The sequence below is a fragment of the Ruegeria sp. CJ3 genome, from assembly GCF_056536725.1.
In genome coordinates, this window is sequence record NZ_JBQFQE010000008.1 from 1 (window position 1) to 114,124 (window position 114,124).

The window sequence follows — 114,124 nt, forward strand, 5'->3', positions numbered from 1 at the left end:
ACCGTCTCTCCGATGCGTCTCAACCGTCTCTCCGGTCCGTCCCCGCCGTCTCCAGCGTCCCAACAACAACCTCAGCTGCGCCGGTGAAGGGGTATTTACGGATTGGGTCCGGGACCTGCAACCCCCATTTTGAAAAAACTTTGAATTTCCTGCCAGATTCTTCACCACCTTAATGAAAACAACAGGTTACCTTTAAAATTCAACACGCGCAGCTCTCGGAATACGTCTTTTCGGCAGCCCAAATCACAAGAATGAATGGAATCGCATCGCATGCCGGTCTTCCGCCCTCGGACTCACCAATAGAAAACGCCGCCAAGGTTTCCCAAGGCGGCGTGGTTCAGTGAGTGGTAGGGGTGTTTAATCCAGATCGAACCGATCTGCGTTCATGACCTTGTTCCAGGCCGAGACGAAATCGCAGACGAATTTGCCGCCCGCATCGTCCTGACCATAGACCTCGGCCAGCGCCCGCAATTGCGAGTTCGAGCCAAAGACCAGGTCAACACGGGTGCCGGTCCACTTCACGTCGCCGCTGGCGCGGTCGCGGCCCTCATAGATACCGTCACCCGACGGCTTCCACTCGGTCCCCATATCCAGCAGGTTCACGAAGAAGTCGGTGCTGAGTGTACCGACACGGTCGGTGAACACACCATGCGAGGTGCCGCCGAAGTTGGCGCCCAGAACGCGCATCCCGCCAACCAGCGCGGTCATCTCGGGCGCGGACAAGGTCAGCAGCTGCGCCTTGTCGACCAGCAGCGCCTCGGCCGGGACCGAGTATTCCTTGCGCAGGTAGTTGCGGAAGCCGTCGGCGATGGGCTCCATCACCGCGAAGCTGTCCACATCCGTCTGCTCTTGCGCGGCATCGGTGCGGCCCGGGGTGAAGGGCACGTCGACATCCTGACCGGCTGCCTTGGCCGCCTGTTCGATGGCCGCCGCACCGCCCAGCACGATGACATCAGCCAGCGAGACTTTCTTGCCGCCGGATTGCGCAGCATTGAACACTGCCTGCACACCTTCCAGCGCCTCAAGCGCCTTGGCCAGTTTCAGCGGCTCGTTGACGTCCCAGTCCTTCTGCGGGGCCAGACGCACATGGGCACCGTTGGCGCCGCCGCGCATATCCGAGCCCCGATAGGTCGAGGCTGAGGCCCATGCGGTCGACACCAGTTCCGACACCGACAGTCCGGTGGCCAGAATCTTGGCCTTGAGGTCCGCCGCATCCGCGTCGTCGATCAGCTCGTGATCAACGGCGGGCACGTTGTCCTGCCACAGCAGTTCCTCGGTCGGGGCCTCGGACCCCAGATAGCGCGAGCGCGGGCCCATGTCGCGGTGGGTCAGCTTGAACCACGCGCGGGCGAAGGCATCGGCGAACTCTTCGGGGTTTTCGTGGAACCGCTTCGAGATCGGGCCATAGATCGGGTCCATGCGCATCGCCATATCGGCGGTGGTCATCATGGTCTTGACCTTCTTGGACGGATCATGCGCCGCCGGGGCCATGTCTTCGTCCTTGACGCCCACCGGCTCCCAGATCCACGCGCCCGAGGGGCTTTTGGTCAGGTTCCAGTCATAGCCGAACAGCAGGTCGAAATAGCCATTGTCCCATTTGACCGGGTTCGCGGTCCAGGCGCCCTCGATACCGCTGGTTGTGGTGTCATCGCCCTTGCCGCTGCCGAAATCGTTGATCCAGCCAAAGCCCATGGCTTCCATCGGGGCGGCCTCGGGTTCGGGGCCGACCAGTCCGGGATCACCGGCACCATGCGCCTTGCCAAAGGTGTGGCCTCCGGCGACCAGCGCTACGGTTTCCTCGTCATTCATCGCCATCCGGGCAAAGGTGTCGCGGATATCGCGGCCCGAGGCCAACACGTTCGGCTCTCCATCCGGGCCTTCGGGGTTTACATAGATCAGGCCCATCTGCACAGCGGCCAGCGGGTTTTCCAGATCACGCTTGCCGGAATAGCGGCTGTGCGGGTTATCGGTCGGGGCCAACCATTCGGTCTCGGTCCCCCAATAGATGTCTTCTTCGGGGGCCCAGATGTCTTCACGACCGCCAGCAAAGCCGAAGGTCTTGCCACCCATGGATTCGATCGCGCAGTTGCCAGCCAGAATGAACAGGTCCGCCCACGAAATCTGGTTGCCGTATTTCTGCTTGATCGGCCACAGCAGGCGACGCGCCTTGTCCAGGTTGCCATTGTCCGGCCAGCTGTTCAGCGGCGCAAACCGCTGGTTCCCGGTCGAGCCGCCGCCGCGGCCATCCGCAGTGCGATAGGTGCCAGCCGCGTGCCACGCCATGCGGATGAACAACCCGCCATAGTGCCCGTAATCCGCGGGCCACCAATCCTGCGAGTCGGTCATCAGCGCATAGAGGTCATCCTTCAGCGCCTGCAGGTCGAGCTGCTTAAACGCCTCAGCATAGTTGAACGCCTCACCCATAGGGTTCGAGGCTGCGCCATGCTGGTGCAGAATCGACAGGTTCAGCTGGTTCGGCCACCAGTCCCGGTTGGTCCGGGCCTCGGCGCCATGCATTACCGGGCATTTGCCCATGTTGGGGGTGTCGCTTCCGTCCATATTAATCTCCAATTCCTGGCTGAGGCTTGTGTGCGTCGCGCGGTCAAATCCAATGTGAACAACAGGGTCGAACGATACCGCCCATCCCGCAAACCGCAAGCGGGCTGCGCAAAGGCGCAGCGGGGCGATTTGCAATACTGGCGGAAACTCGCATCGGCGACTCGTTCTTCTTGTCTGGGCCAAGCTGTATCAAATCAAAGCCATCTAAAAAAATGTTGTTTCTTGATGGTTTTCATAATCAAAAACTATTGAATGTGATCCCAGTGACGCAGCGTTCCGCTTTCCTGCGCGCGGGCGGCGGTGAACAGTCAGATCGGGCACCGCGTCACAGGGGATCGGGAATGACTTATGACTATGTAATCGTCGGCGGCGGCTCGGCGGGCTGCGTTCTGGCCAACCGGCTGAGCGCCAACCCCGATGTCAGCGTCTGCCTGCTCGAGGCCGGGGGACGCGGAGACAGCCTGCTGGTGCGGATGCCCGCTGCGGTGGTGGCGATGCTTCCGGGGAGGCCAAAGATCAACAACTGGGCGTTCGAGACCGTACCCCAGCCGGGGCTGAACGGGCGCAAAGGGTATCAGCCGCGCGGCAAGGCGCTGGGAGGGTCCAGCGCGATCAACGCCATGCTTTATGTGCGCGGGCAACGTCAGGATTACGACGGCTGGGCCGATCTGGGCTGCGACGGCTGGGACTGGGACAGCGTGCTGCCCTATTTTAAGCGCGCCGAGCATAACGAACGCGGCGGGGATGACCTGCACGGCGATGCCGGCCCCTTGCACGTCTCGGACCAGAAACAGGAACGCCCCATCACCCACGCCTTTGTCGAGGCCGCCACCCAGATGCAGCACCGGCGGACGGAAGACTTCAACCGTGGCGACAACGAGGGCGTGGGCCTCTATCAAGTGACGCAGTTCCACGACCCGGCCCACAATGGCGAGCGCTGCTCGGCCGCTGCGGCCTATCTGTTTCCGGTGATGCAGCGGCCCAATCTGACGGTCATCACCGGGGCCCACGCCCAGCGCCTGACCTTTGACGGCAAACGCGCCACAGGCGTGGTCTATCGAAAGGGCACCGACGTAACCGTGACCGCGCGGCGCGAGGTTTTGCTGTGCGGCGGGGCGCTCAAATCTCCGCATCTGTTGATGCTGTCCGGCATCGGCGACGGGGCGGCTCTGACCCAACACGGGGTCGCCGTGCGCCACGACCTGCCGGGAGTGGGGCAGAACCTGCAGGATCATCTGGACTTCACGCTGGCTTATAAGACCCGTGACACCGACACGTTCGGCATCGGCCCAGTCGGGTCTGCGCGGCTGCTGGGCCACCTGATGCGCTGGCGCAAATCCGGCGTATCGATGGCCGCCACCCCGTTTGCCGAGGGCGCGGCCTTTCTTAAAACCACATCCGATCTGGACCGGCCCGATATTCAGTTGCACTTTACCATCGCGCTGGTCGACGACCATGCCCGCAAGCTGCATATGGGCTATGGCTATAGCTGCCACATCTGCAAACTGCGCCCCGAAAGCCGCGGCACCGTCGGGCTGCACAGCGCCGATCCTCTGGCCGCCCCCGCCATCGACCCGGATTTCCTGTCTGATCCTCGCGATCTGGAAACCATGATCCGAGGCGCACGGATGACGCGCGAGATATTGCAAGCCCCGGCGCTGGCCCCCTATCGGCACAAAGAGATGTTCGGCACCGATACCGCGCAGACGGATGCGGATTGGGAAAGCCACATCCGCGCCCGGGCCGACACGATCTATCACCCGGCCGGCACCTGCAAGATGGGCATCGATGACATGGCCGTGGTCGGCCCCGACCTACGAGTGCACGGAGTTCAGGGATTGCGGGTGGTCGATGCCTCGGTCATGCCGACGCTGGTCTCTGGCAATACCAATGCCCCTACGATCATGATTGCGGAAAAAGCCGCTGACCTGATCACCGCCGCCTGAACCTGGCACAACGGCGCGGCAACCGCCGCGTCAGTGCCCGCTCACCTTCTTGTAAAGCGCGGATTTATATCCGAACGGTATCCCCAGCACGCCCACCAGCCAGCCCGCGCCCCGGGCAATCTGAATAAGCCGCCGGTCGGGCTGGAACGGAAACAAAAGCACGGCCCCCAGCAGGGCGATCAGCCGCAAGGGTGCGCTGAGAAACCCCAGCAGCGCGCGCGCCGGCTTTTGGTCCAGCTTGCGGCGCATGTGCGTGTTCGACTGGTCCCGCCCGCGCGCGGCCTGATACCAGAACGACAGCCTCTCGGGCGGGATGGTCTCATAGACAAACGCATCCGGAACCCATCCCACGGGCAACCCAGCGGCCACCGTCTCGGCATAGAATTTGGCATCCGTGCCACCGGTCATGCGCATGGTTTGATCGAACCAGAGGCCCGTGTCCCGAAACAGCCGCGTCTCGCCCAGCCAGTTATTGGTAACGATGGTCACGCCGCCCGTGTCGTTCAGCGTGGCCCGGCGCGCCGCCGCGCGTTCCTTATCCAGATAACGGTTGGAAATATTGCGCAACATCAGCCGCTGCAGCGCCGTCTCACCGCCGGACGGGAGCGCCGCCCGCAAGGGTGCGCCCAGCAAAACCGCCGAGCTGCTGCGGTATCCCGCCACCAGCCGCTCAAGCCAGTCGGGGGCCACAACCTCATCATCATCGACAAAACACAGCAGGTCGGACCCGGCCGCCAGCGCCTCGCGCGCGGCGCGGTTGCGGCCAAAGGGAATCCCCGGCTCGGTCTCAAGCACATAGTCCAGACCAGCCCCGTTGGGCAGGGCCGCACCGGCCCCTCGCACAGTCGCCTCGCTGAACGGAGAGGTATCGTTCTCCACCACCAGACACCGGACGCTGCAATCAGGCGGGATCGCCATCTCACCCCAGCTTTGGATCAACGCGGCCAGCATCCCGGGGCGCTGTCGCGTCAGGGTCGATACGGTGATCTTCAAAGGCGCAGAGCGGTCATCCATCCCTCACCCCTTACAACTCACAGCGTTTCGTTGACAAGCGGTCGGGATCACCCACGATCCCCGCCCTGTTCCTGCATCAGCGCCTCAAGACCCACCCTGTAATTCGGATACAGCAGCGAAACCCCCAGTTCAGCCTTGATCCGATCATTCCGAACACGCTTGTTTTCATTGTAAAAGCTCCGCGCCATCGGGGTCAGATCGGCCTCATCAAAGGCCACGGCAGGTGGCAAGGGCAGCCCCTGCAGCTCGGCAGCATAGCCGATCACATCCTGAGGTGGCACCGGCTCGTCATCGCAGACATTATAGATCGCCCCCGGATCAGGCCGCGCCATCGAGGCAGCCAGAACTTGCGCGATATCCTCGACATGAATGCGCGAAAACACCTGCCCGGGCTTGATGATGCGCCGCAACCCGCCCCGGCGAAGCTTTGAAAACGGCCCCCGGCCCGGCCCGTAGATACCGGCCAGACGAAAGATATGCAGCGGCAGGCCAGGTATCCCCGCCCATTGCTGCTCTGCATCAACCCGCCAGCGGCCTCGCGCCGCTGTTGGCGCGGGCGGCGTGGTCTCGTCCACCCACCCCCCTTGATGGTCACCATAAACGGCCGTGGTGGACAGATAACCGACCCAGCGGAACTGCCCCGCACGGGCGGCAATCTCATCCCCCAACTCAGCCAGAACCGGATCACCCTCTGCCGTGGGCGCGGTGGAGATAAGCAGATGCGTGACCCCGTCCAGATCGGGTCGCGCGCCGGGCCAGACAACTGGTTCAGCACCCGAGTCGCGAATGGCCCCAAGCTGCTTTGCATCGCGGCTTGTTCCGACGATCCGCCATTCCTCCGAAGGCAGCCGCCGTGACAGCGCCCGCGCTGAATAGCCATGGCCAAAAGAGAACAAAAACTGTGTCATGCCCCTTTGATGATCCCCCAGCTCCGGGGATGCAAGCGCCGGATGGACGCACTTGATTCGAATCCCCCGATGCGCCTTCATGGAAACATGAGCGACAAAACCCCCAACCTACAGGCCGCCTATGCGCTGAAATCGCCCGAGGACAACCGGCGCCTCTACGCCGAATGGGCCGGGGATTATGATGACGGCTTTGCCGCGCTCGAGGACTATCAGCTTCACATCCATACCGCCCGCGCCTTTGTGGCGGCGGGCGGTCAGGGCCCGGTTCTGGACGTGGGCGCGGGCACCGGCCTGTGCGGTGCAATTCTGGCAGGTCTCGGCGTCGGGCCCATCGATGCCACCGATATCAGCGGCGAGATGCTGGATCAGGCCATGCGCAAGGACATCTACCGCGACGCGATCGAGGCGGATCTCAATCAGGGCCTGCCGGTCCCGCGCGACAGCTATGCGGGCATCGTCTCCTCGGGCACCTTCACCCACGGTCACCTGGGCCCCGAAGTCCTGCCCGCCCTGCTGCGCGCCGCGCGCCCCGGCGCGCAATTTGCGCTGTCCATCAACGCCAGACACTTCGAAACTCAAGGCTTTGCTGACGCGCTCGGCCGCCTCGAAAACAACCAGATCACCAACCTGTCCCTGTCCGAAGTCCGAATCTATGGCGATCTCGCAGCAGGCCCGAACAAGACCGACACGGCACAAATCGCCACATTCGAAAAAACCTGACCCCCCCTTCTTCTGTTGAAAAATACTTCGGGGGAGGCCAGCCCCATCCGGGGCTGGGCGGGGGCAGCGCCCCCTACCGTCCTTTCCACAGAGGATCACGTTTCTCGGCAAAAGCCCGTGCGCCTTCCAGATTGTCCTCGGACCCGTAAAGCACATCCACCGTGGCCAATTGCCGTTTGGTGATCCGGTTCATGATGTCCTGAAACTTGGAATCCTCGGCCTCGCGCACCACTTCTTTGATCGCCGCGTAGACCAGTGGCGGCCCGCTGGCCAGCAACCGGGCCAGCTCCCATGCGCGATCCATCAACTGATCAGCCGGCAAGACTTCATTCACCAGCCCCCAGCGCTGCGCCTCGGCGGCGTCGAACCACCGCCCCGTCAAGAGCAGCTCCATGGCGATGTGATAGGGGATGCGCTTGGGCAGCTTGACGCTGGCCGCATCGGCCACCGTCCCCGAGCGGATCTCGGGCAGGGCGAACCGGGCCTGCTCGACCGCCAGGATCATGTCCGCGCTCAGCGCCAGTTCCAGCCCGCCACCGCAAGCGATACCGTTAACCGCCGCGATCACCGGCTTGTTGAGGTCGCGCAGTTCCTGCAAGCCGCCAAACCCGCCAACACCGTAATCGCCGTCAACCGCGTCCCCTTCGGCGGCAGCTTTCAGATCCCAGCCCGGGCAAAAGAACCTGTCGCCGCCGCCGGTCAGGATCGCCACCCTCAAATCGGGATCGTCGCGGAAATCGCGGAACACCTCGCCCATGATCCGGCTGGTGGCCAGATCAATGGCATTTGCCTTGGGGCGGTCCAGCGTGACCTCGAGTATGGCGCCATCTCGGCGGGTCCGGATCGGGTTCATGAGCTTGCCTTTCGGATCAGCGCGTCCACCGCAACCGCCCCCCCGGGCGTGCAGATCAGCGGGTTGATTTCAACTTCGCCAACGGTTTCGGCGTTGGCAATAACATAGCGCTGGACGCTCTCTATTGCATCCAGAACTGCCTCCATGTCAGCCGCGGGCTTGCCGCGATAGCCACTCAGCAGAGGCGCACAGGCCAAACACCCCAGCGCGGCCCGCAGCGCCCCCCGCGGCGCAGGGATCAGTAGGGATCGGGTGTCGCGCATGATCTCGGTCAGCACGCCGCCCGCGCCCAAGGTCAGAACATAGCCATGCGCCGGATCACGGGTAACGCCGACCAGCAGTTCGGCCACCCCATCCGGGACTATCTCTTCGATCAGAACCTCCTCGGTGCCGATGCCCGCGACCGCGTGGGCCACTTCCCCGGGCAAAACGCCCAGCCGAACGGCCCCTTGCTCGGACTTATGCGCAAGACCCAGACCTTTGACTGCGAAGGGCGGCGTTAAGCCCCGCGCAGCCTCGGCGGCGGTTTCGGGACTGGTCACAACGCGTCGCGGGACGGGCACCCCGAACTGCGAAAGCGCAGCCTTGGCCTGCGCCTCGGACAAGGTCTGATCTACATCGCCGCGCGCGGGCAGCAGGACCGGATCGGTCGGGCCCGGATCGGGGCGGGCTGCGGCCTCGATGGCAGCCAGCGCCTCGTGCAGACCGGAAAAAGGCACAACGCCACCAGCCATCAGGCGCTGCGCGGTGGGTTCGGGCATCAGTTCGGGCAAGGTGGCGGCCACGGCAAAGGGCTGACCCGCGGCCCGACAGTTCAGCGCCGCCTGGGTCGCGGCCTCCCAATCGGTTGCATCGGTGTGCGGATAATCAACAACTGCCAGCGTTAGAGCTACATCAGGCCCCGCCATCCCCGACCAGGCCCGGGTCATCGCATCGGTGTCGCGCCAGATATAGGTGTGGTAATCCAGCGGATTGGCCAGCGCCACTAATGGCCCCAGAACCCCGCGCAGATCGACTGTCTGAGCCTCTGTCAACGGCGGAAAGCGCAGATCGCGCCCGACAGCCATGTCGGCGGTCAAGCTCGCCTCACCCCCCGAACAGCTGATCGCCGCTAGACCATTGCCGGGAAGCCGGCCGGTGACATGCAGCAGTTTCAGCGTCTCGAGAAACCCCGGTACATCGTCCAGCCGCGCAATGCCCAGTCGGTCCAGAAAAGCCTGCGCACCTGCATCCTGCCCGGCCAGAGACGCGGTATGCGACACCGTCGCCGCCCGTGCCTGTGCCGACCGACCCATTTTCAGCGCGACAATGGGGATGGCGCGCGAACGGGCTTTGGCCGCCAGTGACTCCCATTTGCGCAAATCGCCGAAGCCTTCGATGTGGACGCCGATGGCTGTTATCCGGTTATCGTCCAACAGGGCCGCAGCAACATCGGCCTGATGGGTCTGCGCCTGATTTCCGCAGGTCATCATGAAAGCCAGCGGCAGGGCCCGGCGCTGCATCGTCATGTTGATCGCGATGTTCGAGCTTTGGGTCAGGATCGCCACGCCCCGATCCAACGGTTTCATCCCGTGCTGATCAGGCCAGATGGCGACCCGGTCCAGAGCATTCACGAAACCATAGCAATTGGGCCCAAGTATCGGCATATCCCCGGCTGCGGCGACCAGCTGCGCCTGCAGATCCCGGGCCTGATCATCCTCGGCCTGCGCCTCGGTAAAGCCCGAAGCAAAGCAGACTGCGCCACCGGCACCGATCCGCCGCAAAGCAGCGACCGCCTGAACCGTCGCCTGCCGGTTGATCCCGATAAAGGCCGCATCAGGCGGCTGCGGCAGGTCTTCGATGCGTGGATAGACCGGCAGACCACCCACCAAGGCGGCCTTGGGGTGGACCGGCCAGATATCCCCCGAAAAGCCCAGCCCGCGTGCCTGCCGGATCACCGCATCGCACCAAGCCCCGCCGCCGATCACCGCCAGCCACGCTGGCCTCAGCAGCCGCCTCAGCGGGTCGGTCCGCATCACGCACCCAGCGCCCGCAGAAGATCGCGGCTGATGATGTGGCGTTGAATTTCGCTGGTGCCGTCCCATATGCGCTCGACCCTTGCGTCGCGCCAGAAGCGTTCCAGCGGATAGTCGTCCATCAGGCCCATCCCACCGTGGATCTGAATGGCCGCATCCGTCACCCGGGCCAGCATCTCGGACGCATATAGCTTGGCCGAGGCGATCTCACGGTTTGCGGGCAGCCCCTTGTCCAACCGGTCCGCCGCCGCCAGTGTCAGCAAATCGGCAGCGTCGATCTCGGTGATCATATCGGCGATCTGAAAGCTGACACCCTGAAACCGCCCGATCGTCTGGCCGAACTGTTCGCGGGTGGCGGCATAGTCCAGCGCATAGTCAAACGCCCGGCGCGCGCGCCCGACCGACATCGCAGCGACAGTGATGCGCGTGGCATAAAGCCAGGTGTTCATCACATCGAACCCGCCATCGACCTCGCCCAGAACCTGTGCCTGCGGCAGGCGACAATCGTCGAAGTCCAGCACCATGTTCTTATAGCCCCGGTGGCTGACCGAGCGATAGCCGTCGCGGATGGTGAAACCCGGCGTGTCCCGATCCACCAGAAAGGTCGTGATCCGCTTTTTTGGCCCTTTTAGAGTCTGATCTTCGCCCGTCGCCACAAAGACGATGACAAAATCCGCATGTTCCGCACCCGAAATGAAATGCTTGGTCCCGTTCACCACCCAGTCGCCCCCGTCGCGCACGGCCGAGCACGACATGCCGCGCACATCCGACCCCGCGCCGGGTTCGGTCATGGCCAGCGCGTCCATCTTCTCACCCCGAACCGCGGGCATGAGGTAGCGTTCGACCTGATCGCCTTCGCAAGCCATAAGGATGTTCTGCGGGCGGCCAAAAAAATGCGTCAGCGCCATCGAGCCCCGACCCAGTTCCCGCTCGACCAGGGCGAAATCCTGATGGCTCAGCCCGGCGCAGCCAACGCTTTCGGGAAAGTTGCAGGCGTAAAACCCCAACTCAAGCGTCTTGCGCCTGATCTCGTCGGCAATCTCGCGCGGGACCTCGCCGGTCCGTTCCACCATGGCCTCATGCGGATAGATCTCGTTCTCGACAAAGCTGCGCACGGTCGCGGCGATCATCTCCTGCTCGTTGGTCAGGCCATATTGCATCGGGGATACTCCGCATCTGAAACTGGATTCAGTGTGACGTGGCTTGCAGGCTTGATCATGCAGGTTTAGACATTTGTGATGCATGTTTGGCAGAAATCCTCATCTGAGATGCAACATATCGGCGTCCTTCTGTTTGACGGCTTTTCCAACCATTGCCTGGCCAACACGGTCGAGCCGCTGCGCGCCGCGAACACGCTGGCAGGACGACGGGTCTATGACTGGCAGTTTCTGTCGCTGGGGCCGGGTGCGGTCACCTCGTCCTCGGGCTTGCAGGTCGCGCCACACGGGGTTCTGCACGAAGCCTCGGGCGAGATGCTGATGGTGATGCCGTCTTATGGCTTTCAGACCCATGGCGGCTGGCCCACCCAGGCCGGTCTGCGTGCGGCGGCGGGGCGGTTTGGCACCCTTGCCGGGCTGGACACCGGCAGCTGGCTGCTGGCGCTGGCGGGCTTGCTGGACGGGCATCGCGCCACGATCCATTGGGAGGAGCTGACCCGCTTTGCCGAACGCTTTCCGGAGGTCGACACCTGCCGCGAGCGTTTTGTCATCGACCGCGACCGGATCACCTGTTCCGGAGCGATGGCGGCCTTCGATCTGGTGACGCATCTGATTGGCCGTGATCATGGGCAGGCCCTGGCGTTAGAAGTGGCGCAGATGTTCATGACGCGCGATTCGGCCCGGTCGCATATCGGCGGGGCCGGATCGGCCAGCCGCGACGTGAACGCGGCGCTGGCCCTGATGCAGGAACATCTGGAAGCGCCCCTGCCGATACCCGAGATCGCCCGGCGCGTCGGACGGTCGCAAAAGATGCTCGAGGCACGGATGGGGTCAGACCTCGGGGCCGGACCGGCCCGCGTTTATCGCCGTTTGCGGTTGAACCTGGCGCGCAAGCTGGTGGCCGAGACCGACCTGACCGTCAGCGAAATCGCCTTACGCGCGGGCTATGAGAACCCAAGCGCCCTGACCCGCGCTTTTCGTGCCGAGTTCAACACCACACCGCGGGCGCTGCGGTCGCGGCGCTAGGTATACATCTGCTTCTTGTAGGCCCGCGTCCGCACGGTCGCCTCGGCCGAGCCGTCGTGATAGGTGCCGAACCACTTGTCGAACGGGATCTCAGACGTGCCGTAATTGCATTCGAAATACCGGTGATGCAGCTGATGGAAGAAATCTCCGGCCCGGGCGGCGTCGGTTTCCCCGGCCTTCAGCTTTTCGAACCCGGAATGGGACAGAACCGGGCTGATCTGCTGAAAATAGACGTGAAACAGCACATGCAGCGGATGCGAGGGCACGATCAGGTGGATGAAATAAGTGGTGAAATACAGCATGTTCTCGAACCAGTGGTTCGAAATACCGGACCACGGGCCGATGTTGACGTTGCGGTGATGCACGGCATGGACATGCTTATATAGCTTCGGGTGATGTTCCAGCCGGTGCACCCAATAGAAATGCAGCCCCGACCACATCGGGATGAATAGCATCCAGATCACGAACCAGACCGGCGCTGCGGCCCATGTGATAACCGGTACATAGGCATTGGCCATCGCCCAGAAGATCACCCATTGATACACCGTCGCCACGGTCATGGCGCTGCCCAGCGTCCACCAGATGTTGTCCCACACCTGATTGCGGAAGGTGAAGGTTCCGTTGTCGCGGGTCAGGTCCCGGCGGTCGAACTTCTTGTACATGCCCTGGCCCTTGCGCATGTACAGCCACCAGTGCAGTCCTCCGGCCACAAGGATTTGCGGCACCATATTCAGCAGCCAGATGCGAAACATCCAGCCGGGTGCAAAGCTCTGCATCGTCTCTAATGCAGGGAAAAACACTAGATATGCGATCAGGGCCAGCACCATGCACAGGGTCAGTGCGGTCAGCGGCAGCCAGGCCCCGCGGTACCAACGCAGCACCGCCATCGGGCGCGGGGGCCAGTTGAACAACGGGTTCAGCCCAACGGGCCCGTCGGGGCGATAATGCCAACGTGCAGCTTCCGGATCATGAATATCGGTCATGGCAGATGCTCCTTGCAGAGTCGTCAGGTTGCGTAGTCCGAGCCTTCGGCATCCAGTACGGCCTTGATCTCACGCAGATGCGCCTCAGCCTGACCGGGATAGTCGTCCAGCTCTTGCGCGGTTTTCTCGGCGATTTCATCCGACAGGACGCGCAGGGGCTGACCGGTCTGCAGGGCGCGGATATAGGTTTCCGCCGCGCGTTCGAAATAATAGAGCCTATTAAAGGCATCTGCCGGGTTCTCGCCAATCACCAGAACCCCGTGATTGCCCATGATCATGACCTTGTTCTGTGGGTCCGACAGCATCGCGGCACAGCGCGCGCCTTCGCTTTCGAAGGCCAACCCGCCGAATTCCTCATCGATGACATAGCGGTTGTAGAACGTGGCCGTGTTCTGGTCGATCGGCGGCAGCGAACTGTCGGCCAGCGAGGCCAGAACCGTCGCAAAGATCGAATGCACATGCATGACGCAGCGCGCGTGCGGGCAATGGCGGTGAATCGATCCGTGCAGCCCCCACGCGGTCGGGTCCGGTGCCCCGGGCTGGTCCATCACCGCAGGATCATTGGCGTCCAGCAGCAGCAGGTTCGAGGCCGTCACGCGTGAGAAATGCATCTGATTTGCATTCATCAGAAACTGCGTCCCGCCCGGATTCACCGCCAGACTGAAATGATTGGCCACGCCTTCGTGCATATTCAGCCGTTCAGTCCAGCGAAAGGCGGCGGCCATGTCGACGCGTTCAGGCCAGTGATCCATGTTGGGGCGCAGGTTGGCGACGGTCATGGCGGGCTCCTTCAAGGTTTGGAAAATCGTGCCCGCGCCGGGAAAGTTTGACCAACGAAAAAAACACGCCTATTTCATTAGCAAAACTAATGACAAGGTTATGCTGATGCAGAAACAGCTTCCTCCGCTGGGGTGGTTGCGCACGTTCGAGGCCGCGGCCCGGCATCTTTCTTTTACCGGCGCAGCGCGGGATCTGAACATGACCCAAAGCGCGGTCAGCCAGCAGATCAAGTCGCTGGAGGGGTATCTGGGACAGCCCCTGTTCCTGCGCCGCCCCCGCGCGCTGGAGCTGACCGAGGCAGGCATCACCTATCTGCCCGTCGTGCGCGATGCCTTTCGCACGCTCGTACGCGGCACTCAGGCTGTAACCGGAGCGCAGCAAAACGCGGTGCAGGTGCAAAGCAACATCACCTTCGCTGTCAACTGGCTGGCCCCACGACTGCCCAAGTTTCGGGCGCAGCATCCCGAGGTGCACCTGAACATCTTTACTGAGCTTTGGGAGCCCCGCGAAATGGCCGAGGGCGCTGCGGTTGAAATCCGCTATTCCCTGCGCCCCGCCGACACCGTGCGGACCGAGCTGCTGCGGACCGATCACTATTATCCGGTCTGCGCGCCGGGGTTCCCCGTGACGCTGGAAGACCTGCAGCAGCAACCGCTGTTCGACTGCTCGAACCTGCTGTCGAACTGGGCGGGGTGGGCCGAAGATAAGGGTCTAAATTGGGGAAATCCGCCAATCACCTACTCCACCACCTATCTGGTCAGCCTGTCGGTCGCCATGGCGGGCGGGGGGCTGTGTCTGGCCCATGACACTATCGCCCGGCACCTGATCGACCAGGGCCAACTGGTCGCGCCCTTCTCCCATCGCGCCGAGATGCCCGAGGCTTATTACCTGCTGCTGTCACCCCAAGCCGAAGAAAACCCCGGTGCGGTTGCTTTTGCCGATTGGATACGCACGGAAATCGCGGCGGATGTATCAGACTAGAACGGGGCGCTCCCGCCCATCGTCGCGGCCCCTGCGGGGCCTCTCGTCTGGTTGGGGGTGGCAGCGCTGACGCGCTGCGGTTGGTGCATTATTCAGCTATTGTGATGATTTCATGATAGGTGCGCGGCGGGGGGTTGCACCTTCCGCCGCATTCGGGAAAGTTGGGCCATGGAATACAAGACTTTCCCCAGTTGGCCCGACACCGCCCCCCGCCTTATCGCTGTTGCCGCAGGTCGCGAAGCGGCTGATATGGTCATCCGTGGCGGTGTTTGGGTAAACGTGCACACCCGCGAGCTGCTGCCCGATCACGATATAGCCATTGCCGCCGGGCGGGTGGCTTATGTCGGACCCGATGCCGCGCATTGTACGGGTCCTGAGACACAGATCATCGAAGCGCAAGGCCGCTATATGATCCCCGGGCTGTGTGATGCGCACATGCATATAGAATCCGGAATGTTGACCCCGGCGGAGTTCGCCCGCGCTGTGATCCCGCATGGCACCACCTCAATGTTCACCGACCCGCATGAGATCGCCAATGTGCTGGGCATAGAGGGCGTTCGGCTGATGCATGATGAGGCGTTGCTGCAGCCGGTGAATATCTTCACTCAGATGCCGTCCTGCGCGCCCTCGGCCCCGGGGCTTGAGACCACCGGCTATGAGATCACCGCCGAGGATGTGGCCGAGGCGATGGCCTGGCCCGGTATCATCGGACTGGGTGAGATGATGAACTTTCCCGGGGTGATCCATGGCGACCCGAAGATGCTGGCCGAGATCGCGGCAACGCAGCGGGCCGGTAAAACCGTGGGCGGTCACTATGCTTCGCCTGATTTAGGGTCTGATTTTGCAGCTTACGTGGCCGGAGGCCCCGCAGACGATCACGAAGGTACGTGCGAGGCAGACGCCATCGCACGGGTGCGGCAGGGGATGCGGTCGATGATGCGGCTGGGTTCTGCTTGGTACGACGTGGAAAGCCAGATTACGGCCGTGACCGAGAAAGGTCTGGACCCGCGCAACTTCATTCTGTGCACCGATGATTGCCATTCGGGCACTCTGATCAATGACGGGCACATGAACCGCGTGGTGCGGCATGCGATTGCCTGCGGGTGCGATCCTCTGGTTGCGCTGCAGATGGCAACGCTGAACACCGCGACCCATTTCGGGCTTGAGCGCGAGATCGGCTCGATCACCCCCGGACGGCGCGCGGATGTGATCCTGACCTCGGACCTGACAGAGTTGCCGATTGAGACGGTGATCGCCCGGGGGCAGATCGTTGCCGAAGAGGGTAAGATCACAGTGGATTGCCCGCATCTGAACTGGCCCACGACTGCGCGCAATACGGTGCATCTGGGTCATGCGCTGAAAGGCACCGATTTCGAGATCGCCGCCCCCGCAGGCGCCAACCGCGTCAGGGCCAACGTCATCGGTGTGGTCGAAAACCAAGCCCCCACGCAGGCACTGAAGGCCGAATTGCCGATCATCGGCGGGCTGGTCGAGGGCGAGGGCGATGTCTGCCAGATCGCGCTGGTGGAACGGCATCGCGCCACGGGTGGGGTGACCAATGCCTTTGTCTCGGGGTTCGGGTATCAGGGGCGCATGGCCATGGCCTCGACCGTGGCGCATGATAGCCACCATATGATTGTCGTCGGCACCGACCGCGAACAGATGGCACTGGCGGCCAACCGGCTGGCCGAAGTGGGCGGCGGTATCACGATTTTCCGCGATGGCGAAGAACTGGCGCTGGTGGAACTGCCCATTGCAGGCCTGATGTCCGACAGCCCCGCCACCGAGGTGGCCGCCAAGGCGCAAAAGATGGTCGAGGCGATGCAGGCCTGCGGCTGCCAATTGAACAACGCTTACATGCAGCACTCGTTGCTGGCCCTTGTGGTGATCCCGGAACTGCGGATCTCGGACCTTGGGCTGGTGGATGTGCGCACATTCGAAAAGATAGACCTTCTGGAACCGCTTGCATGACCATTATCAATACGCCCGAGGCCCCGTTGGCCGAAACATTTACCGACCCCGAAGCCGCCGTTGCGCGGCTGGAGGAACTGTACAATCAAGCCACCAACTTCCTGTGTGACAGCTTTGCCATGGCCATGCGCGATGGCGCTCCGACCGAACGATTCAGAGCCTATTACCCGGAAATACGCATCAAAACGTCATCCTACGCGCAGGTCGACAGTCGGCTGAGCTTTGGTCACGTCTCGGAACCCGGCACCCATGCGATCACCGTGACGCGGCCCGATCTGTTCCGGTCCTACCTGGTCCAGCAGATCGCGCTACTGATCAAGAACCATGACCAACCCGTCACCATCGGCGCATCCGACACGCCGATCCCGGTGCACTTCGCGGTCGCCAACAATGCCGAGATGAGCGCGCTGCAGCAGGGGCCCGCGGGGTTCACCCTGCGCGATGCTTTTGATGTGCCGGACCTGAACACCACGAATGATGACATCGTCAACGGCGTGCACGAACCCGACAATGGCACCGGGCCGCTGGCTTTGTTCACCGCCCAGCGCGTCGATTACTCTCTGGCGCGCCTGTCGCATTATACGGCAACCGACCCGAGCCATTTTCAGAACCACGTTCTGTTCACCAACTACCAGTTCTACGTCTCGGAATTCGAGAACTACGCCCGCACCCAGCTGGCTGACCCCGACAGCGGCTATACCAGCTTTGTCTCAACCGGGAATGTCGAGATCACCGATGCGAACACCCCGATCGAGCAGCCCCTGAAACTGCCGCAGATGCCGACTTATCACCTGAAACGCGCAGATGGGTCAGGGATCACGTTGGTCAATATCGGGGTCGGGCCGTCGAACGCCAAAACCGCCACCGACCATATCGCCGTGCTGCGCCCCCATGCCTGGCTGATGGTCGGCCACTGTGCCGGGCTGCGCAACACGCAGGCGCTGGGGGATTTTGTTCTGGCCCATGCCTATCTGCGCGAGGACAAGGTGTTGGACGATGACCTGCCCGTCTGGGTTCCGATCCCGCCGCTGGCCGAGGTTCAGGTGGCACTGGAACAGGCGGTGGCCGAAGTGACCCGGCTGGAAGGCTATGAGTTGAAGCGGATCATGCGCACCGGCACGGTCGCCTCGGTCGACAACCGCAATTGGGAGCTGCGGGATCAGTCCGGTCCGGTGCAACGGCTCGGTCAGTCGCGCGCGATTGCGCTGGATATGGAAAGCGCGACGATTGCCGCAAATGGCTATCGCTTCCGGGTGCCCTACGGCACCTTGCTATGCGTGTCCGACAAGCCGCTGCATGGCGAATTAAAGCTTCCCGGCATGGCTTCGGCGTTCTATACCACGCAGGTCAGCCGCCATCTGGCCATCGGAATCCGCGCCATGGAACATCTGCGCGGCATGCCGCTGGAGCGTCTGCACAGCCGGAAATTGCGTTCCTTCGACGAAACGGCCTTTCTCTGAAGCAAAAAAGCAACGATTTCCCCATATTTTTAGGGTTTTCAGTGCTACTATTCGTTGTGTTCGGCCACAATATCCCGTTACAGTTACGCGGTGAGGCCCAAATTATCGGGCACGTTAAGGAGACCAAGAAATGGCAAAGCCTATGACAAAGACTCAGCTGGTGGCTGCTCTCGCTGAGGAAATGGGAACTGACAAGAAATCCGCGAACGCCGCGCTGGAGGCCATGACCGGCCTGATCACCCGCGAAGTTTCGGCTGGTGGCGCCGTCACCCTGCCCGGCGTTGGTAAAATCTACTGCCGCGAGCGCCCCGAGCGCATGGTGCGCAACCCCGCCACCGGCGAACAGTTCAAGAAAGAGGCCGACAAGGTGGTCAAAATGACCATCGCGAAAGCCCTGAAGGACAGCGTCAACGGCTGATCACCGCCACAGGTGAGCAAGAATGAGGGGGTCGCCGCCGGGCGGCCCCTTTTTCTTGCGATCACAGGAAAAACCGGTGACAGTCGCCAAGGATATTGGGGAGGCAGAAATGGATCCGCGCGCCATCATCATGGGGCTTGCATTTGCGCTGATCTGGTCGTCGGCATTCACCTCGGCCCGGATCATCGTGGCCGACGCCTCGCCGCTGTTTTCGCTGGCACTGCGATTTCTGATCTCAGGCGTTCTGGGCGTGGCCATCGCGCGGCTTATGGGGCAAAGCTGGCATCTGACGCGGGGCCAATGGCGGGCCACCATCCTGTTCGGGATCTGCCAAAATGCCCTGTATTTGGGTCTGAATTTCTATGCCATGCAAACGGTCGAAGCCTCGGTGGCGGCGATCATCGCATCGACGATGCCGCTGCTGGTGGCGCTGGCCGGGTGGTTGCTGCTGGGCGAAAGGCTGCGCCCGCTGGGCATTCTTGGCCTGCTGGCCGGATTTGCCGGTGTCGCCCTGATCATGAGCAGCCGGATCAGCGCAGGGGTTGACCTGTTCGGCGTCCTGCTCTGCGGGATCGGGGCGCTGGCGCTGACCTTCGCCACGCTGGCGGTGCGGGGTGCGACCTCGGGCGGGAATTTCATGATGGTGGTGGGGCTGCAGATGCTGGTCGGCGCCGCGATCCTGTTCGTTGCCGCGCCGATGCTTGAGACGATCTATGTCCGCCCCACCCTGCCCTTTGCACTGGCCTTCAGCTATACCATCCTGTTCCCCGGCCTGGTGGCGACGCTGATCTGGTTCCTGCTGCTGGACCGCATCGGCGCGGTCCGGGCGGCAACGTTCCACTTTCTCAACCCGGTCTTCGGCGTCACCATCGCCGCGCTGTTGCTGGGCGAGCAGCTGGGGCCGCTGGATCTGGCCGGTGTTCTGGTCATCACACTGGGCATTCTCGCGGTCCAACTGTCGCGCCAGCCCGAGAACACACCAACCTGAACCGCCGCACGTCTGCGCGAGGCGTCTCAACAAGCCTTTGCTTTCAGCCACAGAACCCCATCTAGTGTAGCAAAGCACCAAGAATCGGAGGAGCCATGACCCGCTATTCCAAATCACCCGAAGCCGTCGCCGCCCTGTCGCCCGAGGAATTCCATGTCACCCAGCGCAGCGGAACCGAACGACCAGGCACCGGAAAGCACCTGAACAACAAGGAACCGGGCATCTATGTAGATATCGTTTCGGGTGAGCCGCTGTTCGCCTCGACCCACAAATACGAATCCGGCTGCGGCTGGCCCAGCTTCACCAAACCCATCGTGCATGAGCATGTGGAAGAGTTGGAGGACCGCACGCTGGGCATGATCCGCACCGAGGTCCGCTCGAAGCATGGCGACAGCCATCTGGGCCATGTGTTCCCTGATGGCCCACGCGAACATGGCGGGCTGCGCTATTGCATCAACTCTGCCGCCCTGCGGTTCATCCATCGCGACGAGATGGAGGCTGAAGGTTATGGCGAATTCCTGATTCATGTGGAGGATATCTGATGACCGAACACCGCGCCGTTCTCGCCGGGGGCTGCTTTTGGGGTATGCAGGACCTGATCCGTAAACTGCCGGGCGTGTCCCGCACCCGTGTGGGATATACCGGAGGGGACGTACCCAACGCCACCTATCGCAACCATGGCACCCATGCCGAAGGGATCGAGATCTGGTTCGATCCCGCACAGATTACCTATCGCGATCTGCTGGAGTTCTTTTTCCAGATCCACGACCCAACGACGATCAACCGTCAGGGCAATGATCGCGGGATGAGCTATCGTTCGGCCATTTACTACCTGGATGACGCGCAGAAACAGGTGGCCGAGGACACGATTGCTGATGTGAATGCCAGCGGTATCTGGCCCGGCAAAGTCGTAACTGAGCTTGAGCCCGTCGGTGACTTCTGGGAAGCCGAGCCCGAGCATCAGGATTATCTGGAGCGCATCCCCAACGGCTATACCTGCCACTTCCCGCGCCCGGATTGGGTACTGCCCAAACGATCCAGCGCGGCAGAGTAACCGTCCGGTAGCCCCGCTTGGGGCTACCCCACCGCCACGCGGGGCCGTCCGCTGGCCTCGACGGTGATCAGCGCCTCGACGAACACTTCCTGTGCTTCGATCTTGGCCGTGCGGATGTCGCGGTCGACGGTCACACGGATATCCTCGGCCCCGGCGTCACGCACCGCACCTTCAGCCTCACCCCGCAACACATCTTCGAGCAACTGCAAGGCGCTGTTCGAATCCGAGAAATCCTGCGGCCCCTCTTCCAGATGCACCCGATAGCGGCCTTCGGCAGGCGAGGTCACGGTGCCGGTCCGCCGCAGCGTCAATCGCCCCACGACAGCACCGATGGCATTCGCAACACCGGCATGTTCCGGCAGCACCATGTTGCAATGCAGCCGCTCTCCGACCGCTGGGTAATAACTGGGGGCCGAGGCCCCAAGGCCCACCACATCCACGTTCAGCGCTGTATCCAGCGCGACCAGCCCGCGATGTTTGGCCAACCCGCGCTGCGTCAGAACATGACGCGCCAGTTCTTTCGCAGGCAAGTCGAATCCATTGCTTTCCTCGGCAAAAGCAGTCTCTAACAAGGTCAAAGAGGTCTGCTCGGTCAGCTGATCCACAATGATCTGCGCCAATGCCTCGGGCGACTGCGCCAGCCGGTCACCTGACCCAACCCGCTTACGCGCCACCAGTTCCAACGCCTTGCGCGCAGCGTCAACGTCCCAATCCGCAAGCCGCCCCAAAACGTGGCTGGCGTCCGACGGCGTCACGCCCGAGACCTGCACAATCCCGCGATCCACCAAACGGCTCAACGCCCCGTGTTCCATCCGGGTCTGCAACAGTCCGCTCAGCGGCACGACGCGGTCTGCCAGGCGTTCTAACAAGACGGCCTCACGCGGGCCTATCCCTTCGGCAGGGATACCCGGAACCCGACGCGCAAACCGGGTGTCATGCTCCCCCACGGTCGTGGCGCGCAGTTGTTCATCCAGCGCCGCATGCACCACCTCAGGGGCCTCGGTTGCAATCAGCGACACCGGCAACACCCGGCGCGGTCCAAGGAAGACACCGCCACCCAGGCCTTCGGTGACCACATGCACCTGACTGTCGCCGCCCAGACCATGGGTGCGCATCGCCACCGCCTCAACCATGGTGCGAAAGCCACCGACCTGCGCGCCTGCCGGATCAATCGCAGGCTTCCCATCGCGGATCAGAGCCACATCTGTTGTGGTACCCCCGATATCCGACACCAGCGCATTCTCAGCCTCGGTCAGCCAGCGTGCGCCTACAATTGACGCGGCGGGCCCGCTTAGAATGGTCTCAATGGGCCGTTCGCGCGCCTGCTCGGCGCTCATCAACGCGCCGTCACCGCGCACGACCATCATCGGCGCAGTGATCCCCTGTGCCAGCAGCTGGTCCTGCGCGCGCCCGATCAGCCGGTCGATCATCCCGATCAACCGGGCATTCAACACCGCCGTCACCGCCCGTTTCGGCCCGTTTAGCTTGGCCGACAGGTGATGCGAACAGGTGACCGGAATACCGGTACGCTCGGAAATCACGCGGGCCACTTCCAATTCATGCGCGGGATTTCTTGTGGCAAACTGCGCCGCAACCGCATAGCCGGAGATGCCCGTATGTGAGTCTAAAAAGGCTTCAAGCCTCGCGACATCCAGTTCGGCAGCCTGCCCTCCGGCATGATTGTGCCCTCCGGCCAGCACCAAAGCCGGGTCTCCCTTCAGCGCATCCCGCAGCCCATGCCTTTCCAAATCGCTTTCGCGAAAGCCAACATAGATCAAGGCCACGCGCCCGCCCTGCCCCTCGACCAGAGCATTGGTGGCCAAGGTGGTCGACAGCGACGCCATGCAGATCTGATCCGGCGCAATGTTGGCTATCTCAAGCACAGCCGAGACTGCCCGGCCCACCCCGATCGCCAGATCCGCCCGCGTGGTCAGGGATTTGGCCGAGGCAATCACCTCACGCTCATCCCGGATCAGCACCGCATCCGTATAGGTCCCGCCCGTATCCACCCCCAAAGCCAGCGCCATCGGGTCCTCCATCTGTTCGCCAGAATCGGGTGTAGCGTTTTCCTGCGGCGCGTCCAGCCCGTTTACGACAACCGCGCCACTGCCCAGCGCGCTGCATCCGCAACGGTCGGATCGGGATCATCGGTCAGACCCTGCGCAACTGGCCTGAGCGCTGGCTGATCAGAATTGCCAATCGCATAGAGCACATTGCGCACAAACCGATCGCGCCCGATTCGCTTGATCGGCGAGCCAGAAAACATCAATCGGAACGCCGCATCATCCAAAACCGCCAGTTCTGCAAGCGGAGGAGCCTTCAACTCTTCCCGTGCCGCGTAGCGCAGATCGCTGGCCGCAACCGCAAACTTGTTCCAGGGGCAGGCCGCCAGACAGTCATCGCAGCCATAAATACGGTTGCCCAACAACGCCCGCAGATCCTCATCAACCGGCCCTTTATGCTCGATGGTCAGGTATGAGATACAACGGCGCGCATCCAACTGGTAAGGCGCAGGAAACGCGTCCGTCGGGCAAGCGTCCAAACAGGCCCGGCACGATCCGCAATGATCAACCTCCGCCCCATCCACGGGCAAGTCCAATGTGGTAAAAACAGACCCTAAAAAGGCCCAGTTGCCCCAATCCTGACTGACCAGATTGGTGTGCTTGCCCTGCCAGCCCAACCCGGCGGCCTGCCCCAATGCCTTCTCAGGCACTGGCGCGGTGTCGACAAACACCTTCACGTCACCGCCCCCTTCGGCAATCAGCCACCGCGCCAACCGTTTCAGGCGCTTCTTGACCAGATCATGATAATCCTTGTTCTGCGCATAGACAGAAATCGCCCCTAACTCAGGATGCGCTAAAACCTCAGTCGGATCATGTTCAGGCGTATAACTCTCGGCCAGCATGATCACCGACCGCGCCTCAGGCCATAGCGCTGAAGGATCACCCCGCCAATGGCTCCGTTCCGCCATCCACCCCATCTGCCCATGATAACCGGCCTGCAGAAACGCCTCCAACCTTCCGGCCAGCTGAGGCACATCCCAAGGGCGGCACACCCGACACGCCACAAACCCCTCGCCAAGGGCCTGCTCCACCACCCGTTCCTTCAACTCCGATCCATTCTTCATCTGGCTAAAAATATCCTCGGGGGTGAATTGGCCCAGCGGGCCAAGAGGGGGCAGACAGCCCCCTACCCCTTAGCCTATCAGAAATCCAGATCAGCGTAATGCGCCGGAGGCCGAAACCCCGGCACCTGATCCGCCAGGATCGACCGAAACGCTGGCCGAGACTTGATCTTGGCATACCAATCCTTCACCGCCGAACTGCGGTTCCAGTCCACGTCCGAGATATAATCCAGCGCCGACAGATGCGCCGCAGCCGCAAAATCGGCCAGTGTCATCTGATCTCCGGCCAGCCAGCGGCGGTGGTCCAGCAGCCACGCCATATAATCCAGGTGATACTTGATCGCGCGCGCGCCTTCCTTGACGTTCTTGCTGTCGGGATAACCCTGCCCGGTTACCTTCTTGTTCACCCGCTCATACAGCAGCTTCGACGTGACCTCGTGATGAAACTTGTCATCGAACCACCCCACAAGGCGCCGCACCTCATACCGCGCCTCGGGCTTTTTGGGCATCAGGGGCGGTTCGGGGCGGGTCTCTTCTATGTATTCGCAGATCGCAGCGCTTTCGGCCATGATCTGACCGTCCAGCCGCAGCACCGGAACCTTGCCCGCCGGGTTGCGGCGCAGGAAATCCGGGTCCTGTTCCCAATATCGTTCTTCGACCAGCTCAACCTCGATCTTCTTTTCGGCCAGAGACAGGCGAACCTTGCGACAATAGGGTGAGAGGGGAACGTGAAACAGACGCGCCATGGGCTTCCAATCGAACCAGTAGAATGCACCTCAAGCTTTAGCGCCTGAGGGGGCGGGGTTTCAATCCTCGAAACAGTCAGCGCGTCCATCTGCGCGGATGGTGGCCGCCCCATCCAGAATTGACGCTGCCCGCCTGCGTGTACGCACCGACGGGTCCGTCACTGACCGGTTGCGTGGCGAGGGCAGGATCGCCGCCAACCGCGCCGCCTGTACGGGGCTCATCTTTGCGGCGCTGACGCCATAATATTTCTGCGCCGCCGCCTCGACCCCGAACACGCCCTGACCGGTTTCGGCGACGTTCAGATAGACCTCAAGAATGCGCTGCTTGCTCCAGACCATCTCGACCACCGGGGTCATCGAGGTCTCAAGCGCCTTGCGCACCCAGCTGCGCCCCTGCCAGAGGAACACGTTCTTCACCACCTGCTGCGTGATGGTCGAGGCCCCACGGCTGCCGCCATCTTCCAGCGCGTCCCGGATCGCCTCGACGTCAAAGCCCCAATGCAGGCAAAAATTCGCGTCCTCAGCCGCCACCACAGAGCGCGCCATGATGGGTGAGATCTCTTCAATCGGGACCCATTCACGCTCAACCCGGCCCAGCCGCCGCCATTCGGACCAGATCGTATGCGTGACCGGAGGGTTCACGACCGCATAAAGCAGCACCAGCGCCACAAAAACTGCTGCTGCCGCCAGAACAGCACGCAACGCCCAGCGCCGAATCCACGCGATTGCGCCTGATACCGTATTCGCTTTGGTTGCCTGTTTTTTCTTACCGCGAGTCTTGCGGGCTGCTTTTTTTGCCATGCTTTGCTATACGCCGCGACCGGCGCATTTGAAACGGGTTATTTCGCCATCAGCCGCCCGTCGCGCGGGCGGACCACCGGGCGCGCGGTCTTGGCCGCAACCGCGCCACGCGTCTGCAATTCGGGAAACAGGGCAAGCACCTCAGCCTGCGTGTTCTGTTCGGACCGCGCGACCGCGTGACCGGGGTAATAGCTTTCGCTTTTCGCCCCGTTGGCGAACACGATCTCGTGCCGCCGGAACAGCAGATGGATGTAATCGACCTGGCCGCCCTCAACCCGTGTCACACTGGTGCCATTCACCAGACAATGGGCAGCAAGCAGCACTTCGGAATGACCATAAAGATAGGGCGCGCGCCAATCGTCGATCAGCATCCGGTGTTGAGGTGACACCAGCAACGGCTGGCTGAGGCCGAACACCCCGGCGTCGAACCGGATCGGGGCCAGCTTGCCGCGCGCCTCGACCGTTGTGCGTCCAATCCACAGCACAGGTTTCGCGCCGCTGTCGGCGGTTTTCACCAGATCACCGGGCGCAAGCTCCTCGATCAGGCGTGGGCCATCAGGGGTATCGATCAGCGTGCCCGGCGTAAAGCAGGGCGGGCCCAGATCCCCATTGTTGATATCGACCGAGCCAAAAGACCCGCCATTGTCGCTAAAATCTGTCACCGAAGACGAGACAAACGTCCCTTGCTGCAGCACCGACCCATCGGTGGGGGTAAACACCTCTCGCCCGTCGGCGAGATAGAAGGTGACGCCGGTATAGGTCACCTCAGATCCATCCGGCAGCTCAATCGTTACCATGTCGTTGAAATACGAGGCGGTGATGTCCACCCCATCCACCGAGTCGCCGTTCAGCCGGTTGATCAGGTCGTCGTCATTCTGGTCGACGATATCAAAACTTTGGACCGTGAGCGTTGAACCAACCACAGTCCCATTCGCCCCCGGATTGGCCGGGTCGAGCACGAAAAACTGGTCTGTATAGGTCGTGGGCATCTGACAACTCCACTTCACTCGCATCTGCTGGATCGCAGACTGCCTGCAATGCCTGAACAAACTATGACCAAAGCTAGGTGATTTCGGCAGAATCCGGCAAGGAATCGGCGCATTATGCGCGCACAAAAGAAAACCCTGCGTGTTTGAAATGACACGCAGGGTTGCATTTTCGCCTGGTTCAGAGCCTATTCGGCTGGAACCGCCGCCGCCTCAAGCGTCAGTGGATAGCCGAGTTTGTTCAGCATCTCTTTCGGGCAGACCTGCAGGAAATGGGCTTTCTCGACCTCCCAATGTTGCAGGATATCCACCGCCTTGCGGCTGTTGGTTTCGGTGACATGACGCTCGATCAAGGTCTTCAGCTGGTCTTCCCAATGATCCACAGTGACCGGGCAGGTCACCAGCGTTTCCATGTTCATCAACGCCTGCGCTTTGCCTTCGGGGTCATAGAGGTAGGCCATGCCACCCGTCATGCCCGCGCCAAAGTTGGCACCGATATCGCCCAGTATGACGGCCACACCACCGGTCATGTATTCACATCCGTTCGAGCCACAGCCCTCGATCACCACTTTCGCGCCCGAGTTCCGCACTGCAAACCGTTCACCTGCGCGGCCTGCGGCGAACAGGTGGCCGTCGGTGGCCCCGTACAGGACGGTGTTGCCGATGATAGTGTTGGCATCCGCCTTAAGCGGGCTGACCTGTGGCGGGCGCACAACGATCATACCACCCGACAGGCCTTTGCCGACATAGTCGTTGGCATCACCCGACACTTCCAGCTTCAACCCCGGCGCGGCAAAGGCCCCAAGCGACTGCCCGGCCGAGCCCTGCAATTTCACATGCAGATGGTCGTCCTGGAACGTGTTCCGCATGCCGAAATTCTGCACGATATGGCTGGACACGCGCGTGCCCACGGTCCGATGCGTATTCTGGACCGCGTAAGACAGCTGCATCTTCTCACCATCTTTCAGGAACCGCGCCGCGTCGCGCACGATCTCAGCGTCCAGCGTATCTGGCACCGCGTTGCGATCCTTGTCACGGTTGTAGACGATGTTATGCGCGCCATCGACGGTGATCAGCAGCGGGTTCAGGTCCAGATCGTCCAGATGCGCCGAACCCCGGCTGACCTGCGCCAGCAGATCGGCCCGCCCGATGATCTCATCCACCGAACGCGCGCCGAGGCTGGCCAGCAGCTCGCGCACTTCCTGCGCGTAGAAGGTGATCAGGTTGACGACTTTGTCGGCGTTACCAGTGAATTTGGCGCGCAAGTCTTCGTCCTGCGTACACACACCGACCGGGCAAGTGTTCGACTGGCACTGACGCACCATGATACAGCCCATCGCGATCAGCGCGGCGGTGCCGATGCCGTATTCCTCGGCCCCCATCATCGCGGCCATGACGATATCTCGGCCCGTGCGCAGGCCGCCATCGGTGCGCAGAGTCACACGATCCCGCAGGTTGTTCATTGCCAGAACCTGATGTGCCTCGGTCAGGCCCATCTCCCACGGCAGGCCAGCGTATTTGATGCTGGTCGCGGGCGAGGCCCCCGTACCACCATTGTGACCCGAAATAAGGATAATATCCGCTTTCGCCTTGGCCACACCGGCGGCAATCGTACCCACGCCCGAGGATGCCACCAGTTTCACCGTCACCTTGCAGCGCGGGTTGATCTGCTTGAGGTCATAGATCAGCTGCGCCAGATCCTCGATCGAGTAGATGTCATGGTGCGGCGGCGGCGAGATCAGCGTCACGCCCTTGGTCGAATGCCGCAGACGCGCGATGAGGTCGGTGACCTTCATGCCCGGCAGCTGACCGCCCTCACCGGGTTTCGCACCTTGGGCGACCTTGATCTCAAGTTCTTCACATTGGTTCAGATACTCGGCAGTCACACCGAACCGGCCCGAGGCCACCTGTTTGATCTTGGCCGATGGGTTGTCGCCATTGGGCTCCGGCACGAAATGCGCCGGATCTTCCCCGCCCTCGCCGCTGTCGGATTTCGCGCCGATCCGGTTCATCGCCACGTTCAGCGTCTTATGTGCCTCGGGCGACAGCGCGCCAAGCGACATGCCCGGCGTGACAAAGCGTTTGCGGATTGAGGTGATGGATTCCACCTCTTCAATCGGCACCGGCTTGCCCAGAGGTTTGAAATCCATCAGGTCACGCAGATGGATCGGCGGGTTGGATTGCATCTTGGCCGAGTACTGCTTCCACAACTCGTATGAGGCTCTGTTACAGGCCATTTGCATCATGTGCATCGAGGTTGCTTCCCACGCATGGGTCTCACCCGTTTTGCGTGCCTTGTAGAAGCCGCCGATGGGCAGCACGTCCAGACCGCTGTCCCATGCCTTGGCGTGAATCTCTTCGGCCTTGGTCTGAATACCGGTGACGCCGATCCCGGAAATCCGGCTGGTCATGCCGGGGAAATACTCGGCCACCATCGCGCGGCTGAGGCCGACCGCCTCAAAATTCAGACCACCGCGATAAGACGAGATCACAGAAATCCCCATCTTGGCCATGATCTTCAGCAGGCCCTGATCGATGGCCTCGCGATAGCGCGCGACATTTTCGGTCAGGGTGCCATCCAGCAAGCCGCGGTCGATGCGGTCAGCCAGCGAATCCTCGGCCAAATAGGCGTTCACCACGGTCGCACCACAGCCGATCAGAACGGCAAAGTAGTGCGGATCGATACATTCCGCCGAGCGTACGTTAAGCGAACAGAAGGTCCGCAGGCCCTGACGGGTCAGATGCGAATGCACCGCGCTGGTCGCAAGGATCATCGGCATCGCCACCCGGCCCTGGCCCGAGTTCATGTCGGACAGCACCAGATGGCCAGCGCCCGAGCGCACGGCCTCTTCTGCTTCAGCTCTGACACGGGCCAATGCGGCGCTCAACGCGCCACGACCGGGCTCAAAGCTGCAGTCGATTTCCGCCAATGGAGAGCCGAAGGTTTCCACCAGCTTGTCCCACTGTGCGTTGCCCACGAACGGGCTGCCCAGCACCACGATCTCGGTCTGGCTGCTGTCTTCGTCCAGCACGTTTTTCAGGTTCCCGAACCGGGTTTTCAGCGACATCACCCGGTATTCCCGCAAGCTGTCGATCGGTGGGTTCGTCACCTGGCTGAAGTTCTGGCGAAAGAAATGGCTCAGCGGGCGGTACTTTTTGGACAGAACCGCCGAAGGTGTGTCATCGCCCATCGAGGCCAGCGATTCCTTGCCATCCTCAGCCATCGGGGCAAGGATTTGCTCAAGCTCTTCAACCGAGTAACCCGCCGCAATCTGCCGCTTGCGCAGCTCTTCCCCGATGAATTTGGGGGTCTCGCTCACGCCGGCAAGCGATTCATCCAGATCATGGATTTTACCAACCCATTCGCCGAAGGGCAGCGCGCGGGCCAGTTTGTCCTTGATCTGCTTGTCGCGATAGAGCTTGCCGCGCTTCATATCCACGGCCAGCATCTGCCCCGGCCCCAGCGCACCTTTCTCGGCCACCGATGCCTCATCAATCGGAACCATCCCGGCCTCAGACCCCGCGATGACCAGACCATCGCCGGTGACCACGTACCGCATCGGTCGCAGGCCGTTGCGGTCCAGACCCGCACAGACCCAGCGGCCATCTGTCATCGCCAACGCGGCGGGGCCGTCCCAAGGCTCCATCACTGAATTGCAATAGGAATACATATCGCGCCACGCCTGCGGCAGTTCGACCGCCTGCTTGGACCAGCTTTCCGGCACCAGCATGGTTTTCGCCATGGGCGCCGAACGCCCAGCGCGCACCAGAACCTCAAAAACCGAGTCTAATGCGGCGGAATCCGACGACCCGCCCGCGATTATCGGCTTGATGTCTTCGGCATGGTCGCCGAAGGTGCCGCTGGCCATGCGGATCTCATGGCTTTTCATCCAGTTGATGTTGCCCTTGAGCGTGTTGATCTCGCCGTTATGCGCCAGCATGCGGAATGGCTGCGCCAGCCACCATTGCGGGAAAGTGTTGGTAGAATAGCGCTGGTGATAGATCGCGAAGGCGGATTCAAAGCGTTCGTCCATCAGATCGGGGTAGAACACGGCGACCTGCTCGGCCAGCATCATGCCTTTGTAGATGATCGACCGGCAGGACAACGACGCCAGATAGAGGCCCGAGATTCCAGCCGCCAGCGCCGCCTTTTCGATACGGCGACGGATAACATATAGCTCGCGCTCAAAAGTCTCTTCATCCACGCCCTTTGAGTTCGAGATCAGAATCTGTTCAATCTCGGGGCGCGTCGCATTGGCCTTGTCACCCAGACAGGTGACATCGACTGGAACATGACGCCAACCATAGATGTAGTAGCCCATCCGCAGTACTTCGGTTTCCACGATGGTCCGGCATTGTTCCTGCGCACCGAAATCGGTACGGGGCAGAAAGACCTGACCAACGGCGATCAACTCGTCCAGGTTGGGTTCGTGGCCGGTGCGGCGGATTTGATCATAAAAGAACGGCACCGGAATCTGCACGTGAATACCCGCGCCATCGCCGGTCTTTCCATCGGCATCCACAGCTCCGCGGTGCCAGATCGCTTTCAGCGCATCGATCCCCGCATCGACAACCTTGCGACTTTTCTTGCCATCCACTGACACAACAAGACCTACACCACAGGAGGAATGCTCTTCGTCCTCGGAATAGAGACCGTTTTCCGCCATCCACTGGCGTTTGGCCTCTTCGGCCCGCACCCAATCGGCATCATATTTGGTCATTGGCTGTCTCCTTGATCAGAGGGGGCATACATGGCTTCGACCTCTGCTTTGGTCATCTGCTTGCGCTCGCCTGCGAACGCGTAGCCCGCGGGCTTTTTATCGATATAAAGTTCCAGTTTCAGATCGCTGCCGGTCGCATTGTCGAAAAGGCCAGCAGCCATCTGGGTCTGCCCGTGCATCTCGCCGGGCAGTGTGATCCGGTACCACAGGGATGAGCCGCATTCGGCGCAAAAGGCGCGCTCGGCCCAGTCGGACGAGGTAAAGGTTTTCACAGGGCCAAGCGCGGCATAGCCGGGCTCGGCCTGAAAAGTCATCAGCATCGAGCTGGTCCAGCGGCGACACTGGTCGCAATGGCACGCCCCCAGCGCATCGCGCGTGGGGGTCGCGGTCACGGTGACCGCACCGCACATGCATTGGCCTTGCAATTCGGGCATCGCTGTCCCTCCTGATCGCTGGGCTTATTCGGCTGCGACAGCCGCTTTGGCGTTGAACCGGTCGATGATCGCGTCGGCACAATCCCGACCATCACGGATCGCCCACACGACCAGAGAGGCCCCGCGCACGATGTCACCGATGGCATAGACGCCCTCCATCTCGGTCTCACCGGTTTCGAAGGCGGCCTTAATGGTGCCCCAACGCGTCACGGGCAGGTCGGGCTGTCCGAACAGGGTTGGCAGGTCTTCGGGCTCAAAACCCAAAGCCTTGATCACCAGATCGGCATCTTCGACGTAATCCGCGCCCTCAATGACCTCGGGCGCCTGACGACCGGTTGCGTCGGGCTGACCCAAACGCATCTTTTGCACCATCACGCCGGTCACCTTGTCGTCGCCGGTGAACCCTTTGGGTGCGCTGAGCCATTCGAATATGACGCCTTCTTCCTCGGCATTCTGCGTCTCGCGCTGTGAGCCCGGCATGTTGGCGCGGTCACGACGGTAGAGGCATTTCACCGAGGTTGCGCCCTGACGGATCGAGGTCCGCACGCAATCCATCGCGGTATCGCCGCCGCCAATCACAACGACCTTCTTGCCGTCGGCATTCAGACGGCCACTGTCGAAATCTTCGACCTTGTCGCCAAAACTTTTGCGGTTCGAGGCGGTGAGGAAATCAATCGCCTTCTCGATCCCGCCCATCCCACTACCGGGCATCGACAGATCACGCGACTTGTAAACACCGGTCGCAATGATCACTGCATCATGCTTGCCACGAATTTCTTCGAATTTCGCGGCGTCGACGTCGCAATTCAATTCAAACGTCACACCACCGTCAGCCAGCAGATCATTGCGCCGCTGAACAATGTCCTTTTCCAACTTGAATCCCGGAATGCCATACATCAGCAGACCTCCGGCACGGTCGTGGCGGTCATAGACCGTGACCTGAATGCCCGCACGGCGCAGCATGTCAGCCGCTGCAAGACCGCCGGGGCCACCACCGATGATGCCTACGCTTTCGCTGCGTTCTGTCACCGGCGCGACCGGCTTGACCCAGCCTTTGTCCCATGCGGTATCGGTGATGTACTTCTCGATCGTCCCGATGGTGACGGTGCCATGACCGGATTGCTCGATCACGCAATTGCCTTCGCACAGGCGATCCTGCGGGCAGATGCGGCCACAGATCTCGGGGAAGGTGTTGGTGGCCTGGCTGGTCTCATAGGCCTCTTCCAGACGGCCTGTTGCGGTCAGGCGCAGCCAGTCGGGGATATTGTTGTGCAGCGGGCAATGAGATTGGCAATAAGGCACACCGCATTGGCTGCAACGGCTGGCCTGTTCTTCGGCCTTGGCCGAGGCGAACTCGGCATAGATTTCATCGAAGTCTTCCTTGCGATCATCAGCGGCACGCTTTTCCGGCATGACGCGATCGATCTGCACAAATTTCAGCATCGGTTGCTTGGCCACGGGTCAGACTCCATGAATTGGCTTGGTCGGGACTGTTTACGAGAACCGGCTTGAGATGAAAAGTAAGTTATGCTGACCTTTTTTCAAAAAAATATGCCTTCACCCTGAAGTTTTCGGAATTAATACGCTTTTTTAGATCCGATTCGGACCTATTTGAGCGCTTTTCTTTCCGCCATGGCGCTTATACCCATTACAGACAAAGAATAACCGGCATCCGGACGGGCGGGCAGATGAGTCTTTTTCAGTTGATTCTGGTGGCGATCATCCAGGGCATAACCGAGTTTCTGCCGGTTTCGTCCTCGGGCCACCTGATCCTGCTGCCCCACCTGACCGGCATGGCAGATCAAGGGCTGGCGATTGATGTCGCGGTGCATGTGGGCACGCTGGGTGCGGTGGTTCTATATTTCCGATCTGACGTGAAACAGGCGTTGGCGGGGTTGCCGCGGGCGTTGACTGGGCGGCTGGATACCCCGCAGGCACGGCTGGCGATGGGGCTGGTTGTGGCCACTATTCCCACGATTGTTGTGGGCGCGGTTCTGCATGTCACGGGGCTGACCCACGCCCTGCGATCGGTCGCGGTGATCGGATGGGCAATGCTGATCTTTGGGCTGGTCCTTTACTGGATGGACCAGAAAGGCCCGCAGACCAGACAAGCCAGCGACTGGGGTCCGCGCCACGCGCTGATCATGGGGTTGTGGCAGGTGCTGGCCCTGATCCCGGGTACATCACGGTCGGGCATCACCATCACCGGCGCGCGGCAGTTGGGCTATACCCGCGAAGACGGCGCGCGGCTGGCCATGCTGATGTCGATCCCGACCATTCTGGCCTCGGGCGCGCTGCTATCGGTTGATGTGATCCGGCAGGCAGACGCACAACTGGCGCGCGACGGAGCGATTGCGGCGCTGTTCGCCTTTGTCTCGGCCCTGTTGGCGCTGAGCCTGATGATGCGCCTGCTGCGCAGCGTCAGCTTCACGCCTTACGTGATCTACCGCGTGGTGCTGGGGATCATCCTGCTGATCATGGCCTATGGCTGATCAGGTCCGCAGGTTGCTGGCCGAGTTCTGAATATCGTCATATTGACCCGCTGGGCGGAACTTCCACAGATACTCGGGCAGGATCGATTCCAGCGCCACGGGCTCGATGCCCAGATCGGCAAAGCCTTTGGCCCCGTCCGACACCACATTGTCCCGGCGCAGGTTTTTCAACTGGTCGCGGGTCAGGATGGTGTTGGGGAAAAGCTGGAAGCTGACGAATTTCACCATATCCAGAACGCCCGCCATAACCTTCGCCGCAAAAAACGGCATCCCGATAATGACGCGGCGGCGGTGGATAACTTCCAGCATCTGCTCCATCAGTGCGCGGAAGGTTTTGACCTCGGGACCACCCAGCTCATAAACACCCGGCTGCGCCTGCCCGACCGCACCCAGCACCGCGGCGTGCGCGACATCGTCGGCATAGACCGGCTGGAACTGGGTATCGGCACCAACCAGCGGCAAGAAGGGGCTGGTCCGGGTCATCCCGGCAAAGCGGTTGAAGAACTGATCCTCGGGCCCGAACACGACCGAGGGCCGCAGGATCACAGCATCGGGCATATGCGCCAGCACGCCAGCCTCACCTTCGGCCTTGGTACGCGAATAGTCGCTGTCAGATTCTGCATCCGCGCCGATGGCCGAGATGTGGACCATCCGGTCTACACCCTGCGCCGCGGCCAAACGGGCGATCCGCTCCGCCCCTTCCGCCTGCACCGCATCGAACCCGTTTTTGCCCAATTCGTTCAAGACACCGACGCAATTCACCACCGCCAACGCGCCCTGCATCGCCTGCGCCACCGAGGCATCATCGCGGATGTTGCACAGGATCGGCTCAACCTGTCCGACGGCACCGTAGGTTTTGACAAACATCGCCTCGTTCGGACGGCGCACGGCCACCCGCACACGCCACCCTTCGGCGGCCATCCGGCGCGCGACATAGCGGCCGACAAAGCCCGATCCACCGTAAATCGTGACCAGTTTGGACATGATGGCGCTCCTGCTGTCTGGGTCCTGATCAGATCTACCGCCCAAGCGCCCGGCAAACAAGGCGCAATAACGCCGCGCGGGCCCGAAAAACCGTGCCGGGCGCGGGTCGCCAAAAAACTTTTTCGAAAACTGCCCGAATCCGGTTGACGCCCCCCGTCTGTGGGCTTAAACGCCCCTCCACGACACCTGCCCAGGTGGCGGAATTGGTAGACGCGCTAGCTTCAGGTGCTAGTGTCCGTATGGACGTGGAGGTTCGAGTCCTCTCCTGGGCACCAGAATCCCAACAAACTCGCGGAACCAGATTTTGCTGGCACGGGTGCGTGCCTTGCAAGGTTTAGATGCTGGCACATTGCCTACCGTTTACTCTATTCAAGCCAGCGGCAGTTCCGATCACAGCTATACTGCAACCGCAATAATTCGTACGCCGCATCAGTAAAACCTGGCGACCCCGGCAGGATTCGAACCTGCAACCTGCCCCTTAGGAGGGGGCTGCTCTATCCAGTTGAGCCACGGGGCCGCGCATCGCCTTCTCTAGCCGGGATTTTTCGGGTTGTCATCGGCTTTGCACAACAGTTGAACAGTTCGCCCTGTTCACGCTACCATCGGCGAAACAAACTATGCAGGTATCCCCGGTGACAACAGAAACTAAACGTCCGCTTACCCTTCGTGATGTCTCGGAAGCGTCCGGGGTGTCGGAAATGACCGTCAGCCGGGTGCTGCGCAATCGCGGCGATGTCTCGGACGCGACCAGAACCCGCGTTCTGGCTGCCGCGAAAGAGCTGGGATATGTGCCCAACAAGATCGCGGGCGCGCTGGCGTCCAGCCGGGTGAATCTGGTCGCAGTCATCATCCCGTCGCTGTCCAACATGGTCTTTCCCGAGGTGCTGACGGGCATCAATCAGGTGTTGGAGGACACAGAGCTGCAGCCGGTGGTCGGCGTAACCGACTATCTGCCCGAGAAAGAAGAGAAGGTGCTGTACGAGATGCTCTCGTGGCGGCCTTCCGGTGTGATCATCGCGGGATTGGAACATTCCGACGCCGCGCGGGCCATGCTGGATTCTGCCGGTATTCCGGTGGTCGAGATCATGGATACTGATGGCAAGCCAGTGGATGCGATGGTGGGCATTTCGCACCGCCGCGCCGGGCGCGAGATGGCACAGGCGATCCTGAAGGCCGGGTATGAGCATATCGGCTTTATGGGCACTAAGATGCCGCTGGATCACCGCGCGCGGAAACGGTTCGAAGGGTTCACCGAGGTGCTGGGCAAGCACGGGGTCGAGATCGAGGATCGCGAATTCTACTCGGGCGGCTCGGCGCTGGCCAAGGGGCGAGAGATGACGCAGGCGATGCTGGAACGCTCACCCGAGTTGGATTTTCTGTATTATTCCAACGATATGATCGGTGCGGGCGGGTTGTTGTACCTGCTGGATCAGGGGATTGATGTGCCCGGTCAGATTGGCTTGGCCGGGTTCAACAATGTCGAACTGCTGCAGGGGCTGCCGCGCAAACTGGCCACGATGGATGCCTGCCGGACCGAGATCGGGCGCACTGCGGCCCAGATCATCGCGGCGAAACTGGCCGATCCCAACACCGAGGTCGAAACCCGCGTCACCCTGACCCCCAAGATCAGCTACGGCGACACGTTGAAACGGCGCTGACGCGCAATGGCCCTGCAACGTCTGGACAATCGCGCCGCGCGGGCCCTGTTCATGGATCGCCACGCGCTACTGGAACAACCCTCGGGTGGTTCGAAGGGTGAGGATTTGCTGCATCTGATCCACCGTCTGGGGTTTGTTCAGCTCGACAGTATCAACACTGTTGCCCGCGCCCATGACATGATCCTCTATGCGCGCAGGCCCAGCTATCGCGCGGGCCATCTCAAGCGGCTCTATGAAAATGACCGGGCGCTATTCGAGCATTGGACCCATGACGCCGCCGTGATCCCAATGGAATTCTACCGCCACTGGCATCTACGCTTTCTGCGCGATGCTGACATGCTGAAAGCGCGCTGGAAGAACTGGCGGCGCGATGGGTTTGAACAGAAATTCGCAACCGTCCTACAGCATATCCGCGACCATGGGCCGGTGGGCTCGTCCGATGTTGGCAAGGACGAAAAGAAAGGCTCGGGCGGTTGGTGGGACTGGCACCCGTCCAAGACGGCGCTGGAATATCTCTGGCGGTCCGGCGCGCTGACGGTTGTCGGGCGCGATGGGTTCCAGAAGCGCTATGACCTGACCGAACGGGTGATCGACGCGCATCTTTGCCCCGGCGGGGATTGCAACACCGAGGCCACCATCGATTGGCTATGCAACGCGGCCCTGGATCGGTTGGGGTTTGCGACCTCGGGCGAATTGGCGGCCTTTTGGGATACGGTCAGCGCAGCCGAGGCCAAGATGTGGTGCGAACAGGCTCTAACACGGGGCACTATCGAGGAGATCATCGTCGACTGTTCAGGAGGGAAAGAGCGGAAGGTCTATGCCCGCCCCGGTCTCTGCGATGAGGCGAAGGCCTTGGGCCCGCCCCCCGGTCGGATCAGGGTCCTCAGCCCATTCGATCCGATGCTGCGTGACCGGAACCGGGCCGAGCGGCTATTTGGCTTTCACTACCGGATTGAGGTCTTTGTACCCGAGCCCAAGCGCATCTATGGCTACTACGTCTTTCCGCTGCTGGAGGGCGACCGCTTGATCGGTCGGATCGATATGAAGGCCCAACGGGATCGGGATGTTTTACACGTCCGGGCGCTGTGGCCCGAGCGTAAGCTGCGCTGGTCTGATGCACGGACACGCCGTCTGCAGGCCGAACTTGATCGGGTCCGGCGGTTCGCGGATTTGAAGGATGTCGCTTTTGCGGATGGGTGGCTGAAAGAACCGAAATAGATTCTATTTCAGAAAGCCTCGGTGCTCGATCAGTTGCCGTAACTCGGCCAGCGAGGCCTTAGCTGGCTGACCAGAGGTGTCCAGCTCGGCATCTGCACGACCATAAAGCGCCTCGCGGCTGGCGAGGATGCATTTGAGCTGTTCCATCGCCTCGGGGTTGCCGGCCATGGGGCGTTCGTCACCCTGCGCCCGCACCCGTTCCATATGCTCGGTCGGCGAGGCGCGCAGCCACACCGTGTGGAACCGGTTCAGCAGGTTGGTAAAGGTTGCAGGTTCGGCCACGATGCCGCCGGCGACCGCCAGAACCAGTCGGTCATGCGAGGTGATCACCCGCTCCAGCGCCTGCGCCTCAAGGTTGCGATAGCCGTCCTGACCATAGAATGCCATCACCTCGGACAGGGGCATACCGGCCATCTCTTCGATCCGGGCGGTCAGTTCGACGAAGGGCAAGTCAAGCGCATCCCCCAGCAGCGCGCCCAGCGTTGATTTCCCGGCCCCGCGCAGGCCGATCAGGCAGATCCGCTGCGCCCGGGCATCACCGTCCGGCTGCGGGCGTAGTGCGTCCATCACCGCGCCTTTGACCTCGGCGCTGGCTTGCCGGTACAGTTCCGCCACCTGCAAAGCATCCGAATCCCAGGGATCATCCTCGCCGATCAGCCACTCGACCTTATAGTCGAGCGCCTGCGCGACACGCTGCAGCAGCCCGATCGAGATATTGCCCTCACCCGCCTCAAGCTGCGCCAGGTAGCGTGGCGAAACCTCGGAACTTTCCGACAGCACCCGGCGCGGAATGCCGCGCATCTGCCGGGCGCGCCGGACCCGAGCGCCAACGCGGGCGCTCAGATCATGCGGGTTGATCCCCTTTGCGGGGACAGCTGGCTTGGTCGCATCCATCTCGATCAGACCGTCTGTGTAAAATAATGCACAAAATACGACGCGAGGCCCGTGCGGGCAACGGGTTTCGGCAGATCGTTCGGCTGGATACGACGCGCAGCCGGTCGCGACCGGGTAAAACCGCTGGATTAGAGCCGATTTTGAATCTTCAACTAGGACTCCATCAGGTGAAGTTCGTTCAACAGATCCAGCAGCATCTCGTGCCGGTCCGGCCCCAGCGTCTCGCGCGTTTGATCGGCAAGCTCGACAATGGCCGACAGGTTGGCATGAATAATCGCCACCCCGTCTTCGCTGATTTCTATGATCTGGCGGCGGCGATCCTTCAGGTCCGGGCGTCTGACGATCAGTTTCTTGTCGTCCAGATTTTTCAGGATCCGGGTCAGGCTTGGCAGCAGCAGGCAAGCACGCTCGGCAATCCGGGTCGGCTCCTGCGGACCTTCCTCCTGCAGGACGCGCAGCACGCGCCATTGCTGCTCGGTCACACCCGCATTGGCAAGCACGCCTCGGATCGGCCCCATCACCCGCTCGCGCGCGCGCAGCAGCGCAATCGGCAACGATCGGGACATCAATGGTAAGTTGTCTGCCATGATGAATTTTCGCGCAATTTCATATATTTCGCAAGTTTTTGCTGAATCCGCTGCCCGAAGCCACATTAGGCATTGGCGAACCCATGCAACTGGTGGGTCCAAAAACAGCGCCATGTCCGGTTCCGTAAACCGGAACCAAGAGCAGCAGCCCTAACCCCGCATCGTCGCGGCAGCCTGTGCATATCCGCCCGAGGCCCCGTCAACGAAATGCACATGATCGTCGCGCGTGGCCGAAGGGACAAAGCAGGTCATCATCGCCTCTTGCTGGGCGTGCAGGCCATAGCGGATCTTACCCCGTGCCTGCGCGTCCTCCAGCATCCGGGTGATCTGCTGCAGCGTGGCCGGATCGCAATCCAGCGTCATTTTCAGCCCGTCATCGAACTTGCGGAAATCGGCGTTGCGGCTGACCATCTCTTTGTAGTGGTTGGGTTCAAACTGTCCCAGCCGCATCCCGGTCTTGAACAGCAGCCCGATCAGCATGTTGCCGACCATCAGCCGGATCTTCTGCGCCACAAGGTTGCGCCCCGCGCGCGAGACATGGGCATCAATGTCGACACCGGGCGGAGGCCACCTCATCGGGGGTCCCTTGGGTGGAACCGGATGACCGGCGCGTTCCAACCCCTCGGCGGCGGACAGGACGGATTGGGTCAGCGAGGCAAATTCTGCCTCGTCAGAGCCTGAATCGGGCTGAATCACCAGTGATACGATCTGACCGTGCCGGGCCGGGCTGTTGGACCAACGACAGGACAAACCGGTCAGATCGGGTTGCGCCTCGGGGTCCGCGGGTGGGATCGTGAATTGCCCGGACTTCATCTGCGACTCGGCCCAGGCCAGACCGCCGCCCGAGAACATGGCATAGTCGACCCCGGCTGAGGGTGCGTAGCGGGCCACTCGCAGGTCGCGCCCGGCAGCGCGGATGTCAGACACCGAAACCAGCGCCGCGCGCAGGGAGATGGCGAATTCGGCCTCGGCCCAGCTTTGCAAAGCGGCCAGCGTCTTTTGCGCCGTTTCGGCATCATCGCCCGGCACGGCAAATCCGGCCCCGTCACCGCCAAAGACATAGGGGAAGACCCGCCCCTCCAGCGCGTTGATCATGCCCGAGATCACCGCCGCGCCGACCATGTTGACGGTCTTGTAACGGCCCCGCGCGATCTCGCCGGTCGAGTCCACAATGTCGGCCACGCCCAGGACCCATGTGTCAGGCAAGGGGGTGAACTGCGCGGGATCGCTGAGGTTCAGGAAATTGTCTGAAACAGGGACAGAGTCATAAAACACAGAGTCTAATGCGGCCATGGTGCTCTCGGAAAATCATAAATCTGCTTCGAAGATAGCCCAAATGTGAAGAAAGTCCTGCCCAATCATCCTTGCCGGACCGCTTGTGCGGATTGGCGCGACGTGCCAAGCATCTGGGCAGATCATTCAGAAGGGGACAGGCCGATGCAGGCAGGATTGGTGATCTTGTGTCTGGCTTACGTCCTAAGCCAGTTTTTTCGCGCCTTTCTGGCCGTACTGACCACCGATCTGGGCCGGGATATCGGTGCAACGCCGGAAGATCTCGCCTTTGCCTCGGGCCTTTGGTTTTTGGTCTTTGCCGCAGTGCAAATTCCGGTGGGCTGGGCGCTGGACCGTGTCGGGCCCCGGCGCAGCTCGGCGGTGCTGCTGCTGATCGGCGGCGGGGGCGGGGCGGCTCTGTTTGCGTTGGCCACGACGCCGATCCATGTGGCGCTGGCCATGGCACTGATTGGGGTCGGATGCTCACCTGTCCTGATGGCGTCTTACTACATATTCGCCCGGGAGTTCCCGCCCGCCAAATTCGCCACGCTCGCTGCGGTGATGCTGGGCGTCGGGTCAGTGGGCAATCTGGTTGCCTCTTACCCCACCGCGCTGGCGGTTGAGCTAATGGGGTGGCGCGCCACGCTGGCGGGGCTTGCGATCATCTCGGGCGTGGTAGCGGCGGGGATCTGGCTGTCGGTGCAGGATCCCAAACAGGTCGAGACCGAACACAAGGGATCGGTGCTGGACCTTCTGAAAGAACCCGCTTTGTGGACGATCCTGCCGCTGATGCTGGTGGCCTATGCGCCGTCGGCCGCGCTGCGGGGGCTTTGGGCCGGGCCGTATCTGCGCGATGTCTTTGACCTCAGCACTACGCAGATCGGACAGGCCACGCTGATCATGGGGGCTGCGATGATCGCGGGTACGTTCTCTTATGGGCCGCTCGACCGCATTCTTGGGACCCGCAAATGGGTCATCTTCGGTGGCAATGCTCTGGGTACGGCTGCGTTGGGACTGCTGTGTCTGTGGATCGACGGCGGCGTCTGGGTGTCGGTCCTGCTGCTGGCGGTGATCGGATTTTTAGGGGCCAGCTTTCCGGTCATCATGGCCCATGGGCGCGCGTTCATTCCGGCGCATCTGGTGGGCCGAGGGGTCACACTGCTGAACCTCTTCGGCATCGGCGGCGTCGGGCTGGCGCAGTTTGCCACCGGGCGGATCCATGCGGCGAGTGCTGGGATCAGCCCCGCCGCGCCCTATACCGCGATCTTTGGCTTTTTCGCCGCCACCCTTGCCATTGGTTGCGTGATCTATCTATTCAGTCGGGACAGCGTCGACTGATGGATTGGAGAAGCCCGTGCAGGATATCGAGGTCATCGCACCCAATCTGAAACACTCCCTGTCGGGCGTGACAACCACGGTGGTCCGGCTGCTGCCGATACAGGAAAAGATGATCGGCATCTGCGCCACCGGCCCCGGCCTGCCGGATGATTTGCCCCATATCAGACTCTGGAAACTGCTGTTTCTGCCCAACCGTAAACGGGTCTGGCATGCGCGGCGCAATACCGAGATGCTGATGGGGCTGATCCTGCGCACGGTGTTTCGGCGCAACTACAAACTGCTGTTTACCTCAGCCGCGCAACGAGATCATTCCGGGTTCACGAAGGGACTAATCCGTAAGATGGACGGGCTGATTGCGACGACGCCGCAGGCGGCCTCATTCCTTGAACATCCCGCAACGGTCATCATGCATGGGGTGAATACCGAACTGTTCCACCCCGCCGAAGACAAGCACGCCCTGCGCCAGAAGCTTGGCCTGCCCGATGGCCTTCTGATCGGCTGCTTTGGCCGCATCCGCCCCCAGAAAGGCGTCGATTTGCTGGTCGAGGCAGCCCTAAAGGTCCTGCCCCATCACCCGGACGCGCATGTGATCTTCACCGGGCGCGCCACCAAGGAATTCGAGGCGTTTCAGGCCGAACAGGAACAAAAGCTGCAAGACGCAGGCCTTGGTGACCGTGTGCATTTTCTGGGCGAACGCCCTTGGGACGAGATTGTCGAGACTTACCGCGCGCTTGATCTCTTCGTCGCCCCCGCGCGGCACGAAGGGTTCGGCCTGACCCCGCTTGAGGCGATGGCCTCGGGTGTACCTGCGATTGCCTGCCATGGGGTCGGCGCGTTCAGCGCGCAGATCAAGGATGGCGAGACGGGCCGATTGGTCGAGAAAGACAACGCCCCAGCATTGGCCGCAGCGCTGGAGGATATGCTGCAAGACCGCGCCGCGCTGGTCGCAGCCGGTCAGGCCGCCCGCGCCCATGTCGAGCAGAATTTCCGAATCGAAGGCGAGGCGCAGGCCATCGTCGAGGTTTATCGATCCTTGCTGAAACAACCCTGAACGGTTCTGAACTGCGTCAAATCGGTGTGACGGGGTGAAATAAGCCGAAACGCCTCTTTTTTCTTTGCCGCAACGCGGCTATGAACGCGCGTCCTTAACTTTGGAGACATGCAATGGGCTATCGCGTCGTTGTCGCCGGCGCCACGGGTAACGTGGGCCGCGAAATGCTGAACATTCTGGCGGAACGCCAGTTTCCGGTTGATGAACTTGCCGTGCTGGCAAGCCGTCGTTCGCTGGGGACCGAGGTAAGCTTTGGCGACAAGACACTGACGACCCAGGACATCGACACCTTTGATTTCACCGGCTGGGACATGGCGCTCTTTGCCATCGGCTCGGACGCAACCAAGGTCTACGCGCCCAAGGCGGCGGCCGCTGGCTGCGTGGTGATCGATAACTCGTCGCTCTATCGCTATGACCCGGACATTCCGCTGATCGTGCCGGAATGTAACCCGCAAGCGATCCACGACTACAAGAACAAGAACATCATTGCCAACCCCAACTGCTCGACCGCGCAGATGGTGGTCGCGCTGAAGCCGTTGCATGATCGTGCCAAGATCAAGCGCGTTGTGGTGTCGACTTATCAGTCGGTATCGGGTGCCGGTAAGGACGGCATGGATGAGCTTTGGGATCAGACCAAGGCCATCTACAACCCGACCACGGAGGTTGAGCCGAAGAAATTCCAGAAGCAGATCGCCTTCAACGTCATCCCGCAGATCGACGTCTTCATGGAAGACGGCTCGACCAAGGAAGAGTGGAAGATGGTTGTCGAAACCAAGAAGATCGTCGACCCGTCGATCAAGGTCACAGCGACCTGCGTTCGGGTTCCGGTCTTTGTTGGCCATTCCGAGGCCGTGAACATCGAGTTCGAAGAATTCCTGGACGAAGATGAGGCCCGCGACATCCTGCGCGAGGCACCGGGCATCATGGTGATCGACAAGCGTGAGGCCGGCGGCTACGTCTCACCCATCGAATGCGCGGGCGATTTCGCCACCTTCATCAGCCGTATCCGTCAGGATTCTACCATCGAAAACGGCCTGAACCTGTGGTGCGTGTCGGACAACCTGCGCAAGGGCGCGGCCCTGAACGCCGTGCAGATCGCGGAACTGCTGGGCCGCGAGGTCCTGAAAAAAGGGTAACCGGCACCAGCCGCCGAACCGAACACCCCGAACCCCGCCACCCTTGGCGGGGTTCCTGCTTTTACGGGTGCCTTGATCCGGGGCAAGGCCGCTGGAACCGCTGAACGGGCTGCTCTGATGTCGGCTGGAAAAACCTTGTATCGACCAGAATAGAATGCAACGCTTCGGTCGATTGATCTGCAGTTGGCGAAACACTGGTCGCGAGGCTGGGTTTTGGTGGCAATGCGTGCGATTACACGAACCGAGGGCCGCTAGTACTTGAATCCTGCCAATTCACCAATTCAGCATTTTGTGTGGGTCGATTTTTTGCGGGGCGTCGCCGCCCTTGCTGTCGTGATATTTCACTACCACCATTTCTATCTGGCCGACGCCCTTGATCGCCCTTCTATCCCGCCCATCGGCACTTTTCCCTATGCGACCATCCTTGAACCGCTGTACAGCCATTGGGCAGCCAACGCTGTCGAACTGTTCTGGCTGATATCGGGATTTGTGTTCGCGCATGTCTACCTGACGCGCAAGACAACCGCCCGAGAGTTCGGAGTTGCCCGCTTTGCTCGGCTCTATCCACTCCATTTTTGCACCCTGATTTACGTTGCAGCGCTGCAATGGTTCAGCTTGAAGATGGTCGGGCACTGGCAGGTCTACGGCAATAACGATCTGTTCCACTTTGTCTTGCAGTTGTTCATGTCATCGAACTGGCCCACGTTCTCGTGGGGGCTGAGCTTTAACGGGCCGATCTGGTCGGTATCGGCCGAGATATTCATCTACGTCCTGTTCTTCTTTGCCCTGACAATGATCCGACGATTCCCCCTTGCAGTCCCATTGCTTCTGAGCGCTTTTTTCTGGGGCTGGTTCGCGCTTCGGCCGGTCGGACTGTGGTATGTCTCGGATCTGGTATTCGAATGTGGCGGGTATTTTTTCCTGGGCTCCGTTCTGTATGCGCTCAGGCCTTATGACAGACCGCTCCGAGCAATCCTGATCATTCTGCTTGGTGCCGCGCTTGTGGCCCTTGGCATCGCGTCCGGACGTCACTTCCTGATTGTTCCCGGCGCTTCCGTTGCAATCCTGTGCTTCTTTGTAGCGCTGGATCGGATCGCGCCGAGATCAGGAAAACGGGTGACGGTTGTCGGCGATATCAGCTACAGCCTCTACCTTGTTCACGTGCCGCTGCAGATGTCTGCACTTCTGGTGGCTGATCTGATGTTCGACGGCAGCCGCGCCTTTGCAAACAGTATGGCAACCCTGCCGATCTATGTTGCAGTGTCTGTTGCAACGGCTGTTCTGGCCAATAAGTGGCTGGAAAAGCCCGCCGGACGGGCCATACGAAAACGGCTCATGGCCCCGCCTGCTCATATCCGTCAACGGTCCTGAGCGACCCTTCGGTAACTGCGGTTGCTGACGTCACGACGATCTGTCGGCCTTGGTCAGATCACCCCTGCCCTTCAACCAACGCTTTCAGATTATCCAGCCCGCGCTCGTAGTCGCCACCGACCCATTTATCCATCATCAGCCCCATCCAACGGGACATGGGGTTCATGCCCAGATCGGATGTGAACCCCCACGTGACCTGCGTTGCCTCCCCTTCAGGCTGCAGAACAAATGAGGCCGAGGCGCTGCCCATCGGGCCAAAATCAAGAGCGGTATTGACCTGCTGATCCTGCACGCTTTCGACGATTTCCTGCGAGCCGGTCCCGACCTGCGGATGCTCCGAGCTCCAGCTCAGGGTGTTTCCGACTCCGGCCTCGGGGCCGCTATAGGACAGTTTGGTTTCGGGGTCGCGGGACAGCCAGGGTGACCATTTCTCGGTTTCCTGCATCGAATTCACGTAGGGAAAGATGGCCGCCGGCGGTGCATCGATTGTGATACTGCGCGACACTTCGGCCTTGCCGGGCAGCAGGTAAGACACCGCGACCAGCGCCGCGACAATCACGATCAGAGTGACAAAAATCCGTTTAATCAACCGCATGAGTATGATCCGATTCCAATAACGACACCGTGATCATAACAAAAAATGACGCGAAATCAGAGGGCTGATCCGCGTCATTCCAAATGGGCAGGCAGAGGCCCGCTCAGACCGTGACGAATTTCTTCTCAACCGGGTCATAGCATTCCAGCCCGCCCTCGCCGATATCGGTCCACAGGCCATGCAGGCTGAGGGCGCCGTCTTCGACGGCCGATGATACGAACGGGAAACTCATCAGATTTTCCAGCGAGGCAACGACGGCGTGACGTTCGAACTGGCGGGCCTGCTCGGTGCTGTCCTCTACATCGGCAACCAGTTCGTATTTCGGTTTGAGGATATCCATCCAGCGTCCGACGAAACTGTCCTTGTTCTCCAACTGCGGGGCCTGCCCCTTGCACATATCGATGCAGCCCTGCACGCCACCGCACTGGGAATGGCCCAGAACGATCAGATGTGCCACTTTCAGTGCGGTCACCGCATACTCGATGGCTGCGCTGGTGCCGTGGTGATCACCATCCGGCAGATAGGGTGGCACCAGATTGGCGATGTTGCGGTGGATGAAGAAATCACCCTGATCCGCCCCGAACATCGAGGTCACATGCACCCGGCTGTCGCAGCACGAGATGACCATCGCCCGGGGCCGTTGCCCTTCGGTCGCCAGCCGCCGGTACCAGACCTGATTTTCCGAATAGGTCGTCGCTTGCCAGCCGTGATACCGTTTCACCAGATAGTTCGGCAAAGGTTTGGCGAAGTTCATTGTGATGCCCCTGTGATCTTGACTGATCCGCTCTGTAACCTGAATTCGCGCAAAATTCGAGACATTATCCCCGTGCAACGCAAGGAATTGCAAAGGTATCCGGTGGCAGGGTGGCCCTGTGCCGTGGGGGCATGAAGAATGGGGTGAATGTGGTGGACAAGATTATCACGCTTGAACAGAAAGAATCCGTGCGGCTGGACCCGGACCGGCTCAGCAGCCTGTATCATCAGCTTGGCGACACCAACGCGCTGGACGTGCTATGCCGCACGGTCGAGGAGCTGGCGCTGCGCCTGTCGAACTGCGAACGCTTCTGGCGGCAGCGCGACTGGGCGGGGTTACGCAAATGCGCAAAGTCGCTGGTGGCGATTGCCGATCAGATCGGAATGACAGTGCTGGCCCGCGTGGCAGGCGATGTGGCCTATTCGGTCGATTGCGGCGACGCGGTGGCCACCGGGGCCACGCTGGGGCGCCTGATCCGGGTGGGCGAACGCTCGTTGACGGCGGTCTGGGATCAGCAGGACCTTTCGGTCTGAGGGGGGTTGCGGGCGGATCGCAGGCGGCTAGTCTGGGCGCGACCTGAACCAGCCCGAGACGCCCATGACCCTGTCCTTCGCCCCGCCTTCCGACCCTGCGCTGCCGCTTTATGTGCTGGACCAAGCCGACCTTGCCGACTGGCTGGCGGATCAGCCCGACCGTGTGCAGGCCTGGGTCGCGGCCAGCAGCTTTGCCGCCGCTCTGGGTCAGGTGCTGTTGCTGCCCGGCCCTGAAGGCGCGCCAGAGGCCGCGCTTGCGGGCTATGGCAGCGCGGTCAAACGCGCACGCAAACGCTTCCCGTTGGCGGCAGCGGCCGAGGCCTTGCCCGAGGGCACCTATCGCATCGCCTCTGGCGTGCCTGTCGAGGTGCTTGAGGCCGAATGTTTCGGCTGGTTGATGACCGGCTATATCTTTGACCGCTACGCGTCCGGTGTTGCGGCCAAGGCACGGCTGGCCGCTCCTGACGGCATCGACGCGGCACGGGTCGAGACGATGGCCAATGCAGAACTGCTGATCCGGCATCTGGTGAACACGCCAGCCTCGGATATGGGACCGGAACAGCTGCAAATCGCAGCCGAGACTTTGGCCGGGGAGTGCGGCGCGCGCTGTTCCGTCATCGCCGGCGACGCCTTGCTGGACCAGAATTTCCCGATGATCCATACGGTCGGGCGCGCTGCTGCCCAAGCGCCGCGTCTGATCGAGCTGAACTGGGGCAACAGTGGGCCAAAGCTGACGCTTGTGGGCAAAGGCGTCTGTTTCGACACCGGCGGGCTGAACCTGAAACCCGGCGCGTCGATGGGCCTGATGAAAAAGGACATGGGCGGCGCAGCCAACGTGCTGGGGCTGGCGCAGATGATCATGAAGCTGGGGCTGAACGTTCAGCTGCGCGTGCTGATCCCGGCAGTCGAGAACGCGGTGGCGGGCAATGCCTTCCGCCCCGGCGACATCCTGACCGCCCGCAACGGATTGACGGTCGAGATCAACAACACCGATGCCGAAGGGCGTCTGGTGCTGGCCGATGCGCTGGCGCTGGCGGATGAGGGTGAGCCTGATCTGGTGATTTCGATGGCCACGCTGACCGGCGCGGCGCGGGTGGCGGTGGGGCCTGATCTGGCTCCGTTCTATACCGATGACGACAGTGCCGCCGGGGCTGTGCAATGGGCGGCACTGTCTGCCGCCGACCCGGTTTGGCGGATGCCATTTCACGATCCTTATGAGACGATGATCGAACCGGGAATCGCTGATCTGGACAATGCGCCCGCGGGCGGGTTTGCGGGGTCGATCACCGCGGCGCTGTTCCTGCGTCGCTTTGCCGGTGACAGCCGATACATGCATTTCGACATCTACGCCTGGCAGCGCAGCAAGGAGCCGGGCCGCAGCAAGGGCGGGCTGGGGCAAGGCCCCCGCGCCCTTTTGACGGCTCTGCCAGAACTCATGAATCTATGAGCGAGGCGCAAATCATCCATCCGGTCGTGGACCTGCTGCGCCGGCCCGACGGACCGCGGGACCGGCAATTGCTGTTCGGCGACTTCGTCTCGGTGACTGATACGCAAGACGGCTGCAGCCGGGTCATATCGGCAAAAGACGGGTACACCGGCTGGGTCGCCTCGGACCATCTGGGCCCGATCGAGCCGCCGACCCATTGGATCGCAGCCGCCGCGACCCATGCCTATGTCGCCTCCGATATGAAAAGCGCCGATCAGGTCTCGCTGAGTTTCGGCAGCAAAATCCGGGCATTGTCCGAGCGGGACGGGTTTCTGGAAACCGCTCTGGGCTTCATCCCTGCGGTCCATGCGATGCCCGTCGATACACGGCTGGCCGATCCGGTGGCAACGGCGCAGCTGTTTCTGGGCACACCTTATCTATGGGGTGGCAACAGCCGCTTCGGACTGGATTGTTCTGGTCTGGTACAGGCAGCCCTTCTGGCCTGCGGCATCCCCTGCCCCGGAGACAGCGGCGATCAGGAACGCGAGGTCGGTGACCTCGTTCCCCCGGGTGAGCCCGCACAGCGCGGGGACCTTCTGTTCTGGAAAGGCCATGTTGCGTGGGTGGCCGACAAGAACCTTCTGCTGCACGCCAACGCCTATCACATGGCCGTCGCGCTCGAACCGATGGATCAGGCGATTGCCCGCATCGTGGCGCAGGGCGATGGGCCGGTTACAGCCCACAAAAGGCTCTAATCAAGGTCGACCGAGCGGATCAGCTTACGCTCCAACACCCGCAGCACAGCCCGCAGATCGTGGCCGCGTTTCAGGATGCGCCCGTCCATGCCGACCACCGAATACATCCCCTGACGCATCCGCAGGCGGGGGTGTTTCTCGACGCGGTAGATCGGATGTTCGGCCGTGCGGCGGAAGATCGAAAACACCGCCATGTCCCGCAGGTTCGAAATCCCGTAGTCGCGCCATTCACCGGCGGCAACCATTCGGCCATAGACTGACAGGATATGAGACATCTCGCGCCGGTCAAACGCGACCGGCATCTGGGCAGAGCCGGACCCGAACCGGCTGGGAGGCTGCATGTTCATGTAACAAGCCTTGCCGGAATTGGCGTTTGAATCAAGTCCGGCGCAGAAGTGGTGTGGTATTTTTGAACCGCCGTGCGCGGTTACCGGCGTCCGACCTGACGACAGATCAGGATCACCGGCAGCAGCCCCACGGCCAGAATAACCAGCGAAGGCACTGCCGCACCCTCAAGCCGTTCGTCCGAGGCCAGACGGTAGGCCTGCACCGCCAGCGTGTCGAAATTGAACGGCCGCATGATGAGCGTCGCAGGCAGTTCCTTCATCACATCGACAAAGACGATCAGCAACGCGGTCAGCAGCGAGGGCGTCAGGATCGGTAGATGCACGCGGCGCAACGTGCCCAGAGGCGTCTGCCCCAACGACCGCGCGGCGGCGTCCATATTGGCATGCACGGTGCTTTGGCCACCCTCATAGGCGCTGAGCGCGGCGGCCAGAAACCGCACCATATAGGCCGCGATCAGCAGCCAGATCGAGCCGGTCACCAGCAGCCCGGTCGAGATATCGAAGGTCTGGCGCATCCACGCGTCCAGAGCATTGTCGAACCCGGCAAAGGGCACGATCAGCCCCACCGCGATCACCCCGCCCGGCACCGCATAGCCCAGCCGCGCCAGATAAGCCGCCATGGCCGAGCCGCGCCCGGGGCGCAAGCGCTGGAAAAACCCGACCGAAACGGCCGCGCAGACGGTGATCACCGCTGCGGTCCCGGCCAGCGTCAGCGAGTTCTGGATAAAGCCGATATAGCGCTTTGAAAGCAGGTTCTGCTCGGATTCCAGCCCCATCTGCACAAGGATCACCACGGGCAGCAGGAACCCGAACAGGACCGGAATAGCGCAGAGCAGGAACGCCGCCAGCGACTGCCAGCCCTTTAGTTGCGCGGCGGGCATAACCGTGTGGCGCTTGCCCGCCTGATAATATTTCGCCTTGCCGCGCTGGGTTCGTTCCGCCACGGCCATCACCAGCGCAAAACCCAGCAGACACAGCGCCAGTTGCGCCGCCGCAGCGCGGTCGGCCATCGAGAACCAGCTGGTGTAGATACCCGTGGCAAAGGTCTGCACCCCGAAATAGGACACGGTGCCGAAATCGGCGATGGTCTCCATCACCGCCAGCAGCACACCGCCTGCAATGGCCGGGCGTGCCATTGGCAGCGACACCCGCCGGAATGCCAGCCACGGATTGTTGCCCAGCGCGCGCGCCGCCAGAAAGGCGGTCGCACTTTGCTGCAGAAAGGCCGCACGGGCCAGCAGGTAGACGTAAGGATAAAGCACAAGGATCAGCATCACCGCCGCGCCCTCGGTCGAGCGGATCTCGGGGAACCAATAGTCGCGCGGCCCCCAGCCGGTCACATCGCGCAAGGTGGACTGCACGATGCCGGGATGATCCAGAATGAACGTATAGGCATAGGCCAGCACATAGGCCGGGAAGGCCAGCGGCAGGACCAGCGCGATCTCAAGAAACCGAACCCCGGGGAATTTGGTCATCGTGACCAGCCACGCCGCCCCGGTGCCGATCGAGAATGTCCCAGCCGCTACCAGAACCACCAGGATCAGAGTCGTGGCCGTGTAGCCGGGCAAAACAGTCTCTAACAAGTGCGAAATCGTATCGGTTCCGCCCGTTACTGCCGCCAGCACCACCGCAACCATCGGCAACAGGCAGGCCGCCGCCACCACATAGGCCACGCCGCCCACCAGCCGGGTGCCCAGCGCGCCGCGATTGCGGGTTCCGTGTTCCGAATATTCGATCTCGGTCATGGCGTTTGCCTGACATCCCTCAAGGTTCGGCCCTTAATCGACCAAAACGCTAGGAAAAGCCAGTGGGCCACGCCACAAATCTGCGTCACAGGGCGCGCGCAGATCACTCGTAGACGCGCTGATCCTCGATCACCAAACCATCCTTGGGCAGAGAGCCGGGGGCTACAACCTCGATCGCGCCTTTCAGCTTCAGCACCTCGACCACGGATTTGGCATAAGCGCCGTCATTGCTGCAGGGGCTTTCGATCTGGACGGTCATGGTATCCATCTCTCCCTGCCGGGCGGCGATGACGCGGGCCTTGACGATCTCGTCATGCTTGTCGACCAGCGCCGCGACCTGCTCGGGGCGGACAAACATGCCCTTGATCTTGGTCGTCTGATCAGCACGGCCCATCCAGCCCTTGATACGCAAGTTACTGCGTCCGCAGGGAGAGACTCCGGGCATGATTGCCGACAGATCGCCAGTGGCGAAACGGATCAGCGGGTAATCGGGGTTGAGCGTGGTGACTACGACCTCTCCCACCTCTCCCGGAGCCACCGGCGTACCGGTGCCAGGGGTGACGATCTCAACGATGACGTGCTCATCAATGATCATCCCCTCCATCGCGGGGCTTTCATAGGCGATGTTGCCCAGATCGGCAGTGGCATAGCACTGCAGGCAGGTGATGCCGCGATCTGCGTATTCCTGACGCAGCGACGGGAACAGGGCGCCACCGCCAACCACAGCCTTCGAGAATTGCAGCGCAACACCCATCGCATCTGCTTTGTCGAGGATGATCTTCAGGTAATCCGGCGTGCCCGCATAGGCCGTACAGCCCACATCACGGGCGGCGGTCACCTGCAGTTCGGTCTGGCCGGTGCCTGCGGGCAGCACGGCGGCCCCAACCGCTTGCGCGCCGCTTTCAAAGATCATGCCCGCCGGGGTCAGGTGATAGCCGAAACAGTTCTGCACGATGTCGCCGGGGCCAATCCCGGCGGCGTTCAGGAACCGGCCCATGCGCCACCAGTCATGATCGGTGCTGCCGGGCTCATAGATCGGGCCCGGAGACTGAAACACATGCTGGAAATGCCGCGCGGGCTTGACGGTGAACCCACCGAACGGAGGCCGCGTGCCCTGCGCCTGCGTCAGATCGGATTTGCGCAGCACCGGCAGGTTGGCCAAAGCCTCGGCACTGGTCACTGCATCCGCATCGACGCCCGCGAGGATCGTTGCATAGCCGGGTGCAGACTGTGCCCGCGCGATCTGCGCGGGCAGGGCGTCCGCGTGATCGGCCGCGCGTTCATCGGCGGATCGGGTTTCAAGCTTGTCGAAAAAACTCATCGAAAGATCCTCCATCCGCTTACAGCCATCTCTTGCGGCGGCGGTATGAGCGCACGTCGCGAAAGCTTTTGCGGCCTTCGTCCGACATGCCGAGGTAAAATTCCTTAACGTCCGGATTTTCGCGCAGTTCAGCGGCGGGGCCATCCATCACAATGCGACCCGATTCCAGAATATAGCCGTAATGCGCAAACCTGAGCGCCACATTCGTGTTCTGTTCAGCCAGCAGGAAAGACACGCCTTCCTTCTCGTTCAGGTCCTTCACGATGCCGAAAATCTCTTCGACCAGTTGCGGAGCCAGACCCATGGAGGGTTCATCCAGCAGAATGGTTTCAGGTCGCGACATCAGCGCCCGGCCCATCGCCACCATCTGCTGTTCCCCGCCCGAGGTATACCCTGCCTGGCTACGGCGGCGTTCCTTCAGGCGTGGAAAGTAATTGTAAACCAGCTCCAGATCCTGCTGGATCGCGGCATTGCCATCCTTGCGGGTGTAGGCACCGGTCAGCAGGTTTTCCTCGACCGTGAGGTGTTCGAAACAGTGACGGCCCTCCATCACCTGAATAACGCCCTTCTGCACCAGATCGGCAGGATCGCTTTCGTGTACACTCTGGCCGCGATACTTGATCGAACCCTTCGTGACTTCACCCCGTTCCGAATGCAGCAGGTTCGACACCGCCTTCAGCGTCGTGGTCTTGCCCGCACCATTGCCGCCCAGCAGCGCCGTGATGCCACCCTTGGGCACGGTCAGGCTGACGCCTTTCAGCACGAGGATCACGTGGTTGTAGATCACCTCGATATTGTTGACCTCAAGCAGGGTTTCCGCCTGCACATCCGTGGTTTGTGCCGCATCCAGCATCAGCGCGTGTCCTCATACCTGCCCACCCGGGGCGGTTCATAAGAAGCGGCAGATGACCCGCCGCTTCGGGTTCTTGGGGCGCCCCGGGGGTCAAACCGGGGCGCTTGTGCTTATTCGCAGCGCGACGAGATGTTGTTCTCGGCGGCGTAGGCTGCGGAATCTTCTGCGATCAGCTGACCGATCACCTCGGCATCGGTCGGCTTGAACTCCTGAATGCTGTTCCAGGTTCCGGTCGACGCATCCCACTGGACGACACCCACCAGACCGGGGCCGCCGTGGTTTTCGCACGAGACCGAGAATTCAGGGCCGAACCCGGCCATGCCGAGGCCTTCCATCTTAGCATTGGTGATTTCCAGCGCTTCCATCCCGTCCCGCATCATCGCCGGAGTGATGTCAGCCACACCATGCATTTCCTGCGCGGTTTTGATCGCCTCGGCCGCAAGCATCGCTGCATAGAGGCCACGGTTGTACTGCACGGCACCCAATTGGTCACCGGCACCGGCTGCCTTGCCACCATCGACCACGTATTTGCGCAGATCGTCATAGACCGGATAGTCATCACCCAGACCGGTGAATGTCAGCGCCTTATAACCGGTGGCCTTGTCGCCTGCAGGTTCCACGTCAAACTCAGCACCGGACCACCAGACGCCGATGAAATTCTCCATCGGGAAGCGAATGTTGGCGGCCTCCTGAACTGCAACCTGATTCATCACGCCCCAGCCCCACATGACCACATAGTCGGGCTTTTCACGGCGGATTTGCAGCCATTGCGACTTCTGCTCCTGACCGGGGTGATCCACCGGCAGCAGCGTCAGGTCATAGCCGTGCTTTTCAGCCAGCATTTCCAGCGTGCGGATCGGCTCTTTGCCATAGGCCGAGTTGTGATAGACCAGCGCGATTTTCTTGCCGCTCAGGTCACCGCCGTTTTCATCCAGCAGATAGTTGATCGCACCCGACGCCCCGTTCCAGTAGTTGGCCGGATAGTTGAACACGTTGCTGAACACCTTGCCGTTGGCCGCCGAGGTTCGACCGTAGCCCATCGTGTGCAGCGGAATGCCGTCTGCAGTCACTTTGGGGATCAGCTGATAGGTAATCCCGGTCGACAGCGGCTGATAGACCAGCGCGCCTTCCCCCTTGGTGGATTCATAGCATTCCACCCCTTTTTCGGTGTTATAGCCGGTCTCGCACTCGATCACGCGAACCGGAACACCACCGATACCACCATCACGTTCGTTCAGCAGCGTGAAATAGTCGTTATAGCCATCCGAGAACGGAATACCGCCCGCCGCATAAGGGCCCGTGCGATAGCTGAGGTCCGGGATCACAAGATCCGCCAGTGCGGGGCTTGCAGCCATCAGGGCGCCCAGCGCCATGGTTGCCAGTTTCGTTTTCATCGGGTGTCTCCTCCCTTGATTGATCCGATGTTGAGGTTCGGGCTTGCCACCCGTCTTTTGATTGGGCCTGGCCCCTAGTGCGGGAACGGCCATAGTCTCAGTTTCTCTTTCGCCACGCGCCAAAGCTGCGCCAGCCCGTGCGGCTCGAGGATCAGGAACATGATGATGAGCGCGCCGACGATCACCAGTTGCAGATGCGCCACGATATCCGTGGGCCAGCCCAGAACATCGACGCCGACTACTTTCAGAACCACCGGCAGCAGAACCAGAAAGGCCGCCCCGGCGAAGGATCCGAAAATGGACCCTAATCCGCCGATAATCACCATGAACAGCACCAGAAATGATTTCTGGATGCCGAAGACTTCTCCGACCTCGACCGCACCCAGATAGACCGCGAAGAACAGCGCCCCCGCGATGCCGACAAAGAACGAGCTGACGGCAAAGGCGGTCAGCTTGGCCTTGAGCGGGTTCACCCCAATGATCTCGGCCGCGATATCCATGTCACGGATCGCCATCCATGTGCGACCCGTGGTGCCGCGTGTCAGGTTGCGCGCGATGATGGCGCAGATCGTCAGGAAGATCAGGCAGAACAGATAGGTGGCCCAGGCAGGCGCGTTCGGGCCCGTGATGATGATGCCGAACACATCACGCTCGGGCGCGTTGATCTGGCCCGAGGCCGAATAGTTGTAGAACCACGGCACCCTGTTGAACAGCCACACAAGGAAAAACTGCGCCGCCAGCGTGGCCACGGCCAGATAGAACCCCTTGATCCGCAGGGACGGCAGGCCGAACAGCACACCGACAATCGCAGTGATACCGCCGGCCAGCAGGACGTGGATGAACATGGACACATCCGGAAAGGCGGTCATCAGCTTGTAACAGGCATAGGCTCCCACTGCCATGAACCCGCCTGTCCCCAGCGAGACCTGCCCGCAATAGCCAACCAGAATGTTCAGCCCGATCGCCGCGATGGCGTAGATCAGGAAGGGCAGCAGCAGCGCGTTGGCCCAGTAATCGTTGATGATGAACGGGATGATCCCGAATGCCACGGCCAGCACGACGTAATACCGATACCGGTCGAACTTGATCGGGAAAGTCTGGCTGTCATCGACATATGAGACTTTGAAGTCCCCGGCTTCACGATAGAACATATCTTACTTTCCCCATTCTTCCTGCGCCCGATTGCGGGCAGCGGCATCCAGTTGGTTGGACCCTTTGGCATATCCGGTCGCCTCGGACGCGCGCACCAGCTTCATGTAAGCCAGAACCCCCATGATCAGGCCCGCAAAGGCGAGGATGGCGGCAATGACCAACTGGCCTTCGGTCAGATCATCCGAGGAGAGCGCGATATACCCAAAGGCCCAGAACCCGGCCCATGCGATGACGTTGATGATGGCGAGAAGCTTGGTCATGCGGCCTCTCCTGTCATCTGCTGAGCACACTTCCGGGAAACGCCGCAGAATTGACGGGTTTTTGTCCGGTTTTGCAGTATCATCCAGCCCGTCCGACAGGAGCTTGCCATGAATACCCTCGCCAAAGAGCTTGAAGATCTGGAAACCCGCCGCGCTGCAGGGACCATCAGTGACGATGATGCGGCGCTTGCAAAACAGGCTTTGCTAAGCCGAGCGTCGGCAACCTCCGAGGCTGGTCCTCGCGCTGGCAACCCCAACCGTGGATTGTTCGGCTGGATCATTGCTGGCGTCTTCGCCAATCTCATGCTGTCCCTCATCGGGCTGGCCGGGTTGGCGGCGATAGCATATCTGCTGCTGCCTTTGGCGCTGGCTGTGCCAATACTGATCTGCGCGGTCTTTATCCTGCCGGTACTATGGCTGTTGGACTGGATCGGCGATCTGTTGTGATTGACCAACACCACGCTACACCCTCTCGATAATCTTTTCGCCGAACAGACCCTGCGGTCGGAACACCAAAAAGATCAGCGCCAGCACATAGGCGAACCAGTTCTCGGTCGCGCCACCCAGCGCGGGGCCAAGCGCGAATTCGAACAGCTTCTCACCCACGCCAATGATCAGTCCGCCAACAATGGCTCCGGGGATCGAGGTGAAGCCGCCTAGCATCAGCACCGGCAGCGCCTTGAGTGCGATCAGCGACAGCGAAAACTGTACGCCCGATTTGGTGCCCCACATGATCCCTGCGACCAGAGCAACGAACCCAGCTACCGACCAAACCATCACCCAGATGAAGTTCAGCGAGATCCCCACTGACAGCGCCGCCTGATGATCGTCCGCCACCGCGCGCATCGCCCGGCCCTGTTTGGTGTATTGGCTGAACGCCACCAGCGCCGTCACCAGCAGGGCAGCGATGATCGTCGCCACGATATCCAGATTGTCGATGAAGAAACCGTAGTCGAAAATGTTAAAGGTCGTCTCGTCGATCCACAGGTTGATCCCCTGCGGCAGACCCACATCCAGCGTCTTGATCTCAGACCCCCACATCAGGTCGGCCACGCCCTCAAGGAAATAGGCCAGACCGATGGTGGCCATGAACAGGATAATCGGCTCCTGCCCCACCAGATGCCGCATCACGAAACGCTGCACCGCCCAGGCCAACAGGACCATAACGGCCATGGTCAGAATAATCGCCAGCAGCGCCGGCACATTCCAGCCAAAGTAATGGATATGCGTGCCGAAGGTCGCATTGATCAGATGCGCAAACGGCACCTGCCCTTTCATGATCCCGACCAGCGTCATCGCCGCAAACAGGGCCATAACCCCTTGGGCATAATTGAAAATCCCGGACGCCTTGTAGATCAGAACAAAGCCCAGCGCGACCAGCGCATACAGCACCCCGGCCATCAGACCGTTGAGGATGACCTCCATCGCAAAGACAAGTTGTTCAGGCATTGGTGCCTCCCCAGATTTCCATTTGGCGATCAGTCATGGCTGACCCCCAGATAGGCGTCGATGACCTCTTGGTTGTTGCGCACCTCGTCGGGCGTGCCGTCGCCAATTTTCTTTCCATAATCCATCACAACGACCCGGTCGCTCAGGTCCATCACCACGCCCATGTCGTGCTCGATCAGAGCAATGGTGGTGCCAAATTCGTCATTCACATCGAGGATAAAGCGGCTCATATCCTCTTTTTCTTCAACATTCATCCCGGCCATCGGCTCGTCCAAAAGCAACAGCTTGGGCTCTGCCGCCAAGGCGCGGGCCAGTTCGACGCGCTTTTTCAAGCCGTAGGGCAGACGAGACACGGGCGTCTTGCGGATGTGCTGAATTTCAAGGAAATCAATGATCTTCTCGACCGCCTCGCGGTTCTCGGTCTCTTCCGCCTCGGCCTTCCCCTTCCACAGCGCCTGCTGCAGAATGTTGGTCTTCATATATCCCAGCCGCCCGGTCATGACGTTGTCCAGAACGCTCATCCCCTCAAACAAGGCGATGTTTTGGAAGGTCCGCGCAATCCCCTGCTGCGCCACCTCAAAGGGCCGCATCGGCGGGCGCTTGGAGCCGTGAAACCAGACCTCCCCCTCTTGCGGGACGTAAAACCCCGAGATCACATTCAGCATCGAGGACTTGCCTGCCCCGTTCGGCCCGATGATGGCGCGAATCTCACCCTCTCGAATGTCGAACGAGATATCCTTGATCGCCACCACACCGCCAAAACGCAGGGTGATGTTCTTCATCTCCATCACCACGCCGCCGATCTGGCGGCCATCCTCGGTGACATATCCTTCGGAATTATCCAGCATCAGACCCTCCCTGACACAAAAAACGGGACGGCGGGCGGGGCGATGACCGCAGGTCGAGCGGCGCTCGAACGGCCCCTCATTCCGCCGCCACCTTATGATGCGCGGCCGAGACAACCGGCGCGCCCACAATCTCGAGCGTAGCGCTGATCGAGCCCTTTCGGCCGTCCTCATAGGTCACTTCGGTCGTGGTCGAAACACTGTCCGATCCGTCATACAGCGCCGCGATGATGTCGTGGAACTTGTCCTCGACAAAGCCGCGCCGCACCTTGCGGGTCCGCGTCATCTCACCATCGTCGGCGTCCAATTCCTTGTGCAGCACCACAAAGCGATGCACCTGACAGCCCGACAGCATCTCATCGGCGGCAACGGACTTGTTCACTTCCTCAACGTGACTGCGAATCGTCTCTAACACACGCGGATGCCCCGCCAGTTCCTGATAGGACGCATAGGCCACATTGTTGCGCTCGGCCCAGTTGCCGACCGCCGTCAGGTCGATATTGATGAAGGCCACGCAGCGATCCTTGCCATTGCCGAACAGCACGACCTCAAGAATATCCGGATAGAACTTCAGCTTGTTCTCGACATATTTCGGCGCGAACATCGACCCGTCAGCCATCTTGCCCACATCTTTGGCGCGGTCGATGATCCGCAAATGGCCCGAGCCCTCTTCGATGAACCCGGCATCGCCGGTGGCCACCCAGCCCTCGGCATCCTTGGTCGAGGCGGTGGAATCTGGGTTGTTGTAATATTCCACAAACACCCCTGGCGAGCGGTAGTGAATCTCGCCCTTGTCATCGATCTTCAACTCAACATCCGGCGCAGGAACGCCAACCGTATCGGCGCGCACTTCGCCATCGGGCTGCACGGTGATGAACACCGTGGCCTCGGTCTGGCCATAAAGCTGTTTCAGATTGATGCCCAACGAGCGATAGAAATCAAAGATTTCCGGCCCGATCGCCTCACCGGCGGTATAGCCCACGCGGAACCGGCCATAGCCCAGCGTATCCTTGAGCGGCCCGTAAACCAGCAGATTGCCCAGCGCATATTTCAGCTTGTCACCAAAGCCCACCGGCTTGCCGTCCAGCAGCAACCCACCGACCTTCTTGGCATGCGCCATGAAATGGTGGAACATATTGCGCTTGAGCTTGCCCGCGTCTTCCATGCGGATCATGACATTGGTCAGCTGGGTTTCGAACACACGCGGCGGGGCGAAGAAATAGGTCGGCCCAATCTCGCGCAGGTCGGTCATCATCGTGTCCGCGCTTTCGGGGCAGTTTACGCAGAAGCCGCACCAATAGGCCTGACCGATGGAGAAGATGAAATCGCCCACCCAGGCCATCGGCAGATAGGACAGGATGTCTTCGTTCCGGGTCAGATGGTCGAACTCGGCGGAATTCTTAGCGCTTTCAATGACATTGCGGTTCGACAGGACCACGCCCTTGGGCTTGCCGGTCGTTCCGCTGGTATAAAGCATCACGCAGGTATCGTCATAGGTGATCGCCCCGATACGCTTGTCGAGCTCCGCATCGAACCGGAAATGCCCGGCGCTGCCCTCGGCCTTGATGTCCTCGAGCGCGTTCATCTGGGAGTGGTCGTATTTCCGCATCCCGCGCCGGTCGGTATAGAGTATGTGTTTGACCTGATGCAGGTTTTCCTGAATCTCGATGACCTTGTCGACCTGCTCCTGATCGCCGCAGACCACGTATTTCGCGCCGCAATGTTCCAGCACATAGGCCATCTCTTCAGCGACCGAGTCCTGATACAAAGGAACCGGAACCGCACCCACCATCTGCGCGGCCACCATCGACCAGTAATGCGCCGGACGGTTGCGGCCTATGACGGCAATGTGGTCGCCTTTCTCAACACCAATCTCCAGAAACCCAAGCGCTATCGCACGGATTTCCTTGGCGGTTTCAGCCCAGGACCAGCATTGCCAAATCCCGAATTCCTTTTCCCGATAGGCCGGGGCATCCCCGAACTGCGCGGCATTGCGGTGTAACAGCGCCGGAAGCGAGTGCATCCCTTCAGCGCCCGACTGCGTCTGAGCCAATCTTTCTCTCCTCCCCACCCGACCCCTCCCCGGGTCGGAAATGGCGGGTCCGGGATGGTGCCCGAACGCCAATGCCCCATTGAGGGCACGGCCACGATCAGCGTCAAGTTTTGCCTGATGTTTTCTCAATTCTTACGAATTGTAACAGGGTTGGAGGGGGGATGTTCCGTTTTGTACAAAATGTACAAAGTGCGAATTCGCTGGAGCTGCGTCTATTTTTCCAGCGGCCAACGCCGCCTTTAACTGGATCTAAACAACATCCTTTGTATGGTTTTCAGAACCACGGAGCTCATGTTGGGGACCCTTACCGTAGCGGTCAGGCCTGTTCATGATGAACTTCTGCCACCACGCATAAAGGACCGCGCCAAGCGCCAAAAACATGACGACTAGGAATAGAACTCCAACGATCTCCATGCGCCTTGACCCTTGCTTGTGAAACTCTGTGTCAAGCGTAAAGGACCAAACTGATTAAGAAAACAGAGGATTGCGGAGAACGATTTAGTAACCGATCATATTACTCAAATAAGGTTGCCTCAGTCGAGCAACCGTTAGGTCAACCATTTGCGTTTAGTTTAACCGGAAGTCAGCGTTGCATTGTTCGCATTGCACATCTCGACTAATGTTACTTTCCAAGTTTCGCTGTGGAGATTTAGATGACGATTGACCAGTTAATACTGCTTCTCTTGCCTGTGGCGTTCGTTTTGATTGCGGTTTGGAGCTTTCTCAGAGCAAAAAAACGCAAAGAAGCTCAGCCTCCGAAATCCCATGGTCCACACACTCCGGGCGCAGGTTACGATGCTAAGGAAATTGCCCGCAGTAAAGGTAATGGTATGGCAGATGGTGGAATAGGATGAGCAGGGAGGACAAATGAGGCTGTTACTTCCTCGCTCTTGCCCTAACGAGAAAGACCAATGACACCAAAAAGACAGTGGCGACTATTGGGATTGCAACAAAGGTAATCGGTAGGCAGATAAAGACCGGCCCATGTTCTTTCATCATCTTGTCGCACTCGGCGAGTTCGAAAGGCAAATAGCCGAACAAGGCGAAAAGCAAGAGACCTAAAACGATTGTAATTCTCTTAAGCAACTGGAAGTGATCCTGCCAAACTAAATCGAACTTTCAAAAACTCTGCCCTACAACCAGTCCCTCAAAATCGGGATCAGCGGCACATCCGCCGCTGGCATCGGATAGTTCCGCAGGTCATTTGCGCGCACCCATTTCAGAGCCTGACCTTCTTTCGACTGCGGGATGCCCTCCCACTTGCGGCAGGCAAAGAGCGGCATGAGCAGGTGGAAATCGTCGTAGCTGTGGCTGGCGAATGTCAGGGGGGCGAGGCAGGAGGCCCAGGTGTTGATGCCCAGTTCCTCGTGCAATTCGCGGATCAGGGCGGCTTCGGGGGTTTCGCCGGGTTCGATTTTGCCGCCGGGGAATTCCCAGAGGCCGGCCATGGATTTGCCCTCGGGTCGTTGGGCCAGCAGAACGCGGCCCTCGATGTCGATTAGAGCCACGGCGGAGACGAGGACTGTTTTCACGAGCGGTAATCCGCGTTGATCTCGATATATCCATGGGTCAGGTCGCAGGTCCAGACGGTGGATGCGCCCTCACCCAAGCCCAGATCGACGGCGATTACCAGATCCTGACCTTTCATATAGGCAGCGGCGGCGTCTTCGCTGTAATCGGGACTAACCCAGCCTTTTTCGGCGACAAGGATGTCTCCGAAAGAGATGCTCAGACGATCGCGGTCGGCGGCGGCTCCGGATTTGCCGATGGCCATGACGATGCGGCCCCAGTTGGGGTCTTCGCCCGCGATGGCGGTTTTCACCAGCGGCGAGTTGGCAATCGCCAGACCATGCACCTTGGCATCCGCGTCCGTCATAGCCCCGGTAACACGAATTTCTACGAATTTCGTGGCCCCTTCACCGTCGCGCACCACCTGCTGCGCGAGGTCCAGCATCACCGTTTCCAAAGCGTCCGCGAAGGCGGCATTGCCGGTGACATCGACGCCCGAGGCTCCGGTAGCGCAGAGCAGCAGCGTGTCCGAGGTGGAGGTATCGCTGTCGACCGTGATGCAGTTGAAGGTCCGGTCGGTCTGCGCGCCCAGCGTCGATTGCAGCACCGATTGGTCGATCTGCGCATCGGTGAAGATATAGACCAGCATCGTCGCCATATCGGGCGCAATCATGCCGGACCCCTTCGCAATCCCTGCAATAGAGACTGTTTTGCCGCCGATCTCGACCTGTGCGCTGGCTCCTTTCGGGAAGGTATCCGTGGTCATGATGGCGCGCGCAGCGTCTTCGATGGCGTGGCGGCTGAGGCCTGTTTTCAGCGCCTCAAGCTGCGATACGATCTTCTCATGCGGCAGCGGCTCGCCGATCACACCGGTCGATGAGGTAAAGACGCGCTCGACCTGCACACCGGTCGCCGTGGCGACGGCCTGCGTAAGCTCGGCCACCGAGGTCTGGCCGTAGTGTCCCGTAAACGCGTTGGCATTGCCCGAGTTCACAAGGATCGCCGCGGGCCCGTCCGAGGGCCCGCCGATCTTGTCCTGACAGTCCAGCACCGGGGCCGCGCGGGTGGCGGACCGGGTGAACACCCCGGCCACCGAAGTGCCGGGGTCCAGCACGGCCAGCATCACATCGGTGCGACCCTGATATCGCACGCCTGCTTCGACGGTGGCGAAACGTACGCCGTCGATGGCGGGCAGTTCGGGAAAGCCCGCCGGGGCCAGCGGGGAAACCTTTGTGATCGTGGCCACGGGATTTACTCCTGAATCAGTTCGATCTGGCGCAGGATTTCGGGGCCAGCGCCTTCCAGCGCGGGGCGTTCGATCTGTGCGCTTTGGGTCAGCTCGTCAATCTTGGCCTGAATCGCCTCTTGCCGGATGGTCTGGGACAGATCACCCCGCACAGCCTCAAGCGCGGGGGCCTGCGATTTGCGCTTATCGTTCAGCGTGACCACGTGCCAGCCAAACTGCGTTTGTACCGGATCCGAGACCTGACCCTTTTCCAACGCGATGACCGCGCCTTCGAACTCGGGCACCATCTGGCCGGTGCCGAACCAGCCCAGCGCGCCGCCATTGGGACCCGAGGGGCCGGTGGATTTCTCTTTTGCCAGTTCGGCGAAATCGGCGCCGTCATCCAGTTGTGCCTTGATGGCGTTGGCCTCTTCCTCGGTCTCGACGAGGATGTGGCTGGCGTTGAATTCATCCTCGCCTTCGAAATCGGCGAACTGGGCGTCATAGGCGGCCTGAATGGCCTCGTCCGTGACGGTGGCGGCGGTGATCGCCTCGACCGTTTGCACCGCGCGCAGGGATCGGGTTTCATTTTCCAGCCGCAGCGCGTTCAGGGGGTTCAGCTCGTCCTGCTCCTGGCTCAGCAGGTGCTGCTGAACCAGCTGTTCGAGGATGAAGTCATACAGCACCTCATCTTCCAGCTCTTGGTACTGCGCGGGCAGGGCGGATGCGGTCGCGATGACGTGACCCAATGTGATCTCATCCCCGTTCACGCGGGCCACGACGGTCGATGCATCAGGCGCGGTTTGGGCGGCCAGCGGCAGGGCCATCACGGCGGTCAGGGCCAGCGATGGCAGAAAAGTGAGGCCTTTGGGCATGGAATCATCCTATTTCTTTGCCGCGACAGGGCGCAGCGTTGACACTGTGGAACCTGCCGCTTACATCGCCTTGAAGCCTCGGACAGGGCCGCCTTTCACCCCCCGTATCTATGGGTTGCGCGCAAGGTGGGCAAGCCTGTCGCAACCACGATAAGAACAGATCCGCTGGAGTGAACATGCTGGGACTCGGAACGCTCGCCAAAAAGGTGTTCGGAACACCGAACGACCGCAAGATCAAGGCGACCCGCCCCCTGATCGACAAGATCAACGCGCTGGAACCCGAGTTCGAGAAACTGTCCGATGAGGGTCTGATCGAAAAGACCGCCGAGCTGCGCAAACGCGCGCTGGATGGCGAGGCGCTGGATGACCTGCTGCCCGAGGCTTTTGCCAACGTGCGCGAAGGCGCCAAGCGCGCGCTGGGACTGCGCGCCTTTGACGTGCAGCTGATGGGCGGCGCGTTCCTGCATCAGGGCAATATCTCGGAAATGAAGACCGGTGAGGGCAAGACACTGGTCGCCACCTTCCCGGCCTATCTGAATGCGCTGACCGGCAAGGGCGTGCATATCGTCACGGTGAACGAATACCTGGCCAAACGCGACTCGGAATGGATGGGCAAAGTGTTTGCCGCTGTGGGCATGACCACCGGCGTGATCTGGTCGGGTCAGCCCGATGCCGAGAAGATGGCCGCCTATTCCTGCGACATCACCTATGCCACCAATAACGAGCTTGGGTTCGATTACCTGCGCGACAACATGAAAGCCGATCTGGAGCAGGTCTATCAGAAGTACCACAATTTCGCGATCGTGGACGAGGTGGATTCGATCCTGATCGACGAGGCGCGGACGCCGCTGATCATCTCGGGCCCCTCACAGGACCGCTCGGACCTGTATACCGCCATCGACGCGCTGATCCCGACGCTGAACGAAGATCACTTCTCGCTGGATGAAAAGTCCCGAAGCGTCACCTTCACCGATGAAGGCAACGAGGTTCTGGAACAGCAGCTGCTGGCCGCCGGTCTGATCCCCGAGGGCCATTCGCTCTATGATCCCGAAAGCACGACCGTGGTGCACCATGTCAATCAGGGCCTGCGCGCGCATAAGCTGTTTACCCGCGACAAGGACTATATCGTGCGCGACGGCAACGTGGTGCTGATCGACGAATTCACCGGCCGCATGATGCCGGGCCGCCGCCTGTCCGAGGGCCTGCATCAGGCCATCGAAGCCAAGGAAGGCGTGCAGATCCAGCCCGAGAACGTGACGCTGGCCAGCGTGACCTTCCAGAACTATTTCCGCCTCTATGACAAGCTGTCGGGTATGACCGGCACCGCGCTGACCGAGGCCGAGGAATTTGCCGAGATCTACGGTCTCGGCGTGGTCGAGGTGCCGACCAACAAGCCCATTGCCCGTCTGGACGAAGACGATCAGGTCTATCGCACCGCCGCCGAGAAATACGGCGCGATGATCAAAGAGGCCAAAAAAGCACAGGAGAAGGGCCAGCCTGTCCTGCTGGGCACCACCTCGATCGAGAAATCCGAGGTGCTGAGCCAGTTGCTGAGCAAAGAAGGCATCGAACATAAAGTTCTGAACGCTCGCCAGCACGAGCAAGAGGCACAGATCGTCGCCGATGCGGGCCGCTTTGGCGCAGTGACCATCGCCACCAACATGGCCGGGCGCGGCACAGATATTCAGCTGGGCGGCAATGTCGAGATGAAAGTGCTGCAGGCGCTGGCCGAAAACCCCGAGGCTGATCCCGCCGAGCTGCGCACCGCGCAGGAGGCCCGCCACGCCGAAGAAAAGCAAAACGTGCTTGAGGCCGGCGGCCTCTATGTCATGGCCTCGGAACGGCACGAAAGCCGCCGCATCGACAACCAGCTGCGGGGCCGGTCAGGCCGTCAGGGCGACCCGGGCCGCACGGTGTTCTACCTGAGCCTCGAAGACGACCTGATGCGCATCTTCGGTTCGGAACGTCTGGACAAGGTGCTGACCACGCTGGGTATGAAAGAGGGCGAGGCGATCATCCATCCCTGGGTGAACAAGTCGCTGGAGCGCGCCCAGTCCAAGGTCGAAGGCCGCAACTTTGACATGCGCAAAAACGTCCTGAAATTCGACGACGTGATGAATGACCAGCGGAAAGTGGTGTTCAGCCAGCGGCGCGAGATCATGTCGTCAGACGACCTGTCCGAGATCGTCTCGGACATGCGCGAACAGGTGATCGACGATCTGATCGACGAATACATGCCACCCAAGTCCTATGCCGATCAGTGGGATACCGACGGTCTGCACGAAGCCATCAAGGAGAAGCTGACCATTGATGCGCCGGTGCAGGACTGGGCCGCCGAAGAAGGCGTGGATGACGAACATATCCGCGAACGTCTGGTCAAGGCCGCCGACGAGATGATGGCCCAGAAAGCGGTGGCCTTTGGCCCCGAAAACATGCGCAACATCGAAAAGCAGGTGTTGCTACAGACCATCGACGGCAAATGGCGCGAACATCTGCTGACGCTGGAACATCTGCGCTCGGTCGTGGGGTTCCGGGGCTATGCCCAGCGCGACCCGCTAAACGAATACAAGAACGAGAGCTTCCAGCTGTTCGAGGGGATGCTGGATTCCCTGCGCGAAACGGTGACACAGCAATTGTCGCGCGTGCGCCCGCTGAGCGAGGAAGAGCAGAAGGAAATGCTGGCGCAGATGCAGGCCCAGCAAGCGCAGGCGCAACAGGCCGTCGATCAGGCCGCCGGTCAGGCCGAGGCGCTGGCCGAAGCTGACGCCTCGGGCGATGCGCGTCCGGGCTTTGTCGAGGACGACCCGGCAACATGGGGCAACCCGTCGCGCAATGACAAATGCCCCTGCGGATCGGGCAAGAAATTCAAGCATTGCCATGGCAGGCTGACCTAAGGTCAGCCACAATCCGACACAATGAGTCCGCCTCGTGGCCACATATTGGCCGCGATTGAGGGCCAGATTGCGACTCGCTCCTTCAACTGGGGAGGGTGTCTTGTTTGTTATTAAGAACTACGTGACCACGGGCGGAACCGTTGCCTGCGCCCTGGCCATCGGATATTTGATGCAGAGCGGATCAGCTCGGCATCCTGCGCCTGATGAAGGCGCGGAACGTGTTGCGTCGATCTCGGCGCAATCGACGGGCCTGCCCGGGCTCGAGAGCGTTGTGCTGACCTCGTCTTCCCCCACGGATGCGCGCAACGACGTCTCGCCCGAGGCAGCGCCGACCGCCCGTGTACAACCCCGTTTCCCTTCGAATTGTGACCTGTCGGCGCGCGCGATGGCCGTGCCGGGCGCCAATGCCCGGCTGCAGGTCAAGGCACCCTGCCATATGGATGAACCGGTCGAGGTGCATCATAGCGGGCTGGTGTTTTCGACCCGCACCGACGCGCTGGGCCGTTTGGACCTGACGATTCCGGCGTTGGCGGAATATGCCATCTTCCTGATCTCGCTGCCCGGTCAGGCCGGGACCGTAGCCACCACTCATGTCCCCGAGATCAAGCGGTTCAACCGGATCGCGCTGCAATGGCAGGGTGAAACCGACCTGCAACTGCACGCGCTGGAATTTGGCGCCAGCTATGGGCAAGAGGGCCATGTCTGGTCCGGGCCCGAGGCCAGCGGCGCGGGGTCGGTGATCCATCTGGGTCAGGGCGGCTCGGCCGAGGCGCGCAATATCGAGGTTTATTCCTTCCCGATCGGCAGCACGAGCGACGCGGGTTCAATCGCCCTGTCGGTCGAGGCCGAAGTGACAGCCACCAATTGCGGCGCTGCCCTGCCGGTGCAATCGCTGGAATGGCGCGCCGATCAGCGCCTGCGCTCGCGCGATCTGACGCTGGATATGCCGGGCTGCGACGCCACGGGTGATTTTCTGGTGTTGAATAATCTGTTCCCAGACCTGACAATCGCTGCAAAATAAACAGCAGGCAGGTCGACACTTCCTTATGACACTTCTTCGTGCGGCAATGGCCGCGCTTATTGGTCTTTGCGTGGCCGAGGGCGCAGCGGCGCAGGATATCACGCTGACCTCGCATGACGGCAAGGTCGAGGTCGTTGGCACCCTGCTGGGCTATGACGGCGAGTTCTACCGCGTCGATACCCAGTTCGGAGAGCTGACGGTTGACGGCTCAGGCGTCACCTGCGACGGGCCCGCCTGCCCCAACCTGACCGATTTCGTGGCCGAGATTCGCCTGTCGGGGGCGTCCGTGATGGCCGAAACCCTGCTGCCTGCGCTGATCGACGGCTTTGCATCGCAAGAGGGGCTGGTCGTTGTGCAATCGCCGGATGGCACGGGTTACGCCCTGCACCAACCCGACCGGCAAGCCCCGCTGGCCCGGTTCCTGCTGCGTGCCGCCGACACCGGAACGGGTTTTGCTGATCTGGCCGGAAACACGGCGGACATCGTATTGGCCCAGCGCGAGATACGGTCGTCTGAGCGGGACATGGCGACCGAGGCCGGGTTGGGCGATCTGACCCATCCGCGTCGGTCGCGGGTTCTGGCTTTGGATGCGATGGTGCCGATTGTCGCCGCGGACAATCCGGTGCAGCAGATCTCGGCCACGGATCTCGCGCAGGTGTTTGCGGGTGAGATCACCAACTGGGGTGATCTGGGTGGTCCGGACGCGCCAATTGCGTTGAACCTGACCGGGCCAGCCTCGGGGCTAGCGCAGGCGGTGGACGATCTGCTGATGACGCCGGCGCAGGCAACCCTGTCCGGAACCATCGCCCGTCACCCCCGCAACAGCGATCTGGTGCGCGCGGTTGCGAACGATCCGTTTGCCATCGGCATTGCCAGCCTGGCTGAGACGGGCACCGCCCGCGCGCTTCCGCTGGCCGGAGGTTGCGGCCATGCGATCCGGGCGACGCGCCAAGCTGTGAAGACCGAGGATTATCCTCTGACCTCACCCATGTTCCTGTATCTGCCGCAACGCCGCCTGCCCCGGATGGCGCGTCAGTTTCTGGCTTATACGCAAAGCCCGGCGGCGCAGATGGTGATCCGGCAGGCCGGGTTTGTCGATCAAGCGCCCGAAACCATCCGTGTCGGGCTGCAGGGCGACCGGCTGGCCAATGCCATCGCAACCGGCGGGGCCGAGGTGGGGCTGGATGCGTTGCAGCGGATGATCGAAACCCTACGCCCGATGACGCGGCTTTCGCTGTCCTTCCGGTTCGAGCCGGGATCATCGCGCCCGGATGCGCAATCCCGGTCCAACATCCTGCAACTGGCGCAGGCGCTGGAAAACGGCACTCTGGACGTGCGCAAATTGGCTTTTGTCGGCTTTAGCGACGGGCTAGGCGGGGCCGAGGCGAATACCCGCATCGCTGAGCGCCGCGCCCAAACTCTGCGCAATCTGGTGCTGGCCGCCGTCGAAACCAGCATCCCCGACACCGTTGAGATCACGGTCGAAGGCTTTGGCGAGGCCATGCCCATGGCCTGCGACGACAGCGAATGGGGCCGCAAGGTCAACCGCCGGGTCGAGGTCTGGGTGCAATAGCGGTCACAGATACCCCTGTGCCCGGAAGCTTAATTCGGTTGATTTGCCGATGATCAGATGATCGTGCAAGGTCAGCCCCAGCGCCGAGCAGGCATCCTGAATCCGGTTGGTCATGTCGATATCCGATTGCGAGGGCGTCGGGTCACCCGACGGGTGATTGTGCACCAGGATCAGCGCCGAGGCGTTCAGCTCCAGCGCCCGTTTTGCCACCTCGCGCGGATAGACCGGGACGTGATCGACAGTGCCCTTGGCCTGTTCCTCATCCGCGATCAGCACGTTCTTGCGATCCAGATAGAACACGCGGAACTGCTCGGTCTCGCGATGGGCCATTGTCGTGTGGCAATAGTCCAGCAGTGCATCCCAGCCCGAGATCACATGCCGCTGCATCACCCGCGCACGGGCCATGCGATGGGCGCAGGCCTCAAGTATTTTAAGATCGGTGATCACCGTATCGCCCACGCCCTTAATCTGGCGCAGCCGCTCCTCGGGTGCGGTTAGGACGCGGTTGAAGTCGCCGAACGTGTCCATCAAGGCCCGCGCCAGCGGTTTCACGTCCTGCCGGGGGATGGAGCGGAACAGGACCAGTTCCAACAGTTCATAGTCCGGCATCGCGGATGACCCGCCGGACATAAACCGTTCGCGCAGCCGCTTGCGGTGGTCTTTGATGTAGGAGGGTAACCGACCAACGGGCAGCGGCTGCGCGGGCGCTTCGTCCGTATCGAACAGCATCGGGGCTTCGGCAAAGGCGTCCTGTGTCATGGGCCTACCCTGACGTAGAATCAGTTTCCGAAGTGTTAACGCGCCTCACCCGCCATGCGCGCCGTGGCGCGGCGGATGATCATATGCAGCACGATCGAGAACACGCCCAGCGTCAGCATCGCCGCGAACATCAGATCGGTCTTGGCGCGGCCATTGGCCAGCAGCATCAGATAGCCCAACCCCTGCGAAGAGCCCACCCATTCGCCAATCACCGCCCCAATCGGCGCATAAACCGCCGCCAGCCGCATCCCTGAGGCCAGCGAGGGCAAGGCGGCGGGAATTCGGATATGCCAAAGCACCGCGCGCTTGCTGGCCTGCATGGTGCGGGCAAGGTCCAGATAGCCCGCAGGGGTTCGCATCAGCCCGTCGAAGAAGGACGAGGTGATCGGGAAATAGATGATCAGAACGGCCATCGCGACCTTAGACCAAAGCCCATAACCCAGCCACAGGGTCAGCAGCGGGGCCAAAGCGAAGACCGGCAACGCCTGCGTGAACACCAGCATCGGCTGCACCAGCACCCGCGCCGCCCGCGAATTGGCCAGTTGCAACGCCGTCACCACGCCCAGCACGGTGCCGACGGCCAGACCGATGACCACCTCAACCGCAGTGATCCATGTGTGCTCGGCGATCAGCCAGCGGTTCTGCCACCATGTCTCGGCAACCAGCGCAGGGCCGGGCAGAATGAATTTCGGCAACCCGGTCAGGCTGACAATCGCCTGCCAGACGGCCAGTGCAAAGACGGTTGCTGCAAGCGCCGAGAGGACTTTCATGCGGCCTCTCGCAACAGCTTGAGCAGCGCGCCTTGCGTTTCCAACGTCTCCAGATCGTCTACATGGCGCGGCGCGGGGGCTGCCGGTGGATCACAGGGTGTCAGACCGTGCTGGGTCATCACCACGATGGATTGGCCCAGACGCGCGGCCTCGGCCGGGTCATGGGTGACCAGCAGGACGGTGCGACCCTGCAATACCTCGGCGGCCAGATCCTGCATGTCGGCGCGGGTACGGGCGTCGAGGGCTGAAAAGGGCTCGTCCAGCAGCACGATGGGGCGGTCCTCCATCAGCGTTCGGGCGAGAGCCACGCGTTGCCGCTGACCACCCGAAAGCTCAGCCGGTTTCTTGGTCAGGTGATCCTGTAGGCGCATCCGCTCGATCAGCCGGTCCCGGCGGTCCAGATCGACGGGTTCACCTCGCAAGCGCGCACCTAACGAGACGTTTTGTGCCACTGTCGCCCAAGGCAACAGCAGATCATCCTGCGCCATATAAGCCACGCGCTCGGGTACCGGTTGGCCGTCGCTCGCGGTGATCTGGCCGCGGAAGCCAGCCCCGGTTTCCAGCCCGGCAATCAGGCGTAGAACGGTGGTTTTGCCAACGCCCGATCCGCCCAGCAGGCAGGTCCACGCCCCGGACCCGAGGGTCAGGGTCAACGGCGCGAACAAGGTCGCGCCGTCGATGGTGGCCGTGCCGCTGATGGTCAGATCGGGCGCTAGGGTCATGGGGTCAGGCCCATTTGCCAGAAATTGACCTCAAGCTCGGTGGCGGTGCGGAAAGTCCGACACAGGCGATCCCAGCGCGGAGAAGCTTCAAATTCCGCCCCGATACGGCGTGTTAGGGCCTGATCAAGCAATTCTCCGACCGCCTGACACGCGCCTTGGTAGTCTTCACCGGCATAGGTGTTGATCCAGTCGCGGTAGGTGTCCGAACTCGCCTCGGTTGCCAACCGCGCGCCGATCTCGCCATAGCCCATCACGCAGGGCGCAAGCGCCGCCAGCAGGTCGAGCAAATCGCCGCTGTATCCTGCCTCCAACACAAATCGCGTATAGGCGAGATTCTCGGCCCGTTCGGGGGTGGCAAACAGGTCCTCTTGCGAGATTCCTGCCGCCTCGCAAATGCCGATATGCAACTGCATTTCCTCGGCGACCAATGCGTTAACGGTGCCAACGGCAGTCAGCATTTCCGAATGCGTTTCCGATTTCACGACCGCCAGCGCCCAGGCGCGCGAGAAATGGATCAAGAACACATAATCCTGCCGCAGGTAGTGCAGGAACGCCGCGCGCGGCAGCGTTCCGTCCTTCAGCCCTTCGACAAACGCGTGACGAGTATAGTCCCGCCACGGGCCCTGCGCGGCATCCCGCATCAGGGTGAAGGCTTTGCCATACCCGCTCATTGCGCGGTCACGTCGATGGCGATGTCGCTGACCGGATTGATGCTGTCGATCATACCGCTGTCTTTCAGGAATTGCTCGAACCGCGCATAGCGACCGGCCTCAAGACCCGCCGGACGCAGAGCAAAGCGCGGCAGCGTGTCGACCCAGGCGCGGGCGTTCAACTCATCCTGCAGTTCGGTCGAGGTCGCGGCGAAAATCTCCCAGCTTTTTTCCGGGTTGTTGACGATATATTGCGTCGCCTTCTCGGTCGCGGCGAGGAAGCGGGTCACTTTGTCGATATCCATCGTCTCGGGGTTGGCGACGTAAATCAGCTCATCATAGGGCGGCACGCCTTCTTCCTCGATATAGAAACAGGTGCCGGGGACGCCTTCGATATCCATCTGGTTCAGCTCAAAGTTCCGATACGCCCCGATCACCGCATCCACCTGACCGGACATCAGCGAGGGCGACAGCGAGAAGTTCACGTTGATCATCTCGACCTCGTCCAGCGTCACACCGTATTTGCCCAGAACGGTGCCCAGAACGGCCTCTTCCACGCCTGCGACGGAAAAGCCGATCTTTTTACCCTTGAGGTCGGCGGGGGATTTGATCGGGCCGTCCTGCAGCACCAACAGGCAGTTCAGCGGGGTCGCGACCAGCGTGCCGACGCGTTTCAGCGGCAAGCCTTCATGGATTTGCAGGTGCAATTGCGGCTGGTAGGACACCGCCAGATCAGCCTGACCGGCAGCCACCAGACGGGGCGGAGCGGACGGATCGGCGGGGGGCACGATTTCGACCTCAAGCCCCTGCTCGGCGAAATAGCCGTTTTCCTGCGCCACGATGATCGGGCCGTGATCGGGGTTGATGAACCAGTCCAACAGGACAGTCATCTTGTCCTCGGCCCAAGCGGGCGCGGCAGCCAGCAGGGCGATTGCAGCGATCAGTTTCTTCATGTCTCGCGTTTCCTTTTTCTCACGAGGTTGAGGCCGCGACGAGGACAATCTCGCCCGGCCAATCCGGTTGAATCTGTTCGGCTGCGCGCCATGCACGCAGGCCGGTGGCGCAGCACAACGCCAATCTCTTCCCTTGATTAGGGTCGAATTCGCTTAGGTTTTCCGGCGAGACGCGCCGCGCATTCGGATGCGCGGGGATTGGCGCTTCGTCAGGGCCGCGCAGTTCGATGATCTGGTCCTCCGCCGTCAGCTGAGTAGCCGACAGGAAGCGGAAACAGCTGCTGGGTTCAGGCGCATCATCGAACCGGAAACTGCTGCTGCGCAGGGTGCGTCCATCATATTGGACCATCTGCCCCATTGGCGACGGGTCGAGGCCTAAAATCAGGTTCAGCGCCATCTGCGCCTGCATCGCACCGATGGTTCCCACCACCGGACCTAACACCCCGGCTGTGGCGCAGCTTGCCCCACTGTCGGGCGCATCGGGGAACAGCGCGCGCAGCGATGGGGCACCGCCACAGAACCCACCGACATAGCCCGACAGGCCCAGCACCGATGCGCTGATCAGGGGTTTGCTCTGAGCCAGACAGGTATCCGACAGGATATAGCTGGCGGCATAGCTGTCGGCACAATCCAGTATGACATCCGACTGCGCGACCAAACTGGAAGCGTTTTCACTTGTTAGAGCCTTTGTCAGGGTATGAATTTCGATCTCACCATTCAGGGCGCGACAGCGATTTGCAGCGATTTCAGCTTTGAGCTGGCCGCACTCCTCTTCGGTAAACAACGTCTGGCGGTGTAGGTTCGACAGATCAATCGTATCGCCATCGACAATCGTAATCTGCCCCACCCCGGCGCCCGCCAACAGAGGCAAAACCGGAGCGGTCAGCCCTCCGGCCCCCACGACCAAAACCCGGGCCGAAGACAGGTGCGCCTGCCCCTCGGGCCCGACCTCGGACAGCAACGTCTGGCGGGCATAGCGACTCATCTGGTGACCTCGATCCACTGGCGCAGGCGCGCCTCGGGGTCGTCGTTCAGGGTGATATCCGTGACGACCGAAACGATATCCGCCCCAGCCTGCAACACACCCGGCGCGCGTTCCACGCTCATCCCGCCGATCCCGACAAGAGGAATATCACCCACGCGCGCCTTCCATTCGGTGACACGCGGTAGGCCCTGCTGATGCCATTTCATCTTTTTCAGGATGGTCGGATAAACCGGGCCCAGAGCGACATAATCCGGGTCCATGGCCAGCACCCGCTCAAGCTCATCATCGTCATGGGTGGATACACCCAGCTTCAGCCCCGCCTTGCGGATGGCTCTCAAATCAGCGTCGTCCAGATCCTCTTGCCCCAGATGAATCCAGTCGCAGCCCAGATCAATCGCCTCCTGCCAGTAGTCGTTCACCACCAGCACCGTGCCATGATCCCAGCACAGATCGCGCGAGGTGGCGATCTGATCGCGCACCACATCCTCGGGCTGATCCTTGATGCGCAGTTGCACCAGCTTCACGCCCAAAGGCAGCATCCGGCGCAGCCAATTCGAATGATCGAAAATCGGATAGAAACGATCCAGCGTCATGACAGAAAGGCCTTTCCGATCACGGGGGTCGAAGGTTCGGCCATGTCGCGCGCCTCGATCGGGTCGGCCTGATGGGCCAGTTGTCCGGCCTCGATCGCGCGCATCATGGCACGGGCCATCATTGCGGGATCTCCGGCGCGGGCCACGGCGGTGTTCAGCAGAACCGCGTCATAGCCAAGCTCCATCGCATGGGCGGCGTGGCTTGGCAGACCGATGCCCGCGTCTATCACCAACGGCACATCAGGGAATTCGGCCCGCATCGCGCGCAGGGCGTATTCATTGTTTAGCCCGCGCCCCGAGCCAATCGGTGCACCCCAGGGCATCAGGACTTCGCACCCGGCCGCAAGCAAACGCTCCCCCACGATCAGATCGTCAGTGGTGTAGGGGAAGACCTGAAACCCGTCCTCGGTCAGGATGCGCGCCGCCTCGACCAGTTGGAACACGTCCGGTTGCAGGCTGTCTGTGTGGCCGATCAGTTCCAGCTTGATCCAGTTGGTACCAAACACCTCGCGCGCCATCTGCGCGGTGGTCACCGCCTCCTTCACTGTGTGGCAGCCGGCGGTGTTGGGCAGGATAAGCACACCAAGGTCCTGAATCATCTGCCAAAACGTCTGCCCCGCCCCGGATTCCCGGCGCAGAGACACCGTGGCCACCCCCGCGCCGCTGTCCCGGAACGCCTGTTCCAGAATGGCCGGGCTGGGGTACTGCGCAGTGCCCAGCATCAGCGGGTTGGGCAATTCGGTGCCGTAAAACCGTTTCATCCTCAGCCCCCCTGCATCGGCGCGACGACTTCAATGCGGTCGCCATCGGCCAACCTATGAGCAACGCGCAGGCTGGAGGGCACGAAACTCTCGTTCACCGCCGTCGCGACGCGGCCCGAAAAGCCGCATTCCTCAAGCAAATCTGCCAGCGTCGCGGCCTGCACCTCGCGCGCCTCGCCGTTAAGCACGATCTTCATCGACCATCTCCGAATGTTTGTTCTCAAGCGCCAGATCGGCCACGCCCTGCGCCAGCGCCGGGGCTAGCAGATAGCCATGGCGATAGAGGCCATTGGCATAGATCGTCCGCCCAAGCCGCCGGATACGCGGCAAGTTGTCCGGGAAGGCAGGGCGCAGATCGACGCCGATTTCCAGCACTTCGGCTTCACCGAACGCAGGGTTCAGCGCATAGGCCGCACTAAGCAGTTCCAGCATCGAGCGCGCAGTAATCCGGCTGCTATCCTCGGATTCGATCATCGTCGCGCCCAGCATATAGACACCATCCCCCCGCGGCACGATATAGAGCGGCATCCGCGGGTGCAGCAGCCGCACGGGCCGGGTCAGAGTGACGTCCGGGCAGCGGATCACCAGCATCTCACCTTTTACGCCACGCAGATCATGCAGCACCTCACGGGCATGCAGGCCGCGGCAATCGATGGCATTGTCCAGCCGAGCGGGGGCGAGTTTCCGGTGAAACGTGACGCCCTTGTCCTTTAGGTCGCAGTACAGGTCGCGCAACGCCTGACGCGGTTCTACGTGCGCTTCGTTCTTGAAATGGAGACCCTTGCCGAACCCGTGCAAATCAGGCTCTAAGTCGCAGATTTCGGCCTGATCTACATCCTGGAACCCCTGCGTGCGACGCGCAAACCGGCGCAGGTCCGGCACATCGCGCGTATTGGCAACCACCAATGTCCCTCGCCGCTGCACCGCGGTTCGGGCCGCCCACCAATCGATGGCCTGCTGCCCCAGCCGCAAGACAGGCTCCTCAGCATTTTCAAATTCGCACCACGGAGCCAGCATCCCACCAGCCCACCACGAGCACCCGTGCGGGCCTGGGGGGCCGCCGGGATCGAACACCTGCACCGCCGCCCCGCGCGAGACAAGCTCGCTGGCGACAGTCAGGCCGGCAACACCCGCGCCTATGACGGACCAGACGGTCACGCGGGCCAGATCCGATGGAAGTGATGCACCGGGCCGTGCCCCTGCCCGATCCTCAGATCGTCTGCCGCCGAAATCGCGCCTTGCAGATAGTGATGCGCCTGCGCCACCGCGTCGGTCAGAGACAGACCTTGAGCCAGCCCCGCAGCGATCGACGAGGACAAGGTGCAACCCGTACCATGGGTGTTCTTCGTGTCCTGTCGCGGCGCATGGAACTCGCCCACCACACCCGAGCCATCCATCAGAAGATCATGGCAGACATCGCCTGCCCCATGCCCACCTTTCATCAGAACCGATTTCGCCCCCAACCCGCACAACGCAAGGCCTTGTGCGATCATGTCTTCCGGCGTCTCAGCAGAGGGTTGATCCAGCAGGCGTGCCGCCTCGGGCAGGTTGGGGGTCAGCACCGTTGCGCGGGGCAACAGGACCTCGCGCAATGTCCGCACCGCCTCATCGGCCAGAAGTGCATCCCCTGACTTGGCGATCATCACCGGGTCGAGCACAATGGGTCCGTCGAATTCCGAAATCGCCCCTGCGACGGCGTGAATGATCTCGGGCGTGGCCAGCATGCCGATCTTGATCGCGCGTACGTCCAGATCGCCAAGAACCGCATCAATCTGCGCGGTGATGACATCCAGTGGAATGCCATGCACCGCCGTCACTGCCTGTGTGTTTTGCGCGGTCACGGCGGTGATCACGCTGGCGCCATAGACGCCCAGAGCCGACATGGCTTTCAAGTCGGCCTGAATCCCGGCCCCGCCGCCGCTGTCCGACCCGGCAATCGTCATCGCAATAGGTGCCATCCGCGTGCTCCATCTCAATTGGGCAACGGGGGCGTGGAAAACGTCTGACGTGTTAAGACCGTTCCCTCCGCCGGAATTGCCCGGATCAGGTTCGATGGGTTGATGCAGTCGCACCTCTCAGCCCCTACAGAAGGGCACCCCAACGGTTGGCGCGGAACATCTCAGGCGCAGCACAAAGAATCAAGGGATTTTTGCGAGGCTCTGCCTCGCGCTCCGGGATATTTCTGGCCAGATGAAGTCCGGATCCCCCGCTTCATCTGGCTTTAAATATCCCGGGGGAGTCGCGGCTTGCCGCGGCGGGGGCAGAGCCCCCGGATTTCAGCGTATCAGCCTTTCATCCCGTCCCAGAAGGATTTAACGGATGAGAAAAAGCTTTTCGATTCTGGGTGATTGTCTTCGCCCAGATCATCGAATTCCCGCAGCAGTTCTTTCTGGCGGCTGGTCAGGTTGACCGGGGTTTCGACGGCCAGTTCGATGAACATATCGCCGACACCACCGCCACGCAGAGCAGGCATACCCTTGGCGCGCAGCCGCATCTGGCGTCCAGACTGGCTGCCAGCAGGGATTTGCACCCGACCGCGGCCGCCATCAATTGTAGGCACTTCGATCGAACCGCCAAGTGCCGCCTTGGCCATGCTCACGGGCACACGGCAATAGAGGTTCACGCTGTCGCGTTCGAACAGTTTGTGCTCGGATACTTCCACGAAGATATAGAGATCACCCGGAGGGCCGCCGCGCATTCCGGCCTCGCCCTCGCCCGCAAGGCGGATGCGGGTGCCGGTTTCGACGCCGGCGGGAATGTTGACCGACAGTGCGCGCTCTTTTTCGACGCGCCCGGCCCCGCCGCAAGACTTACAGGGGTTCTTGATGATCTGGCCCAGACCGGAACAGGTCGGGCAGGTGCGTTCGACGGTGAAGAAACCCTGTTGCGCACGCACCTTGCCCATGCCGGAACAGGTGGGGCAAGCTGTGGGTTCGACGCCGCTTTCGGCCCCGGTGCCCTCGCATGAGGAGCAGGCGACCGCCGTGGGCACGTTGATGGTTTTCTGCAGGCCTGCATAGGCCTCTTCCAGTGTCACGCGCAGGTTGTAACGCAGGTCTGACCCGCGCGCCGCGCGGCGTCCGCCGCCACCTCCGCGCTGGCCGCCCATGAAGTCGCCGAACAGATCGTCAAATACATCCGAGAATGCGCTGGAGAAATCGCCTTGCCCGCCGAAACCGCCGCCGGGACGGCCACCACCGCCCATGCCGTTTTCAAAGGCAGCGTGGCCAAAGCGGTCATAGGCGGCTTTTTTGTCGGCGTCGCGCAGTACGTCATAAGCCTCGTTGGCCTCTTTGAACTGCGCTTCGGCGTCGGGATTGTCCTTGTTGCGATCGGGATGGAGTTGTTTGGCTTTCGAGCGAAAGCCTTTCTTGATCTCATCCGCCGAAGCGCCCTTGGACACGCCGAGCACTTCGTAATAGTCGCGTTTGGACATCAGTTTTTCCTTCTGCCTCAACGTAATCGGGCCGGCCCGGCAACCGGACCGGCCCGAATTGGCCCGGTTACCCGTTAGTTACGCTTGTCGTCGTCCAGATCTTCGAACTCGGCATCGACGATATCGTCTTCACCCGGCGCGGCATCGGCAGCTGCGGGCTCATCTTCGCCCTCTTCCGCTTGCGCCTTGTAGATGGCTTCGCCCAGCTTCATGGCCGCTTCGGTCACGTTCTGGATGCCCGACTTGATCTTGTCGGCATTGTCCGATTCCAGCTCATCCTTGAGCGCGGCAACGGCCAGTTCGATGGCTTCGACGGTCGACGGGTCGACCTTGTCGCCATGTTCCTCGATCGATTTCTCGGTCGCGTGGACAAGGCTTTCGGCCTGGTTCTTGGCTTCGACCAGCTCTTTGCGGGCCTTGTCTGCCTCGGCGTTTTCCTCGGCATCCTTGACCATCTTGTCGATGTCGTCGTCCGACAGACCGCCAGAGGCCTGAATGGTGATCTTCTGCTCTTTGCCGGTGCCTTTGTCCTTGGCCGAAACCGAGACGATGCCGTTGGCGTCGATATCAAAAGTCACCTCGATCTGAGGCATGCCGCGTGGTGCGGGCGGGATCTCTTCCAGATTGAACTGACCGAGGATCTTGTTGTCCGCAGCCATTTCGCGTTCCCCCTGGAAACAGCGGATGGTCACGGCGTTCTGGTTGTCCTCGGCGGTCGAGAAGACCTGAGACTTCTTGGTCGGGATCGTGGTGTTGCGGTCGATCAGACGGGTGAACACACCACCCAGCGTTTCGATGCCCAAGCTGAGCGGGGTCACGTCCAGCAGAACCACGTCTTTGACGTCGCCTTGCAGAACACCGGCCTGAATGGCGGCGCCCATGGCAACGACTTCGTCCGGGTTCACACCTTTGTGGGGCTCTTTACCGAAGAACTTGGTGACCTCTTCGATCACTTTCGGCATCCGGGTCATACCACCGACCAGAACAACTTCGTCCACGTCGCCAGCCGACAGGCCCGCATCTTTCAGAGCCGCCTGACAGGGCTTCATCGACTTCTTGATCAGGTCGCCAACCAGCGATTCCAGCTTGGCACGGGTCAGTTTCATGACCATGTGCAGCGGCTGACCGTTCGACCCCATCGAGATGAACGGCTGGTTGATTTCGGTCTGCGAGGTCGAGCTGAGTTCGATCTTGGCTTTCTCTGCAGCTTCTTTCAGACGCTGCAGGGCCATCTTGTCAGCAGACAGATCGACACCGTGTTCCTTTTTGAACTCATCCGCTAGGTAGTTGACGATGCGCATGTCAAAGTCTTCACCACCCAGGAAGGTGTCACCGTTGGTCGATTTGACCTCGAACAGGCCGTCGTCGATTTCCAGAATGGTCACGTCGAAGGTCCCACCACCAAGGTCATAAACCGCGATGGTTTGGGTTTCTTCTTTGTCCAGACCATAGGCCAGAGCAGCCGCTGTCGGTTCGTTGATGATCCGCAGCACTTCCAGACCGGCGATTTTACCGGCGTCTTTGGTGGCCTGACGCTGGGCGTCATTGAAGTACGCCGGAACGGTGATAACCGCCTGTGTGACGTCCTCACCCAGATAGCTTTCTGCGGTTTCCTTCATCTTGCCCAGAGTGAAGGCCGAGATCTGGCTTGGGGAGTATTTTTCACCGCGGGCCTCAACCCACGCGTCGCCATTGCCGCCATCGACGATGGCATACGGCACCATTTTCTTGTCTTTTTCGACTTCTGCATCATCCACGCGACGACCGATCAGACGCTTGACGCCAAAGATCGTGTTGTCGGGGTTGGTGACCGCCTGACGTTTTGCAGGCTGACCGACCAGTCGCTCATCTTCGGTGAAGGCGACGATCGAGGGCGTGGTCCGCGCCCCTTCGGCGTTTTCGATGACCTTCGGCTGCGAGCCATCCATGATGGCCACACACGAGTTGGTGGTCCCGAGGTCAATCCCGATTACTTTTCCCATTTTTGCAATCCCTTTCTCTTCAAGGCGATGTCCCGAGGGCCGGACCCGTTGCGGCATCCCGTCCCCGATCTGATGTGCGCGACAGCACTACACCATCGCGCGTCGAGGCGTATATAAGGACGAGATCAGAGGCCTGCAAGCGTTCAGAAACGCTGGTTTTAGGGATTCTGCGGCCTTTTTTGGCAAGGTTTTGGCAAGGTTTGGGGATTCTTGAATGGCGCGACTGGTTTTGCGGGGATTTGACATCCGCAAAGGTTATCTGAACGCGGCGGCACAGGCGGGTTTGATAGACCTACTGCGGCCGATTCTGAAAGCTGCGCCGCTGTACCGTCCGGTCACGCCCTCGGGCAAGGAAATGTCGGTGCGCATGACTTCGGCAGGGGCGCTGGGATGGGTCACGGATCGGGCGGGGTATCGGTATCAGGACACCCACCCAAAGGGCATGACATGGCCCGCGATCCCCGGCGAAATCCTGTCGATCTGGCAGGACCTGACGGGCGCGGATCGGCAGCCCGATTGCTGCCTGATCAACTATTACGGCGAAGGCACGAAAATGGGCATGCATCAGGACAAGGACGAGGCCGATTTCTCATGGCCGGTCCTGTCGATCTCATTGGGCGATGATGCGCTGTTCCGCATCGGCAACACCGCTCGCGGCGGCAAGACCGAGTCGATCTGGCTGAGTTCCGGCGACGTGGTGATCATGGGCGGACCGGCACGGCTGGCCTATCACGGTGTGGATCGCATCCGCTTTGGCTCCTCCAAGCTGTTGCCGAAAGGCGGACGGATCAATCTGACTCTGCGGGTCGCCACCTAGCGGCGCGCATCCCAGCTTTTTGAGACCTGCTTGCGGGTGTAGAACTCAGCCAGCAACCCGATCATGGTCAGGACGATGCCGACCCAAAGCGCATATTCCCAACTGGTATTGCGCGGGAAATAGTTGCGGAACACAAAGCCACGGCACTGGTCGATGATGTGAAACAACGGATTCCACGCGAACATGGACAGCATGAAGCCACCCAGCGCATTGGCCACGAACATCTTGCCCGAAAACACCATGTTCATGCGACGATAGACATTGTTGAGGATCGAAACCGTATTGGGAAACCATGGTGTCAGGGCCAGAAACACCAATCCCACCGCACAACCGGTGAACCAGGCGAGTACCAGCATGGCGAAGGCACCCCCGGGTTCCTGAATCTCGAGCGGCGCAACCGTCACGCTATAGACAAACAGGATCACCATAATCGACAAAAGCTGCGTATAAAGCGCCCCAAAGGCCGCCGCGGCCAGCATTACCATCATCGTCATTGGTGAATGCAGCGTCATTGGATTGTTACCCGAGCCCACGCCGGACACCGCCCCCACCGACTTGATATGTGTGATGAACAGAAACACGCCCGAGAGCAGATACAAAATGAACTCACCCCGAATTTTGGCCACGCGAGTGCCCATGAAGGACAGGATGAAATAGAAGGCAGTTGCAACCACAACCACCTGCAAAATGTTCACAATAATCGCCAGAACTGCATTGGAATGCTGACTGCGGATATTGCGCACCACCGCATGAAAAATCAGCTCGGCCGTGGTAAAGGCCCCGCCCAGCATTGACTGATTTCGTTGGTACTTGAACACTCGATCGCTCTTTTCTGCTGCCTTGCCTGCGACTGTGGCACGAAATTCTTGCTGTTCCGTATCCGCCGCATCATAAGTCCGACAGCAACTCGGATCAACAAACACAGGAACGGAGCTTTTTTGTGACCTACGACGCCCTGATACCCGTCATCCGGCGGCTGGCCTTGCAGGCCGGGGACAAGATCATGCAGATCTATGAGGCGGATGATTTCGACGTCAAAGTCAAATCCGATTCCAGCCCCGTGACCGAGGCGGATGAGGCCGCAGACGCGCTAATCTCAGCCGGGTTGCGCGAGGCGTTCCCGGATATCTTGCTGGTGACCGAAGAACAGGCGGCCTCGCATTCGGAAAAAGGCGATACGTTTCTGATCGTTGATCCATTGGACGGCACCAAAGAATTCATCAACCGCCGTGGCGACTTCACGGTGAACATCGCGCTGGTCGAAAACGGCGTACCGACCCGTGGCGTGGTGTATGCGCCTGCGCGGGGACGGATGTTCTATACGCAGGCCGACGGGCAGGCGGTTGAGGAAACCGGCGCGCTGGACAAGGATCAGCCGGGCGCCATCACTCCCATATCAGTCTCTAATCCGGACAACTCGGCGCTATTAATCGTCGCCTCAAAATCTCATCGCGACCAAGCAACCGAGGATTACATCAACAAGTATCAGGTGCGCGACAGCAAAAGCGCCGGGTCGTCGCTGAAGTTCTGCCTGATTGCGACGGGTGAGGCCGACCTCTACCCCCGCGTGGGCCGCACGATGGAGTGGGACACCGCCGCGGGCCATGCCGTACTGGCCGGAGCGGGCGGCGATGTGGTGCGCTTTGATGACCATACGCCGCTGACCTATGGCAAAGACGGCTATGCCAATCCGTTTTTCATCGCCTATGCTCCGGGCGTAGAATTGAAGGAAGCCTGATGTCTGTTCTGATCGCCATCCCCGCCCGTTACGCCTCGACCCGGTATCCCGGCAAACCTCTGGTGCCGCTGACCGGGGCCAATGGCACCAGCATGACGTTGATCGAACGGTCGTGGCGCGCGGCGATTTCCGTCTCGGGCGTGGACCGGGTAGTTGTGGCCACCGATGATGATCGCATTCGTGAGGTCTCGGAAGGGTTCGGGGCCGAAGTGGTCATGACCGCGGACACCTGCCGCAATGGCACCGAACGCTGCGCCGAGGCGCATGAGGTGCTCGGTGGTAGCTATGACATCGTGGTCAACCTTCAGGGCGATGCACCGCTGACCCCGCATTGGTTCGTCGAAGACCTGATCAACGGATTGCGCGCCGCACCCGAGGCCGGTGTCGCCACGCCGGTTCTGCGCTGCGATGGCGATGCGCTGAACGGGTTGCTGAATGACCGCAACCATGGGCGTGTCGGCGGCACAACGGCGGTGTTCGGAAACGATCACAGCGCGCTCTACTTCTCGAAAGAGGTGATCCCCTACACCGCCGAGACCTATGCCAGCACCGACCCGACGCCGGTGTTCCACCATGTCGGCGTCTATGCCTATCGCCCTGACGCGCTGGCCGCCTATCCCGGCTGGGACAGCGGCCCGCTTGAGACGCTGGAAGGATTGGAGCAACTGCGATTCATGGAAAACGGCCGCAAGGTTCTATGCGTTGAGGTCGAAGCCAAGGGCCGCCAGTTCTGGGAACTGAACAATCCGCAGGACGTCGCCAAGATCGAAGAGATGATGGCCGCGATGGGACTGGAATGACCCATATTCTGGTCACCGGCGGCGCGGGCTATATCGGCTCGCACGCCTGCAAGGCGCTTGCGCGGGCGGGCTATGTGCCAGTGACCTATGACAATCTGGTCACGGGCTGGCGCGATGCGGTGAAATTCGGCCCCTTTGAACAGGGCGACCTGCTGGATCGCGCGCGGCTGGATGAGGTGTTTGCCAAATACCAGCCCGCCGCTGTGATGCATTTCGCCGCCTTGTCTCAGGTGGGTGAGGCGATGTCGGAGCCCGGCAAATACTGGTCGAATAATGCGACCGGGTCGCTGACGCTGATACAGGCGGCGGTGGATGCGGGGTGTCTGAACTTTGTCTTTTCTTCCACCTGCGCCACCTATGGCGAGCACGACAATGTGGTGCTGGATGAGACCACGCCGCAACATCCGCTGAACGCCTACGGAGCCTCGAAACGAGCCATCGAGGAGATCCTGCGCGACTTCCAGTCTGCCCATGGGCTGAACCATGTGATTTTCCGGTATTTCAACGTGGCCGGGGCCGACCCTGAGGGTGAGGTGGGTGAGTTCCACCAGCCCGAGACCCATCTGGTGCCGCTGATGCTGGACGCCATTGATGGCAAACGTGACGGGCTGACGGTGTTCGGCACCGATTACGACACGCCGGATGGCACCTGCATCCGCGACTATGTGCATGTCTGCGATCTGGTCGACGCGCATGTTCTTGGGCTGCGTTGGCTGGAGCAGGGCAAAGAGAGCCGCGTATTCAATCTGGGCACCGGGTCGGGCTTTTCAGTGATGGAGGTGATCGAGCATTCCAAATCCGTCACCAACCGCGCAGTGCCTTATACGATCGGCCCGCGTCGTGCCGGGGATTGCACGCGGCTGGTTTCGGGCTCGGTCCGGGCCGAGAAGGAACTGGGGTGGAGCCCCAAACGCTCCACGTTAGAGACGATGATCACCGATGCCTGGCGCTGGCATCAGACCGGCAGCTACTTGGAATGAGCGGCCAGGACCAGCCGCCGGGTTGGGTGCAACGCTATAAGCTGCGCCTGAAACGCCGGCGGTTGCTGTGGCGGTCCTTTCGCAGCCGCCGTCAGTTGAACGCATTGGCAGATCGCACAGATCAGATCACCCCCGGGGGGATCCTTGCCTTCACCACCCTGCGCAATGAGATCACCCGCCTGCCGTGGTTTTTCCGGCATTACCGGGCGCTGGGCGTGGATCACTTTCTGATGGTGGATAATGGCAGCGACGACGGGTCCGTGCCGTATCTGCTGGATCAGCCGGATGTGTCGCTGTGGCAGACCGATGCCAGCTATCGCGCGGCGCGGTTCGGGCTGGACTGGCTGACATGGTTGCAGATGCGGTATGGCGACGGCCACTGGACGCTGATGGCCGATGCGGACGAGTTGCTGATCTATGCGCATCACGAAACGCAGACCCTGCACGATCTGACCAAATGGCTGGACGCGCGCGGGCAGCCAGCCTTTGGCGCGCTGATGCTGGACCTCTATCCCAAGGGGCCATTGGGCGCGCAGGACTACGACCCGCAAACCGATCCAACCGAAATCCTGACCGGGTTCGACCCCGCCCCCTATCGCGCACAACGCCAGAGCCCGATGGGCAATCTGTGGGTGCAGGGCGGGGTGCGCGAACGCGCGTTTTTCGCCGATCAACCGCGAAAATCCCCGACGCTGAACAAGATCCCTCTGGTGCGCTGGTCGCGGCGCTTTGCTTACGTGAATTCATGCCATTCCGCCCTGCCTCGTACCTTGAACTTTACCTACGACGGGCCGGGGGGACGCCCCCCCTCGGGCGTGTTGCTGCACACCAAGTTTCTGCCCGAAATCATCGAAAAATCCCGGTCCGAGAAAACCCGGCGGCAGCATTTTCACGATCCCGATCAGTTCGGCCCCTATTATGACGGGATCATCAACGGGCCAAACCTGTGGACGCCACAATCGGCGCAACTGCGGGATTGGCAGCAACTGCAGGACCTGGGCTTGATGAACGCGGGCGGTTTCCCGGCCACAGAGGGGAAGTAAACCGGATTTAAACCCGTTGCCTCGCAAGGTGCGGAAATGTCATAAAACGGTAATGGTCCGGCACCACTCAGGCCACAGGCGGCCCCGGGCAGACGCGCATATCAAAAAGGTTGGGCAGCCGCGTGAGCCTTTTGGATTCCTATCGCATGAGAGTGCGGCGCAAGCGCCGCCTGCTGCGCTGCCTGCGCAAACGGCGCGATCTGAAAGCTGTGAACAACCGAACGGCACAAATCCGCCCCGGGGATGTGCTGTTGATGAGCGTGGTGCGAAACGAAAAGATCCGCCTGCCCTATTTCCTGGACTATTACCGCAAGCTGGGCGTCAGCCATTTCCTGTTCGTCGACAACAACAGCGACGATGGCACGTCAGAGTTCCTTCGGGATCAGCCGGACGTGTCGCTGTGGTGGACCAATGCCAGCTACAAGCAATCGACCTATGGGGTGGACTGGTCGAACTATCTGCTGCGCAGCTATGCCCATGGCCATTGGGTGCTGACCGTCGATCCAGACGAATTCCTGATCTATCCGTTCTGCGACACCCGCCCCATCGGCGCGCTGACCGATTGGCTGGACGATACCGGCGTACGTAGCTTTGGCACAATGCTGATCGATATGTACCCCGAAGGCGCGATCGAGGATGCGCCCTATCACGAGGGGCAGAACCCGTTCGAGCTGGCCCCGTGGTTTGACGCGGGGAACTATATGATCACCCGCAACCCGACCTATGGGAACCTGTGGATACAGGGCGGTGCCCGGGCGCGGGTGTTCTTTCAGGACGCCCCGAAAAAGGCCCCGGCCCTGAACAAGATACCGCTGGTGAAATGGCATCGCCGCTATGCCTATGTCAGCTCGACCCATGCGCTGCTGCCACGCGGGCTTAATCAGGTGTACGAGGAAAAGGGCGGCGAAAAGACCAGCGGGGCGCTGCTGCACGCGAAACTGATCGACACGCTGGGCGAAAAGGCGCGTGAGGAAATGCAGCGCGGTCAGCATTACCGCGCCTCGGGCGAATACAAGGCCTATGCCGAGCAGCTCGAGGACAGGCCGGTTTTCTGGAACAAATGGTCCGAGAAATACATCAACTGGCGACAGCTTGAGATTCTGGGCCTGATGTCGAAAGGGAACTGGGCATGAGCAGCCTGGGCGTTGTGATGTTGGTGCATACGGCGCTGGACCGGGTTGCGCAGGTGGCGCGGCACTGGACCGCCTCGGGCTGCCCGGTGGTCATTCACGTGGATCGCAAGGTGGGCCAAAAAGCCTATGCCGAGTTTGCCGCCACCTGCGCCGACGACCCGCTGATCCTGTTTTCCGACCGGCATGTCTGTGACTGGGGGCGCTGGGGGATCGTTGCGGCCTCGCAATCCGCGGCCACGCTGATGCTGGAGCGGTTTCCGGATGTCCGGCATGTCTACCTGTCCTCGGGGGCCTGCCTGCCGCTGCGCCCGGTGGGTGAGCTGATCGACTATCTGGCCGACCGCCCCCGCGTCGATTTCATCGAAAGCGCCACCACGCGCGATGTCAGCTGGACCGTGGGTGGACTGGATCTTGAACGCTTTACCCTGCGGTTTCCGTTTTCATGGCGCAAGCAGCGCAGGCTGTTTGACGCTTATGTCCGGCTGCAACGGGCGCTGGGAATGCGCCGTTCAATCCCCGAGGGGCTGGTGCCGCATATGGGCAGCCAGTGGTGGTGCCTGACACGGCAGACCCTGTCGGCGATCCTGCAGGACCCCAGGCGCAAGGATTATGACCGCTATTTCCGCAGCGTCTGGATACCGGATGAAAGCTATTTCCAGACCCTGGCGCGGCTCTATTCCACCCATATCGAAAGCCGGTCGCTGACCTTGTCGAAATTCGACTATCAGGGCCGCCCGCATATGTTCTATGACGATCACCTGCAGTTGTTGCGCCGGTCCGACTGTTTCGTCGCCCGCAAGGTCTGGCACAAGGCGGATCGGCTGTATCAGGCGTTTCTGACCGATCAAAGCGGCGCCATGACCCCGGCCGAACCCAACCCGGGCAAGATCGACCGTCTGTTTTCCAAAGCGGTCGAGCGGCGGATGCGCGGCCGCGACGGGCTTTATATGCAAAGCCGCTTTCCGCGTCATAGGACCGAACTCAACCTGACCGCCTATCCCTATTCGGTGTTTCAGGGTTTTGCCGAGTTGTTCGAAGATTTCGCGCCCTGGCTGGCCAGCACCACCGGCGCGCGGGTGCATGGCCGCCTGTTCCACCCGGGCCACGCGCAATTTGCCGGCGACACGCCCCTGATCAACGGCAGCCTCAGCGATAGCGCGAGCCTGCGAGATTATAACCCCGAGGCGTTCCTGTCGAACCTGATCTGGAACACGCGGGGTGAGCGTCAGTGTTTTCAGTTCTGCCCGTCGGACACGCAGAAGATCAACGATTTCCTCGCCCGCGACAAGAATGCCCAGATTTCCATCGTCACCGGGGCCTGGGCGGTGCCTCTGTTCCGATCGAACATGAATTTCGCCGATATCCGGTGCGAGGCGGCCCGGCTGCAGCAGTTGGAAACCAAACAGCTTGAGTTGCTGGACACGGCCCGCGCCAAGGCGCGCATCCGGATCTGGACCATGGCGGATTTCGTGGAATCTCCGATGGACCCGTTGCAGACCATTCTTGAGGATATTGGCGCCCCGCAACCCAACCACCTGACCGAGGCGCCCACGATGATAGACCTGACCGGGTTCGGCAAGTTCCTGCAAAACCTAAAGAATCAAGGGATGCATCCCTATCTTGTAGGGGATTTTCCCGCCGACGACATATTCGGGTCGCAGCCCAAATCCTTCAAGAAACCCTATCTGGTGCAATAACCCGGAATGACCCGCGCCTTTGACACTTTCATCGTGCTGGCCGATATGCGCACCGGCTCGAACCTGCTGGAACAGCATTTGAACGCGTTTGACGGCATCACGTGCCATGGTGAGGCGTTCAACCCCTATTTCGTGGGCCTGCCGAAACTGGACCAGATGCTGGGCTTCACGCTAAAGGACCGCGATGCAGATCCGCTGGCATTGATCGAGGCGATCCGAAACGCCCCCGGCGCGATCAACGGGTTTCGGTTCTTCAGCGACCATGACCCGCGCGGTCTGGTGCCCGCTCTGGACGATCCGCGCTGCGCCAAGATCCTGCTGACCCGCAATCCGCTGGACAGCTACCTGTCGTGGAAGATCGCGAAAGCCACGAAACAGTGGAAGCTGGTCAATATCAAACAGCGGCGCGACGCCCAGGTGACGTTTGATGCCGATGAGTTCGCAGATCAGCTGGCGCAGCGGCAGGAGTTTCAGAAAACCGTGCTGAATCACCTGCAGAAGACGGGGCAGGCCGCGTTTCAGATCGACTATGAGGACCTCAACGATCTTGAGGTTCTGAACGGCCTTGTTGCCTGGTTGGGGGTCGACGCGCGGCGCGACACCCTTGAGGAGCATCTCAGACGCCAGAACCCCGCCCCGGCCCTGTCAAAGGTCACCAACCCCGATGAGATGTCGCAGGCGCTGTCGCATCAGGACCGGTTCAACCTGCATCACACCCCAAATCACGAGCCGCACCGCGGCCCTGCGGTGTCGCGCTACGTGGCCGCGCCGCAGACACCGCTGCTGTATCTGCCGGTGCGCGGTGGACCTGAGGCGGAGGTTACGCAATGGCTGGCCGATCTGGACGGGGTCGAAGCCGACGGCCTGCTGACCGGGCGCAACCAAAAGCAGATCCGCGCATGGATGCAGGCCCATCGCGGGCATCGGAAATTCACCGTCCTGCGTCATCCATTGGCGCGGGCGCATGCGGTGTTTTGTGCCCGTATTCTGGGCAAGGGGCCGGGGACCTATCGCAAAATCCGCAATATACTGCGCCGCCGGTACGAGCTGCCGATCCCCGAGACGTTTGATCCCGAAACCTACACTCTTGACCAGCATCGCGCGGCATTTGCGGCGTTTCTGGTGATGCTGCAGCGCATTCTGGCCGGTCAGACCGTTGTGCGCGTGGATGGTGAATGGTGCGGTCAGGCGCAGACGCTTGAGGGGATGGCCGGTTTCGCACTACCCGACCTGATCCTGCGCGAGGATGAGATCGCCACCACCCTGCCTGATCTCGCGCAAAAGCTGGGCCGCCCGAACCCCGCAACCCCGGGTGCGGCGCAGGCGGACACACCGTTTTCTCTGGCGCAGATTTACGACGCCGAGCTTGAGGCGCTGGCGCTCGAGGCCTACCAGCGCGACTATATGCTGTTTGGATTTGGTGACTGGAAGCCGCTGTGATCAGGGGCGCAGGGTGATGACCGTGCCCTCGTTCACCATCGCGTAAATCTCTTCCATCTCTTCGTTCTTGACCGCGATGCAGCCTGCCGTCCAATCCACCGTTTTCTTGGCCCGCTTCCGTTCGGACCGCTTGTTGGGCTGGCCGTGGATGAAGATATCGCCGCCCGGATCGACACCCGCCGCCTTGGCCTGTGCGCGATCCGCCGAGTTGGGATAGGAAATGCCCAGCGACAGGTGATAGCGGCTGCGCGGGTTGCGGCGGTCGATCAGATAGGTGCCCTCGGGCGTGCGTCCGTCGCCTTTCTTGGTCTTGGTACCCGCCGGGGCAAAGCCAAGATCGACCTTGTATTCCTTTAGAATCTGCTCGTTATGCAGAAGATAAAGCTTGCGCGCGCCCTTGTTGATGACCAACGAGGTCACCTCGGGGCCATCATAAGCCAGAAATCTGGGGCTGGCTGAGGCACATGCCGAAAGGCTCAGCGTGGCCACCGCACCCAATCCAAATGCTCGACGATCCATGAGTTTCACTGCCTACTGCTCTTTTTTTTTGCAATTATTACGTCAGACCCGCCAAAACGGAAATCACTTTTTGATGTGCGCCTGCTCGGTCAGGCGGCGTTCGATGGATTCCAGCCGCTCCAGCACCTCGTCGCGGTAGGCATCGGTTCTGACCTCATCCTCGGCATGGTGCGCGTCCTGCATCGAATTCACGATCAGGCCGACCAGCAGGTTCACCACGGCGAAGGTCGTCACCATGATGAAGGGCACAAAGAACAGCCATGCGTAGGGATAGACCTCCATCACCGGGCGGACGATGCCCATGGACCAGCTTTCCAGCGTCATGATCTGGAACAGCGTATAAGCCGACAGACCCAGATCGCCGAACCAGTCGGGGAAGGTGGCCGAGAACAGTTTGGTTGAGATCACCGCGCCGATATAGAACAGGATGGCCATTAGCAGGAACACGCTGGCCATGCCCGGTAGGGCCGAAATGAAGCCTTCGACCACCCGGCGCAGCCGCGGCGCGACCGAGATCACCCGCAGTACCCGCAAAATCCGCAGCGCCCGCAGCACCGAAAGGCCAGCGCCTCCGGGGACCAGCGCGATGCCGACGATGATGAAATCGAAGATATTCCAGCCGCTGGTAAAGAACCTGCGCCCTGTGGCGATCAGCTTCATCCCGATCTCGGCCACAAAGATCGCAAGACAGATGGAATCGAGCGTCACGATCAGCGGGCCTGCGACCTCCATCAGCGACGGCGCGGTCTCCATCCCCAGCAGCACCGCGTTGAAGATGATGACGCCGGTTATGAACCGCCCAAAAGCCGGGGCTTCAATGATGGTCAGCAGGCGTTGGGTGATCCCCATGCGGATGGTCCTTCGTGTCAGGGTTTCGGGTTCAGGGCAAAGCGCGCGGCAAGTTCGGTGTGTGACGACCATCGAAACTGGTCAACCACCTGTACCCATTCAAGGGTGTATCCTGCATTAACCAGCGTCTTTGCGTCGCGGGCAAAGGTCACGGGGTTGCACGAAACATAGGCAATAACCGGGCGTTTCGCCTGCGCCAGCTCGACCACCTGCGCCTCGGCCCCGGCGCGGGGCGGGTCGAGGACCACGGCGTCGAAGTTTTTCAGTTCATCTGGCATGAGCGGGCGGCGGAACAAGTCGCGCGCTTCGGTCGTGACCTGTTTCAGGCCTTGCGCCTTACGCCAGCCCTGATCCAGGGCTTTGGTCATCTCACCCTCGCCCTCGACCGCGTGGATTTCGGCGGTTTGCGCCAGAGGCAGCGAGAAGGTGCCGCAGCCCGCAAACAGGTCGACGACCCGTTTTGCGCCCTGCGTTGCCTCGCAAACAGCCTGCGTTAGAGCCTGTTCTCCGTCTTTTGTCGCTTGCAAAAAGGCACCCGGCGGCGGCACGACAGCGGCGGGGCCGAGCCGCTGGATCGGGGGTTCGCGCATGGCGATCACCTCGCCCTCCCAACTCAGCCGGGCTAGGCCATGATGTTCGGTCGCCTGCGCCAGCGCCAGTTCCAGCGGGCCGTCCAGTGGCTTGCCGCCTTTGACCGACACGTCCAGCCCAACGTCGGACAGCGTCAGGGTGACAGCCAGAACGCCCTTGCGGCTGCCGCCCAGCAGCGCCAGTGCCTCGGCCACCGGAATGGCAGCGATCAGGTCGGGATGCAGCAGGTGGCAGTCGGGGATCTCGGTGATCGTGTCCGACGCGCGCCCGTGAAACCCGGCCAAAGTGCCTTTTTTGGTGCGACGCACAGCGATGGTCGCGCGGCGGCGGGAGCGGTTGGGCGAGGTGTGAATGGGCCGCATCGGGGCATCGAGCCCCTGCGCGGCCAGCGCGTTGCGCACCACGTCAACCTTCCAATCCGCAACAAACGCATCCGATGCGTGCTGCAACTGGCAGCCACCGCAGGCCTTGTAGTGCCGACAGGGCGCTTTCACCCTCTGGTCCGAAGGTGTTTCGACCCGGATATCGGTCAGCATTTGACCAACCAGCGTGCCACTGACCACCTCACCCGGCAGGGTGCGCGGGGCGTAGACAGGTCCATCGGCGATGCCGTCACCCTGATGGCCAAGGCGGGTTATGGTGTGGTGCTGCGTCATGGGTGGCCTGATAGCGGGGGTTTGCAGGCAACAAAACCCCTTCGGGTCCTTTGCGCTTACTTTGAATCGAAATACGCTGCCTCTCCCCACGGTCGAACGCGCATTCCGATGCTTGATTTGTGAGAAACGCAAAGGTCCCTTATTCAGCTGCTTCCGCCTGAATGAACCCGCCAGACTGACGGTGCCAGAACCTTGCGTATAGCCCGCCGCGTTCCAGCAGCGCATCATGCGTGCCGCTTTCGACGATATGCCCCTGATCCAGAACGATGATCCGGTCCATCTCGCTAAGCGTGGACAGGCGGTGGGCGATGGCGAGCACGGTCTTGCCCTGCATCACCCGATGCAACGCGGTCTGGATCGAGGCCTCGACCTCGGAATCCAGCGCCGAGGTCGCCTCGTCCAGCACCAGAATCGGTGCGTCTTTCAGAATGGCGCGGGCCAGAGCGATCCTTTGCCGCTGACCGCCGGAAAGTTTCACGCCCCGTTCCCCCAGATGCGCGTCATAGCCCTTGCGGCCTTGTGCGTCCTGAAGGCCAAGAATGAATTCATGCGCCTCGGCCTTGGTGGCTGCTTCGATCATCTCGGCCTCGGTCGCGTCGGGGCGACCGTAGAGAATATTCTCACGCGCGGAACGATTGAACATCGCGGTTTCCTGCGTGACCATGCCGATCTGGCGGCGCAAGCTGTCCTGCGTCACTGCCGAGACATCCTGATCGTCGATGCGAATAGCGCCTTTTTCCCCGTCATAGAGCCGAAGTAACAACGAAACTAAAGTAGATTTCCCTGCCCCCGACGCGCCCACAATGCCCAGCTTCTCACCCGGGGCGGCGGTGAAATGCAGGTCCGACACGCCACCCACATTCCGGCCATAGGCAAAGCTGACGTGATCGAATGCGATCTCGCCCTGCGTCACCGCAAGCGGGGTGGCGTTGGCGGCATCCTCAACCCGGTCGCGTTTGGTCAGCGTGTGCATCCCGTTCTCGATCTCGCCGACATTGGCATAGAGACCCATCAGCGTAAAACTGACCCAGCCGGTCATTTGCGAGATGCGCACAGACACGGCCCCTGCCGCCACGATATCGCCGGTGGTGGCATTGCCCGCCTGCCACAGCCACAGGGTCGCGCCGATCAGCATCACCGGCAGCACTCCGGCCAGCGTCATCAGGATGAAACGGAAACTGGCCGAGAGCAGACCGAAATCCAGTGCCTTTTTCCGCAGATCGACCAGCGCAGTTCGGGCGGCTTGGTCCTCGTGTTGCGCATGGGCAAAGAGCTTGACGGTCTTGATGTTGGTGATCGTATCGACAATCTGCCCCGACACCATCGCCCGCGCCCCGGCCCGCGCGCCCGAGCGTTTGCGGATGCGCGGCAGATACCAGCGGACCAGCAGGAAATAGACGCTCAGCCACAGGACAAAGGGCAGCATCACCATCGGATGAATAGACCCTAACAAAAGCAAAGAGCCTGCAAGTGAGGCCAGCGCGAACACAATGGCGCTGATCGTTTCCGAGACCACCGAGGTCAGCGCGGTTGCGGTCTGAACCTGTTTCTGCGCGATCCGTCCTGCAAAATCATCGTCGAAGTAGGTGACCGACTGTCCCAGCGTCCAACGGTTCAGCTTGGCCAGAACCAGCGGCGGGATATTGGGCATGACCACATAGTTGTTCGAAAACGCTGAAAGGCCAAAGAACACCGGGCGCAGCAGCATGAAAAACGCCACCGCCCCGAGGATCATCCACAGATTGCTGCCGGTCAGAAACGCATCCGGCCCGCCAAGCGTCGCCACATCGATGACGCGGCCCAATATCCACGCGGTTCCGGCCTCCATCGCGCCTGCGGTGGCCGAGAACAGGGCGGCGACAAACAGCATCGGCCACGCGCCGGACAAAGCCCAGCGAATGAACGCCCCCAGCGTTTGCGGCGGGGGCGTGTCGGTGTCTTTGAACGGTTGGATGAGGTCGGCAATCCTCATTCGGCGGCCTCCGGGTTCAGGAAGCCCCCAGATTGCCGTGCCCAGAACTGGGCGTAAAGCCCGCCTTGCGCCAACAGGTCGGAATGGCCGCCCTCTTCCACGATGCGGCCGCCATCCATGACCAGAATACGGTCCATCTGCGCGATGGTGCTGAGCCGGTGTGCAATGGCGATCACGGTTTTCCCCTGCATCATACCGTAGAGCGTTTCCTGTATCGAAGCTTCGACTTCGGAATCTAGGGCAGACGTCGCCTCATCCAACAGCAAAATCGGCGCATCCTTCAGGATCACCCGCGCCAGCGTCACCCGCTGCCGCTGACCACCCGACAATTTCACACCGCGTTCACCTACATGGGCGTCGTAACCCTTGCGTCCCTGCGGGTCCTGCAGATCGAGGATGAACTCATGCGCCTCGGCCTGTTTGGCGGCGGCGATCATCTGCGCCTCGGTCGCGTCAGGTCGACCATAGAGGATGTTGGCCCGGACCGAGCGATGCAGCAGAGCGCTGTCCTGCTGCACCATGCCGATATGGCTGCGTAGGCTGTCCTGCGTCACCTTCGAAATATCCTGGCCGTCGATCAGGATCGCACCCCGTTCAACGTCGTAGAACCGCAAAAGCAACTTAACTAGGGTCGATTTACCGGCGCCCGAACGCCCGATTAGACCGATCTTTTCACCTGGCTGGATGGTCAGGTTGACATGATCCAGCCCGCCGGTTTCGCGGCCATAGTGATGCGACAGGTCGCGAATTTCGATCTGACCTTTCCTGAGCCTCAGGGGTTTTGCATCCGGGTCATCCAGCAAGCTAACCGGCTGCGCGATGGTCTGCATCCCTTCGGCAACGATGCCCAGTTCACGAAAGAAACTGGTCAGCGCCCACATGATCCAGCCGGTCATCGAGTTCAGCCGCAGGGTCAGCGCCGTAGCCGCCGCGACAACACCGACCGAGGCGCTGCCCTGCATCCACAGCGCAATCGCCCAGCCGCACACACCGACGATCAGGAACCCGTTCAGGGTAACCAGAGCCGCATCCATGATGGTGAATATCCGCATCTCGATCTGGAAGGTGCGCCGTGTTTCCTCGATCGCTTCCCGGGCATAGTCAATTTCCTGCGCGTCATGTGCGAACATCTTGACCGAATGGATGTTGGTATAGCTGTCCACCACCCGTCCCGTGACGGTCGAGCGCGCGTCGGATGCGGCCTGCGACGCAGGGCCGACGCGCTTGACGGTCCAGGTGACAAGCGCGGCATAGAAAACAAACCAGACCAGCAGCGGCAACAACAGGCGGGCATCTGCCGCGATCAGCAGGATGGCGGCGCCGATCATATAGGCCAGCGCAAACGAGATCGCATCGAACACCTGAAACACCACCTCACCGGCGGCGGGCGGGGTTTGCATGATGCGGTTGGCGATGCGCCCGGCAAAGTCGTTTTCGAACCAGCCAACTGATTGACGCAGAACGTGTTTATGCGCTCGCCAACGGAAAAGCGTGCCAACATTGGGCAGGATCGCGTTGTTCAGCAACAGCACATCGACCACATGCAACAGCGGCCTGAGGAACAGGACAAACAGCGCGATCAGCACCAACTCGGTCCCATGCGCCTGCCACAGCTCGGCGGGCGAACCACCAAGCAAATCAACGATGCGGCCCATATAGTAGATCAACCCGATCTCGACCGCCGCAACGATCACCGAAATCAGCGCCGTCCAGGCAAAAAGGCGGAAGAACGGCCGCGTATAGTCCAGCATGAAGGGCCACAGCCGCGTGGGCGGCGTGTCGGTTTCTTCATAGGCGACAAAGGGGTCGACGAGATTTTCGAAATAGCGAAACATAGAGGGTGCTCCGATTGAGCAGATAATAGGTCATGCGAAGAAAGATGGCGTCTGAACACCACCCCTACGGGTCAAGTGTTCAGCCTTAGCTGTCCCAGATCCCGTAATACATTCGCAGTCCTCCCTCGGTTTGAGTCAGGCGCACCCTGCCAAAACTTGTGGGATTTGTCATCCCCTTTTGAGACTTCGTTTTAATCCGCCAGCAAATCTTCGCGGCTAAGCGCGAAATCCGAGGCGATCCAGCGCGCCTCAAGCTCGGCCAGTTTTGCGCCCAGCGCGGGGCCCGAGAAGGCTGGGATCAGATCGGCCGCCTTGATCGGAAAACTGGCCCCGGCCCCTTGTTCCAAGGCGCGGGCAAGGTCGTTTGACCAAGGCTGTTCCAGAAACGCACAACGCAGCAGGGTTTCATGCAGGCCACCCGCCGCCCCGTAACGATAGCCGAGTTCGGCCACGCTGGTTGTCGCCATCGCCTCATCCCGCATTCGGGTCAGGCGCTGCAGCTGCGCGCGGCTGAGACGCAGTGTCTTGGCTGCCTCCGGTGGCGTGATCGCGGCGAGACGGCGAATCGGTTCAGGCGCAGCGTCGGCGTCCTGTTCCAGCTGGATCAGGATCGCGAGCGCCCGGTCATCTGCGCCCGGCAGCAGCTGCGTCAGAACCCCGGTGCTGCGCATCGCCGCCACCGAGGGCGCGGGGTCAGGGGCCGCCAACAGTTTCAGCATCTCAGACCCGACGCGTTCGCGAGAAAGTGTCTCTAAACCGTCGAGATTTGCCGCAATCGCAGCCAGCGCGTCGGGGTCGAACCCGGCATCGGCATCGCCGTACCACGCGTGAAACCGGAAATAGCGCAGCGACCGCAGGTAGTCCTCGCGGATACGATCCTGCGCGTCGCCGATGAACCGCACCCGTCGCGCCTGCAGATCTGGCAGACCGTCCAGCGGGTCAAGGATCGTGCCATCGGGGCGGGCATAAAGCGCGTTCATGGTGAAGTCGCGGCGCGCGGCGTCCTCTTCCACCTTGTCCGAAAACGCGACGACTGCCCGGCGGCCGTCGGTTTCGACATCGCGGCGAAAGGTGGTGACCTCATGCGGGATGCCGCCACTGACGACCGTGATCGTGCCATGATCGATCCCCGTGGGGATCGGTTTCAGCCCGGCCTGCTGCGCCAGTTCCATCACCCGTTCGGGCCGCGCATCGGTTGCAATGTCGATATCCGAGACCGGCGCCCCCAACAGCGCGTTGCGCACGCAGCCCCCCACAAACAACGCCTGCCCGCCGCCTTTGGTCAATGCGGCACACACCGCCTGCGTTGCGGGGTCAGAAATCCAGTCTTCGGTGATCCGCATCATTCGTTCATCCGTGCTGCCAACCCGCGCAGCATCCGCGCCGTCGCGCCCCAAATGTAGTAGGGGCCATAAGGCACGGCATAGTAATATCGTCTTTGGCCACGCCAACGGCGCGACTCGACGACATAATTCTCGGGGTTCAGCACATGCGCAAGCGGGATCGAAAAGACTTCGTCCACTTCACCCGGTTCGGGCACGGTTTCAAAACCGGTCTCCAGCACGGCAACCACCGGCGTTACCGTGAACGACGTGACCGTTTCATGGGTCGGCAGATGACCCAGGATGCGCGGAAGGTCTGTCGGCAAACCGATCTCTTCCTGCGCCTCGCGCAATGCAGTGGCAGTGACATCCACGTCCCCGTCATCCTGTTTGCCGCCGGGAAAGGCGATCTGGCCGGGATGATGTTTCAACGCCGATGACCGCTTGGTCAGGATCAATCGGGGCATGTCGCTAGTGATGGAAACAGGCACTAACACACCGGCAGGGCGCAGCTTGCGCCCCGCTGGCAGCACCGTTTCGGGGTTCAGGTCAAAGTCGCTGGACCCCGTGCCATCCCGACTCAGCGCAGCCGTCAGATCTGAAACCAGATCACGCGCCATCCGGACCTTCGGCTTCAAACCCGACAGTGGTCGGGTCCAGCACGTAATGCGCGCCGCAGAACTGACAATCGGCGGTGACGGTGCCCTCATCGGTGGTCATCGTCGCGATATCCTGCGCCGAATAGATCGACAGGCTCTGGCGCACGCGATCCTCGGAACAGGTGCAACCGAACTGAACCTGCTGCGCGTCATAGACGCGGGGCTGTTCCTCGTGAAACAGGCGCACCAGCAGGTCGGTCGGCGCAATCGACGGGCCGATCAGTTCCAGATCATCCACGGTATCCAGCAGGATGTTGACGCGGCCCCAGTTCTCGCCCTCTTCCCCATCGACCAGATCGGCGGCAGTCAGGATTTCGCCGCTGCCCTCACCCGACGCCGCGAAGGGCGAGGCTTTGGGCATGTGCTGCAACATGATCCCACCCGCGCGCCAATGCTCATCCACGCCGGGCTCGGTCGAAGTTCCGAAGCTCAGCGAGAACCGGGTGGGCAGCTGTTCGGACTGTGCAAAATAAGCCTCGGCGCAGGCGCTCAGCGATCCTCCGGCCAGAGGGGTGATGCCCTGATAGGGCTGCATCCCCTCGCCCTGGTCGATCATGATGGCGAAGTACCCCTCACCTACCTGATCGAAAGGGGCAGCATCGGTCAGCCGCTCGCGGTCAAAGCTGGCATAGGCGCGGATTTGCGCGGGCTCACCCTCGACCTGCGGCGCGTAGTAATCGGTTGCGATCATCCGCACAGCACCCTTGGACTGCACCTGCAGGGACAGTTTCCAGCGCAGCGAGACCGTCTGGCCGATCAATGCCGTCAACAAGGCCATTTCGGCCACCAACGCCTCAACCACCCTGGGGTAGTCATGCTGTTTCAGAATTCCGCCCAGCACACCGTCCAGCCGGGCCACGCGGCCACGCATGTCGGGTACATCAAGCTGAAAGGGCAGGACGGTGTCGTCCCACGCGATTTTCGTTCCAATAGACATGGGGTTTCCTTACACGCCACAGGTTGGCATACCGCCACCATATAGGTCGAACAAATTTTGTTGAAAGGGGCCATACATGATCAGACGGTTCGGTGAAAGCCCCGAAGCCGGGCGGAGATACACACGACGCGTCGGCGTCTATTCGCTGCTGCCGCAGGGAAACCGCCTGCTGTTGACCTGTCAGCTGGAACCCGGGCCTGACCTGCAACTGCCCGGTGGCGGTATTGATCCGGGCGAATCCCCCATCACCGCCCTGCACCGCGAGGTGTTCGAGGAAACCGGCTGGCTGATCGCCGCCCCCCGCCGCGTGGGCGCGTTCCGCCGCTTTACCTATATGCCCGAATACGATCTGTGGGCCGAGAAAATCTGCCTGATCTATCGCGCCCGCCCTGTCCGCCGCATCGGACCGCCTACCGAACCGTTTCACGAGGCTCTGTGGATGGAAACCGCAGATGCCGTGCATCTTCTGGGTAATGAAGGCGACGCCCATTTCGCCCAGCGCCACCTGCTGGGCCTTTAGGGACCGTTATATTCGAAGAACACAGCCGAAACATCATCCTCAAGTCCGTGTTCGGGGGACATGACCTGGGTCAGCCGCCAGAACATATCGTCCAGAAACTCTGACCCCACATTCTCGGTCAGGCAATCCGAGGCCATGCTGCGCAGCCCATCGTCATCCAGCAGGCTGCCGTCTTTCAGGCGGCATTCGGTGAAACCGTCCGAATAAAGCAGCAGCTTGTCGCCGGGTTGCATATAAGTCTCGGTCTGGTGAAACGGAACATCCGGCAGCAGGCCGATCGGCAGGCCGCCCTCGCCCAGAAACTCGGCCTTGCCATCGGCGCGCAGCAACAAGGGATGCGGGTGACCAGCCTGCACCATCTTCACATGGCCGTTGCGCAGATCGACGATCGAGTAAACCATGGTGAAATACTCCTCGACCCCTGTATCCGCAATCAGGCGGGAATTCAGAAGAGCCGCGACCTCTTCCGGGGGCAGCAAGGCGTAGAACTTGTTAAAGCGCCGCTCCATCGCGACGTTCTGGTCGAAATGCGTGCTGGACAGGTAGCCGCCTAACCGCGCCGTCATCATCGCCGAGGTGATCCCATGGCCGGACACATCGATGCTGTAGAACCCCAGCCGGTTGACGCCGGGCGAGAACATGCCCACCAGATCACCGCCGATATGGCCACAGGGTTTCAGCAACAGGCTGACCCGGGACTTGCCGAACTGGCCGGTCAGCTCGGGCACCAGCGAATCCTGAATCTTGCGGGCCTGCATCAAGTCTTTGTCGATGGCGTCATGGGCCAGCTTCAGCTCGTTCAGGGCGGTTTCGATCATACGGTTTTTCCTGGACAATTCCCGCTGCATATCCAGAATCCGCGCCCCCGCAGAGATCCGCGCGCGCAGTTCATCCGCCTCAAGCGGTTTGATCAGAAAGTCATCAGCCCCGGCGTCCAGCCCCTTCGCCACCTCTTGCTTTTCGCTTTTTGACGTCAGCAGGATGAAATAGCTGTATTGCTCACTGTCCAATCCGCGAAAGGCGCGGCAGAACTCCAGCCCGCTCATGCCCGGCATGACCCAATCGCTGAGCACCAGATCGGGCGGGTCATTGGTGCAAAGGTCAATCGCGACTTCCCCGGTATCGGCCTCAAGCACCTCGAACCCCCATTTCCTGAGCGAGGCCACCAGAATGCGCCGCTGCAGCCGACTGTCGTCCACGACCAGAACCTTGCGGATCGCGCCAAAATCCAGCGCGACCCGGCTGTCTGACTGACTGACGTCCGGCACCATGGAATCCCTGCATCCGTTCAAAACCCAAGATGCCATGACGCTAGGAGGCTGAACTTAACATCCGGTGAAAAATCCCCGACCTTGCGATTTAACCGCTTCTTTACCGCCCCCGCGTTATGCAGGACCCAACCGCAAGAGGGTGGCATGATTCAGTGGTCCAGAGTCCGACAGTTGCGCGACGAGGTCGGTGCAGATGAATTCAACGAGGTGGTCGAGATCTTTCTGGACGAGGTGCAGGAGGTAATCGCGAAGCTGCGCAAGGATACCGCGCGATTCGAGTTGGAACAGAACCTGCATTTCCTGAAAGGCAGCGCGCTGAGCCTTGGGTTCGACAGCTTTTCCAAGCTCTGTCAGGATGGTGAGCGCCGCGCGGCGGCCGGTGATGGCACCACCGTCGATCTGGCTGAGATTTTCTCGGCCTATGATCAATCCAAGGCAGTGTTTCAGGACGGGCTGGCCGCCAACCTGCGCTAGATCACGAACTGCGCCAGCGTCTCATCTTCGGTAATGTCGGTATAGGTGAACCCGGCCTCGTCCAGTTGGGCAAACAGGCGCATGAAATTCTCGGGCCTGCGGGTTTCAATCCCGATCAGGACCGAGCCGAAATTGCGCGCAGATTTCTTCATGTATTCGAACCGCGCGATATCATCCTCGGGGCCGAGGATGTTGAGGAATTCTTTCAGCGCGCCGGGGCGCTGCGGCAGGCGCAGGATGAAGTATTTCTTGACCCCCGAATAGCGCTGCGCGCGTTCCTTGACCTCGGGCAGCCGTTCGAAATCGAAATTCCCGCCCGAAGTCACGCAGACCACGGTCTTGCCACGCACAAAGCTTTGCACATCGCCCACCGCTTCGACCGCCAGCGCGCCTGCGGGCTCCAGAACGATGCCCTCGACATTCAACATCTCGATCATCGTGGCGCAGATGCGGTCCTCGGCCAGGGTCAGCACGTCCGACAGGTGGCGTGATTTCAACAGCTCGAACGGCTTCTCTCCGATCCGGCCCACGGCTGCGCCATCAACAAATGTGTCCACATGATCCAGCGCCACCGGATGCCCCGCCGCCAGCGCCGCGCGCAGGCAAGCGCCACCCGCCGGTTCGACGAACAGGCAGTGGCTGCGGTCCCCGAACCAGGTCGCCACGCCCGAGGACATACCGCCGCCGCCCACCGGCAGCACGACATGGTCGGGCACGGCCCCCAGTTGTTCTTCGATCTCAACCGCCAGCGAGGCCTGCCCTTCGATCACATCCGCGTCGTCGAAGGGTGACAGGAAGTGCCCGCCCTGTTGCGCACACCACGCCTGCGCGGCGGCCAACGTGTCGTCGAAATAGTCTCCGGTCAGGTGAATCTCGATATTGTCGCCGCCGAATATCCGGGTCTTCTGAATCTTCTGCTGCGGCGTGGTGACCGGCATGAAGATCACGCCGTTCACGCCCAGATGCTTGCACATATAGGCCACGCCCTGTGCGTGATTGCCCGCGCTGGCGCAGACAAACAACTCCTGCCCCTGCTGCTTGCGCATGGCGTTGAATGCGCCCCGGATTTTATACGACCGCACGGGGCTGAGATCCTCGCGTTTCAGCCAGATATCGGCCCCATACCGGTCAGACAGATGGGCATTGCGCTGCAACGGCGTCGCCGGAAAAACAGAGCGCATCGCCTGTTCGGCAGCGCGGGCGCGGGTCATGAAATCGGTCATAGGCGCGTCAGTGACCTATCCTGAGCAAAAGAGCAAGGAATACAAAGGAATACATATATGCGCGGCCTCAGCCCAGTTCGCGCTTTTCGATGAAGATCCCGTACATGGTCGTCAGGATGCTGACATTGATCATCGGCAGGATCAGCGTTCCGAAGAACACCGACAGCAGGACGCCCAGAACCGGGACAGCAGCCAGCATGGTAAAGCCAAGCTGCACCAAAAGCTGAAACAACATGGCCACGATCACCAGAACGACGATGGTGCTGGCGGTTCCTTCCGTCTTGCTCCATGCCTCACCCAGGGTAATAGGATGTCCGATTGCGGCAGCGGGCAGGATGATCGACAGGCGGTACAGGCTGATCGCCAGAAAGATGCCATAGACCAGCGACACAACGACGGACACGATCGCAAGTGCCTGACCCAACACCGCAAAAATCACCGCGATGGGGATATAGCCCACCATCGCCAGCAAAACCAGCAACAGCGCGCGACCCAGATAGGCAAGAATACGGTCAGTGCGGAAGGGCGGGACGATACCCCGGGGATATTCCTCGAGCAGGATGAACCGGTGCCAGGACACCGCGATCCAGAACATGACGACCGACATGACCACAACCATCGACAGGATGAAGATGATGACCGTACCCGGCGACAAATTCGCAGGCAGATCGCTTGTATCGCTGGTGAAGACATCCATGGGCAGGCCCAGCGCCAGAAACAGCCCGACGATGACCAGCGTGGCGATCAATGCCGGGCCTACCGTAATCTGCAGAACCTGCGTGATGTTCCCAAATACCATCCGCAGGGAATGCGCAAAAATTTTCCAGCCAAGCATCTGAAATCTGCCCTTTTCAATCGGTCCGTGTTCTCTATCCCACCGTTTCATCCCAATTCGCAGGCCGGGTCAACGCTGATAACTTGCCCCCAAGGCCAAAACCCGCTAGGGGCCTAGCGTTCTACGCATAAAGGAAGTCAGATGTCCGCGCCCAAGAAAGTTGTTCTGGCCTATTCCGGTGGCCTCGATACCTCGATCATCCTGAAATGGCTGCAAAGCGAATACGGCTGTGAGGTCATCACCTTTACGGCCGATCTGGGTCAGGGCGAGGAACTGGAACCGGCGCGCGAAAAGGCCGAGATGCTGGGTATCAAGCCCGAGAACATCTATATCGAGGACATCCGCGAAGAGTTCGTCCGCGACTTCGTCTTCCCGATGTTCCGCGCCAATGCGCTGTATGAGGGGCTGTACCTGCTGGGCACCTCGATCGCGCGGCCACTGATTTCGAAACATCTGGTCGATATCGCCCACGCCACCGGTGCCGATGCGGTGGCGCATGGCGCGACCGGCAAGGGCAATGATCAGGTCCGGTTCGAACTGGCCGCCTATGCGCTGGAACCCGATATCAAGGTGATCGCGCCTTGGCGCGAATGGGATCTGACCAGCCGGACCCGCCTGATCGAATGGGCCGAAGCGCATCAGATCCCGATTGCCAAGGACAAACGCGGCGAGGCTCCGTTCTCGGTCGATGCCAACCTGCTGCACACCTCGTCCGAGGGCAAGGTTCTGGAAGACCCCGCTGATATGGCGCCTGATTATGTCTATCAGCGCACCGTCCACCCCGAAGATGCCCCGGACACGCCGGAATTCATCGAAATCGGCTTTGAGAAGGGCGACGCCGTCAGCATCAATGGCGAAGCACTCAGCCCCGCCACCCTGCTGACCCGTCTGAACGAATATGGCGGTCGCCACGGCGTCGGGCGGCTGGATCTGGTCGAGGGCCGGTTCGTGGGCATGAAATCCCGCGGCATCTATGAAACCCCCGGCGGCACCATCCTGCTGGAAGCACATCGCGCCATCGAATCCATCACCATGGACCGCGGTGCAATGCACCTGAAGGACCAGCTGATGCCGCAATATGCCGAGCTGATTTATAACGGTTTCTGGTATTCGCCTGAACGCGAGATGCTGCAGGCCGCCATCGACAAGTCGCAAGAGCATGTAACCGGCACCGTCCGGGTGAAACTCTATAAAGGTCTGGCATCGACCGTCGGGCGCTGGTCCGATCATTCGCTGTATTCCGAGGCCCACGTGACCTTCGAGGACGATGCCGGGGCCTATGATCAGAAAGATGCTGCCGGTTTCATCCAGCTAAATGCGCTGCGTCTGAAACTGCTGGCCGCCCGCGACAAACGGCTGAGCTGACAAGGCGGGCAGCGCTTGCTGCCCACCCCTTTTTATGCTGCCTGCCGCTCGTGAACAGGCGCGTTGTAGGCTGATTTCGTTAGGTTTATGCCGTGCTCAGCATCTGCCTTGCGCACATAACTCTCGGACGAAACAGCGATGGGCTCGTGGTTGGACGCTTTTAGCGTCCAGCGCCAATACCCAGCGGAATCTTTGTAAAGAACAAAATACATTGTTGCTTCTCCACTACGTTTTCGCGATCCCGGCGGAAGTGCCGGAACCTGCAAGGACGCCGCAACATGCTTGACGGGACTCGCGAATTCAGTGAGAATCGCAGTGTCTTCACTAGACTGAATGCCCGTTTGCGGCAGTCATGGGGCACCCACTCCAATGGGTGCCCCTATATGATTCCGACTTGTTGACTGAATGTCGAGTCTTTTTCTATGTGTCATAACAACTTGTTGGGAGGCTATATTGGACACATACAAAATATTCGATGTCGTTTTGACCGATTCTGCTATCGACACGATTGCCTATTTCTAACTGTTCCCGTTGGGTCAGGCTTGCCCGCAACACTCAGATGTCTTTACGCATGGGCCTGATCAGAAGGGAGAGGATCATGCTGCAGGATATCGCCGACGGGATTCAGAAAGGCCTGAACGGTAAAAACTTTGACGGCTCGCTCAAATTCGATTGCGGCGATGACGGCGTGATCGTGCTGGCCGATAACACCGCCACGACCCATGACCGCGACACCGACTGCACCATCCGCATCTCGCGCGAGAACCTGACCAAGCTGTTGACCGGCAAGCTGAATCCGATGACCGGGGTGGCGCTGGGCAAGCTGAAAATCTCGGGCAATATGGGCGTGGCGATGAAGCTGGGGCAGCTGCTGGGGTAACGGGCGATCACGGATAAACTCGTCTCACCAGCCCGTGACAAACGATGTCAGCACATTGCAAGCGGGCAAAACTAAGGGCAGCCTTATCTCAGAAGGAGACCTGCCATGACCCGGACCGTTTACCTTGGCTACCTGAAACCCACAGCGCTGTTCGTGCTGATCCTGTTGGCCGCGATGCTGCGCGCCCTGCCCGCCCCCGCGGCAGGAACCGAGACGCTGACCGTTGCGGGCGGCTGTTTCTGGTGCGTGGAATCCGATTTTGAATCCGTCCCCGGCGTGATCGGCGCGGTGTCGGGCTTTACCGGCGGCAAGGCGGCCAATCCGACCTATGATCAGGTGTCCAAGGGCGGAACCGGCCATTACGAGGCCGTCCGGATCACCTTTGACCCCACCCGCGTCTCGCGCCAGACGCTGCTGAATATGTTCTTCCGCTCGGTTGACCCTACCGATGCGGGTGGTCAGTTCTGCGATCGCGGAAACAGCTACCGCACCGCCATATTCGTCTCTAACTCAGGGGAAAAAGCGCTTGCCCAGCGGGCCAAGTCCGAGGCACAGGCGGCGCTGGGTCAGACCGTTGTTACCCCGATCCTGCAGGCTGGTACCTTCTATCCCGCCGAAGCGTATCACCAGGATTACTACAAGGGCGACAAGCTGGTCTTCACCCGCTTCGGACCCAAACGCCAGAAGAACGCCTATAAGGCCTATCGCAAGGCCTGCGGCCGCGACGACCGTGTCCGTCAATTGTGGGGCAGCGACGCACCATTTGCAGCCGGATCCTGATCACGCCCCCGCTTGGATCAGCGATCAATATGCCCCATGTTCCGCGCCGCCGGCCCGCAAGGTCCGCGGCGCGGCGCATTTCCGGGACACGGGCCCCCTGACCGATAACCCCCGTCCCGGGCGGTTCTGCCGCTTGCAAGATGCCATCCGCTCCGGCAAGAACAACCAGAGGCATCCCGACGACGGGGTGGCAGGATCAGCGATCTGATCCCATGGTGAAACGGATCGGGATTGTCGGGATGGCGGGCAGGTAAGGGCGCGCTCGGCGATGGCCGGTAATTTGGGTAAGGCGGCACATGAACAAGTCGGCATCCGGTGGTGTCACGCCCATGATGGCACAATATCTGGAAATCAAAGCGGCCCATGCCGACGCGCTGCTGTTCTACCGCATGGGCGATTTCTACGAGATGTTCTTTGACGATGCCGTCAACGCCGCCGAGGCGCTGGACATCGCCCTGACCAAACGCGGCAAGCACGAGGGCACGGATATCCCGATGTGCGGCGTGCCGGTACATTCCGCCGAGGGCTATCTGCTGACGCTGATCCGCAAGGGCTTTCGCGTCGCCGTCTGCGAACAGATGGAAAGCCCCGCCGAGGCAAAGAAAAGAGGCTCTAAATCGGTGGTTCGTCGCGATGTCGTGCGTCTGGTGACCCCCGGCACGCTGACCGAGGACGCGCTGCTTGAGGCCCGCCGCCACAACTTTCTGGCCGCCTACAGCGCGGTCCGGGACGAGGCAGCGTTGGCCTGGGCCGATATCTCGACCGGCGCGTTTCACGTGATGCCGCTGACCGGTGCGCGGCTCAGCCCAGAACTGGCGCGGCTGGCCCCGTCGGAACTGATCGTGGCCGACGGGACCGAGCCCGCGCTGCACGAACCCGCCCGCGATCTGGGCATATCTCTGACCCCCATCGGGCGCGCCAGTTTCGACAGCACTGCAGCGGAAAAGCGCATCTGCGGGCTGTTTCACGTGGGCGCGCTGGATGCGTTCGGCAGTTTCACCCGCGCCGAGGTTTCAGCCATGGGCGCGCTGATCGACTATCTTGAGATCACCCAGAAGGGCAAGCTGCCCCTGCTGCAAACCCCGCTCAAGGAATCCGAGGACCGCACCGTCCAGATCGACGCCGCCACGCGCCGCAACCTGGAACTGACCCGGTCGCTGTCGGGTGGCCGCGCCGGGTCGCTGTTGTCCGTGGTCGACCGCACCGTGACGCCGGGCGGCGCGCGGCTGCTGGAACAGCGTCTGTCCAGCCCCTCACGCACGCTCGACGTGATCCACGCCCGGCTGGATGCTGTGACCTTCGCCGCCGAGGACAGCCTGACCGCCTCGGATCTGCGAGAAGCGTTGCGCAAGACCCCCGATCTGGACCGCGCCCTGTCGCGCCTGTCGCTGGACCGCGGCGGCCCCCGCGATCTGGCCGCCATCCGCAACGGGCTGGCGCAGGCGGCGGCGATTGCCGATCTGTGCGCCAACCACACCCTGCCGGTTCTGCTGGCCACCGCAGTACAGAACCTTGTGGGGTTCGACGATCTGCTGACCCTGCTGGACGAAGCCCTTGTGGCCGAGCCCCCCCTGCTGGCCCGCGACGGCGGCTTCATCGCCCCCGGCTTTGACAGCGAACTGGACGAAGCCCGCACCCTGCGCGATGAAGGCCGGTCGGTCATCGCCGGGTTCCAACAAAAATACGCGGAACACACCGGGATCACCTCACTGAAGATTAAGCACAACAACGTGCTGGGGTATTTCATCGAAACCACGGCCACCCATGCCGAGAAAATGCTGAACCCGCCGTTCAGTGAAACCTATATCCACCGCCAGACCACCGCCAATCAGGTGCGGTTCACCACGGTGGAACTCTCCGAGATCGAAACACGCATCCTTAACGCGGGCAATCTGGCGCTGGAGATCGAAAAAAGACTCTATGAAAGGCTTTCGGACGCAGTTCTGGATCGCGCCGCCCACCTGAACCAAGCGGCCCGAGGGCTGGCCGAACTCGACCTGACCACCGCCCTGGCCGATCTGGCCCGCGGCGAAAACTGGGCGCGCCCGCAGGTGGACGCTTCGCGCATCTTCGACATTCAGGCCGGTCGTCACCCGGTCGTCGAACACGCCCTGCGCCAGCAAAGCGGCGATGCCTTCATTGCCAACGATTGCGATCTCAGCGCCGAAGATGGCGCTGCGATCTGGCTGCTGACTGGCCCCAACATGGCCGGTAAATCCACCTTCCTGCGCCAGAACGCCCTGATCGCCCTGCTGGCCCAAATGGGCAGCTACGTTCCTGCCGAACAGGCGCATATCGGTGTGGTCAGCCAACTCTTCAGCCGCGTCGGCGCGTCGGACGATCTGGCCCGCGGTCGCTCGACCTTCATGGTCGAGATGGTTGAAACCGCCGCCATCCTGAATCAGGCCGACGACCGCGCCTTGGTGATACTTGACGAAATCGGACGCGGCACGGCCACCTATGACGGCCTGTCCATTGCCTGGGCCACGCTCGAACACCTGCACGCCGCCAACCAATGCCGCGCGCTGTTTGCCACGCATTATCACGAACTGACCGCGCTGGCGGGCAATCTGGACGGTGTCGACAACGCCACCGTCGCAGTCAAGGAATGGGAGGGCGAGGTCATCTTCCTGCACGAGGTCCACAAAGGCGCCGCCGACCGCTCATACGGTGTACAGGTCGCGCAACTCGCAGGCCTGCCTGCTTCGGTGGTCGACCGCGCCCGGGTCGTGCTGGACCAGCTCGAAAAAACCGAACGCGAAGGCCGCAAGCAAAAAGCGCTGATCGACGACCTGCCCCTCTTCTCAGCGGCACCACCGCCACCACCACCCGCACCCAAAGCCTCGCCCGTTACAGACATGCTCGCCGAAATCCTGCCCGACGAACTCACCCCGCGCGAAGCGCTCGAGCTGATCTACAAACTGAAAGAGGCGGCCAAATCCTGACCGCCCCTTCTTCTGTTCAAAAATACTTCCGCCGGAGGCTTGGCCTCGCAGAGGCCAATCAACTCGCAGGCGTCGAAGAAACCCCAACCTGCGCCGGCCGCAACAGCCTGTCGTGCAGCATGAATCCTTCCGCCGAGACCTGAATGATATCCCCCGCCCGGGTCCCCGGCACCGGAGCCTCAAACATCGCCTCATGCACATTCGGATCGAACCGATCGCCAACTTCGGGCGTGATCACTTCGATCCCATGTTTCTGGAACACATCCTTCAGCGCCCGCATGGTCAGCTCGACCCCCTCCAGCAGACCGGCGGCAACCTCTTTCTGCTCATCGGTCGCCGCCTCAAGCGCGCGTTTCATGTTATCGTAGACCGGCAGCATATCACGGGCCAGTTTCGACCCACCATATTGCTCGGCATCCCGACGCGCCTTGTCTCCACGCTTGCGCGCATTTTCAGCATCCGCCAGCGCACGCATGAAACGGTCCTTGTAATCGTCCCGCTCAGCGCGCAGCTCATCCAGCTCCAGCGCCTCTTCGCTGATCTCAGCGATTTCCTCGGCCAGTTCTTCCGCTTCGGCGGACATGATATCGTCCAGAAATTCTTCGTTCTTGGGCTCTGCCATCTCTTACCCTCTAGCTCCGGTCGGAAATCAGTTTGCCGACCAGTTGCGCCGTATAATCCACGATCGGCACGATCCGTCCATAATTCAGACGTGTGGGTCCGATGACCCCGACCGCACCGATTATCTTACGATCAGCGTTCATATATGGAGACACCACCAAAGAGGAACCCGAAAGTGAGAAAAGTTTGTTCTCAGAGCCGATAAAAATGCGCACACCCTCGCCGTCCTCGGTCAATTCAAGGAATTCAGCGATATCACGTTTGCGTTCCAGATCGTCAAACAGGGTGCGAATGCGGTCCAGTTCCTCGGCCTCACCGGGATCACCCAGCAGATTCGCCCGCCCCCGTACGATCAGACGAGCCGAGTCGCTGCCGTCCCCGTCCCAGGCGGCAATCCCGCTTTCGACCATCTCGCGGGCCAGGACATCAATTTCCTGTTTGCGCGCATCGATCTGAGACAGCATCTGCTTGCGCACTTCGCTGAGGGTCCGCCCCTCAATCAGCGCATTCAGGAAATTCGCCGCCTCGCGCATAGAACTTGGCGTCTGTCCGGGCGGCGGCGTGAATAGCCGGTTTTCAACATGCCCGTCCGAGAACACCAACACCACCAAAGCCCGGTCATGACCCAACGAGACGAACTCGATATGTTTGATCTCGGCCTCATGTTTGGGCGTCAGCACCAGCGATGCACCTTGTGTCACGTGTGACAAGGCCGATCCCACCCGGTCCAGCATCCCGCCCACATCGCCTGCGTTAGAGCCTAGTGTTTCGTCAATCTTCTGCCGGTCATCGACGCCCAGATCGCCGACCTCAAGCAACCCGTCCACGAACATGCGCAACCCTTGCTGCGTCGGTATCCGCCCCGCGCTGACATGCGGGCTGTCGAGCAGGCCCAGAAACTCAAGATCCTGCATCACATTGCGTACGGTCGCCGCGCTGACCTTTTCCGACAGGGTGCGGGTCAGGGTGCGGCTGCCCACCGGCTCACCGCTGTCCAGATAGCTTTCGACAATCAACCGGAACACCTCACGCGACCGGTCGTTCATCTCGTTCAGAATTTTGCTCGCTTCACTCATCAGCGGCCCCCTGCTGGATCGCCATTAAATAGCAGGCAAATGAAAGGTCAATCGGGGTTGCATCGTAACGCTGCGGGGCGGTATCCCCAAGCCAACAGATAAAGGAATGCCCATGCGACCCTCAGGACGTAATCTAGACGAAATGCGCGCTGTTTCCATCGAAACAGGTTTCACCAAACATGCCGAAGGGTCCTGCCTGATCAAGATGGGCGACACCCATGTGCTGTGCACCGCCACAATCGAGGATCGCGTGCCGCCCTTCATCAAGGGCTCGGGTCTGGGCTGGGTCACGGCGGAATACGGAATGCTACCCCGCGCGACCAACACGCGGATGCGGCGTGAGGCAGCATCGGGCAAACAAGGTGGTCGCACCGTGGAAATCCAGCGCCTGATTGGCCGTGCCCTGCGCGCAGGTGTGGACCGGGTTGCTTTGGGCGAACGTCAGATCACCGTCGACTGCGATGTGATTCAGGCTGATGGTGGCACCCGATGCGCCTCGATCACCGGTGGCTGGGTGGCACTGCGTCTGGCGGTGAACAAGTTGATGAAGGCAGGTGACGTGATTTCCGATCCGCTGGTTGATCCTGTCGCCGCCGTTTCCTGCGGCATCTATGCTGGTCAGCCGGTGCTGGACTTGGACTATCCCGAAGACAGCGAGGCCGGGGTCGATGGCAACTTCATCATGACCGGCTCTGGCAAGCTGATCGAAGTGCAGATGAGCGCCGAAGGATCCGTCTTCAGCCGCGCCCAGATGGATCAGCTGATGGATCTGGCCGAGAAAGGCGTCGGCGAACTGGCCGCCGCCCAAAAGGCCGTCACCGCATGACCCGCAAATTCGACGGTGACCGACTGCTGGTCGCCACGCATAACAAGGGCAAGCTTGAGGAGATGGAACATCTCCTTGCGCCCTTTGGCGTAACGGTCGTTGGTGCCACCGAAATGAACCTGCCCGAACCCGAGGAAACCGAAGACACCTTTGTCGGCAATGCTCGGATCAAGGCCCATGCCGCAGCCAAGGCCACCGGCCTGCCTGCCCTGTCGGACGATTCCGGTATCACCATCGATGCGCTGGATGGCGCGCCGGGCGTCTACACCGCCGATTGGGCCGAAACCGGCAATGGCCGCGATTTCCTGATGGCGATGACCCGCGCGCATACCGAGTTGGAGGCGAAAAACGCCCCCCACCCCCGCACCGCGCAGTTCCGCAGCACGCTGGTGCTGGCCTGGCCTGACGGTCATGATGAAGTGTTCGAGGGCATCGCCCCCGGCCACCTGGTCTGGCCCATCCGGGGCGAAGGCGGCTTTGGTTA

Annotated in this window: 104 protein-coding genes, 2 tRNA genes and 1 riboswitch (1 of these 107 cut by a window edge); of the genes, 42 read left to right on the forward strand and 64 right to left on the reverse strand. The window is 61.3% G+C overall.

The features are described 5' to 3' along the window. Window positions 1–357: 357 nt before the first annotated feature. On the reverse strand, window positions 358–2,559 hold the full coding sequence (gene katG, locus ACR0J1_RS14530) for a catalase/peroxidase HPI (protein WP_480733687.1): 2,202 nt from the start codon (window positions 2,557–2,559) through the stop codon (window positions 358–360). 341 nt (window positions 2,560–2,900) lie between these two features. On the opposite strand from katG, the gene ACR0J1_RS14535 reads away from it, so the two are divergent. Further along, on the forward strand, window positions 2,901–4,505 hold the full coding sequence (locus tag ACR0J1_RS14535) for a GMC family oxidoreductase (protein WP_480733688.1): 1,605 nt from the start codon (window positions 2,901–2,903) through the stop codon (window positions 4,503–4,505). Window positions 4,506–4,535: 30 nt separating this feature from the next. Here the strand turns inward: ACR0J1_RS14535 and ACR0J1_RS14540 are convergent, their stop codons facing one another. Then, window positions 4,536–5,519 carry a glycosyltransferase gene (locus ACR0J1_RS14540; RefSeq protein ID WP_480733689.1) on the reverse strand — a complete coding sequence of 328 codons (984 nt, stop codon included), beginning with the start codon at window positions 5,517–5,519 and terminating at the stop codon, window positions 4,536–4,538. Between the two features lie 47 nt (window positions 5,520–5,566). Then, the gene (locus ACR0J1_RS14545; protein ID WP_480733691.1) at window positions 5,567–6,427 is read right to left on the reverse strand and encodes an SDR family oxidoreductase; all 861 of its coding nucleotides are present in this window, start codon (window positions 6,425–6,427) and stop codon (window positions 5,567–5,569) included. 87 nt (window positions 6,428–6,514) lie between these two features. Between ACR0J1_RS14545 and ACR0J1_RS14550 the strand changes: the two genes are divergently transcribed. Continuing rightward, window positions 6,515–7,147, forward strand: a complete 633-nt coding sequence (locus ACR0J1_RS14550) for a class I SAM-dependent DNA methyltransferase (protein WP_480733692.1) — start codon at window positions 6,515–6,517, stop codon at window positions 7,145–7,147. A gap of 73 nt (window positions 7,148–7,220) precedes the next feature. Here ACR0J1_RS14550 and ACR0J1_RS14555 read toward each other — a convergent pair whose 3' ends face one another. The 3 genes from ACR0J1_RS14555 to ACR0J1_RS14565 are packed head-to-tail and all read right to left on the reverse strand — an operon-like array spanning window position 7,221 to window position 11,175. Then, the gene (locus ACR0J1_RS14555; protein WP_480733693.1) at window positions 7,221–8,000 is read right to left on the reverse strand and encodes a carnitinyl-CoA dehydratase; all 780 of its coding nucleotides are present in this window, start codon (window positions 7,998–8,000) and stop codon (window positions 7,221–7,223) included. After that, window positions 7,997–10,015 carry an acetate--CoA ligase family protein gene (locus ACR0J1_RS14560; RefSeq protein ID WP_480733694.1) on the reverse strand — a complete coding sequence of 673 codons (2,019 nt, stop codon included), beginning with the start codon at window positions 10,013–10,015 and terminating at the stop codon, window positions 7,997–7,999. The genes ACR0J1_RS14555 and ACR0J1_RS14560 overlap by 4 nt, the downstream gene beginning before the upstream one ends. After that, window positions 10,015–11,175, reverse strand: coding sequence for an acyl-CoA dehydrogenase family protein (locus ACR0J1_RS14565; RefSeq protein WP_480733695.1), 1,161 nt, complete (start codon window positions 11,173–11,175; stop codon window positions 10,015–10,017). Before ACR0J1_RS14565 ends, ACR0J1_RS14560 begins: the two co-directional genes overlap by 1 nt. Window positions 11,176–11,253: 78 nt before the next feature. On the opposite strand from ACR0J1_RS14565, the gene ACR0J1_RS14570 reads away from it, so the two are divergent. Further along, window positions 11,254–12,198: a GlxA family transcriptional regulator gene (locus ACR0J1_RS14570; RefSeq protein WP_480733696.1), complete on the forward strand. Its 945-nt coding sequence runs from the start codon at window positions 11,254–11,256 to the stop codon at window positions 12,196–12,198. On the opposite strand, the gene ACR0J1_RS14575 is transcribed toward ACR0J1_RS14570, so the two are convergent. Then, window positions 12,195–13,181, reverse strand: coding sequence for a sterol desaturase family protein (locus ACR0J1_RS14575; protein WP_480733697.1), 987 nt, complete (start codon window positions 13,179–13,181; stop codon window positions 12,195–12,197). The two genes, ACR0J1_RS14570 and ACR0J1_RS14575, sit on opposite strands and share 4 nt — an antisense overlap. Window positions 13,182–13,204: 23 nt before the next feature. Further along, the gene (locus ACR0J1_RS14580; protein WP_480733698.1) at window positions 13,205–13,960 is read right to left on the reverse strand and encodes a class II aldolase and adducin N-terminal domain-containing protein; all 756 of its coding nucleotides are present in this window, start codon (window positions 13,958–13,960) and stop codon (window positions 13,205–13,207) included. Window positions 13,961–14,066: 106 nt separating this feature from the next. Between ACR0J1_RS14580 and ACR0J1_RS14585 the strand changes: the two genes are divergently transcribed. The 7 genes from ACR0J1_RS14585 to msrA (ACR0J1_RS14615) all read left to right on the forward strand — a co-directional run bounded on the left by ACR0J1_RS14585 (window position 14,067) and on the right by msrA (ACR0J1_RS14615) (window position 20,833). Further along, window positions 14,067–14,942 carry a LysR family transcriptional regulator gene (locus ACR0J1_RS14585; protein ID WP_480733699.1) on the forward strand — a complete coding sequence of 292 codons (876 nt, stop codon included), beginning with the start codon at window positions 14,067–14,069 and terminating at the stop codon, window positions 14,940–14,942. A gap of 168 nt (window positions 14,943–15,110) precedes the next feature. Then, window positions 15,111–16,913: an adenine deaminase gene (gene ade / locus ACR0J1_RS14590; RefSeq protein ID WP_480733700.1), complete on the forward strand. Its 1,803-nt coding sequence runs from the start codon at window positions 15,111–15,113 to the stop codon at window positions 16,911–16,913. Continuing rightward, window positions 16,910–18,373 (forward strand): AMP nucleosidase, encoded by a 1,464-nt coding sequence (locus tag ACR0J1_RS14595; RefSeq protein WP_480733701.1) that lies wholly within the window; start codon window positions 16,910–16,912, stop codon window positions 18,371–18,373. Before ade ends, ACR0J1_RS14595 begins: the two co-directional genes overlap by 4 nt. Before the next feature lie 130 nt (window positions 18,374–18,503). Then, complete coding sequence (locus ACR0J1_RS14600; RefSeq protein WP_010442901.1) at window positions 18,504–18,791, forward strand: HU family DNA-binding protein; 288 nt, start codon at window positions 18,504–18,506, stop codon at window positions 18,789–18,791. A gap of 109 nt (window positions 18,792–18,900) precedes the next feature. Then, entirely contained in the window at window positions 18,901–19,779 is an 879-nt protein-coding gene (locus ACR0J1_RS14605) for a DMT family transporter (RefSeq protein WP_480733702.1), read from the forward strand. Window positions 19,780–19,874: 95 nt separating this feature from the next. Beyond that, the gene (msrB, locus tag ACR0J1_RS14610) at window positions 19,875–20,321 is read left to right on the forward strand and encodes a peptide-methionine (R)-S-oxide reductase MsrB (RefSeq protein WP_480733703.1); all 447 of its coding nucleotides are present in this window, start codon (window positions 19,875–19,877) and stop codon (window positions 20,319–20,321) included. Beyond that, a complete protein-coding gene (msrA, locus tag ACR0J1_RS14615) occupies window positions 20,321–20,833 on the forward strand; it encodes a peptide-methionine (S)-S-oxide reductase MsrA (RefSeq protein ID WP_480733704.1) in 513 nt (170 codons plus the stop codon). The genes msrB and msrA (ACR0J1_RS14615) overlap by 1 nt, the downstream gene beginning before the upstream one ends. 23 nt (window positions 20,834–20,856) lie before the next feature. On the opposite strand, the gene ACR0J1_RS14620 is transcribed toward msrA (ACR0J1_RS14615), so the two are convergent. The 8 genes from ACR0J1_RS14620 to ACR0J1_RS14655 all read right to left on the reverse strand — a co-directional run bounded on the left by ACR0J1_RS14620 (window position 20,857) and on the right by ACR0J1_RS14655 (window position 33,103). After that, complete coding sequence (locus ACR0J1_RS14620) at window positions 20,857–22,860, reverse strand: hydantoinase/oxoprolinase family protein (RefSeq protein ID WP_480733705.1); 2,004 nt, start codon at window positions 22,858–22,860, stop codon at window positions 20,857–20,859. Between the two features lie 62 nt (window positions 22,861–22,922). Continuing rightward, window positions 22,923–23,960 carry a tRNA epoxyqueuosine(34) reductase QueG gene (queG, locus tag ACR0J1_RS14625; protein WP_480733706.1) on the reverse strand — a complete coding sequence of 346 codons (1,038 nt, stop codon included), beginning with the start codon at window positions 23,958–23,960 and terminating at the stop codon, window positions 22,923–22,925. A gap of 77 nt (window positions 23,961–24,037) precedes the next feature. Beyond that, entirely contained in the window at window positions 24,038–24,703 is a 666-nt protein-coding gene (fzlA, locus tag ACR0J1_RS14630; protein WP_008757447.1) for an FtsZ-binding protein FzlA, read from the reverse strand. Between the two features lie 60 nt (window positions 24,704–24,763). Next, window positions 24,764–25,504, reverse strand: a complete 741-nt coding sequence (mtgA, locus tag ACR0J1_RS14635; RefSeq protein WP_480733707.1) for a monofunctional biosynthetic peptidoglycan transglycosylase — start codon at window positions 25,502–25,504, stop codon at window positions 24,764–24,766. Window positions 25,505–25,542: 38 nt separating this feature from the next. Continuing rightward, a complete protein-coding gene (locus tag ACR0J1_RS14640) occupies window positions 25,543–26,493 on the reverse strand; it encodes a Hint domain-containing protein (protein WP_480733708.1) in 951 nt (316 codons plus the stop codon). A gap of 185 nt (window positions 26,494–26,678) precedes the next feature. Continuing rightward, the gene (gene gltB / locus ACR0J1_RS14645) at window positions 26,679–31,211 is read right to left on the reverse strand and encodes a glutamate synthase large subunit (protein WP_480733709.1); all 4,533 of its coding nucleotides are present in this window, start codon (window positions 31,209–31,211) and stop codon (window positions 26,679–26,681) included. After that, the gene (locus tag ACR0J1_RS14650; RefSeq protein WP_480733710.1) at window positions 31,208–31,645 is read right to left on the reverse strand and encodes a GFA family protein; all 438 of its coding nucleotides are present in this window, start codon (window positions 31,643–31,645) and stop codon (window positions 31,208–31,210) included. The genes gltB and ACR0J1_RS14650 overlap by 4 nt, the downstream gene beginning before the upstream one ends. A 24-nt stretch (window positions 31,646–31,669) precedes the next feature. Next, window positions 31,670–33,103 carry an NAD(P)-dependent oxidoreductase gene (locus ACR0J1_RS14655; RefSeq protein ID WP_480733711.1) on the reverse strand — a complete coding sequence of 478 codons (1,434 nt, stop codon included), beginning with the start codon at window positions 33,101–33,103 and terminating at the stop codon, window positions 31,670–31,672. A 230-nt stretch (window positions 33,104–33,333) separates the two neighbouring features. Between ACR0J1_RS14655 and ACR0J1_RS14660 the strand changes: the two genes are divergently transcribed. Then, window positions 33,334–34,137, forward strand: coding sequence for an undecaprenyl-diphosphate phosphatase (locus ACR0J1_RS14660; RefSeq protein WP_480733712.1), 804 nt, complete (start codon window positions 33,334–33,336; stop codon window positions 34,135–34,137). On the opposite strand, the gene ACR0J1_RS14665 is transcribed toward ACR0J1_RS14660, so the two are convergent. Beyond that, complete coding sequence (locus ACR0J1_RS14665; RefSeq protein WP_480733713.1) at window positions 34,138–35,121, reverse strand: complex I NDUFA9 subunit family protein; 984 nt, start codon at window positions 35,119–35,121, stop codon at window positions 34,138–34,140. A 188-nt stretch (window positions 35,122–35,309) separates the two neighbouring features. On the opposite strand from ACR0J1_RS14665, the gene ACR0J1_RS14670 reads away from it, so the two are divergent. Beyond that, a tRNA-Leu gene (locus tag ACR0J1_RS14670) sits at window positions 35,310–35,396 on the forward strand. Window positions 35,397–35,561: 165 nt separating this feature from the next. Here ACR0J1_RS14670 and ACR0J1_RS14675 read toward each other — a convergent pair. Further along, a tRNA-Arg gene (locus ACR0J1_RS14675) sits at window positions 35,562–35,638 on the reverse strand. A gap of 115 nt (window positions 35,639–35,753) precedes the next feature. On the opposite strand from ACR0J1_RS14675, the gene ACR0J1_RS14680 reads away from it, so the two are divergent. Both ACR0J1_RS14680 and ACR0J1_RS14685 read left to right on the forward strand, forming a co-directional pair. Beyond that, window positions 35,754–36,779, forward strand: a complete 1,026-nt coding sequence (locus tag ACR0J1_RS14680; RefSeq protein WP_480733714.1) for a LacI family DNA-binding transcriptional regulator — start codon at window positions 35,754–35,756, stop codon at window positions 36,777–36,779. 6 nt (window positions 36,780–36,785) lie between these two features. Beyond that, window positions 36,786–37,997 (forward strand): winged helix-turn-helix domain-containing protein, encoded by a 1,212-nt coding sequence (locus ACR0J1_RS14685; RefSeq protein ID WP_480733715.1) that lies wholly within the window; start codon window positions 36,786–36,788, stop codon window positions 37,995–37,997. A 3-nt stretch (window positions 37,998–38,000) separates the two neighbouring features. Here the strand turns inward: ACR0J1_RS14685 and ACR0J1_RS14690 are convergent, their stop codons facing one another. The 3 genes from ACR0J1_RS14690 to ACR0J1_RS14700 form a co-directional block, all read right to left on the reverse strand. After that, window positions 38,001–38,891 carry a helix-turn-helix transcriptional regulator gene (locus tag ACR0J1_RS14690; protein WP_480733716.1) on the reverse strand — a complete coding sequence of 297 codons (891 nt, stop codon included), beginning with the start codon at window positions 38,889–38,891 and terminating at the stop codon, window positions 38,001–38,003. Between the two features lie 152 nt (window positions 38,892–39,043). After that, window positions 39,044–39,478: a homoprotocatechuate degradation operon regulator HpaR gene (gene hpaR / locus ACR0J1_RS14695; RefSeq protein WP_480733717.1), complete on the reverse strand. Its 435-nt coding sequence runs from the start codon at window positions 39,476–39,478 to the stop codon at window positions 39,044–39,046. Window positions 39,479–39,628: 150 nt separating this feature from the next. Then, window positions 39,629–40,771: a DUF3095 domain-containing protein gene (locus ACR0J1_RS14700; protein ID WP_480733718.1), complete on the reverse strand. Its 1,143-nt coding sequence runs from the start codon at window positions 40,769–40,771 to the stop codon at window positions 39,629–39,631. Between the two features lie 144 nt (window positions 40,772–40,915). Between ACR0J1_RS14700 and ACR0J1_RS14705 the strand changes: the two genes are divergently transcribed. From ACR0J1_RS14705 to ACR0J1_RS14720, 4 genes are all read left to right on the forward strand, one after another. Next, window positions 40,916–42,088, forward strand: coding sequence for an MFS transporter (locus tag ACR0J1_RS14705; protein ID WP_480733719.1), 1,173 nt, complete (start codon window positions 40,916–40,918; stop codon window positions 42,086–42,088). A 16-nt stretch (window positions 42,089–42,104) separates the two neighbouring features. Beyond that, on the forward strand, window positions 42,105–43,139 hold the full coding sequence (locus tag ACR0J1_RS14710; RefSeq protein WP_480733720.1) for a glycosyltransferase family 4 protein: 1,035 nt from the start codon (window positions 42,105–42,107) through the stop codon (window positions 43,137–43,139). Between the two features lie 113 nt (window positions 43,140–43,252). Further along, on the forward strand, window positions 43,253–44,275 hold the full coding sequence (locus tag ACR0J1_RS14715; RefSeq protein WP_480733721.1) for an aspartate-semialdehyde dehydrogenase: 1,023 nt from the start codon (window positions 43,253–43,255) through the stop codon (window positions 44,273–44,275). Window positions 44,276–44,566: 291 nt separating this feature from the next. Next, on the forward strand, window positions 44,567–45,646 hold the full coding sequence (locus ACR0J1_RS14720) for an acyltransferase family protein (RefSeq protein ID WP_480733722.1): 1,080 nt from the start codon (window positions 44,567–44,569) through the stop codon (window positions 45,644–45,646). Between the two features lie 58 nt (window positions 45,647–45,704). Here the strand turns inward: ACR0J1_RS14720 and ACR0J1_RS14725 are convergent, their stop codons facing one another. Both ACR0J1_RS14725 and ACR0J1_RS14730 read right to left on the reverse strand, forming a co-directional pair. Beyond that, on the reverse strand, window positions 45,705–46,241 hold the full coding sequence (locus ACR0J1_RS14725; RefSeq protein ID WP_480733723.1) for an SRPBCC family protein: 537 nt from the start codon (window positions 46,239–46,241) through the stop codon (window positions 45,705–45,707). A gap of 103 nt (window positions 46,242–46,344) precedes the next feature. Next, window positions 46,345–46,995, reverse strand: coding sequence for a carbonic anhydrase (locus ACR0J1_RS14730; RefSeq protein ID WP_480733724.1), 651 nt, complete (start codon window positions 46,993–46,995; stop codon window positions 46,345–46,347). Window positions 46,996–47,138: 143 nt separating this feature from the next. On the opposite strand from ACR0J1_RS14730, the gene ACR0J1_RS14735 reads away from it, so the two are divergent. From ACR0J1_RS14735 to ACR0J1_RS14745, 3 genes are all read left to right on the forward strand, one after another. Then, complete coding sequence (locus tag ACR0J1_RS14735) at window positions 47,139–47,528, forward strand: hypothetical protein (RefSeq protein WP_480733840.1); 390 nt, start codon at window positions 47,139–47,141, stop codon at window positions 47,526–47,528. 64 nt (window positions 47,529–47,592) lie between these two features. After that, complete coding sequence (locus ACR0J1_RS14740) at window positions 47,593–48,975, forward strand: leucyl aminopeptidase family protein (RefSeq protein WP_480733725.1); 1,383 nt, start codon at window positions 47,593–47,595, stop codon at window positions 48,973–48,975. Beyond that, on the forward strand, window positions 48,972–49,709 hold the full coding sequence (locus tag ACR0J1_RS14745) for a C40 family peptidase (protein ID WP_480733726.1): 738 nt from the start codon (window positions 48,972–48,974) through the stop codon (window positions 49,707–49,709). The genes ACR0J1_RS14740 and ACR0J1_RS14745 overlap by 4 nt, the downstream gene beginning before the upstream one ends. Here ACR0J1_RS14745 and ACR0J1_RS14750 read toward each other — a convergent pair. From ACR0J1_RS14750 to ACR0J1_RS14780, 7 genes are all read right to left on the reverse strand, one after another. Continuing rightward, window positions 49,706–50,056 (reverse strand): DUF2794 domain-containing protein, encoded by a 351-nt coding sequence (locus tag ACR0J1_RS14750; RefSeq protein ID WP_480733727.1) that lies wholly within the window; start codon window positions 50,054–50,056, stop codon window positions 49,706–49,708. The two genes, ACR0J1_RS14745 and ACR0J1_RS14750, sit on opposite strands and share 4 nt — an antisense overlap. Window positions 50,057–50,136: 80 nt before the next feature. Continuing rightward, window positions 50,137–51,801: an ABC transporter permease gene (locus ACR0J1_RS14755; protein WP_480733728.1), complete on the reverse strand. Its 1,665-nt coding sequence runs from the start codon at window positions 51,799–51,801 to the stop codon at window positions 50,137–50,139. 103 nt (window positions 51,802–51,904) lie between these two features. Beyond that, a complete protein-coding gene (locus ACR0J1_RS14760) occupies window positions 51,905–53,122 on the reverse strand; it encodes a phenylacetate--CoA ligase family protein (protein ID WP_480733729.1) in 1,218 nt (405 codons plus the stop codon). A gap of 19 nt (window positions 53,123–53,141) precedes the next feature. Further along, on the reverse strand, window positions 53,142–53,975 hold the full coding sequence (locus ACR0J1_RS14765; protein ID WP_480733730.1) for an ABC transporter ATP-binding protein: 834 nt from the start codon (window positions 53,973–53,975) through the stop codon (window positions 53,142–53,144). A gap of 110 nt (window positions 53,976–54,085) precedes the next feature. Beyond that, a complete protein-coding gene (locus ACR0J1_RS14770; RefSeq protein ID WP_480733731.1) occupies window positions 54,086–55,369 on the reverse strand; it encodes an ABC transporter substrate-binding protein in 1,284 nt (427 codons plus the stop codon). A gap of 74 nt (window positions 55,370–55,443) precedes the next feature. Next, window positions 55,444–56,520 carry a branched-chain amino acid ABC transporter permease gene (locus ACR0J1_RS14775; RefSeq protein ID WP_480733732.1) on the reverse strand — a complete coding sequence of 359 codons (1,077 nt, stop codon included), beginning with the start codon at window positions 56,518–56,520 and terminating at the stop codon, window positions 55,444–55,446. Between the two features lie 3 nt (window positions 56,521–56,523). Beyond that, the gene (locus ACR0J1_RS14780) at window positions 56,524–56,781 is read right to left on the reverse strand and encodes a hypothetical protein (RefSeq protein ID WP_480733733.1); all 258 of its coding nucleotides are present in this window, start codon (window positions 56,779–56,781) and stop codon (window positions 56,524–56,526) included. A gap of 108 nt (window positions 56,782–56,889) precedes the next feature. Here ACR0J1_RS14780 and ACR0J1_RS14785 point away from each other — a divergent pair, with 108 nt between their 5' ends. Further along, window positions 56,890–57,228 carry a hypothetical protein gene (locus ACR0J1_RS14785; protein WP_480733734.1) on the forward strand — a complete coding sequence of 113 codons (339 nt, stop codon included), beginning with the start codon at window positions 56,890–56,892 and terminating at the stop codon, window positions 57,226–57,228. Between the two features lie 15 nt (window positions 57,229–57,243). Here ACR0J1_RS14785 and ACR0J1_RS14790 read toward each other — a convergent pair whose 3' ends face one another. The 3 genes from ACR0J1_RS14790 to ACR0J1_RS14800 all read right to left on the reverse strand — a co-directional run bounded on the left by ACR0J1_RS14790 (window position 57,244) and on the right by ACR0J1_RS14800 (window position 61,098). After that, window positions 57,244–58,230, reverse strand: a complete 987-nt coding sequence (locus ACR0J1_RS14790) for a branched-chain amino acid ABC transporter permease (protein WP_480733735.1) — start codon at window positions 58,228–58,230, stop codon at window positions 57,244–57,246. A gap of 29 nt (window positions 58,231–58,259) precedes the next feature. Next, on the reverse strand, window positions 58,260–59,078 hold the full coding sequence (locus tag ACR0J1_RS14795; RefSeq protein ID WP_480733736.1) for an ABC transporter ATP-binding protein: 819 nt from the start codon (window positions 59,076–59,078) through the stop codon (window positions 58,260–58,262). Window positions 59,079–59,154: 76 nt separating this feature from the next. Continuing rightward, complete coding sequence (locus tag ACR0J1_RS14800; protein WP_480733841.1) at window positions 59,155–61,098, reverse strand: AMP-binding protein; 1,944 nt, start codon at window positions 61,096–61,098, stop codon at window positions 59,155–59,157. A gap of 683 nt (window positions 61,099–61,781) precedes the next feature. Here ACR0J1_RS14800 and ACR0J1_RS14805 point away from each other — a divergent pair. Beyond that, window positions 61,782–61,982, forward strand: coding sequence for a hypothetical protein (locus tag ACR0J1_RS14805; protein WP_480733737.1), 201 nt, complete (start codon window positions 61,782–61,784; stop codon window positions 61,980–61,982). 279 nt (window positions 61,983–62,261) lie between these two features. On the opposite strand, the gene mutT is transcribed toward ACR0J1_RS14805, so the two are convergent. The 3 genes from mutT to ACR0J1_RS14820 are packed head-to-tail and all read right to left on the reverse strand — an operon-like array spanning window position 62,262 to window position 64,737. After that, entirely contained in the window at window positions 62,262–62,660 is a 399-nt protein-coding gene (gene mutT, locus ACR0J1_RS14810; protein WP_480733738.1) for an 8-oxo-dGTP diphosphatase MutT, read from the reverse strand. Further along, window positions 62,657–63,883, reverse strand: a complete 1,227-nt coding sequence (argJ, locus tag ACR0J1_RS14815; protein ID WP_480733739.1) for a bifunctional glutamate N-acetyltransferase/amino-acid acetyltransferase ArgJ — start codon at window positions 63,881–63,883, stop codon at window positions 62,657–62,659. Before argJ ends, mutT begins: the two co-directional genes overlap by 4 nt. 5 nt (window positions 63,884–63,888) lie before the next feature. Further along, entirely contained in the window at window positions 63,889–64,737 is an 849-nt protein-coding gene (locus ACR0J1_RS14820; protein WP_480733740.1) for a peptidylprolyl isomerase, read from the reverse strand. A gap of 176 nt (window positions 64,738–64,913) precedes the next feature. Here ACR0J1_RS14820 and secA point away from each other — a divergent pair, with 176 nt between their 5' ends. From secA to ACR0J1_RS14835, 3 genes are all read left to right on the forward strand, one after another. Further along, window positions 64,914–67,631, forward strand: coding sequence for a preprotein translocase subunit SecA (gene secA, locus ACR0J1_RS14825; RefSeq protein ID WP_480733741.1), 2,718 nt, complete (start codon window positions 64,914–64,916; stop codon window positions 67,629–67,631). Window positions 67,632–67,731: 100 nt separating this feature from the next. Continuing rightward, a complete protein-coding gene (locus ACR0J1_RS14830; RefSeq protein ID WP_480733742.1) occupies window positions 67,732–68,652 on the forward strand; it encodes a hypothetical protein in 921 nt (306 codons plus the stop codon). 25 nt (window positions 68,653–68,677) lie between these two features. Continuing rightward, on the forward strand, window positions 68,678–70,225 hold the full coding sequence (locus ACR0J1_RS14835) for a phosphate ABC transporter substrate-binding/OmpA family protein (protein WP_480733743.1): 1,548 nt from the start codon (window positions 68,678–68,680) through the stop codon (window positions 70,223–70,225). A 3-nt stretch (window positions 70,226–70,228) separates the two neighbouring features. Here ACR0J1_RS14835 and radC read toward each other — a convergent pair whose 3' ends face one another. The 13 genes from radC to dnaK all read right to left on the reverse strand — a co-directional run bounded on the left by radC (window position 70,229) and on the right by dnaK (window position 81,836). Next, entirely contained in the window at window positions 70,229–70,984 is a 756-nt protein-coding gene (gene radC, locus ACR0J1_RS14840; protein WP_480733744.1) for a RadC family protein, read from the reverse strand. A gap of 35 nt (window positions 70,985–71,019) precedes the next feature. Next, window positions 71,020–71,754, reverse strand: coding sequence for an ABC transporter permease (locus ACR0J1_RS14845; protein ID WP_480733745.1), 735 nt, complete (start codon window positions 71,752–71,754; stop codon window positions 71,020–71,022). Beyond that, window positions 71,751–72,476, reverse strand: a complete 726-nt coding sequence (locus ACR0J1_RS14850) for an ABC transporter ATP-binding protein (protein WP_480733746.1) — start codon at window positions 72,474–72,476, stop codon at window positions 71,751–71,753. The genes ACR0J1_RS14845 and ACR0J1_RS14850 overlap by 4 nt, the downstream gene beginning before the upstream one ends. After that, entirely contained in the window at window positions 72,473–73,147 is a 675-nt protein-coding gene (gene tenA / locus ACR0J1_RS14855) for a thiaminase II (RefSeq protein ID WP_480733747.1), read from the reverse strand. Before tenA ends, ACR0J1_RS14850 begins: the two co-directional genes overlap by 4 nt. Then, complete coding sequence (locus tag ACR0J1_RS14860; RefSeq protein WP_480733748.1) at window positions 73,144–74,079, reverse strand: ABC transporter substrate-binding protein; 936 nt, start codon at window positions 74,077–74,079, stop codon at window positions 73,144–73,146. The genes tenA and ACR0J1_RS14860 overlap by 4 nt, the downstream gene beginning before the upstream one ends. 19 nt (window positions 74,080–74,098) lie before the next feature. Then, entirely contained in the window at window positions 74,099–75,064 is a 966-nt protein-coding gene (locus tag ACR0J1_RS14865) for a ThiF family adenylyltransferase (protein WP_480733749.1), read from the reverse strand. Next, entirely contained in the window at window positions 75,061–75,657 is a 597-nt protein-coding gene (locus ACR0J1_RS14870) for a thiamine phosphate synthase (RefSeq protein WP_480733750.1), read from the reverse strand. Before ACR0J1_RS14870 ends, ACR0J1_RS14865 begins: the two co-directional genes overlap by 4 nt. Then, window positions 75,654–76,418 carry a thiazole synthase gene (locus ACR0J1_RS14875; RefSeq protein ID WP_480733751.1) on the reverse strand — a complete coding sequence of 255 codons (765 nt, stop codon included), beginning with the start codon at window positions 76,416–76,418 and terminating at the stop codon, window positions 75,654–75,656. Before ACR0J1_RS14875 ends, ACR0J1_RS14870 begins: the two co-directional genes overlap by 4 nt. A gap of 2 nt (window positions 76,419–76,420) precedes the next feature. Next, window positions 76,421–76,615, reverse strand: a complete 195-nt coding sequence (gene thiS / locus ACR0J1_RS14880) for a sulfur carrier protein ThiS (protein WP_480733752.1) — start codon at window positions 76,613–76,615, stop codon at window positions 76,421–76,423. Then, window positions 76,599–77,576: an FAD-dependent oxidoreductase gene (locus ACR0J1_RS14885; RefSeq protein WP_480733753.1), complete on the reverse strand. Its 978-nt coding sequence runs from the start codon at window positions 77,574–77,576 to the stop codon at window positions 76,599–76,601. The genes thiS and ACR0J1_RS14885 overlap by 17 nt, the downstream gene beginning before the upstream one ends. Continuing rightward, window positions 77,573–78,376: a bifunctional hydroxymethylpyrimidine kinase/phosphomethylpyrimidine kinase gene (gene thiD, locus ACR0J1_RS14890; protein WP_480733754.1), complete on the reverse strand. Its 804-nt coding sequence runs from the start codon at window positions 78,374–78,376 to the stop codon at window positions 77,573–77,575. The genes ACR0J1_RS14885 and thiD overlap by 4 nt, the downstream gene beginning before the upstream one ends. Before the next feature lie 45 nt (window positions 78,377–78,421). Continuing rightward, window positions 78,422–78,528: riboswitch (TPP riboswitch) on the reverse strand. 174 nt (window positions 78,529–78,702) lie between these two features. Then, window positions 78,703–79,854 (reverse strand): molecular chaperone DnaJ, encoded by a 1,152-nt coding sequence (dnaJ, locus tag ACR0J1_RS14895; protein ID WP_480733755.1) that lies wholly within the window; start codon window positions 79,852–79,854, stop codon window positions 78,703–78,705. A gap of 74 nt (window positions 79,855–79,928) precedes the next feature. After that, window positions 79,929–81,836 carry a molecular chaperone DnaK gene (gene dnaK, locus ACR0J1_RS14900; RefSeq protein WP_480733756.1) on the reverse strand — a complete coding sequence of 636 codons (1,908 nt, stop codon included), beginning with the start codon at window positions 81,834–81,836 and terminating at the stop codon, window positions 79,929–79,931. A 214-nt stretch (window positions 81,837–82,050) separates the two neighbouring features. Here dnaK and ACR0J1_RS14905 point away from each other — a divergent pair, with 214 nt between their 5' ends. Next, entirely contained in the window at window positions 82,051–82,653 is a 603-nt protein-coding gene (locus ACR0J1_RS14905) for an alpha-ketoglutarate-dependent dioxygenase AlkB family protein (RefSeq protein WP_480733757.1), read from the forward strand. Here the strand turns inward: ACR0J1_RS14905 and ACR0J1_RS14910 are convergent. After that, complete coding sequence (locus ACR0J1_RS14910) at window positions 82,650–83,471, reverse strand: ABC transporter permease (protein WP_480733758.1); 822 nt, start codon at window positions 83,469–83,471, stop codon at window positions 82,650–82,652. The genes ACR0J1_RS14905 and ACR0J1_RS14910 overlap by 4 nt on opposite strands. 122 nt (window positions 83,472–83,593) lie before the next feature. Between ACR0J1_RS14910 and cysQ the strand changes: the two genes are divergently transcribed. The 7 genes from cysQ (at window position 83,594) to ACR0J1_RS14945 (ending at window position 91,484) form a co-directional block, all read left to right on the forward strand. Then, entirely contained in the window at window positions 83,594–84,391 is a 798-nt protein-coding gene (gene cysQ, locus ACR0J1_RS14915; protein WP_480733759.1) for a 3'(2'),5'-bisphosphate nucleotidase CysQ, read from the forward strand. Next, the gene (locus ACR0J1_RS14920; RefSeq protein WP_480733760.1) at window positions 84,391–85,191 is read left to right on the forward strand and encodes a 3-deoxy-manno-octulosonate cytidylyltransferase; all 801 of its coding nucleotides are present in this window, start codon (window positions 84,391–84,393) and stop codon (window positions 85,189–85,191) included. Before cysQ ends, ACR0J1_RS14920 begins: the two co-directional genes overlap by 1 nt. Continuing rightward, entirely contained in the window at window positions 85,188–86,171 is a 984-nt protein-coding gene (gene galE, locus ACR0J1_RS14925) for a UDP-glucose 4-epimerase GalE (protein ID WP_480733761.1), read from the forward strand. The genes ACR0J1_RS14920 and galE overlap by 4 nt, the downstream gene beginning before the upstream one ends. Beyond that, on the forward strand, window positions 86,168–87,214 hold the full coding sequence (locus ACR0J1_RS14930; protein ID WP_480733762.1) for a glycosyltransferase family 2 protein: 1,047 nt from the start codon (window positions 86,168–86,170) through the stop codon (window positions 87,212–87,214). The genes galE and ACR0J1_RS14930 overlap by 4 nt, the downstream gene beginning before the upstream one ends. 146 nt (window positions 87,215–87,360) lie before the next feature. Then, window positions 87,361–88,347 carry a glycosyltransferase family 2 protein gene (locus tag ACR0J1_RS14935; RefSeq protein ID WP_480733763.1) on the forward strand — a complete coding sequence of 329 codons (987 nt, stop codon included), beginning with the start codon at window positions 87,361–87,363 and terminating at the stop codon, window positions 88,345–88,347. Continuing rightward, entirely contained in the window at window positions 88,344–90,044 is a 1,701-nt protein-coding gene (locus ACR0J1_RS14940; RefSeq protein WP_480733764.1) for a DUF5927 domain-containing protein, read from the forward strand. The genes ACR0J1_RS14935 and ACR0J1_RS14940 overlap by 4 nt, the downstream gene beginning before the upstream one ends. 6 nt (window positions 90,045–90,050) lie before the next feature. Then, window positions 90,051–91,484, forward strand: coding sequence for a nodulation protein NodH (locus tag ACR0J1_RS14945; protein WP_480733765.1), 1,434 nt, complete (start codon window positions 90,051–90,053; stop codon window positions 91,482–91,484). Here ACR0J1_RS14945 and ACR0J1_RS14950 read toward each other — a convergent pair whose 3' ends face one another. The 8 genes from ACR0J1_RS14950 to hslO form a co-directional block, all read right to left on the reverse strand. Next, window positions 91,485–92,003 carry a L,D-transpeptidase family protein gene (locus ACR0J1_RS14950; RefSeq protein ID WP_480533706.1) on the reverse strand — a complete coding sequence of 173 codons (519 nt, stop codon included), beginning with the start codon at window positions 92,001–92,003 and terminating at the stop codon, window positions 91,485–91,487. 63 nt (window positions 92,004–92,066) lie between these two features. Then, window positions 92,067–92,852 carry an ion transporter gene (locus tag ACR0J1_RS14955; RefSeq protein ID WP_480733766.1) on the reverse strand — a complete coding sequence of 262 codons (786 nt, stop codon included), beginning with the start codon at window positions 92,850–92,852 and terminating at the stop codon, window positions 92,067–92,069. Window positions 92,853–92,869: 17 nt separating this feature from the next. Then, on the reverse strand, window positions 92,870–94,099 hold the full coding sequence (locus ACR0J1_RS14960) for a class I SAM-dependent RNA methyltransferase (RefSeq protein ID WP_480733767.1): 1,230 nt from the start codon (window positions 94,097–94,099) through the stop codon (window positions 92,870–92,872). Window positions 94,100–94,238: 139 nt separating this feature from the next. Further along, complete coding sequence (locus tag ACR0J1_RS14965; protein ID WP_480733768.1) at window positions 94,239–96,071, reverse strand: ABC transporter ATP-binding protein; 1,833 nt, start codon at window positions 96,069–96,071, stop codon at window positions 94,239–94,241. Beyond that, the gene (locus ACR0J1_RS14970) at window positions 96,068–97,906 is read right to left on the reverse strand and encodes an ABC transporter ATP-binding protein (protein ID WP_480733769.1); all 1,839 of its coding nucleotides are present in this window, start codon (window positions 97,904–97,906) and stop codon (window positions 96,068–96,070) included. Before ACR0J1_RS14970 ends, ACR0J1_RS14965 begins: the two co-directional genes overlap by 4 nt. A 191-nt stretch (window positions 97,907–98,097) precedes the next feature. After that, a complete protein-coding gene (locus ACR0J1_RS14975; RefSeq protein ID WP_480733770.1) occupies window positions 98,098–99,252 on the reverse strand; it encodes a CCA tRNA nucleotidyltransferase in 1,155 nt (384 codons plus the stop codon). Further along, entirely contained in the window at window positions 99,249–99,848 is a 600-nt protein-coding gene (locus ACR0J1_RS14980; protein ID WP_480733771.1) for a CoA pyrophosphatase, read from the reverse strand. The genes ACR0J1_RS14975 and ACR0J1_RS14980 overlap by 4 nt, the downstream gene beginning before the upstream one ends. Continuing rightward, window positions 99,838–100,824, reverse strand: a complete 987-nt coding sequence (hslO, locus tag ACR0J1_RS14985; protein WP_480733772.1) for an Hsp33 family molecular chaperone HslO — start codon at window positions 100,822–100,824, stop codon at window positions 99,838–99,840. The genes ACR0J1_RS14980 and hslO overlap by 11 nt, the downstream gene beginning before the upstream one ends. A 76-nt stretch (window positions 100,825–100,900) precedes the next feature. Between hslO and ACR0J1_RS14990 the strand changes: the two genes are divergently transcribed. Beyond that, on the forward strand, window positions 100,901–101,344 hold the full coding sequence (locus ACR0J1_RS14990; protein WP_480733773.1) for an NUDIX hydrolase: 444 nt from the start codon (window positions 100,901–100,903) through the stop codon (window positions 101,342–101,344). Here the strand turns inward: ACR0J1_RS14990 and ACR0J1_RS14995 are convergent. Further along, window positions 101,341–102,615 carry a PP2C family protein-serine/threonine phosphatase gene (locus ACR0J1_RS14995; protein ID WP_480733774.1) on the reverse strand — a complete coding sequence of 425 codons (1,275 nt, stop codon included), beginning with the start codon at window positions 102,613–102,615 and terminating at the stop codon, window positions 101,341–101,343. The two genes, ACR0J1_RS14990 and ACR0J1_RS14995, sit on opposite strands and share 4 nt — an antisense overlap. A 144-nt stretch (window positions 102,616–102,759) precedes the next feature. Between ACR0J1_RS14995 and ACR0J1_RS15000 the strand changes: the two genes are divergently transcribed. Beyond that, entirely contained in the window at window positions 102,760–103,089 is a 330-nt protein-coding gene (locus ACR0J1_RS15000; RefSeq protein WP_480733775.1) for an Hpt domain-containing protein, read from the forward strand. On the opposite strand, the gene ilvA is transcribed toward ACR0J1_RS15000, so the two are convergent. Both ilvA and ACR0J1_RS15010 read right to left on the reverse strand, forming a co-directional pair. Beyond that, window positions 103,086–104,312 (reverse strand): threonine ammonia-lyase IlvA, encoded by a 1,227-nt coding sequence (gene ilvA, locus ACR0J1_RS15005; protein WP_480733776.1) that lies wholly within the window; start codon window positions 104,310–104,312, stop codon window positions 103,086–103,088. The two genes, ACR0J1_RS15000 and ilvA, sit on opposite strands and share 4 nt — an antisense overlap. A 67-nt stretch (window positions 104,313–104,379) precedes the next feature. Beyond that, window positions 104,380–105,147, reverse strand: coding sequence for a hypothetical protein (locus tag ACR0J1_RS15010; protein WP_480733777.1), 768 nt, complete (start codon window positions 105,145–105,147; stop codon window positions 104,380–104,382). 141 nt (window positions 105,148–105,288) lie between these two features. On the opposite strand from ACR0J1_RS15010, the gene ACR0J1_RS15015 reads away from it, so the two are divergent. Beyond that, the gene (locus ACR0J1_RS15015; protein ID WP_480733778.1) at window positions 105,289–106,512 is read left to right on the forward strand and encodes an argininosuccinate synthase; all 1,224 of its coding nucleotides are present in this window, start codon (window positions 105,289–105,291) and stop codon (window positions 106,510–106,512) included. Window positions 106,513–106,544: 32 nt separating this feature from the next. Here the strand turns inward: ACR0J1_RS15015 and ACR0J1_RS15020 are convergent, their stop codons facing one another. Then, window positions 106,545–106,724, reverse strand: coding sequence for a YegP family protein (locus ACR0J1_RS15020; protein ID WP_480733779.1), 180 nt, complete (start codon window positions 106,722–106,724; stop codon window positions 106,545–106,547). A gap of 386 nt (window positions 106,725–107,110) precedes the next feature. Between ACR0J1_RS15020 and ACR0J1_RS15025 the strand changes: the two genes are divergently transcribed. From ACR0J1_RS15025 to mutS, 3 genes are all read left to right on the forward strand, one after another. Further along, the gene (locus tag ACR0J1_RS15025) at window positions 107,111–107,392 is read left to right on the forward strand and encodes an SCP2 sterol-binding domain-containing protein (RefSeq protein WP_480733780.1); all 282 of its coding nucleotides are present in this window, start codon (window positions 107,111–107,113) and stop codon (window positions 107,390–107,392) included. Between the two features lie 105 nt (window positions 107,393–107,497). Further along, window positions 107,498–108,172 carry a peptide-methionine (S)-S-oxide reductase MsrA gene (gene msrA / locus ACR0J1_RS15030; protein ID WP_480733781.1) on the forward strand — a complete coding sequence of 225 codons (675 nt, stop codon included), beginning with the start codon at window positions 107,498–107,500 and terminating at the stop codon, window positions 108,170–108,172. Window positions 108,173–108,501: 329 nt separating this feature from the next. Further along, window positions 108,502–111,117: a DNA mismatch repair protein MutS gene (gene mutS / locus ACR0J1_RS15035; protein ID WP_480733842.1), complete on the forward strand. Its 2,616-nt coding sequence runs from the start codon at window positions 108,502–108,504 to the stop codon at window positions 111,115–111,117. A gap of 58 nt (window positions 111,118–111,175) precedes the next feature. On the opposite strand, the gene ACR0J1_RS15040 is transcribed toward mutS, so the two are convergent. Both ACR0J1_RS15040 and hrcA read right to left on the reverse strand, forming a co-directional pair. Further along, entirely contained in the window at window positions 111,176–111,739 is a 564-nt protein-coding gene (locus ACR0J1_RS15040; protein ID WP_480733783.1) for a nucleotide exchange factor GrpE, read from the reverse strand. A 10-nt stretch (window positions 111,740–111,749) separates the two neighbouring features. Next, window positions 111,750–112,814 (reverse strand): heat-inducible transcriptional repressor HrcA, encoded by a 1,065-nt coding sequence (hrcA, locus tag ACR0J1_RS15045; RefSeq protein WP_480733784.1) that lies wholly within the window; start codon window positions 112,812–112,814, stop codon window positions 111,750–111,752. Between the two features lie 112 nt (window positions 112,815–112,926). On the opposite strand from hrcA, the gene rph reads away from it, so the two are divergent. Both rph and rdgB read left to right on the forward strand, forming a co-directional pair. Then, entirely contained in the window at window positions 112,927–113,640 is a 714-nt protein-coding gene (gene rph, locus ACR0J1_RS15050) for a ribonuclease PH (RefSeq protein WP_480733785.1), read from the forward strand. Next, a protein-coding gene (gene rdgB, locus ACR0J1_RS15055; protein WP_480733786.1) for an RdgB/HAM1 family non-canonical purine NTP pyrophosphatase crosses the window boundary here: on the forward strand, window positions 113,637–114,124 show its 5' portion. The gene runs 127 nt beyond the window's last position; only the first 488 of its 615 coding nucleotides appear in the window; the start codon lies at window positions 113,637–113,639; its stop codon lies beyond the right edge, outside the window. Before rph ends, rdgB begins: the two co-directional genes overlap by 4 nt.

Bases quoted from the DNA above. Each gene is read 5' to 3' on its own strand.
- ACR0J1_RS14905 (WP_480733757.1), top strand. From the start codon at position 82,051: ATGGCGCGACTGGTTTTGCGGGGATTTGACATCCGCAAAGGTTATCTG.
- galE (WP_480733761.1), top strand. From the start codon at position 85,188: ATGACCCATATTCTGGTCACCGGCGGCGCGGGCTATATCGGCTCGCAC.
- ACR0J1_RS14540 (WP_480733689.1), bottom strand. From the start codon at position 5,519: ATGGATGACCGCTCTGCGCCTTTGAAGATCACCGTATCGACCCTGACG.
- ACR0J1_RS14965 (WP_480733768.1), bottom strand. From the start codon at position 96,071: ATGAGGATTGCCGACCTCATCCAACCGTTCAAAGACACCGACACGCCC.
- ACR0J1_RS14930 (WP_480733762.1), top strand. From the start codon at position 86,168: ATGAGCGGCCAGGACCAGCCGCCGGGTTGGGTGCAACGCTATAAGCTG.
- ACR0J1_RS14795 (WP_480733736.1), bottom strand. From the start codon at position 59,078: ATGCTGGATAATTCCGAAGGATATGTCACCGAGGATGGCCGCCAGATC.
- ACR0J1_RS14850 (WP_480733746.1), bottom strand. From the start codon at position 72,476: ATGACCCTAGCGCCCGATCTGACCATCAGCGGCACGGCCACCATCGAC.
- ACR0J1_RS14595 (WP_480733701.1), top strand. From the start codon at position 16,910: ATGACCATTATCAATACGCCCGAGGCCCCGTTGGCCGAAACATTTACC.
- mtgA (WP_480733707.1), bottom strand. From the start codon at position 25,504: ATGGCAAAAAAAGCAGCCCGCAAGACTCGCGGTAAGAAAAAACAGGCA.
- ACR0J1_RS14955 (WP_480733766.1), bottom strand. From the start codon at position 92,852: ATGGGGATCACCCAACGCCTGCTGACCATCATTGAAGCCCCGGCTTTT.
- msrA (WP_480733781.1), top strand. From the start codon at position 107,498: ATGACCCGGACCGTTTACCTTGGCTACCTGAAACCCACAGCGCTGTTC.
- ACR0J1_RS14935 (WP_480733763.1), top strand. From the start codon at position 87,361: ATGAGAGTGCGGCGCAAGCGCCGCCTGCTGCGCTGCCTGCGCAAACGG.
- ACR0J1_RS14660 (WP_480733712.1), top strand. From the start codon at position 33,334: ATGAGTCTTTTTCAGTTGATTCTGGTGGCGATCATCCAGGGCATAACC.
- hslO (WP_480733772.1), bottom strand. From the start codon at position 100,824: ATGTCTATTGGAACGAAAATCGCGTGGGACGACACCGTCCTGCCCTTT.
- ACR0J1_RS15040 (WP_480733783.1), bottom strand. From the start codon at position 111,739: ATGGCAGAGCCCAAGAACGAAGAATTTCTGGACGATATCATGTCCGCC.
- ACR0J1_RS14970 (WP_480733769.1), bottom strand. From the start codon at position 97,906: ATGTTTCGCTATTTCGAAAATCTCGTCGACCCCTTTGTCGCCTATGAA.
- ACR0J1_RS14580 (WP_480733698.1), bottom strand. From the start codon at position 13,960: ATGACCGTCGCCAACCTGCGCCCCAACATGGATCACTGGCCTGAACGC.
- ACR0J1_RS14990 (WP_480733773.1), top strand. From the start codon at position 100,901: ATGATCAGACGGTTCGGTGAAAGCCCCGAAGCCGGGCGGAGATACACA.
- ACR0J1_RS14755 (WP_480733728.1), bottom strand. From the start codon at position 51,801: ATGACCGAGATCGAATATTCGGAACACGGAACCCGCAATCGCGGCGCG.
- ACR0J1_RS14570 (WP_480733696.1), top strand. From the start codon at position 11,254: ATGCATGTTTGGCAGAAATCCTCATCTGAGATGCAACATATCGGCGTC.
- mutS (WP_480733842.1), top strand. From the start codon at position 108,502: ATGATGGCACAATATCTGGAAATCAAAGCGGCCCATGCCGACGCGCTG.
- ACR0J1_RS14685 (WP_480733715.1), top strand. From the start codon at position 36,786: ATGGCCCTGCAACGTCTGGACAATCGCGCCGCGCGGGCCCTGTTCATG.
- ACR0J1_RS14865 (WP_480733749.1), bottom strand. From the start codon at position 75,064: ATGAGTCGCTATGCCCGCCAGACGTTGCTGTCCGAGGTCGGGCCCGAG.
- ACR0J1_RS14585 (WP_480733699.1), top strand. From the start codon at position 14,067: ATGCAGAAACAGCTTCCTCCGCTGGGGTGGTTGCGCACGTTCGAGGCC.
- ACR0J1_RS14575 (WP_480733697.1), bottom strand. From the start codon at position 13,181: ATGACCGATATTCATGATCCGGAAGCTGCACGTTGGCATTATCGCCCC.
- ACR0J1_RS14860 (WP_480733748.1), bottom strand. From the start codon at position 74,079: ATGAAGAAACTGATCGCTGCAATCGCCCTGCTGGCTGCCGCGCCCGCT.
- ACR0J1_RS15020 (WP_480733779.1), bottom strand. From the start codon at position 106,724: ATGTATTTTGTTCTTTACAAAGATTCCGCTGGGTATTGGCGCTGGACG.
- ACR0J1_RS14945 (WP_480733765.1), top strand. From the start codon at position 90,051: ATGACCCGCGCCTTTGACACTTTCATCGTGCTGGCCGATATGCGCACC.
- katG (WP_480733687.1), bottom strand. From the start codon at position 2,559: ATGGACGGAAGCGACACCCCCAACATGGGCAAATGCCCGGTAATGCAT.
- ACR0J1_RS14690 (WP_480733716.1), bottom strand. From the start codon at position 38,891: ATGGATGCGACCAAGCCAGCTGTCCCCGCAAAGGGGATCAACCCGCAT.
- ACR0J1_RS14605 (WP_480733702.1), top strand. From the start codon at position 18,901: ATGGATCCGCGCGCCATCATCATGGGGCTTGCATTTGCGCTGATCTGG.
- rph (WP_480733785.1), top strand. From the start codon at position 112,927: ATGCGACCCTCAGGACGTAATCTAGACGAAATGCGCGCTGTTTCCATC.
- ACR0J1_RS14550 (WP_480733692.1), top strand. From the start codon at position 6,515: ATGAGCGACAAAACCCCCAACCTACAGGCCGCCTATGCGCTGAAATCG.
- ACR0J1_RS14980 (WP_480733771.1), bottom strand. From the start codon at position 99,848: ATGGCGCGTGATCTGGTTTCAGATCTGACGGCTGCGCTGAGTCGGGAT.
- ACR0J1_RS14700 (WP_480733718.1), bottom strand. From the start codon at position 40,771: ATGGCCGCATTAGACTCTGTGTTTTATGACTCTGTCCCTGTTTCAGAC.
- ACR0J1_RS14730 (WP_480733724.1), bottom strand. From the start codon at position 46,995: ATGAACTTCGCCAAACCTTTGCCGAACTATCTGGTGAAACGGTATCAC.
- tenA (WP_480733747.1), bottom strand. From the start codon at position 73,147: ATGAGCGGGTATGGCAAAGCCTTCACCCTGATGCGGGATGCCGCGCAG.
- ACR0J1_RS14800 (WP_480733841.1), bottom strand. From the start codon at position 61,098: ATGCACTCGCTTCCGGCGCTGTTACACCGCAATGCCGCGCAGTTCGGG.
- dnaK (WP_480733756.1), bottom strand. From the start codon at position 81,836: ATGGGAAAAGTAATCGGGATTGACCTCGGGACCACCAACTCGTGTGTG.
- ACR0J1_RS14745 (WP_480733726.1), top strand. From the start codon at position 48,972: ATGAGCGAGGCGCAAATCATCCATCCGGTCGTGGACCTGCTGCGCCGG.
- ACR0J1_RS14600 (WP_010442901.1), top strand. From the start codon at position 18,504: ATGGCAAAGCCTATGACAAAGACTCAGCTGGTGGCTGCTCTCGCTGAG.
- ACR0J1_RS14715 (WP_480733721.1), top strand. From the start codon at position 43,253: ATGGGCTATCGCGTCGTTGTCGCCGGCGCCACGGGTAACGTGGGCCGC.
- ACR0J1_RS14775 (WP_480733732.1), bottom strand. From the start codon at position 56,520: ATGTTCTATCGTGAAGCCGGGGACTTCAAAGTCTCATATGTCGATGAC.
- ACR0J1_RS14940 (WP_480733764.1), top strand. From the start codon at position 88,344: ATGAGCAGCCTGGGCGTTGTGATGTTGGTGCATACGGCGCTGGACCGG.
- ACR0J1_RS14820 (WP_480733740.1), bottom strand. From the start codon at position 64,737: ATGCCCAAAGGCCTCACTTTTCTGCCATCGCTGGCCCTGACCGCCGTG.
- thiD (WP_480733754.1), bottom strand. From the start codon at position 78,376: ATGGCACCTATTGCGATGACGATTGCCGGGTCGGACAGCGGCGGCGGG.
- ACR0J1_RS14790 (WP_480733735.1), bottom strand. From the start codon at position 58,230: ATGCCTGAACAACTTGTCTTTGCGATGGAGGTCATCCTCAACGGTCTG.
- ACR0J1_RS14785 (WP_480733734.1), top strand. From the start codon at position 56,890: ATGAATACCCTCGCCAAAGAGCTTGAAGATCTGGAAACCCGCCGCGCT.
- ACR0J1_RS14620 (WP_480733705.1), bottom strand. From the start codon at position 22,860: ATGGCGCTGGCTTTGGGGGTGGATACGGGCGGGACCTATACGGATGCG.
- dnaJ (WP_480733755.1), bottom strand. From the start codon at position 79,854: ATGTCCAAACGCGACTATTACGAAGTGCTCGGCGTGTCCAAGGGCGCT.
- ACR0J1_RS14640 (WP_480733708.1), bottom strand. From the start codon at position 26,493: ATGCCCACGACCTATACAGACCAGTTTTTCGTGCTCGACCCGGCCAAT.
- hrcA (WP_480733784.1), bottom strand. From the start codon at position 112,814: ATGAGTGAAGCGAGCAAAATTCTGAACGAGATGAACGACCGGTCGCGT.
- gltB (WP_480733709.1), bottom strand. From the start codon at position 31,211: ATGACCAAATATGATGCCGATTGGGTGCGGGCCGAAGAGGCCAAACGC.
- ACR0J1_RS14770 (WP_480733731.1), bottom strand. From the start codon at position 55,369: ATGAAAACGAAACTGGCAACCATGGCGCTGGGCGCCCTGATGGCTGCA.
- ACR0J1_RS15025 (WP_480733780.1), top strand. From the start codon at position 107,111: ATGCTGCAGGATATCGCCGACGGGATTCAGAAAGGCCTGAACGGTAAA.
- ACR0J1_RS14650 (WP_480733710.1), bottom strand. From the start codon at position 31,645: ATGCCCGAATTGCAAGGCCAATGCATGTGCGGTGCGGTCACCGTGACC.
- ACR0J1_RS14555 (WP_480733693.1), bottom strand. From the start codon at position 8,000: ATGAACCCGATCCGGACCCGCCGAGATGGCGCCATACTCGAGGTCACG.
- ACR0J1_RS14870 (WP_480733750.1), bottom strand. From the start codon at position 75,657: ATGACGCTGGATCGTTTCTATCCGATTTTCGATCATTCGAATTGGCTG.
- ACR0J1_RS14960 (WP_480733767.1), bottom strand. From the start codon at position 94,099: ATGACGCAGCACCACACCATAACCCGCCTTGGCCATCAGGGTGACGGC.
- queG (WP_480733706.1), bottom strand. From the start codon at position 23,960: ATGAAGAATGGATCGGAGTTGAAGGAACGGGTGGTGGAGCAGGCCCTT.
- ACR0J1_RS14725 (WP_480733723.1), bottom strand. From the start codon at position 46,241: ATGCGGTTGATTAAACGGATTTTTGTCACTCTGATCGTGATTGTCGCG.
- ACR0J1_RS14560 (WP_480733694.1), bottom strand. From the start codon at position 10,015: ATGCGGACCGACCCGCTGAGGCGGCTGCTGAGGCCAGCGTGGCTGGCG.
- ACR0J1_RS14765 (WP_480733730.1), bottom strand. From the start codon at position 53,975: ATGCTGGATGCGGCACAAACCACGGATGTGCAGGCGGAAACCCTGCTT.
- ACR0J1_RS14705 (WP_480733719.1), top strand. From the start codon at position 40,916: ATGCAGGCAGGATTGGTGATCTTGTGTCTGGCTTACGTCCTAAGCCAG.
- ACR0J1_RS14565 (WP_480733695.1), bottom strand. From the start codon at position 11,175: ATGCAATATGGCCTGACCAACGAGCAGGAGATGATCGCCGCGACCGTG.
- secA (WP_480733741.1), top strand. From the start codon at position 64,914: ATGCTGGGACTCGGAACGCTCGCCAAAAAGGTGTTCGGAACACCGAAC.
- ACR0J1_RS15010 (WP_480733777.1), bottom strand. From the start codon at position 105,147: ATGCTTGGCTGGAAAATTTTTGCGCATTCCCTGCGGATGGTATTTGGG.
- thiS (WP_480733752.1), bottom strand. From the start codon at position 76,615: ATGAAGATCGTGCTTAACGGCGAGGCGCGCGAGGTGCAGGCCGCGACG.
- ACR0J1_RS14995 (WP_480733774.1), bottom strand. From the start codon at position 102,615: ATGGTGCCGGACGTCAGTCAGTCAGACAGCCGGGTCGCGCTGGATTTT.
- ACR0J1_RS14545 (WP_480733691.1), bottom strand. From the start codon at position 6,427: ATGACACAGTTTTTGTTCTCTTTTGGCCATGGCTATTCAGCGCGGGCG.
- ACR0J1_RS14665 (WP_480733713.1), bottom strand. From the start codon at position 35,121: ATGTCCAAACTGGTCACGATTTACGGTGGATCGGGCTTTGTCGGCCGC.
- ACR0J1_RS14805 (WP_480733737.1), top strand. From the start codon at position 61,782: ATGACGATTGACCAGTTAATACTGCTTCTCTTGCCTGTGGCGTTCGTT.
- ACR0J1_RS14740 (WP_480733725.1), top strand. From the start codon at position 47,593: ATGACCCTGTCCTTCGCCCCGCCTTCCGACCCTGCGCTGCCGCTTTAT.
- radC (WP_480733744.1), bottom strand. From the start codon at position 70,984: ATGACACAGGACGCCTTTGCCGAAGCCCCGATGCTGTTCGATACGGAC.
- ACR0J1_RS14875 (WP_480733751.1), bottom strand. From the start codon at position 76,418: ATGAAACGGTTTTACGGCACCGAATTGCCCAACCCGCTGATGCTGGGC.
- hpaR (WP_480733717.1), bottom strand. From the start codon at position 39,478: ATGGCAGACAACTTACCATTGATGTCCCGATCGTTGCCGATTGCGCTG.
- ACR0J1_RS15000 (WP_480733775.1), top strand. From the start codon at position 102,760: ATGATTCAGTGGTCCAGAGTCCGACAGTTGCGCGACGAGGTCGGTGCA.
- msrB (WP_480733703.1), top strand. From the start codon at position 19,875: ATGACCCGCTATTCCAAATCACCCGAAGCCGTCGCCGCCCTGTCGCCC.
- msrA (WP_480733704.1), top strand. From the start codon at position 20,321: ATGACCGAACACCGCGCCGTTCTCGCCGGGGGCTGCTTTTGGGGTATG.
- ACR0J1_RS14750 (WP_480733727.1), bottom strand. From the start codon at position 50,056: ATGAACATGCAGCCTCCCAGCCGGTTCGGGTCCGGCTCTGCCCAGATG.
- ACR0J1_RS14835 (WP_480733743.1), top strand. From the start codon at position 68,678: ATGACACTTCTTCGTGCGGCAATGGCCGCGCTTATTGGTCTTTGCGTG.
- ACR0J1_RS14535 (WP_480733688.1), top strand. From the start codon at position 2,901: ATGACTTATGACTATGTAATCGTCGGCGGCGGCTCGGCGGGCTGCGTT.
- ACR0J1_RS14760 (WP_480733729.1), bottom strand. From the start codon at position 53,122: ATGAGTTTTTTCGACAAGCTTGAAACCCGATCCGCCGATGAACGCGCG.
- ACR0J1_RS14920 (WP_480733760.1), top strand. From the start codon at position 84,391: ATGTCTGTTCTGATCGCCATCCCCGCCCGTTACGCCTCGACCCGGTAT.
- fzlA (WP_008757447.1), bottom strand. From the start codon at position 24,703: ATGGCGCGTCTGTTTCACGTTCCCCTCTCACCCTATTGTCGCAAGGTT.
- ilvA (WP_480733776.1), bottom strand. From the start codon at position 104,312: ATGACCGATTTCATGACCCGCGCCCGCGCTGCCGAACAGGCGATGCGC.
- ACR0J1_RS14975 (WP_480733770.1), bottom strand. From the start codon at position 99,252: ATGATGCGGATCACCGAAGACTGGATTTCTGACCCCGCAACGCAGGCG.
- ade (WP_480733700.1), top strand. From the start codon at position 15,111: ATGGAATACAAGACTTTCCCCAGTTGGCCCGACACCGCCCCCCGCCTT.
- ACR0J1_RS14780 (WP_480733733.1), bottom strand. From the start codon at position 56,781: ATGACCAAGCTTCTCGCCATCATCAACGTCATCGCATGGGCCGGGTTC.
- ACR0J1_RS14950 (WP_480533706.1), bottom strand. From the start codon at position 92,003: ATGGATCGTCGAGCATTTGGATTGGGTGCGGTGGCCACGCTGAGCCTT.
- ACR0J1_RS14845 (WP_480733745.1), bottom strand. From the start codon at position 71,754: ATGAAAGTCCTCTCGGCGCTTGCAGCAACCGTCTTTGCACTGGCCGTC.
- ACR0J1_RS15015 (WP_480733778.1), top strand. From the start codon at position 105,289: ATGTCCGCGCCCAAGAAAGTTGTTCTGGCCTATTCCGGTGGCCTCGAT.